At 69.2% G+C, this 110,443-nt stretch carries 122 protein-coding genes, 4 tRNA genes and 1 pseudogene (2 of these 127 only partly in view); 32 read left to right on the top strand and 95 right to left on the bottom strand.

All coding sequences use genetic code 11. The annotated features are described in order from the left end of the window. The 6 genes from ACQPXB_RS04225 to rplM all read right to left on the bottom strand — a co-directional run. Nucleotides 1-451: the beginning of a hypothetical protein gene (locus tag ACQPXB_RS04225; protein WP_432849571.1), read on the bottom strand. Its footprint begins 1,946 nt before the window's first position; only the first 451 of its 2,397 coding nucleotides appear in the window; it begins with the start codon at nt 449-451; the stop codon falls past the left edge of the window. Between the two features lie 2 nt (nt 452-453). Next, nucleotides 454-771, bottom strand: coding sequence for a hypothetical protein (locus ACQPXB_RS04220; protein WP_366575752.1), 318 nt, complete (start codon nt 769-771; stop codon nt 454-456). A 27-nt stretch (nt 772-798) separates the two neighbouring features. Continuing rightward, nucleotides 799-1,236: a hypothetical protein gene (locus tag ACQPXB_RS04215; protein WP_366575754.1), complete on the bottom strand. Its 438-nt coding sequence runs from the start codon at nt 1,234-1,236 to the stop codon at nt 799-801. Between the two features lie 85 nt (nt 1,237-1,321). After that, nucleotides 1,322-2,659, bottom strand: coding sequence for a phosphoglucosamine mutase (gene glmM, locus ACQPXB_RS04210; RefSeq protein ID WP_432849568.1), 1,338 nt, complete (start codon nt 2,657-2,659; stop codon nt 1,322-1,324). Between the two features lie 258 nt (nt 2,660-2,917). Next, nucleotides 2,918-3,409 (bottom strand): 30S ribosomal protein S9, encoded by a 492-nt coding sequence (gene rpsI / locus ACQPXB_RS04205; RefSeq protein WP_360597513.1) that lies wholly within the window; start codon nt 3,407-3,409, stop codon nt 2,918-2,920. A 14-nt stretch (nt 3,410-3,423) separates the two neighbouring features. Further along, the gene (gene rplM / locus ACQPXB_RS04200) at nt 3,424-3,876 is read right to left on the bottom strand and encodes a 50S ribosomal protein L13 (protein ID WP_220246114.1); all 453 of its coding nucleotides are present in this window, start codon (nt 3,874-3,876) and stop codon (nt 3,424-3,426) included. 267 nt (nt 3,877-4,143) lie between these two features. Between rplM and ACQPXB_RS04195 the strand changes: the two genes are divergently transcribed. Then, nucleotides 4,144-5,034, top strand: coding sequence for a hypothetical protein (locus ACQPXB_RS04195; protein WP_432849565.1), 891 nt, complete (start codon nt 4,144-4,146; stop codon nt 5,032-5,034). A gap of 22 nt (nt 5,035-5,056) precedes the next feature. Continuing rightward, nucleotides 5,057-5,848: a DUF4333 domain-containing protein gene (locus ACQPXB_RS04190; protein WP_432849563.1), complete on the top strand. Its 792-nt coding sequence runs from the start codon at nt 5,057-5,059 to the stop codon at nt 5,846-5,848. A gap of 147 nt (nt 5,849-5,995) precedes the next feature. Here ACQPXB_RS04190 and ACQPXB_RS04185 read toward each other — a convergent pair whose 3' ends face one another. The 5 genes from ACQPXB_RS04185 to eccCa form a co-directional block, all read right to left on the bottom strand. After that, nucleotides 5,996-6,280, bottom strand: a complete 285-nt coding sequence (locus ACQPXB_RS04185; protein ID WP_364045256.1) for a WXG100 family type VII secretion target — start codon at nt 6,278-6,280, stop codon at nt 5,996-5,998. Nucleotides 6,281-6,338: 58 nt separating this feature from the next. Beyond that, nucleotides 6,339-6,662: a WXG100 family type VII secretion target gene (locus ACQPXB_RS04180; protein ID WP_366575761.1), complete on the bottom strand. Its 324-nt coding sequence runs from the start codon at nt 6,660-6,662 to the stop codon at nt 6,339-6,341. Between the two features lie 244 nt (nt 6,663-6,906). Further along, nucleotides 6,907-7,272 (bottom strand): hypothetical protein, encoded by a 366-nt coding sequence (locus tag ACQPXB_RS04175; RefSeq protein ID WP_366575762.1) that lies wholly within the window; start codon nt 7,270-7,272, stop codon nt 6,907-6,909. A 10-nt stretch (nt 7,273-7,282) separates the two neighbouring features. Next, on the bottom strand, nt 7,283-9,346 hold the full coding sequence (locus ACQPXB_RS04170; protein ID WP_432849559.1) for a type VII secretion-associated protein: 2,064 nt from the start codon (nt 9,344-9,346) through the stop codon (nt 7,283-7,285). 58 nt (nt 9,347-9,404) lie between these two features. Continuing rightward, entirely contained in the window at nt 9,405-13,415 is a 4,011-nt protein-coding gene (eccCa, locus tag ACQPXB_RS04165) for a type VII secretion protein EccCa (RefSeq protein WP_366575766.1), read from the bottom strand. A 404-nt stretch (nt 13,416-13,819) separates the two neighbouring features. Here eccCa and eccD point away from each other — a divergent pair, with 404 nt between their 5' ends. Both eccD and ACQPXB_RS04155 read left to right on the top strand, forming a co-directional pair. Further along, entirely contained in the window at nt 13,820-15,187 is a 1,368-nt protein-coding gene (eccD, locus tag ACQPXB_RS04160) for a type VII secretion integral membrane protein EccD (protein WP_366575768.1), read from the top strand. Nucleotides 15,188-15,195: 8 nt separating this feature from the next. Then, entirely contained in the window at nt 15,196-16,857 is a 1,662-nt protein-coding gene (locus ACQPXB_RS04155) for a S8 family serine peptidase (RefSeq protein ID WP_432849556.1), read from the top strand. 65 nt (nt 16,858-16,922) lie between these two features. On the opposite strand, the gene ACQPXB_RS04150 is transcribed toward ACQPXB_RS04155, so the two are convergent. From ACQPXB_RS04150 to eccB, 3 genes are read right to left on the bottom strand one after another with little or no spacing between them, the layout of a single operon-like run. Beyond that, on the bottom strand, nt 16,923-18,038 hold the full coding sequence (locus ACQPXB_RS04150) for a WXG100 family type VII secretion target (protein WP_432849554.1): 1,116 nt from the start codon (nt 18,036-18,038) through the stop codon (nt 16,923-16,925). Continuing rightward, nucleotides 18,035-18,364 carry a hypothetical protein gene (locus ACQPXB_RS04145; RefSeq protein WP_432849552.1) on the bottom strand — a complete coding sequence of 110 codons (330 nt, stop codon included), beginning with the start codon at nt 18,362-18,364 and terminating at the stop codon, nt 18,035-18,037. Before ACQPXB_RS04145 ends, ACQPXB_RS04150 begins: the two co-directional genes overlap by 4 nt. A gap of 53 nt (nt 18,365-18,417) precedes the next feature. Further along, on the bottom strand, nt 18,418-20,061 hold the full coding sequence (gene eccB / locus ACQPXB_RS04140) for a type VII secretion protein EccB (RefSeq protein WP_432849550.1): 1,644 nt from the start codon (nt 20,059-20,061) through the stop codon (nt 18,418-18,420). Between the two features lie 600 nt (nt 20,062-20,661). On the opposite strand from eccB, the gene eccE reads away from it, so the two are divergent. Both eccE and ACQPXB_RS04130 read left to right on the top strand, forming a co-directional pair. Then, the gene (gene eccE, locus ACQPXB_RS04135; protein WP_366575778.1) at nt 20,662-21,846 is read left to right on the top strand and encodes a type VII secretion protein EccE; all 1,185 of its coding nucleotides are present in this window, start codon (nt 20,662-20,664) and stop codon (nt 21,844-21,846) included. Then, nucleotides 21,843-22,562: a hypothetical protein gene (locus ACQPXB_RS04130; RefSeq protein ID WP_326568117.1), complete on the top strand. Its 720-nt coding sequence runs from the start codon at nt 21,843-21,845 to the stop codon at nt 22,560-22,562. Before eccE ends, ACQPXB_RS04130 begins: the two co-directional genes overlap by 4 nt. A gap of 58 nt (nt 22,563-22,620) precedes the next feature. Here ACQPXB_RS04130 and ACQPXB_RS04125 read toward each other — a convergent pair whose 3' ends face one another. The 40 genes from ACQPXB_RS04125 to ACQPXB_RS03930 all read right to left on the bottom strand — a co-directional run bounded on the left by ACQPXB_RS04125 (nt 22,621) and on the right by ACQPXB_RS03930 (nt 47,431). Further along, a complete protein-coding gene (locus ACQPXB_RS04125) occupies nt 22,621-23,295 on the bottom strand; it encodes an alpha/beta fold hydrolase (RefSeq protein ID WP_432849547.1) in 675 nt (224 codons plus the stop codon). Nucleotides 23,296-23,434: 139 nt separating this feature from the next. Beyond that, nucleotides 23,435-24,064 (bottom strand): class I SAM-dependent methyltransferase, encoded by a 630-nt coding sequence (locus ACQPXB_RS04120; protein WP_432849545.1) that lies wholly within the window; start codon nt 24,062-24,064, stop codon nt 23,435-23,437. 11 nt (nt 24,065-24,075) lie between these two features. Beyond that, the gene (gene truA, locus ACQPXB_RS04115) at nt 24,076-24,912 is read right to left on the bottom strand and encodes a tRNA pseudouridine(38-40) synthase TruA (protein ID WP_432849543.1); all 837 of its coding nucleotides are present in this window, start codon (nt 24,910-24,912) and stop codon (nt 24,076-24,078) included. 73 nt (nt 24,913-24,985) lie between these two features. Beyond that, entirely contained in the window at nt 24,986-25,561 is a 576-nt protein-coding gene (gene rplQ / locus ACQPXB_RS04110) for a 50S ribosomal protein L17 (protein WP_366575784.1), read from the bottom strand. A 43-nt stretch (nt 25,562-25,604) separates the two neighbouring features. Continuing rightward, a complete protein-coding gene (locus tag ACQPXB_RS04105) occupies nt 25,605-26,678 on the bottom strand; it encodes a DNA-directed RNA polymerase subunit alpha (protein ID WP_285970652.1) in 1,074 nt (357 codons plus the stop codon). Nucleotides 26,679-26,785: 107 nt separating this feature from the next. Then, entirely contained in the window at nt 26,786-27,391 is a 606-nt protein-coding gene (rpsD, locus tag ACQPXB_RS04100; protein ID WP_326568113.1) for a 30S ribosomal protein S4, read from the bottom strand. A gap of 23 nt (nt 27,392-27,414) precedes the next feature. Continuing rightward, on the bottom strand, nt 27,415-27,822 hold the full coding sequence (rpsK, locus tag ACQPXB_RS04095) for a 30S ribosomal protein S11 (RefSeq protein WP_004558885.1): 408 nt from the start codon (nt 27,820-27,822) through the stop codon (nt 27,415-27,417). An 18-nt stretch (nt 27,823-27,840) separates the two neighbouring features. Next, a complete protein-coding gene (locus ACQPXB_RS04090; RefSeq protein ID WP_285970654.1) occupies nt 27,841-28,026 on the bottom strand; it encodes a hypothetical protein in 186 nt (61 codons plus the stop codon). Beyond that, nucleotides 28,023-28,403 (bottom strand): 30S ribosomal protein S13, encoded by a 381-nt coding sequence (rpsM, locus tag ACQPXB_RS04085; RefSeq protein ID WP_204091690.1) that lies wholly within the window; start codon nt 28,401-28,403, stop codon nt 28,023-28,025. Before rpsM ends, ACQPXB_RS04090 begins: the two co-directional genes overlap by 4 nt. Nucleotides 28,404-28,607: 204 nt before the next feature. Continuing rightward, nucleotides 28,608-28,721: a 50S ribosomal protein L36 gene (gene rpmJ / locus ACQPXB_RS04080; RefSeq protein WP_004558882.1), complete on the bottom strand. Its 114-nt coding sequence runs from the start codon at nt 28,719-28,721 to the stop codon at nt 28,608-28,610. 37 nt (nt 28,722-28,758) lie between these two features. Continuing rightward, nucleotides 28,759-28,980 (bottom strand): translation initiation factor IF-1, encoded by a 222-nt coding sequence (infA, locus tag ACQPXB_RS04075; protein ID WP_004558881.1) that lies wholly within the window; start codon nt 28,978-28,980, stop codon nt 28,759-28,761. A 318-nt stretch (nt 28,981-29,298) separates the two neighbouring features. Continuing rightward, nucleotides 29,299-30,075: a type I methionyl aminopeptidase gene (gene map, locus ACQPXB_RS04070; RefSeq protein WP_386946382.1), complete on the bottom strand. Its 777-nt coding sequence runs from the start codon at nt 30,073-30,075 to the stop codon at nt 29,299-29,301. Nucleotides 30,076-30,119: 44 nt separating this feature from the next. Further along, on the bottom strand, nt 30,120-30,674 hold the full coding sequence (locus ACQPXB_RS04065; RefSeq protein WP_220246093.1) for an adenylate kinase: 555 nt from the start codon (nt 30,672-30,674) through the stop codon (nt 30,120-30,122). Beyond that, complete coding sequence (gene secY, locus ACQPXB_RS04060; protein ID WP_360597836.1) at nt 30,671-31,978, bottom strand: preprotein translocase subunit SecY; 1,308 nt, start codon at nt 31,976-31,978, stop codon at nt 30,671-30,673. Before secY ends, ACQPXB_RS04065 begins: the two co-directional genes overlap by 4 nt. Before the next feature lie 527 nt (nt 31,979-32,505). Continuing rightward, a complete protein-coding gene (gene rplO, locus ACQPXB_RS04055) occupies nt 32,506-32,952 on the bottom strand; it encodes a 50S ribosomal protein L15 (RefSeq protein WP_360597541.1) in 447 nt (148 codons plus the stop codon). Next, complete coding sequence (gene rpmD, locus ACQPXB_RS04050; protein WP_020643215.1) at nt 32,949-33,134, bottom strand: 50S ribosomal protein L30; 186 nt, start codon at nt 33,132-33,134, stop codon at nt 32,949-32,951. Before rpmD ends, rplO begins: the two co-directional genes overlap by 4 nt. Nucleotide 33,135: 1 nt before the next feature. After that, complete coding sequence (rpsE, locus tag ACQPXB_RS04045; RefSeq protein WP_004558874.1) at nt 33,136-33,780, bottom strand: 30S ribosomal protein S5; 645 nt, start codon at nt 33,778-33,780, stop codon at nt 33,136-33,138. A gap of 31 nt (nt 33,781-33,811) precedes the next feature. After that, complete coding sequence (gene rplR / locus ACQPXB_RS04040; protein ID WP_364045225.1) at nt 33,812-34,219, bottom strand: 50S ribosomal protein L18; 408 nt, start codon at nt 34,217-34,219, stop codon at nt 33,812-33,814. Then, nucleotides 34,216-34,755: a 50S ribosomal protein L6 gene (gene rplF / locus ACQPXB_RS04035; RefSeq protein WP_432849536.1), complete on the bottom strand. Its 540-nt coding sequence runs from the start codon at nt 34,753-34,755 to the stop codon at nt 34,216-34,218. Before rplF ends, rplR begins: the two co-directional genes overlap by 4 nt. A gap of 16 nt (nt 34,756-34,771) precedes the next feature. Beyond that, on the bottom strand, nt 34,772-35,170 hold the full coding sequence (rpsH, locus tag ACQPXB_RS04030; RefSeq protein WP_220246088.1) for a 30S ribosomal protein S8: 399 nt from the start codon (nt 35,168-35,170) through the stop codon (nt 34,772-34,774). A gap of 83 nt (nt 35,171-35,253) precedes the next feature. Next, the gene (locus ACQPXB_RS04025; protein ID WP_326568105.1) at nt 35,254-35,439 is read right to left on the bottom strand and encodes a type Z 30S ribosomal protein S14; all 186 of its coding nucleotides are present in this window, start codon (nt 35,437-35,439) and stop codon (nt 35,254-35,256) included. Nucleotides 35,440-35,443: 4 nt separating this feature from the next. Continuing rightward, the gene (gene rplE, locus ACQPXB_RS04020) at nt 35,444-36,007 is read right to left on the bottom strand and encodes a 50S ribosomal protein L5 (protein WP_360597545.1); all 564 of its coding nucleotides are present in this window, start codon (nt 36,005-36,007) and stop codon (nt 35,444-35,446) included. Between the two features lies 1 nt (nt 36,008). Further along, nucleotides 36,009-36,323, bottom strand: coding sequence for a 50S ribosomal protein L24 (gene rplX / locus ACQPXB_RS04015; RefSeq protein ID WP_204091700.1), 315 nt, complete (start codon nt 36,321-36,323; stop codon nt 36,009-36,011). Continuing rightward, nucleotides 36,323-36,691 carry a 50S ribosomal protein L14 gene (rplN, locus tag ACQPXB_RS04010; RefSeq protein ID WP_004558867.1) on the bottom strand — a complete coding sequence of 123 codons (369 nt, stop codon included), beginning with the start codon at nt 36,689-36,691 and terminating at the stop codon, nt 36,323-36,325. The genes rplX and rplN overlap by 1 nt, the downstream gene beginning before the upstream one ends. A gap of 84 nt (nt 36,692-36,775) precedes the next feature. Further along, nucleotides 36,776-37,060 carry a 30S ribosomal protein S17 gene (gene rpsQ, locus ACQPXB_RS04005; RefSeq protein ID WP_360597546.1) on the bottom strand — a complete coding sequence of 95 codons (285 nt, stop codon included), beginning with the start codon at nt 37,058-37,060 and terminating at the stop codon, nt 36,776-36,778. Then, nucleotides 37,057-37,302, bottom strand: a complete 246-nt coding sequence (rpmC, locus tag ACQPXB_RS04000; protein WP_220246084.1) for a 50S ribosomal protein L29 — start codon at nt 37,300-37,302, stop codon at nt 37,057-37,059. Before rpmC ends, rpsQ begins: the two co-directional genes overlap by 4 nt. Continuing rightward, nucleotides 37,302-37,721 carry a 50S ribosomal protein L16 gene (rplP, locus tag ACQPXB_RS03995; RefSeq protein WP_091618501.1) on the bottom strand — a complete coding sequence of 140 codons (420 nt, stop codon included), beginning with the start codon at nt 37,719-37,721 and terminating at the stop codon, nt 37,302-37,304. The genes rpmC and rplP overlap by 1 nt, the downstream gene beginning before the upstream one ends. Before the next feature lie 3 nt (nt 37,722-37,724). Beyond that, nucleotides 37,725-38,579 (bottom strand): 30S ribosomal protein S3, encoded by an 855-nt coding sequence (gene rpsC / locus ACQPXB_RS03990; RefSeq protein WP_366575794.1) that lies wholly within the window; start codon nt 38,577-38,579, stop codon nt 37,725-37,727. Beyond that, a complete protein-coding gene (gene rplV, locus ACQPXB_RS03985; protein ID WP_220246082.1) occupies nt 38,579-38,998 on the bottom strand; it encodes a 50S ribosomal protein L22 in 420 nt (139 codons plus the stop codon). The genes rpsC and rplV overlap by 1 nt, the downstream gene beginning before the upstream one ends. Nucleotides 38,999-39,029: 31 nt before the next feature. Beyond that, nucleotides 39,030-39,311: a 30S ribosomal protein S19 gene (gene rpsS, locus ACQPXB_RS03980; RefSeq protein ID WP_153035997.1), complete on the bottom strand. Its 282-nt coding sequence runs from the start codon at nt 39,309-39,311 to the stop codon at nt 39,030-39,032. Nucleotides 39,312-39,329: 18 nt separating this feature from the next. Beyond that, a complete protein-coding gene (gene rplB / locus ACQPXB_RS03975) occupies nt 39,330-40,166 on the bottom strand; it encodes a 50S ribosomal protein L2 (protein ID WP_366575797.1) in 837 nt (278 codons plus the stop codon). Between the two features lie 15 nt (nt 40,167-40,181). Continuing rightward, the gene (gene rplW, locus ACQPXB_RS03970; RefSeq protein ID WP_220246080.1) at nt 40,182-40,493 is read right to left on the bottom strand and encodes a 50S ribosomal protein L23; all 312 of its coding nucleotides are present in this window, start codon (nt 40,491-40,493) and stop codon (nt 40,182-40,184) included. Next, nucleotides 40,490-41,179 carry a 50S ribosomal protein L4 gene (gene rplD / locus ACQPXB_RS03965; RefSeq protein WP_366575799.1) on the bottom strand — a complete coding sequence of 230 codons (690 nt, stop codon included), beginning with the start codon at nt 41,177-41,179 and terminating at the stop codon, nt 40,490-40,492. The genes rplW and rplD overlap by 4 nt, the downstream gene beginning before the upstream one ends. Next, nucleotides 41,176-41,832, bottom strand: coding sequence for a 50S ribosomal protein L3 (rplC, locus tag ACQPXB_RS03960; RefSeq protein ID WP_360597553.1), 657 nt, complete (start codon nt 41,830-41,832; stop codon nt 41,176-41,178). Before rplC ends, rplD begins: the two co-directional genes overlap by 4 nt. 31 nt (nt 41,833-41,863) lie before the next feature. Beyond that, on the bottom strand, nt 41,864-42,169 hold the full coding sequence (gene rpsJ / locus ACQPXB_RS03955; protein WP_003102098.1) for a 30S ribosomal protein S10: 306 nt from the start codon (nt 42,167-42,169) through the stop codon (nt 41,864-41,866). Between the two features lie 417 nt (nt 42,170-42,586). Then, nucleotides 42,587-43,780 carry an elongation factor Tu gene (gene tuf / locus ACQPXB_RS03950; protein WP_360597555.1) on the bottom strand — a complete coding sequence of 398 codons (1,194 nt, stop codon included), beginning with the start codon at nt 43,778-43,780 and terminating at the stop codon, nt 42,587-42,589. Nucleotides 43,781-43,909: 129 nt separating this feature from the next. Beyond that, nucleotides 43,910-46,009 (bottom strand): elongation factor G, encoded by a 2,100-nt coding sequence (gene fusA, locus ACQPXB_RS03945; protein ID WP_366575800.1) that lies wholly within the window; start codon nt 46,007-46,009, stop codon nt 43,910-43,912. 63 nt (nt 46,010-46,072) lie between these two features. Beyond that, nucleotides 46,073-46,543, bottom strand: coding sequence for a 30S ribosomal protein S7 (gene rpsG / locus ACQPXB_RS03940; protein ID WP_007031033.1), 471 nt, complete (start codon nt 46,541-46,543; stop codon nt 46,073-46,075). Next, nucleotides 46,543-46,917: a 30S ribosomal protein S12 gene (gene rpsL, locus ACQPXB_RS03935; RefSeq protein ID WP_003102113.1), complete on the bottom strand. Its 375-nt coding sequence runs from the start codon at nt 46,915-46,917 to the stop codon at nt 46,543-46,545. The genes rpsG and rpsL overlap by 1 nt, the downstream gene beginning before the upstream one ends. Nucleotides 46,918-47,272: 355 nt before the next feature. Next, a complete protein-coding gene (locus ACQPXB_RS03930) occupies nt 47,273-47,431 on the bottom strand; it encodes a hypothetical protein (protein ID WP_220246074.1) in 159 nt (52 codons plus the stop codon). 140 nt (nt 47,432-47,571) lie between these two features. Here ACQPXB_RS03930 and ACQPXB_RS03925 point away from each other — a divergent pair, with 140 nt between their 5' ends. The 5 genes from ACQPXB_RS03925 to ACQPXB_RS03905 all read left to right on the top strand — a co-directional run bounded on the left by ACQPXB_RS03925 (nt 47,572) and on the right by ACQPXB_RS03905 (nt 51,803). Then, nucleotides 47,572-48,060, top strand: a complete 489-nt coding sequence (locus tag ACQPXB_RS03925) for a GNAT family N-acetyltransferase (RefSeq protein ID WP_366575803.1) — start codon at nt 47,572-47,574, stop codon at nt 48,058-48,060. A 182-nt stretch (nt 48,061-48,242) separates the two neighbouring features. Then, nucleotides 48,243-48,806, top strand: a complete 564-nt coding sequence (locus ACQPXB_RS03920) for a YbaB/EbfC family nucleoid-associated protein (protein ID WP_432849524.1) — start codon at nt 48,243-48,245, stop codon at nt 48,804-48,806. Next, nucleotides 48,806-49,129 (top strand): hypothetical protein, encoded by a 324-nt coding sequence (locus tag ACQPXB_RS03915; RefSeq protein ID WP_366575807.1) that lies wholly within the window; start codon nt 48,806-48,808, stop codon nt 49,127-49,129. The genes ACQPXB_RS03920 and ACQPXB_RS03915 overlap by 1 nt, the downstream gene beginning before the upstream one ends. A gap of 16 nt (nt 49,130-49,145) precedes the next feature. Then, the gene (locus tag ACQPXB_RS03910) at nt 49,146-50,303 is read left to right on the top strand and encodes a hypothetical protein (protein WP_432849522.1); all 1,158 of its coding nucleotides are present in this window, start codon (nt 49,146-49,148) and stop codon (nt 50,301-50,303) included. Further along, nucleotides 50,304-51,803, top strand: coding sequence for a hypothetical protein (locus ACQPXB_RS03905; protein WP_432849520.1), 1,500 nt, complete (start codon nt 50,304-50,306; stop codon nt 51,801-51,803). Here ACQPXB_RS03905 and ACQPXB_RS03900 read toward each other — a convergent pair whose 3' ends face one another. From ACQPXB_RS03900 to ACQPXB_RS03890, 3 genes are all read right to left on the bottom strand, one after another. After that, nucleotides 51,804-52,442, bottom strand: a complete 639-nt coding sequence (locus tag ACQPXB_RS03900) for a zinc ribbon domain-containing protein (RefSeq protein WP_432849518.1) — start codon at nt 52,440-52,442, stop codon at nt 51,804-51,806. It abuts the gene before it with no gap. Between the two features lie 163 nt (nt 52,443-52,605). Further along, nucleotides 52,606-56,517, bottom strand: coding sequence for a DNA-directed RNA polymerase subunit beta' (locus tag ACQPXB_RS03895; RefSeq protein ID WP_432849516.1), 3,912 nt, complete (start codon nt 56,515-56,517; stop codon nt 52,606-52,608). A gap of 90 nt (nt 56,518-56,607) precedes the next feature. Next, nucleotides 56,608-60,111 (bottom strand): DNA-directed RNA polymerase subunit beta, encoded by a 3,504-nt coding sequence (locus ACQPXB_RS03890; protein ID WP_366575817.1) that lies wholly within the window; start codon nt 60,109-60,111, stop codon nt 56,608-56,610. 726 nt (nt 60,112-60,837) lie between these two features. Between ACQPXB_RS03890 and aroQ the strand changes: the two genes are divergently transcribed. Next, the gene (aroQ, locus tag ACQPXB_RS03885) at nt 60,838-61,455 is read left to right on the top strand and encodes a gamma subclass chorismate mutase AroQ (RefSeq protein WP_432849513.1); all 618 of its coding nucleotides are present in this window, start codon (nt 60,838-60,840) and stop codon (nt 61,453-61,455) included. A 73-nt stretch (nt 61,456-61,528) separates the two neighbouring features. On the opposite strand, the gene ACQPXB_RS03880 is transcribed toward aroQ, so the two are convergent. From ACQPXB_RS03880 to rplJ, 15 genes are all read right to left on the bottom strand, one after another. Beyond that, a complete protein-coding gene (locus tag ACQPXB_RS03880; protein ID WP_432849511.1) occupies nt 61,529-62,620 on the bottom strand; it encodes a hypothetical protein in 1,092 nt (363 codons plus the stop codon). A 26-nt stretch (nt 62,621-62,646) separates the two neighbouring features. Further along, entirely contained in the window at nt 62,647-63,279 is a 633-nt protein-coding gene (locus ACQPXB_RS03875; RefSeq protein WP_366575823.1) for a hypothetical protein, read from the bottom strand. Nucleotides 63,280-63,324: 45 nt separating this feature from the next. Next, nucleotides 63,325-64,590 (bottom strand): MlaD family protein, encoded by a 1,266-nt coding sequence (locus ACQPXB_RS03870; protein WP_366575825.1) that lies wholly within the window; start codon nt 64,588-64,590, stop codon nt 63,325-63,327. Further along, complete coding sequence (locus tag ACQPXB_RS03865) at nt 64,590-65,822, bottom strand: MCE family protein (protein WP_366575827.1); 1,233 nt, start codon at nt 65,820-65,822, stop codon at nt 64,590-64,592. Before ACQPXB_RS03865 ends, ACQPXB_RS03870 begins: the two co-directional genes overlap by 1 nt. Nucleotides 65,823-65,824: 2 nt before the next feature. Then, entirely contained in the window at nt 65,825-67,003 is a 1,179-nt protein-coding gene (locus ACQPXB_RS03860) for an MCE family protein (RefSeq protein ID WP_366575829.1), read from the bottom strand. Further along, the gene (locus tag ACQPXB_RS03855) at nt 67,000-67,986 is read right to left on the bottom strand and encodes an MCE family protein (RefSeq protein ID WP_432849508.1); all 987 of its coding nucleotides are present in this window, start codon (nt 67,984-67,986) and stop codon (nt 67,000-67,002) included. Before ACQPXB_RS03855 ends, ACQPXB_RS03860 begins: the two co-directional genes overlap by 4 nt. Then, on the bottom strand, nt 67,983-69,014 hold the full coding sequence (locus tag ACQPXB_RS03850) for an MCE family protein (protein WP_432849506.1): 1,032 nt from the start codon (nt 69,012-69,014) through the stop codon (nt 67,983-67,985). Before ACQPXB_RS03850 ends, ACQPXB_RS03855 begins: the two co-directional genes overlap by 4 nt. Then, nucleotides 69,011-70,342 carry an MCE family protein gene (locus ACQPXB_RS03845; RefSeq protein ID WP_432849504.1) on the bottom strand — a complete coding sequence of 444 codons (1,332 nt, stop codon included), beginning with the start codon at nt 70,340-70,342 and terminating at the stop codon, nt 69,011-69,013. Before ACQPXB_RS03845 ends, ACQPXB_RS03850 begins: the two co-directional genes overlap by 4 nt. Then, the gene (locus ACQPXB_RS03840; RefSeq protein WP_360597583.1) at nt 70,339-71,175 is read right to left on the bottom strand and encodes an MlaE family ABC transporter permease; all 837 of its coding nucleotides are present in this window, start codon (nt 71,173-71,175) and stop codon (nt 70,339-70,341) included. The genes ACQPXB_RS03845 and ACQPXB_RS03840 overlap by 4 nt, the downstream gene beginning before the upstream one ends. A 1-nt stretch (nt 71,176) precedes the next feature. Beyond that, nucleotides 71,177-71,929, bottom strand: a complete 753-nt coding sequence (locus ACQPXB_RS03835) for an MlaE family ABC transporter permease (RefSeq protein ID WP_432857279.1) — start codon at nt 71,927-71,929, stop codon at nt 71,177-71,179. A gap of 41 nt (nt 71,930-71,970) precedes the next feature. Further along, nucleotides 71,971-73,203, bottom strand: coding sequence for an ABC transporter ATP-binding protein (locus tag ACQPXB_RS03830; RefSeq protein ID WP_432849501.1), 1,233 nt, complete (start codon nt 73,201-73,203; stop codon nt 71,971-71,973). Further along, a complete protein-coding gene (locus ACQPXB_RS03825; RefSeq protein ID WP_366575837.1) occupies nt 73,203-73,337 on the bottom strand; it encodes a hypothetical protein in 135 nt (44 codons plus the stop codon). The genes ACQPXB_RS03830 and ACQPXB_RS03825 overlap by 1 nt, the downstream gene beginning before the upstream one ends. A 196-nt stretch (nt 73,338-73,533) precedes the next feature. Continuing rightward, nucleotides 73,534-73,779, bottom strand: a complete 246-nt coding sequence (locus ACQPXB_RS03820; protein ID WP_366575839.1) for a hypothetical protein — start codon at nt 73,777-73,779, stop codon at nt 73,534-73,536. Nucleotides 73,780-73,932: 153 nt separating this feature from the next. Beyond that, nucleotides 73,933-74,319: a 50S ribosomal protein L7/L12 gene (rplL, locus tag ACQPXB_RS03815; RefSeq protein ID WP_364045171.1), complete on the bottom strand. Its 387-nt coding sequence runs from the start codon at nt 74,317-74,319 to the stop codon at nt 73,933-73,935. Nucleotides 74,320-74,367: 48 nt separating this feature from the next. Continuing rightward, complete coding sequence (gene rplJ / locus ACQPXB_RS03810) at nt 74,368-74,922, bottom strand: 50S ribosomal protein L10 (RefSeq protein ID WP_386946357.1); 555 nt, start codon at nt 74,920-74,922, stop codon at nt 74,368-74,370. Between the two features lie 326 nt (nt 74,923-75,248). Here rplJ and ACQPXB_RS03805 point away from each other — a divergent pair, with 326 nt between their 5' ends. Next, entirely contained in the window at nt 75,249-76,304 is a 1,056-nt protein-coding gene (locus ACQPXB_RS03805; RefSeq protein WP_432849498.1) for a hypothetical protein, read from the top strand. Here the strand turns inward: ACQPXB_RS03805 and ACQPXB_RS03800 are convergent. Beyond that, a complete protein-coding gene (locus ACQPXB_RS03800; RefSeq protein ID WP_432849496.1) occupies nt 76,237-76,980 on the bottom strand; it encodes an IclR family transcriptional regulator in 744 nt (247 codons plus the stop codon). The genes ACQPXB_RS03805 and ACQPXB_RS03800 overlap by 68 nt on opposite strands. 81 nt (nt 76,981-77,061) lie before the next feature. Here ACQPXB_RS03800 and ACQPXB_RS03795 point away from each other — a divergent pair, with 81 nt between their 5' ends. Next, complete coding sequence (locus ACQPXB_RS03795) at nt 77,062-78,249, top strand: CaiB/BaiF CoA transferase family protein (protein WP_432849494.1); 1,188 nt, start codon at nt 77,062-77,064, stop codon at nt 78,247-78,249. Here ACQPXB_RS03795 and ACQPXB_RS03790 read toward each other — a convergent pair. From ACQPXB_RS03790 to ACQPXB_RS03765, 6 genes are all read right to left on the bottom strand, one after another. Further along, a complete protein-coding gene (locus tag ACQPXB_RS03790; protein WP_366575850.1) occupies nt 78,201-79,013 on the bottom strand; it encodes an alpha/beta fold hydrolase in 813 nt (270 codons plus the stop codon). The genes ACQPXB_RS03795 and ACQPXB_RS03790 overlap by 49 nt on opposite strands. A 70-nt stretch (nt 79,014-79,083) precedes the next feature. Continuing rightward, nucleotides 79,084-79,803: a 50S ribosomal protein L1 gene (gene rplA / locus ACQPXB_RS03785; RefSeq protein WP_220246051.1), complete on the bottom strand. Its 720-nt coding sequence runs from the start codon at nt 79,801-79,803 to the stop codon at nt 79,084-79,086. Between the two features lie 207 nt (nt 79,804-80,010). Beyond that, complete coding sequence (gene rplK, locus ACQPXB_RS03780) at nt 80,011-80,445, bottom strand: 50S ribosomal protein L11 (protein ID WP_204091731.1); 435 nt, start codon at nt 80,443-80,445, stop codon at nt 80,011-80,013. An 80-nt stretch (nt 80,446-80,525) separates the two neighbouring features. Beyond that, entirely contained in the window at nt 80,526-81,407 is an 882-nt protein-coding gene (gene nusG, locus ACQPXB_RS03775) for a transcription termination/antitermination protein NusG (RefSeq protein ID WP_432849491.1), read from the bottom strand. A gap of 79 nt (nt 81,408-81,486) precedes the next feature. Further along, nucleotides 81,487-81,921 (bottom strand): preprotein translocase subunit SecE, encoded by a 435-nt coding sequence (gene secE, locus ACQPXB_RS03770; RefSeq protein WP_360597598.1) that lies wholly within the window; start codon nt 81,919-81,921, stop codon nt 81,487-81,489. A gap of 32 nt (nt 81,922-81,953) precedes the next feature. Beyond that, a tRNA-Trp gene (locus ACQPXB_RS03765) sits at nt 81,954-82,026 on the bottom strand. A gap of 458 nt (nt 82,027-82,484) precedes the next feature. On the opposite strand from ACQPXB_RS03765, the gene ACQPXB_RS03760 reads away from it, so the two are divergent. Both ACQPXB_RS03760 and ACQPXB_RS03755 read left to right on the top strand, forming a co-directional pair. Further along, nucleotides 82,485-83,390 (top strand): TIGR03619 family F420-dependent LLM class oxidoreductase, encoded by a 906-nt coding sequence (locus ACQPXB_RS03760; RefSeq protein WP_432849489.1) that lies wholly within the window; start codon nt 82,485-82,487, stop codon nt 83,388-83,390. Between the two features lie 58 nt (nt 83,391-83,448). Further along, on the top strand, nt 83,449-84,351 hold the full coding sequence (locus ACQPXB_RS03755) for an SGNH/GDSL hydrolase family protein (RefSeq protein WP_432849487.1): 903 nt from the start codon (nt 83,449-83,451) through the stop codon (nt 84,349-84,351). 5 nt (nt 84,352-84,356) lie between these two features. Here the strand turns inward: ACQPXB_RS03755 and ACQPXB_RS03750 are convergent, their stop codons facing one another. From ACQPXB_RS03750 to ACQPXB_RS03725, 6 genes are all read right to left on the bottom strand, one after another. Beyond that, a complete protein-coding gene (locus ACQPXB_RS03750) occupies nt 84,357-84,755 on the bottom strand; it encodes a MaoC family dehydratase (protein WP_432849485.1) in 399 nt (132 codons plus the stop codon). Continuing rightward, a complete protein-coding gene (locus ACQPXB_RS03745; RefSeq protein WP_285970696.1) occupies nt 84,752-85,201 on the bottom strand; it encodes a MaoC family dehydratase N-terminal domain-containing protein in 450 nt (149 codons plus the stop codon). The genes ACQPXB_RS03750 and ACQPXB_RS03745 overlap by 4 nt, the downstream gene beginning before the upstream one ends. A 145-nt stretch (nt 85,202-85,346) precedes the next feature. Beyond that, nucleotides 85,347-85,511, bottom strand: coding sequence for a 50S ribosomal protein L33 (gene rpmG / locus ACQPXB_RS03740; RefSeq protein ID WP_020668467.1), 165 nt, complete (start codon nt 85,509-85,511; stop codon nt 85,347-85,349). A gap of 49 nt (nt 85,512-85,560) precedes the next feature. After that, nucleotides 85,561-85,633: transfer RNA gene (locus ACQPXB_RS03735), tRNA-Met, on the bottom strand. Nucleotides 85,634-85,765: 132 nt separating this feature from the next. Further along, nucleotides 85,766-85,838: transfer RNA gene (locus tag ACQPXB_RS03730), tRNA-Thr, on the bottom strand. A 78-nt stretch (nt 85,839-85,916) separates the two neighbouring features. Continuing rightward, on the bottom strand, nt 85,917-88,550 hold the full coding sequence (locus ACQPXB_RS03725) for a putative bifunctional diguanylate cyclase/phosphodiesterase (RefSeq protein WP_285970697.1): 2,634 nt from the start codon (nt 88,548-88,550) through the stop codon (nt 85,917-85,919). A gap of 252 nt (nt 88,551-88,802) precedes the next feature. Between ACQPXB_RS03725 and ACQPXB_RS03720 the strand changes: the two genes are divergently transcribed. The 4 genes and pseudogenes from ACQPXB_RS03720 (at nt 88,803) to lon (ending at nt 94,070) form a co-directional block, all read left to right on the top strand. Continuing rightward, on the top strand, nt 88,803-89,741 hold the full coding sequence (locus tag ACQPXB_RS03720) for a GNAT family N-acetyltransferase (protein ID WP_432849482.1): 939 nt from the start codon (nt 88,803-88,805) through the stop codon (nt 89,739-89,741). 124 nt (nt 89,742-89,865) lie between these two features. Next, the gene (locus tag ACQPXB_RS03715; protein ID WP_432849480.1) at nt 89,866-90,714 is read left to right on the top strand and encodes an SAM-dependent methyltransferase; all 849 of its coding nucleotides are present in this window, start codon (nt 89,866-89,868) and stop codon (nt 90,712-90,714) included. Next, nucleotides 90,690-91,543: pseudogene (locus ACQPXB_RS03710) on the top strand (SAM-dependent methyltransferase); the annotation flags it as partial. The gene ACQPXB_RS03715 and the pseudogene ACQPXB_RS03710, both read left to right, overlap by 25 nt. Nucleotides 91,544-91,667: 124 nt before the next feature. Next, complete coding sequence (gene lon / locus ACQPXB_RS03705; RefSeq protein ID WP_432849478.1) at nt 91,668-94,070, top strand: endopeptidase La; 2,403 nt, start codon at nt 91,668-91,670, stop codon at nt 94,068-94,070. 45 nt (nt 94,071-94,115) lie between these two features. Here lon and ACQPXB_RS03700 read toward each other — a convergent pair whose 3' ends face one another. The 4 genes from ACQPXB_RS03700 to ACQPXB_RS03685 are packed head-to-tail and all read right to left on the bottom strand — an operon-like array spanning nt 94,116 to nt 95,881. Beyond that, nucleotides 94,116-94,400, bottom strand: a complete 285-nt coding sequence (locus ACQPXB_RS03700) for an MSMEG_0570 family nitrogen starvation response protein (RefSeq protein ID WP_432849476.1) — start codon at nt 94,398-94,400, stop codon at nt 94,116-94,118. A gap of 43 nt (nt 94,401-94,443) precedes the next feature. Continuing rightward, complete coding sequence (locus ACQPXB_RS03695) at nt 94,444-94,818, bottom strand: hypothetical protein (RefSeq protein WP_432849474.1); 375 nt, start codon at nt 94,816-94,818, stop codon at nt 94,444-94,446. Further along, entirely contained in the window at nt 94,818-95,471 is a 654-nt protein-coding gene (locus ACQPXB_RS03690; protein WP_432849472.1) for a hypothetical protein, read from the bottom strand. The genes ACQPXB_RS03695 and ACQPXB_RS03690 overlap by 1 nt, the downstream gene beginning before the upstream one ends. 29 nt (nt 95,472-95,500) lie before the next feature. Continuing rightward, a complete protein-coding gene (locus ACQPXB_RS03685; RefSeq protein ID WP_366575872.1) occupies nt 95,501-95,881 on the bottom strand; it encodes a hypothetical protein in 381 nt (126 codons plus the stop codon). A 115-nt stretch (nt 95,882-95,996) separates the two neighbouring features. On the opposite strand from ACQPXB_RS03685, the gene ACQPXB_RS03680 reads away from it, so the two are divergent. After that, nucleotides 95,997-96,422 (top strand): TIGR03667 family PPOX class F420-dependent oxidoreductase, encoded by a 426-nt coding sequence (locus tag ACQPXB_RS03680; RefSeq protein WP_432849469.1) that lies wholly within the window; start codon nt 95,997-95,999, stop codon nt 96,420-96,422. Nucleotides 96,423-96,459: 37 nt separating this feature from the next. On the opposite strand, the gene ACQPXB_RS03675 is transcribed toward ACQPXB_RS03680, so the two are convergent. Then, nucleotides 96,460-96,541: transfer RNA gene (locus ACQPXB_RS03675), tRNA-Tyr, on the bottom strand. Between the two features lie 128 nt (nt 96,542-96,669). Between ACQPXB_RS03675 and ACQPXB_RS03670 the strand changes: the two genes are divergently transcribed. After that, nucleotides 96,670-97,161, top strand: coding sequence for a YajQ family cyclic di-GMP-binding protein (locus ACQPXB_RS03670; RefSeq protein WP_364045133.1), 492 nt, complete (start codon nt 96,670-96,672; stop codon nt 97,159-97,161). Here ACQPXB_RS03670 and ACQPXB_RS03665 read toward each other — a convergent pair. Beyond that, entirely contained in the window at nt 97,152-97,649 is a 498-nt protein-coding gene (locus ACQPXB_RS03665; protein WP_432849467.1) for a helix-turn-helix transcriptional regulator, read from the bottom strand. The genes ACQPXB_RS03670 and ACQPXB_RS03665 overlap by 10 nt on opposite strands. A gap of 162 nt (nt 97,650-97,811) precedes the next feature. Further along, nucleotides 97,812-98,078: a hypothetical protein gene (locus tag ACQPXB_RS03660; RefSeq protein ID WP_432849465.1), complete on the bottom strand. Its 267-nt coding sequence runs from the start codon at nt 98,076-98,078 to the stop codon at nt 97,812-97,814. Nucleotides 98,079-98,213: 135 nt separating this feature from the next. Between ACQPXB_RS03660 and ACQPXB_RS03655 the strand changes: the two genes are divergently transcribed. Continuing rightward, entirely contained in the window at nt 98,214-99,221 is a 1,008-nt protein-coding gene (locus ACQPXB_RS03655; RefSeq protein WP_432849463.1) for a methyltransferase, read from the top strand. Here the strand turns inward: ACQPXB_RS03655 and ACQPXB_RS03650 are convergent, their stop codons facing one another. Then, complete coding sequence (locus tag ACQPXB_RS03650) at nt 99,222-99,989, bottom strand: hypothetical protein (RefSeq protein ID WP_432849461.1); 768 nt, start codon at nt 99,987-99,989, stop codon at nt 99,222-99,224. It lies immediately after the preceding gene. Beyond that, nucleotides 99,986-100,672 carry a hypothetical protein gene (locus ACQPXB_RS03645; RefSeq protein ID WP_432849459.1) on the bottom strand — a complete coding sequence of 229 codons (687 nt, stop codon included), beginning with the start codon at nt 100,670-100,672 and terminating at the stop codon, nt 99,986-99,988. The genes ACQPXB_RS03650 and ACQPXB_RS03645 overlap by 4 nt, the downstream gene beginning before the upstream one ends. A 216-nt stretch (nt 100,673-100,888) precedes the next feature. On the opposite strand from ACQPXB_RS03645, the gene ACQPXB_RS03640 reads away from it, so the two are divergent. Further along, entirely contained in the window at nt 100,889-102,037 is a 1,149-nt protein-coding gene (locus ACQPXB_RS03640; RefSeq protein WP_366575883.1) for a sialidase family protein, read from the top strand. Between the two features lie 42 nt (nt 102,038-102,079). Further along, nucleotides 102,080-102,964, top strand: coding sequence for a glucose-1-phosphate thymidylyltransferase RfbA (gene rfbA / locus ACQPXB_RS03635; protein WP_366575885.1), 885 nt, complete (start codon nt 102,080-102,082; stop codon nt 102,962-102,964). A gap of 1 nt (nt 102,965) precedes the next feature. On the opposite strand, the gene htpX is transcribed toward rfbA, so the two are convergent. Beyond that, nucleotides 102,966-103,814 (bottom strand): zinc metalloprotease HtpX, encoded by an 849-nt coding sequence (htpX, locus tag ACQPXB_RS03630; RefSeq protein WP_432849456.1) that lies wholly within the window; start codon nt 103,812-103,814, stop codon nt 102,966-102,968. A gap of 144 nt (nt 103,815-103,958) precedes the next feature. Here htpX and ACQPXB_RS03625 point away from each other — a divergent pair, with 144 nt between their 5' ends. The 7 genes from ACQPXB_RS03625 to ACQPXB_RS03595 all read left to right on the top strand — a co-directional run. Beyond that, entirely contained in the window at nt 103,959-104,927 is a 969-nt protein-coding gene (locus ACQPXB_RS03625; RefSeq protein WP_432849454.1) for a YncE family protein, read from the top strand. A 39-nt stretch (nt 104,928-104,966) separates the two neighbouring features. Then, nucleotides 104,967-105,842 carry an LLM class F420-dependent oxidoreductase gene (locus tag ACQPXB_RS03620; protein WP_366575891.1) on the top strand — a complete coding sequence of 292 codons (876 nt, stop codon included), beginning with the start codon at nt 104,967-104,969 and terminating at the stop codon, nt 105,840-105,842. After that, nucleotides 105,839-106,711, top strand: a complete 873-nt coding sequence (locus tag ACQPXB_RS03615; RefSeq protein WP_366575893.1) for an LLM class F420-dependent oxidoreductase — start codon at nt 105,839-105,841, stop codon at nt 106,709-106,711. Before ACQPXB_RS03620 ends, ACQPXB_RS03615 begins: the two co-directional genes overlap by 4 nt. A 276-nt stretch (nt 106,712-106,987) precedes the next feature. Next, nucleotides 106,988-108,223, top strand: coding sequence for a methyltransferase domain-containing protein (locus tag ACQPXB_RS03610; RefSeq protein WP_432849451.1), 1,236 nt, complete (start codon nt 106,988-106,990; stop codon nt 108,221-108,223). Further along, nucleotides 108,220-109,008 carry a glucose-1-phosphate cytidylyltransferase gene (locus ACQPXB_RS03605; protein WP_432849449.1) on the top strand — a complete coding sequence of 263 codons (789 nt, stop codon included), beginning with the start codon at nt 108,220-108,222 and terminating at the stop codon, nt 109,006-109,008. The genes ACQPXB_RS03610 and ACQPXB_RS03605 overlap by 4 nt, the downstream gene beginning before the upstream one ends. Then, nucleotides 109,005-109,652 (top strand): PIG-L deacetylase family protein, encoded by a 648-nt coding sequence (locus ACQPXB_RS03600; RefSeq protein WP_366575897.1) that lies wholly within the window; start codon nt 109,005-109,007, stop codon nt 109,650-109,652. The genes ACQPXB_RS03605 and ACQPXB_RS03600 overlap by 4 nt, the downstream gene beginning before the upstream one ends. 5 nt (nt 109,653-109,657) lie before the next feature. Further along, nucleotides 109,658-110,443: the 5' portion of an NAD-dependent epimerase/dehydratase family protein gene (locus tag ACQPXB_RS03595; RefSeq protein WP_432849446.1), read on the top strand. It continues 237 nt past the right edge of the window; 786 of the gene's 1,023 nt are visible here — the first part of the coding sequence; its start codon is at nt 109,658-109,660; the stop codon falls past the right edge of the window.

The following is a 110,443-nucleotide window of genomic DNA, read 5'->3' as shown; positions in this document are numbered from 1 at the left end:
TGACCGTGCCGCTGTAGTCGCCGAGAACCTTGTTCAGGTCGTCCATCTTCTCGCCGGCGGAGTCCGCGGCCTTGCCTTGCCAAGCCGCGGACAGATCCTGCTTGACCTGGCCGCCCGCGTCCTGCGCCGCCTTCGCCGCCTTGCCGAGGTTGGCCGCTCGGCCCTGCGCGCCCCAGAAATAGCCGAAGCCGAAACCGCCCAGCTCGCCGAGCAGCCGGTTCTCCTCGTCGCCCTGCCCGTACGGAGCCGCGAACTGCAACGCGAGGTTCCGCGACGGGTGCCCGATCCACCGCGCGTAGAGGCCGCCGAGCTTGCCGGTCATCTTGTCGTGGAAGCCGGTGAGTGACTTCAGCATGTTGTCGGACGTGTCGTCCAGGTGGACGTCGGCCGGGGGCTGCAGCGGGGCGATGATGGTGTCGCCGAGGCGGCCGGAGGCGGGAGGCGGAGTCACGGTCAGGCCTCCCTGCCCGCGTCGGTGATGCCCCAGGTGCTCTCCTGCTCGTTCTCCGAGTGCAGGGTCGCCGATTGGTTGAGCCGCGTGGCGTAGTCCTTGAGAAACGCGCCACCCTTGGTGGCGGAATCACCGAGCGCCTGGGCTTTCGCGACGTACGCGCCGGCCGCTTCGGAGAGGCCGGGGATCTTGCCGAAGTGCGCGGGCGTCAGCTGCGACTGCGCGGTGTAGGTCTTCATCTCGTCGAACGACGTCGCCATCGAGGACACCTCGTTCGCGACGTTCTTCACCTGATCCGGTTCGATGTTGAATCCGGCCAACGCACTTCTCCCCTCGTGCGGAACAGCTCAGTGGTCGTCGACCCAGTTCGTGGCCGAGAAGTCGTCGTCGACCTCCGCCGCGCGGTGCCGGGCGGCCGGGCGGGCCGGCGCCTCCGGCGGTGGCGGCCGGAACGCCGGCACCACCGGCTGCGGCGGCGCTTCCACCCCCGTCTCGTCCTCGAACCGGAAGATCGCGCCGTCTTCGGCGTTCTCCGCCGCCCGTTTGGCGGCCAGTTCCGCTTCCTTCGACGCGGCGGGATCGCTCTCGGTTCCGGCGGCCTCACGCTCCGCGCGCAGCTGCTCGCTTCGGGCGCGATTCTCCTCGACGAGCTTGGCGAACTCCGCCTGACGCTTCTCGTCGTCGGCCAGCGCGCGCTCGTGATCGGCCCGGTACTGGGCCCTGACCTCCTCCATCGCCACCAGGCTCCTGGTGAACTGAGGACTCAGCCCCTCCTGCCCGTCCATCCCACTCCCCCGTCGGTCCGCACTGCATGCGGAATGTACCTCCGGGGTCACCGAGGGCGCAGGGCGTTCATCAAATCCGGGACGATCAGGAGACCGCGGACACCACGCCGGCCAGTCGGTCGGCCGCCGCTTGGGCCGTGGAGTGGGCCGGGGCCTCGACCATGACGCGGACGAGCTGTTCGGTGCCCGAGGGGCGCAGGAGGACGCGGCCCTCTTCGCCGAGTTCGGCTTCGACCTCGCCGACGGCGTCGCGGACTTCGGAGGAGCCCGCGACGGCCGCCTTGTCCGCGACTGGGACGTTGACGAGGACCTGGGGCAGGCGGTTCATCACGGACGCCAGCTCGGCGAGCTTCTTGCCGGTGGCGGCCATGCGGGACATGAGGCGCAGGGCGGTCAGCAGGCCGTCGCCGGTGGTGGCGTGGGCGGGGAGGACCACGTGGCCCGACTGTTCGCCGCCGAGGGCGAGGCCGGAGGCGCGCAGCTCTTCGAGGACGTAGCGGTCGCCGACGGACGTGGTGACGACCGTGATGCCGTGGGCCTTCATCGCGAGGTGGAGGCCCAGGTTGCTCATCACGGTGGCGACGAGCGTGTCCTTCACCAGCTCGCCGTCCTCGGCGAGCGCGAGGGCCAGCACGGCCATGATCTGGTCGCCGTCGATGAGCTCACCCGAGGCGTCCACGGCGACGCAGCGGTCGGCGTCGCCGTCGTGGGCGATGCCCAGGTCGGCGCCGTGCTCGACGACGGCGGCGCGGAGCAGGTCGGGGTGGTTCGAACCGCAGTGCTCGTTGATGTTGATGCCGTCGGGCTCCGCGTGGAGGGCGACGACCTCGGCGCCGGCGCGGCGGTAGGCCTCGGGGGCGGCGACGGCGGACGCGCCGTTGGCGCAGTCCACCACGACCTTCAGGCCCTCGAGCTGGTGCGGCGTCGCGGAGAGCAGGTGGTCGACGTACAAGTCCAGCGCGTCGGAGACGTCGGACACGCGACCGACGCCCGAGCCCGTCGGGCGGACGACGTCGGCACCGCCGAGGCCGGCCTCGATCTCGTCCTCGATGCTGTCGGGGAGCTTGTGCCCGCCCGCGGCGAAGAGCTTGATGCCGTTGTCCGGCATCGGGTTGTGCGAGGCCGATATCATCACGCCCAGATCGGCCTCCAGCGCACCCACGAGGTACGCGACGGCGGGCGTCGGCAGCACGCCGAGGCGCAGCACGTCGGCGCCGGCGGACGCGAGGCCCGCCACCACGGCGGCCTCCAGCATCTCGCCGCTGGCACGCGGGTCGCGGCCGACGACGGCCACCGGGCGGTGCGAACGGTCGTGCGCGGCGAGCACACGCGCGGCGCTGGCCGCGAGCGAAAGCGCCAGCTCGGGGGTCAGCTCGGCGTTGGCCAGGCCTCGTACCCCGTCGGTACCGAACAGTCGGGCCATCTCCACGACCTCCTAGGTCCAAATCGACCACGACAACCTAGCGGCGGCTGCGACCCGGCCGGGCCCTGCCCCCACCCCTGGAATGTCGCGGACCGCGCGCGAAATGCATCACTGTGGGGCGGATGAGACACATGAGGTCCCAGAGAACACGTTCAGTACAGCACTCGGAAAGCACGAGAGCGCCCATCCGATGGACGGATGGGCGCTCCCGAGGTTGCCCCTGTGCAGGGACACGGGGGTACGAAACCCCCACACGAATCAGCGCTTGCTGTACTGCGGAGCCTTACGGGCCTTCTTGAGGCCGTACTTCTTCCGCTCCGTGGCGCGCGCGTCACGGGTCAGGAAGCCGGCCTTCTTCAGGGCCGGGCGGTCGTCGGCGTCGACCTCGACGAGGGCGCGGGCGATGGCGAGGCGCAGAGCGCCGGCCTGGCCCGAGATGCCGCCACCGTGGAGGTTGGCGAAGATGTCGAACGAGTCGGGCTTGTCGACCGTGACGAGCGGCTCACGGATGAGCTGCTGGTGCACCTTGTTCGGGAAGTACTCCGCGAGGCTGCGGCCGTTGAGCTTGAACTCACCGGTGCCGGGAACGACGCGGACGCGGACCACGGCCTCCTTGCGACGGCCGACGGTCTGGGCGTTGCCACCCGCGGCGCGCGACGGACGCGGGGCGGCGGGCGTCTCGCTGGTGGCGACGGCCTCGCCCTCAGGGGTCTCGGTCGAGGCGACGACCTCGGTCTCGGTGCTGGTCACAGACTGTTCCTCACTCACTGCGCGACCTGCGCGATCTTGGTGATCTCGCGCGCCTGCGGCTGCTGCGCGGCGTGCGGGTGCTGCGGGCCGGCGTACACCTTCAGCTTCTTGGCCATGGCGCGGCCGAGCTTGTTCTTCGGCAGCATGCCCTTCACGACCTTTTCGACAAGGTGCTCGGGCTTGGTGTCGAGCAGCTCACCGAAGGAACGCTTGCGCAGACCACCGGGGTAGCCACTGTGGCGGTACGCGAACTTCTGGTCGCGCTTGTTACCGGTGAGCGCGACCTTCTCGGCGTTGACGATGACGACGAAGTCGCCGGTGTCCACGTGCGGGGCATAAGTCGGCTTGTGCTTGCCGCGCAGCAGCGTGGCGACCTCGGTCGCGAGCCGGCCGAGCACGACATCCTCGGCGTCGATCACGTGCCAGGCACGAGTGACGTCGCCGGGCTTGGGGCTGTACGTGGGCAAGGGTCTACCTCGTCGTCAACATTGCGTGTGGGTTCTGTGCGGGCCTAGCGCTGACGCGCCGCAACGCACAACGACATATGAAGATACGCCCCTGTTCACGTGACCCGTACAGCGGGGGGTGCCCGGCAGCCGGAAGTCCCGGCGACCGCGCTCCTCGGACCGCGCCCACAGCATACCGGGCGACCTCGCCGAACCACCCACGCGGGCACGCGCGACAAGCCAAGATGAGACGATCCGCGCGGACAGCCGAACACCCGGGGGAAAGCGATGACGAAACGGGCCAGCCGAGCGGCGCTCGCCCTGGGCGCCGTGCTGGTGCTCGCGACCGCGTGCGGGCAGGCCCGCGCCGGCACCGCGCTGCCCAACGGCGACCAGGCCTCGGCCTACGTCGGCGCCAAGTTCGAGAAGGCGATGTCGAAGCTCGAGAACTCCATCCTCGACGCGCGCGACGTCACCAACTCCGCCGACGCGTACTTCAAGTTCGACGACAAGTGGATCCACAGCGTGATCACCTCGGCCCGCACCGGCCGCCCCGAGAGCCGCGTGGTCCACAACCGGTCGCAGAAGAACCCCGACGAGATCATCGACACGTTCACCCCCGCCGACGGGCCACTCGAGTACGTCTACCTCGGCCCCACGTACAAGTCGCTCGAGCCGACAGCGTGGGTGTCGATGCCGAAGCCGGAAGCCGGGCTGATCCAGCCGTGCGCATGGGGCGGGGTGCTCACGGCCTGCAAGATGGCCAACGCCGTGGACGACTCGTACAACGCCGACAAGAAGGCCGTGCGCGGCGCGAAGAGTTCGGCCGACGGCTCGGCGGAACTGACGGTGAACGTCCCCTTCTCGCAGTTCCTCGACAAGCGCGTGGAACTGCTGCCCGACTCGCTGCTCAAAGAGGTCGGGCCGCAGCTGAACAAGTCCGTGATCCCCACCACGATCAAGCTCAAGCCGGACGGTTCGCTCGCCGAGTTCGTGATGGCCGCCAAGTTCTCCGGGGACGGGCACAATATCGAGCTCAACTACGACTTCCGCTTCACCGGCAAGGCGACCGTGCAGGACCTGCCGAAGCTGCCGGACGCGAGCCAGATCACCGCACTGCCGGACGACGCCGCGAAGCAGGACTTCTACAACCGGCTCGCCCAGCTGCAGGGCAACTGATGAGCACCCGAGGTGACCTCCGATGACCCAGCCTGAGCCGCCCCAGCAGCCGCAGCAGCCGCAGCAGTGGTGGCAGCCACCCGCGGCCCCCGCGTCCGGCGGTCCCGGCGGGCCGGAAGCCCAGTACCCGAGCCAGTGGCCGGGCGGGGCGCAGCAGGGTGCGTGGCAGCAACCGCAAAACCCGCAGCCGCAGCAAAATCCGTGGTCGCAGGGCACGCCGGCGCAGTACCCGAACACCGGCGGGCAGCAGTACGCCAACCCGCAGCAGTACGCGAACCCCGCAACCGCAGCGCAGCCCTACCCCGGCCTCGCCCCGCAGCAGTATCCGTACGCGAACCCGGCGAGCGGACCGCAGCAGCAGCCCTACGCCACCGGCCCGCAGACCCAGCAGGTGCCGGGAGTGCCGCCGCAGCAGCAGGGCGCGGCGTTCGGCGGCGGGTTCCAGCCGACGACGTACGGCGGGCTCGGCGCGTTCTCCGCCGAAGCCGTGAAGAAGGCCCCGCGCTCGAAGCGGCCGTGGGTGATCGCCGGCGCCGCCGTGGCCGTGGTGGTCATCGGTGGCGGCGCCGCGTGGCTGCTCGGCGCGTTCCAAGGGGACACGCTCGACCAGAAGTCGTTGCAGGACGGCGTTTCCCGCGTGCTCGCGGAGAACTACGGCGAGCCCGACGTGAAGAACGTGGCCTGTCCCTCGGGTGAGTCCACTCAGAACGGCACCACCTTCGACTGCACGCTGCAGCTCGGCGGGCAGCCGCGCAAGGTCACGGTGCGGGTGCTCAACGACAAGCCCGAGTACGAGGTCGGCGCGCCGCACTGAGCGCCGGGGCGCGCCGCGCCAGTCCACAACGGACGCGGCGAATCCCCTCGCCCCGGGCACGACTGCGCCACAACGACCGCACCACAACAAAACGGCGGGCCCGCACCGAAGTGCGGAACCCGCCGTGGTTTCGTCAGAACCCGAGAATCAGAAGAGGTTCTCGACGTCCTTGTCGGTCTTGGTGTAACCGTCGGCGATCTCCGGCAGCGCGATGGCGATCTGCGCCAGCAGCTGGGTCAGGTCGTTGAAGCTGTTGTCCCAGTCGGCCTGGGCCTTCATGTAGTTGTCCTTGGCCGCACCGGTCCAGGTGTTCGTGAGCTTGCTCAGGTCTTCCTTGAGCCGGTCGAACGAGGACTTCAGGTCCTTGGTGGTCGCGTTGCAGTCGTCAGCCGCCCGGTGGATCGTGGCCGGGTCAACGAGGATGCGTGCCATGTCTTACTCCTGTCAAAGTCGGGGTGTGGAATGGATGAACTGAACGTTGCCGCTCGGCTCAGCCGAGGACGCCGAAGCCCTTGTTGAAGCTGCTCACGATTTCGTTCTGCTCGGCTTCAGTGCGCTGGTACTTGGAGCCGGCTTCCTGCAGCAGGTCCGCAATGCGCTGGAGCGCCTGGTTCAGCTTCTTGCCCGACTCGTCGAAGCGCTGCATGACGTTGTTGAACGCCTGAGCCGCCTCGCCGTCCCAGCCCGCGCGGGTCGCTTCGATCTCACCCTGCAGGGTGGAAAGCCGCTGGTCCATCGAGACGCGAACGTCGGTGACCTGGTTCTCAGCAGCGGTGAACTCTTCCGGAGTTCCTTCAAAGCCGCCAGCCGCCATGGGAACTACCCCCTTCGTTTCATTGGTCGTGCGTATCGGCGTCCTGTTTCCGCCGTACACCCCTACGACGAAGACAGTGCCAGGTTCGGTTCACCCTTGGTGCGAGATTTCCCAAGTAGTTGCTTGCGTGAACGCCACCCGAGGGAACCGACGCCGCCGAGCCGAGCGCGACGCCGCCGGGAGAAGTCGCAAAACCCTTGGCCTACTGGGCAATTAGCACACGCACAGCCGGAATGAACGAGATTCACGGTTCCCTGCTCATGATTCGCAACTGCGAAAAGTCCTCTTCCTCATCACTCGTTCGTGCGGCCGGCGACGGAACTTCGGGCGCGGACCGGACCAATTCGGCCTCCGTCGGCAGGTGCGGCATCGGCAGTCCGCACGCCGCCCGGAACCGGGCGGCGGCACCGCGCAGCACCCGCGGCGTGGGTTCGACGGCGCCGCCGCCCGCGAGGCGGTGCCGGGCGTAGGCCTTCATCAGTTCCCGGTTGTCCTCGCGGTGGCGGACGTTGCGGGCGAGCGCGGTGCCGGCGACGCGGCGCGCGTGCGTGACCGCGTCCTGCCCCGCTCGGGTGAAAGCCGCCGCGGCGGACTCGGGTTCCGACGGCACGGGCACTCCTTCAGCTGGTGATCTTCAGCGTCCGCACGATCTGCTCGCAGGCCGTGTCGACGCGTTGCCGCAACGCGGGCGTTTCGTACTGACACCCCACGTGTACCCGGATCTTCCCCTGCACCACCACGTACCAGTTCACGGTGAGCTGGTCGCTCTTGCGCTGGTGGTACCCGATCACGGTGCGGCCACCGTACGTCAGGTTCGGATCGAAGGCGCTGTAGTTCGGGTCCCTGGCCGCCTGCGCTTGCAAAGAGTTCACGAGCTGTGCGCGGTCGGCGGTCGCGTCGTAGTCCATCACGAACTCCTGCGCGACCACGAGGTCGTTGCCGGCGGAGGCGTCCTGCGGGTGCAGGATCACCTGGCGCTCGGCCACCTGGTCGGAGGTCTGGACCCAGTCCTGAGGCGCGCTGACGCTGAAGTCGTACTGGACGAACGTCTTGCCCGGCAGCCCCGCCGGGTCGTCGCCGCCCCGGTTGACCACGAACAGCACGCCCGCGGCGGCGACCACGACCACCGCCACGACCGCGACGATCCCCCACAGCCGCTTCCGGCTCTTGCCGCGCGCAGGGGTCTCCGGCGGCCACGGCGGGCGGCCTGGACCACCTGGCTGAGCGGGACGTGGCCCGCCGGCAGGGGGTCCCGCGAAACCTCGGCCCGGCGTCGGCCGCACTGCCGGGATCGGCCCGGACGGCGGCTGGGGCCCCGGCTGCGGCATTGACTGGGGCACTGGCTGAGGCCCTGACTGCGGTCTCGGCTGAACCCGCGGCGCGGCGGGCCGCGACAACAGCTCGGTGCGGCCGTCACCGTCGACCTGCGCGTCGCCCGGCCTCGGCAGCTCGCCGGGCCGCACGACGTCGGTGCGCCGCTCGGCCGTCGGAACGCCACCGGGAGCGCCGGCCAGGCGCGGCGCCGAGGAGCCGGGCAGCGCGCCCGTGCGGTCCGGGTCCACGAGCACCGCCCGCAGCGCGCCGCGCGCCACCACCGTCTCCGGCTGGTCGAGGCTCGTGGGCACCACACCCGTGCGCTCGTGGACCAGGCGGGAGATCATCGGGATCCGGCTCGAGCCGCCGACGAGGAAGATCGCGGTGAGCTGTTTCGGCCGCAGCCCGGCGTCGGCGATCGCCGCGCTGGTCAGCTCCACCGTGCGCCCGAGCGGCGCCGCGATGAGCTTCTCGAGGTCCTCACGCGTCACGTGCGCGTCGGCGAACGGTGGCGGCATCGGCACGTCGGTGTAGGCGTGGCGCGACAACGTCTCCTTCGCGCCCCGCACGTCCTGGCGCAGCACGCGGCGCCGGCGCCGGTCAGCGAGTTCGCGGCCCGTGACCAGCTGCCGCCACGCGTCGGGATCGGCGCCCGACACGAGTGAGCCGATGTGCTCCAGCAGGGCCTGGTCGATGTCGGCGCCGCCGAAGCTCGGGTCGCCGCGGGTGGCGAGCACCTGGAACCCGCCACGAGCACTCGGCCCGCGTCCGGCCTCGGGCAGCCGCCGCACGACGCTGACGTCGACCGTGCCGCCGCCGAGGTCGAGCACCGCGAGCGCGTCGCCGGGCCGGCCGCTGAACTCCACGGTGCGCCCGTCCGGCTGCGCGACGGGCGCGAACGTGGCCGCGTGGTACACGGCCGCGGCCACGGGTTCCGGCACCAGCGCGACCTCGCGCGCCAGCCGGCCCGCGGCCTGCCGCAGCAGCCGGGTGCGGATCGCACCCCAGTCGGCGGGGTGCGTGAGCACGAGGAGGTCGACCTCGGCGTCGCCTGCGATACGGCGCGCCTCGGCCACGGCCCGGCCCAGCACGGCGTGGACGACATCGGTGACCCGCAGCACCGAGTCGCCCAGCAGCAGGTCGCCCTCGTCGATGCGCCGCTTCGGGTTCGGCTCGTAGCGCGACGGGTCGACGGCCGCCTGCCGTTCGGCCTCCTGGCCGACGAACAGCGTGCCGTCGGCGGCCGCGAAGACCGCCGACGACATCAACGGCTGGCCGTCGATCACCACGACCTGCGGCTCGCGGCCGTTGACGGAGGCGACGACGCAGGTGCTGGTGGTCCCGAAGTCCACCGCGACCCGCACTGTCACCCGTCACCCCCGCCGTCGCCCGGGCACCGGCCGCGCACGCCGCGGCCGGCCGCCGAAATCAGTCGGGCTGGATCCACGACACCTGCACGAGCTGCCTGCCGTTCTTGCGGCTGAGCATCACGCCTCGGCCCGGGGGCATCGCGGAGGGCCGGATGTTGCCGATCAGCACGCCTTCGTCCTTCGAGCCGTTCATGACCATGCCCGGCGCCGCGATTTCCTTGAGCTTGCCGATGACCGGGTCGTAGGAGGCCCTCGACGCACCACCGGTGCGGCGCACGATGATCAGGTGCAGGCCGACGTCCTTCGCTTGGGCGAGGAAGTCCGCCAGCGGCTTGAGCGGGTTGGACGTCTGCGTGGCCACCAGGTCGTAGTCGTCGACCAGGATGAACAGCTCCGGCCCGGTCCACCACGACCGGTTCCGCAGCTGGTCCTGCGTGACGTCCGGACCCGGCAGGCGCCGGGTCATCGAGCCGTGCACGTCCTTGACCATGCTGTCGAGCTGGTTGGACGACACGGCGTAGCCGAGCAGCGAGTCGCCCTCGAGGAAGCCGAGCATCGTGCGCCGGTAGTCGACCAGGAGGATCACGCCCTCCTGCGGTGAGTAGCGCTCGGCGATCCCGCGGCCGATCTGGCGCAGCAGGTTCGTCTTGCCCGACTCGCCGTCGGCGAAGGCGAAGAAGTGCGGCTCGGCGTCGAAGTCGAGGTAGACCGGCGAGAGGTCGTCCTCGTTGACGCCGAAGGGCACCAGCTTCGTGTTGCGCTTGGAGTCGATCTTGAGGACTTCCTCGTAGGTGATCATCTCCGGCAGCAGGCGGACCTGCGGCGCCGACCGGCCGCGCCAGGCGCCGCGGATCTTCGCGACGGCGTCGGCCACACCGGCGGCCACCGACTCGGCGTCGCTGGAACCGTCGACGCGCGGCAGGCCCGTGAGCATGTGCAGCTTGTCGCGGGTCAGGCCACGCCCGGGCCGCCCGGCCGGCACGTTGACCGCCACGCGGCGGTCGATGTCGGACTCGGTCGGGTCACCGAGGCGCAGCTCGAACCGCGTACCCAGCATGTCCTTGATCGCCGGGCGCAGGTCGGCCCACCGGTTGGCGGAGATGATCACGTGGACGCCGTAGGACAGACCCTGCTGGGCCAGCCGCGTGATCGACGCCTCGAGCTCGTCGAAGTCGTCGCGGATGGCACGCCAGTTGTCCACGATCAGGAACGCGTCGCCGAACGGGTCCTGGTCGGCGGAGATCTCGCCGCGGCGCTTGCGGTTGCGGAACTCGGTCATCGAGTCGATGCCCAGCGCGCCGAACCGGCCTTCGCGCTCGGTCATGAGCGTGGTGAGCTCGGCGACGATCCGGCGGGCCTTGTCCGGCTCGCGCCGGGCGACGGCCACCCCGCCGACGTGCGGCAGGTCGGCGAGCCCGGCGAGCGTGCCACCACCGAGGTCGAGGCAGTAGAACTGCACTTCCTCGGGGGTGTGCGTGAGCGACATCGACATGATCAGCGTGCGGAGCATGGTCGACTTGCCGGCCTGCGGGCCACCGGCGATCACCGCGTGGCCGGCGGCACCGGAGAAGTCGGCCCACAGCAGGTCGCGGCGCTGCTCGAACGGCCGGTCGACGATGCCCAGCGGCACCTGCAGCCGGCCGTTGCCGAAGAACCCGACCGGGGACAGGCCGCGGTCGTCGGTGGGGTTGAGGTTCGGCAGCATCGTGTCGAGCGAGTTGGACTCGTCCAACGGCGGCAGCCACACCTCGTGCGCGGGCGGGCCCTGGCCGATGAACCGGTCGACCATCACCTCGAGCTCGCTCGGTTCGGTGGCCTCCTCCGACTCCTTCGGCTTCGCCACCTCTTCGACCGGCTCGAACTGCGGCTCCGGCTCGGGCGGCAGCTCGACGAAGTCGGGCACGAACAGCTGCGGGCGCTTGTCCGCGCGCACGACCGTGGCCACCGGCCCGGCCGCCTTGATGCCGGCCGGGCGGTACGGGCCCGAGACGTAGGACGCCTTGAACCGCACCATCGTGGAGGTGTCGTACTTGAGATAGCCCGAACCCGGGATCGACGGCAGCTCGAACGCGTCCGGCACACCGATCGCGGCCCGCGACTCCGCGGCCGAGAACGTCTTCAGACCGATCCGGTAGGACAGGTACGTGTCCAGACCACGCAGCTTACCCTCCTCCAGCCGCTGCGACGCGAGCAGCATGTGCATCTGCAGCGACCGGCCGACACGGCCGATCTGGAGGAAGATGTCGATGAAGTCCGGCTTCGCCGTCAGCATCTCGGAGAACTCGTCGATGCAGATGAACAGCGCGGGCAGCGGGTCGAGGTCGGCGCCGTTCTCACGCGCCTTCTCGTAGTCCCACACGTTCTTGTAGTTGCCCTTCGCCAGCACTTCCTGGCGCCGGGACACCTCACCCGCGATGGCGTCCTTCATGCGGTCGACCAGCGTGAGGTCACCCGCGAGGTTGGTGATCGTCGCGGCGACGTGCGGGGCCTTGTCCAGACCGAGGAACGTCGCACCACCCTTGAAGTCGACGAGGATCATGTTGAGCGACGTGCTCGAGTGCGTGGCCAGCAGGCCCAGCACCAGCGTGCGGAGGAACTCCGACTTACCGGAACCCGTCGCCCCGATGCACAGGCCGTGCGGGCCCATGCCCTCCATCGCCGCTTCCTTGATGTCCAGCTCGACGGCCTGGCCGTACTCACCGACACCGAACGGCACGCGGTAGCGGTCGCGCACCGGCCGCGGGCGCCAGGCGCCCTGCACGTCGAACGTCATCGGGTCGCCCGGAATGCCGAGCAGCTCCAGCAACGTGGGGTTGGACAGCAACGGCTCGTCGTCCGACGCCTCCGCGCCGCCACCGCCCCCGACGCGGTACGGCGCGATCAGCCGGGCCAGCGCCTCGGCCTCGACCACCGACAAGGTGTCCGGCCGGCCGAACCACTCGACACCGCCGGCACTGCGCGCGCCGAGGCGGTCGGGCTCGGCCACCAGCCGCAGGCCGCGGCGGGCCGACAGGTTCCCGAGGGTGTCGGACAAATCGACCAGCGTGACACCGACCAGACCCTCCTCGAGGATGATCTGCTCCTCGCGCGTGACCTCGGCGTCGTCGATCACGATCACGACGTGCGGCTGGTCGGGCGCGGGCGTGGCGTTGCGGGAGAACCGCTGCCGGTCACGCAGCTCCTCGTCCAGCCACTGCTCGATCTGGGCCAGCGAACCGGCCATCATGCGCAGCTGGCCGATGCCGTCGGACATCGTCGGGTGCTGCACGTGCGGGAGCCACTTCGCCCACTCCCACTCCTCCTTCGCCCGGCCCGCGGTGGCGATCGCGATCATCACGTCGTCCGGGCTGTGGAAGGTGATCAGCTGCGCGAGCATCGCACGGGTGAGACCACGGGTGAGCGAGCGCTCGCCCTGCATGCTCACCGCGGCGAACCCCCGCAGGGTGATCTGCGTCGGCAGGTCCGGCACGATCGAATGCGCGCGCACGAACCGGCGCAGCGCGAGGGTGGCGATCGGCTCCAGCTCATCAACCGGACCGGTCTGCGGCGGCACAAGCCGCGTCGCGAGACGATGCGAACTGCGGCCGACCCGCAGGTGCAGGAAGTCCTGGTCGTTCTGCCGGCGCTCCCACATCCGGCGACTGGCCGCGAGCGACCACAGCGACTGCGGATCCGGGTGCACCCACTCCAGCGCGGCACGCTGATCGACCATCGCCTCACGGGCCCGGTCGCGCATCTGGCCCAGGTACCGCAGGTAGTCCTTGCGGTCCTCGTCCATCTCGGCCTTCTTCTGGCCACCACCCCGGCCACCACCGCCGGCGAGCATGCCGACGGTGCCCATCAGCATCATGCCGCTCATCATGATCGTGGTCGGGTTCTTCCCACCCGCCGTGAACATGAAGACCATCATCCCGAGCGAAGCGAAGATCATGACGCCCGGAATCGCCTTCGCGACGATGTTGCCCGGGATCGTGCGGGGTACTTCGGGTGGGGGCTCGAGGTGCACCTCGCCGCCCGGCGGGCGCGGCGCCGCCAGCCGCGGCGACTTCTTGAACTGAAGCGTGCTCATCGAAGGACCCCTCTATTCCAACTCGACGATTGCCGGCCGGCTCCTGCGCTCGGGCGCGCGTGACAACCTATCGAACGTCGCCGGGGAATTCCGGCCAACGCCCGCAAGTGCACCGCGCTTGCCCCCTCATCGGACACCGACGGATACCGGCACGTCCGGCACCTCGCCCGCGAACCCGTTTCCTCTGATCATCGGAGTGTACGACCCACCACCGACAGCGAGGGCCCGAATCGACCGATCCCACCTGGTCGCGCCGCCCGTCCGTCGTCCGGCCGGTGTACTTTCGCCAGGGATTTTCGGACAGTCGATGATCCCGGCGCCAGGGTTCGGTATAAGTTCCCCCGGGAGCTGACTCTTCAGAGCGGGGGCATCTAGTGGCAACGGGCACGACGGTATTCAGCAGGGTGACGGTGGTCGCACCGAACACCCGGATCGACGTCGCGCTACCGGCCGACGTCGCGGTGGCCGACCTGCTGCCGATGCTGCTGGAGATGGCCAAGGAGACCTCACCCGACGGCGGCGCGCGCCACGGCGGCTGGGCACTGGCCAAGCTGGGCGACGCCCCGCTCGACCCGAGCCGCACGCTGGCGTCGCTCGGCGTCGTGGACGGCGAGCTGCTGCAGCTGCGCAAGCGCAACGAGAACCCGCCGCCGCCGCTGTACGACGACGTCGTCGACGCCATCGCCGAGTCGACGCCCGACAGCTTCCGCCCGTGGACCAAGGAGACGGCGCGCCGTTTCGGCCACGTCGCCGGCGGCCTCGCACTGTTCATCTCCGCGCTGGCGCTGTTCATGAGCGGCTCGCTCTACGGCGGCAGCTCGCTCGGCGCGGCCATCGCCGGCGGCCTCGGCGCGATCGCCTGCGTGGCGATCGGCGCGACGCTCGCGAAGGCCTACCAGGCCGAGGCCACGGGCGTGCTGATCGCGGCCGCGGGCGGCCTGCCGCTGGCGTTCGTGAGCGGCTTCTACATCGTGCCCGGCCTTTCGGTGCGCGCGAACCTGTTGCTGGGCGCGGTGCTCGTGCTGATCGTCTCGGCGGTCTGCATCCTCATCATCGGCGCCGGCATCCGCGTTTTCATCGCTGCGGCCACGGCCGGCGCGTTCGGCGCGATCGCGTTCCTCGTCGCCACGCTCGTGCCCGGCGCCACCACGGCCGGTGTGGGCGCCGGCGCGGTCGCCGTGTCGCTCGCCTGCATCTCGATCCTGCCGCGCGCCACGATCTGGCTCGCGAAGCTCCCGCTGCCGCACGTGCCCAGCACCGCGGAGGAGCTGAAGGAAGACTCCGGTTTCCCGGACTACCAGGCCATCGAGCAGCGCACCGCGATCGCCCACGACTACATGACCGGCCTGATGATCGGCTGCGGCGCCACCACGGCGGTCTCCGCCGTGATCGCCGCGACCGCGCCGGGCTACTTCGGGGTCATCCTCGGCGTGATCGCCACGCTCGTGCTGCTGCTGCGCGCCCGCGCGTACGCCAACGGCGCGCAGGCCATCGCGCTGCTCACCACCGGCATGGTGTCCGCGGCCGGCATCCTCGTCGGCTGGCTCTTCGCCACGACGGCGGAGTTCCGGCTGCTGTACGTGTTCGGCGCCCTGATCGTGGTCGCCGCGGGCTCGCTCGTGGTCGGCGTGATCTTCCCGAACCAGCGCTTCTCGCCGCCGCTGCGGCGCACCGTGGAGATCCTCGAGGCGATCTGCATCGCGGTCGTGCTGCCGCTCGCGCTCGGCGTGATGGACCTCTACACGACGCTGCGCCACCTGAACCTCAAGTGAGGCAGCAGATGCGCGCGCGACGTCCGCTCGTCCGGCGGCTCGGGATCGGTGGCCGCACGGGTGTCGTCCTGCTCGCGGCCGGGCTCGGGGTGCTGTCGCCGTTCGCGGTCGTCTCGCCCGCGTCGGCACAGCAGGACACCGGTGCCGCGGGCACCTGGGCCACACCGCCGCAGGTGGACGAGACCGTCCTGCCCCCGGACACGCACCAGCCGGACAAGACCTACACGAAGAAAACCCAGTGCGTGCAGCGCAGCCTCGGGCAGAACGTCGAGATCAAGACGATCCCATGGGGCCAGAGCTACCTGCAGCTGGACAAAGCGCAACAGATCGTGCGCGCGGCGACCAACAGCGTCGGCGGCGGCATCAAAGTCGCGGTGATCGACACCGGCGTCACGCCGCACCCGTGGTTCCAGAGCCGGGTCGAAAGCGGCGGTGACTACGTCGCCAAGCCGGACAACGGCCAGCCGGACGGCTTGCAGGACTGCGACGGCCACGGCACCGAGGTCGCCGGCATCATCGCGGGCAATCCGCAGGACCCGAAGGTCGGTTTCATCGGCGTCGCGCCCGACGCCACGATCGTCTCCTACCGACAGCTGAGCTCCAACTACGCCGCGGACCAGAACAGCTCCGGCAACAGCGGTGGCGATGCGGGCAGCCCGCCCGGCAGCAACACCGGACAGCCGCCCGGCAACAGCGGCAGTCCGCCCAGCGGCCAGAACGGCGGCCAGCTCCCGGGCAACAGTGGCGGGGGCGGCCAAGTCGGCGGCGGTACCGCTCCCGAGCAGGACGACAAGGGCGACACCCGGCAGCTGCAGAAGGAAGGCACTGCCGGCACGCTGCAGACGCTCGCGGAGATCATCCGCGGCGTCGCCGACAGGGGCGACATCAAGGTCATCAACATGTCCGTGGACCACTGCCGCGCCGCCGACGGCACCGGCAGCATCCAGACGGGCGAGCAACAGGTTCAAGCCGCGGTGAGGTACGCGGCCGACAAGGACGTGGTGGTCGTCGCCGCCGCGGGCAACGTCTCCGACGACTGCCCGCAGAACGACCAGCCCGACCCGAACAAGCCGCGCTCGATCGTCACGCCGCCGTGGTTCGCCGACGACGTGCTGTCGGTCGGCGCGATCGACGAGACCGGCGGCGTCGCGTCGTTCAGCGTGCACGGGCCGTGGGTCGGCGTCGCCGCGCCGGGCACCGACATCGTGTCGCTCGACCCGGCCGAGGGCTCCACAGGCCTGGCGAACCTCACGATCGACGGCACCACGCAGTCGCCGATCCAGGGCACGAGCTTCGCGGCGCCGTACGTGGCCGGGGTGGCCGCGCTCGTGCGCTCGATGTACCCGCAGCTCAAGGCGCGCCAGGTGATCCAGCGCATCGAGGCCACCGCGCAGCACCCGGCCGCGCCGGGCGGGCGCGACGACTTCGTGGGCTACGGCGTGATCGACCCCGTGGCCGCGCTCACCGCGAACCTGCCCAACGACGTGGGCGAGCTCGCGAAGCCGAAACCCGTGGTGCAGACCGCGGTGCTGCCGCCCGCCGACTCGATGAGCTCCACGCCGATGATCGTGGCGCTGGCCGGCACCGGCGGTGGCATCGTGGCGCTGCTGATCACGCTGTTCGTGATGCACACCATCCGGCGCAACCGCCCGACCGGCCCACCGAGCTGAGCCGCACCCGTCCGAAGACGCTGAAGGGGCCGTACATCGCGGAAAAGCGGTGGGGGCCCCTTCGGTCAGTTCTGGGGTTTCTTGGCCTTGGCGGGCTTCTGAGGGTCCTCCCCGATCACGGGCGGCGTGACCGGCGCGGGATCGCCCAGGAGCTCGGAAGGCTTGGCGGGCGTGCGGTTCTTGGCCTGGCGCGAGCCGCCACCGCCGCCGCCCATCCCGCCGCCGCCCATGCCCATGCCGCCCATCGGCATCATGGGCATCATCGACATGCCGCCGGACTCGTTCGCGGCGGCCAGCGCGGGCGCCGGGGCGAGGCCTTCGGGTCCGATCGGCGGCACGCCCGCCTGGCCCGGGGTGAGCCGAGGGTCGGCGCCGGTTTCCTTGCCCTGGTGGGGTTCCTCGGCCGCGGACGCCGAAACGGAGTCGTCGGCCGACGGTGTCGTGGCGTCGGTGTGGGTCGCTGCGGCTTCGGTGTGCGCCACACCGGTGTGAGCCACGGCCTGCTGAGCCGCGCCGTCCTGCGTCGGCTGCTCCGATGTGGACGGCCCCGCGGTGCCCGTCGACGGCTGCTGCGCCGGCGCGGAATCGCTTTCGTGCAGCCGGAACTGCTCCTGCGGGTAGTGCTGGCGCACGGCGATGCTCGACTGCTCCCCCGCCGGTGCGTCCACGCCGTTGCACAGCTGCGCGAAGTGCTGCAGCACGTCCTCCGCCGCGTCGTACAACGACTTCACCGACTGCTCGGTCTCGCGCAACTGCGCGCGCGAGCGGCTGACGCCACCGACGGGCAGCATCGCCGACTCCGACAGCAGGTCGGCCGAGTCCACGAGCACGTCGGTGGCGTCGCCGACGATCTTGCGCAGCGATCCGGCCAGCTCCTCGAGCGCGCCCGCCAGCTCGTCGAGCGCGTCCTCGACGCCTTCGCTCGCGGACCGGATTTCACCCAGGTAGGTGACGAACGCATCGGCGTCGTCACCAGACCACGACGCGTCGAGCCGGCCGAGCTCGTCGGCCAGGTCGGCGGACACGCCGCCGGCCGTCTTCGCCGCGGTGCGCAGGCGTTGGGCTTCCTCGTCGAGCTCGGTCCAGCGGCCGACGAGCGGCCGGTAGTACGTCTCGACGGGGTCGGTCACGCCGAGCTCACCCGCGAGCTCGGACACGAACGTCAGCGACGGCTCCGTCACGTCAGCCCCCCGGCCCGCTTGATCTGCTCCGCTGCATCGGCGTCGCGCTGCGCGTGGCCGGCGGTGAGCTGGTCCAGCGCCTCCGCGGCCGAACGCAGCGCGGCCGCACCTGCCTGCAGCTGCTGCCGCAGCGCCCTGGCCGCCCGCGCGTACGACTGGTCCAGGCCGAGGCGGCCACCGAGCTCGCCGTACGCCTCGGCCGTGGTCGCTCCCGCGCCGACACCGCCCGCGGCTGTGTCCAGTTCGTTGGCGGCCAGCGCGACCTTGGCCGCGTAGCCGCCGACGACTTCGCCGTCGATGTTCAGCGCGTTGTTCCCCGCTGCCACGACATCCCTCCGCTCACCCGACTGTCTTCGAGTGTGACGGACGCGAACCCGCTTCAGTTCCCCGCCGGCTGCCCGGCCTGCTGGTTGGTCGGCGAGGAGAACGAACCGGCGTTCGGGTCGATCGGCACGGAGTCGAACTGCTTCATCACGTTCTGCGTGTTCAGCGACGAACCCGTGGGCAGCAGGCCGATGATCGACTCCGGCGCGGGCAGCGCCTCGGTCAGGCCGAGCGCGCCGGCCGTCGCCTGGTCCGGCACGCCGTAGCGGAGGCCGCGGTCGCTGATCAGCTGGATCGGGCCCTTGAAGAACGTCGCGCTCGACTCGGTGGCCGACTGCACCACGGCGCCGAAGCCCGGCGGCATGTAGAACCCGGTGATCGGCAGGCCGTTCGGACCGGTGTTGCTGATGCTCTGGACCTTGCTCGAGCCGTCGGCGTTCGTCGTCTCGGCCGGCAGGCCCTTGCTCACGTACACCGAGGTGTGGGCCGCCTTCCGGTTGCTGTCGAGCGACCAGCCGAGGCACGCCACCGGCGAGCCCTGCGTGGCGTCGAGCACGACCGGGGTCTGTTCGGGGTAGTTCTCGACCTTCACGAACCCGGGGTCGGTGGGCTGCAGCCGGCGGACGTTGTTGATCTTCTCCAGGCCGAGGTCGGTGATCTTGCTCCCGCCGCCGTTCTTCGCCACGCGCACGATGTCGGCGACCGCGGACGAGACCTTCTGGATGCCGTCCTGGGTGATCAGCCAGAACTCCGTCGGCGCACCGGACGGGCTCGTGGAGAACACGTCGCCGACGGTGAGGCCGTCGAAGTCCTGCGGCGGCGTCTCACCGGCACCCGGGACGACCGGCGGCACCAGCTTGCCGACGTCGGGGATCGCGTTGAGGAACGCCTGGGAAGCCTTGCGCGCCTTGGCCGGCAGCTGCAGCGCCGCCCGCACCGGGTCGTTGTCGCCGAGGTCGACTTCCGCGCGCACGGTGTTGGCGTCGGGCCGCGCCTGCGTGGCCTGCAGGCGGTAGATCAGGTAGGTCTTGCCGTCGTCCGCGCGACCGAGCAGCGCCTGGCCCCGGGCGAGTTCCGTGCCGACGTTCGCGACGCCACCGATCACGGTCGTGTCGGTGCGATTCACGCTGTCGGGTTGCGGCAGCCGCGTGTCGAGCGCCACCTGATCGCAGACCGCCCAGTTGGGGGAAATGCGCTGGGTGATATCGGGCAGAAGTTGTGGCCCATCGGGAATGCCGGTCAGCTTCTCGCGCGGAATATTCTTGAGCTGTTCATCGGAGACGACGGTCGGATTGACGGCCGCGGCCGGCGCGGTATTCGCCGGAGGCTGCGCTCCGCCTTGTGCGCCTTGTCCTTGCTGCTGCGTCTGCGCAAGAAGGATCAGGCGCGCGGAAGCGAGGTTGAACGTAGGAATCAGTTTCTGCGGATTGCCCGTGACCACGTAAACGGTGCCGGACTGCTCACCGATCACGATGCCGCCCGACGCGGGTACCGACGGAGCGGGGCTGAGCAGGGCGATCAACACGAAAACGACCGCACCGAGCACACCGAGGATCACCCCGACGACGGTCGCCCGCGAGTGCGTGCGCATCGGGTCGTGGAGCATCACCGCGTCGCGGCGGACGAGCGCCGACTGCATCCGGCGCATGACGAACTTGTAGGCCTGAACCTGTGACTTAGTCGTGGGTGTTGATGGCATTCTCGACCTACAGTCCTCCCCGTCGCGGTACGGTTCCGCAGGATAGCCGTACGGGGACCGTCTGGTGTGGGGTTTCTACCAACTCAAGCTAGGGTCGGATACCTCGGGACCGGCTTTCCGGGAACGTAGCACTCACGAGGGGAAGAGAACGCGCGGATGTCCGTCACCACGCCTCCACGTCCGCCAGGGCCCCCCGGGCCACCGCCGCCCGGAGGACGTCCTCCGGGCCCGCCGCAGCGGCCGGGCAGAGCAGGCGGACCGGGTGGACCTGGTGGCGTGCCGGGCGGTCCTGGCGGCCCCGGCGGAGTCCCGCGTGGCCCCGGAGGCCCGGGCGGTCTCGGTGGACCCAGCGGACCCGGCGCTCCCGGCCCCCGTGGCGGCGGTCCGGGTGGTCCCGGAGGACCCGGCGGTCCGGGTGGACCCGGTGGCCCTGGAGGTCCGGGGGGACCTGGCGGGCCCGGTGGACCTGGCGGCGGTTCCGGCGGTCCCGGTCCTGACGGTCCCGGTGGCTCGCCGCAGGGCGGTGGCACCGCGACCGCGACGCGTCTGGCCCCGCCTTCGCGTCAGCGTTCCGGCGGCATCAACCTCGGCCCCCTTCCCGTGTCGAACCTCGTGCTCCTCGAGGTGGGTGTCGCGATCGGACTCGTGCTGCTCGCCATCAACACCGACCAGCTGAAGTACATCGCCATCGGCGTCGCGGCCGTGTTCCTCATCTTCGCGTTCCTGCGCTGGGGCGGACGCTGGTTCACCCAGTGGCTCGGCCTCACGTTGCGCTACCGCTTCCGTTCGCACGACCGCATCGCGACCCCGCCGCCGCCCAGCAGCCTCGAAGAGCTGGCCGCCGAGAACACCACCGTGACGGGCCCGGACGACGCGCGCGTGAACCTGCTGCGCCTGGCCGTGCCGGACCTCGTGGTGGCGCACGGCGTCGACCACGAGCGCCAGCAGGTCGGCCTCGCCTGGAACGACGGCACGTGGACGGCGGTGCTCCTCGTGGAGCCGACGCCCGCGCTGATCACCCAGGCCGGCGGTGCGCCCAGCCTGCCGCTGTCGGCGCTCGCGCCGTGCCTCGAGGACCGCGGTGTGGTGCTCGACTCGATCCAGATGATCTGGCACAGCTACCCGGGTTCCGCGGCGCTGCCGTCGGACTCGCCGGCGCTCAGCTCGTACATGGAGGTGCTCGGCCCGCTGCCCGCGGCGGCCCGGCGCACCACGTGGATCGCGATCCGCCTCGACCCGCGCCGCTGCCCGGAAGCGATCCGGGAACGCGGTGGCGGCGTCGTCGGCGCGCACCGCGCGCTGATCGGTGCGCTGTCGCGCGTGCGCAACGCACTGGAGTCGCAGGGCGTGCCGACGCGGCCGCTGGACCCGGACGAGCTGCTGCGCGCCAGCATCTCCGCCGCGGAGCTCACGGCCGTGGCGGGCTCGTCGACGAAGGTGACGCTGCAGGAGAGCTGGACGGGCGTCACGGCGGCCGGCATCGGGCACTCCAGCTACGCGATCACGAGCTGGCCCAAGGGAAAGATCACCGGCAGCCTCGACGCGCTCACGAGTGTGCGCGCGCTGTCGGCCACGGTCGCCATGTCGATTTCCCCCGCCGCGGACGAGGGCCGCATCGGCCTGCGCGGCGTGGTGCGCGTGAGCGCGCGCAACCCGCGTGAACTCGAAGCCGCCGACCAGCGGCTCAAGTCCGTTTCGGAGCGGCTCGACGTCGACCTGACGCCGTTGCGGGGTCTGCAGATCTCCGCGTTCGCCGCCACCCTGCCGATCGGAGGTACGGCATGAGCACCCGCCTTCGCGACGCCGGGCAGAACCCCGGCGTGGCCCCGGAGTTCACCGTCGACCCCGCGATGCTCGACGCCATCAGCCCCTCGGGCGACCGCGGCGGCATCGTCCTCGGCTCGGGCCTGAAGGGCGAACCGCTCACCATCTCCGCCCTGCGCTCCGCGCCGACGCGCATCGTCCTCGTGGGCGGGCTGTACCTGGCCCGTCAGGTGGCGCTGCGCGCGATGGCGGTGGGTGCGTGGGTGGTTGTGGCCACCGGGCGCCCCGCGGCCTGGCAGGTGCTCTCCCAGGCCGCCGGCAACCGCGACGGCCGGCCCTCGCCGCTGGTGCAGATCCGGCGCCTGTCGCCGGTCGAGCTGCCCCGCCCGTCCGAGGACGCGCCCCTGCTCGTGGTCACCGACGGCGGCCCGACCCCGCAGGACCTCTTCCCGCCGCGCTCCCCGTGGCAGACCACGGTCTACGTCCTGCCGTACCTGCACCCGCAGGCCGGCGCGACGGCCAACGCCGCGGATCTCGTGCTGATGCAGCGCCTGCCCGCCGGCCAGGCCGAGCTGGCGGCCCGTATCTGGCGCCTGCCGCCCCAGATGATGCGCCAGCTGACCACGCTGAAGGACGACCAGGTCGTGGCGCTGGGCCGCAACCTGTGGCGTCCGCTGCGCCTGGTGACGACGCAGAAGGAGCAGCAGCTGCTCGGCCCGGTGCGCCGGGGCGACTGAGCCGGTTTTCGCTTGGGTGAAGGCCTCCTCGACGGGTTCGAGGAGGCCTTCGCTGTGTTCAGATCAGGAGCTCGGCGACGGCACCCGGGGCTTCCCGCATCGCGTTGTGGGCGATGGGGAGGTCGTGGACGTGCCAGCCCGGATCGGCTTCGAGCCGGGCGCGGAGTCCGGCGAAGGGGGTGCGGTCTTCCCAGCCGGAGCAGTACACGAAATCGCGCCGGGGCACCCGATCGACGGCGCCGGTGAGCCGGATCGCCTGCACGAGGGAGGCGAGGGGGTGGGGACGGCGACGGGGATCGCCGCCGTGCGGGGCGCGGAACGGTGGACGGACGGCGTGGCCCGTGTCAGCCGCACCGGCCACGAACGCCTGCCGATAGCCCTCGGTGGTCAACGACCAGCACGACTCGCCGTCGCGCGGAACGTAGGCGTCGAGATGAACCAGCCGGGAGACACGCCCGCCCGCGCGGTCGGCAGCGGCGGAGATCACCATCCCGCCGTAGCTGTGGCCGACCAGCGTCGCGTCGGTGATCCGGGCGCGGTCCAGGAGGCTCACGACGTCCTCGGCGTGAGTGTCGAGGTTGGCGCTCGCAACCGTCGCGGCGTCATCGTCGGGCCGCAATCCCGTCAGGGTCAGGGCGTGGACGGTGTGCCCGGCCCGTTCCAGCAGCGGGACGACCGACTCGAACGTCCAGGAACCGTGCCACGCACCGGGCACGAGGACGAACGTCGCCATGGCAGATCTCCTTCTGGGCTCGCGATGGGGAACCACACCAGGTCATCACCCCCATGGCGTGGCTCACCACCGATAAGCCGCCTCTTGATGCCCGTTCGCCGCCAAGCTCGGTATCCGGCTCCGGCAGGCCGCGAGTGCGCTAGCGGTGCGCCAGCAGGTGCGCGTCGAGGAAGCCGCGCTCGGATCGCGGGTCGTGGACGAGGCGGGCGGACTCGGTGAGGCCGGCGCTGGTGAGCAGCTCGGCGAAGTGGTCCACCGGCCAGCTGTAGGCGGGCGCCACTTTGTGGTCGAAGCGGACCGGCTCCGGGGCGTCGGTCGCGAAGAACGAGACGAGCGCCAGACCGCCGGGCGCCAGGACGCGGGTGAGCTCGGCCAGGAGCGCGGGCACTTCGGCCGGCGGGGTGTGGATCAGGGAGTAGTGGGCGACCACGCCGCCGAGGGAGCCGTCGTCGAGCGGCAGGGCTTCCGTGCGGGCCTCGTCGAAACGCAGCGCCGGGAAGGACGTGCGGGCGTGTTCGACCATGCCCGGCGAAAGGTCGAGGCCGCGGGCGGCCAGCCCCTGGTCGGCGAGAAGCGCGGTGATGTGTCCGGGGCCGCAGCCGATGTCGGCCACCTGCGAATTCTCCGTCGCGGCAACCAGTTCGGCGAAGGTGCGGACCATGGTCCGCGTGAACGGCATCGTCTCCAGCGTCCGATCGGCGAAGAGCGACGCGTACAGCTCGACGACGCCGTCGTAGGCCGCCCCGGTCTGATCCTGGTGCTCCCCCATGGGGAGAGAAGCTACAGGTCCTCGGCGGAGCGGACGTTGCGCGTCTGCTCGGCACGCGCGGCGAGTTCCGCGTCCGGCGGGTAGTCCACGGCGGTGAGCGTGAGGCCGTGGGCCGGGGCGACGGCGCTGTCCCGCGTGCCGCTGGAGAGCACCTCGGCGGGCCAGGAGCGGGGGCGGCGGCCGTCGCCGACCATCAGCAGCACGCCGACGAGGCTGCGGACCATGGAGTGGCAGAAGGCGTCGGCGGAGACGCGGACTTCCAGCAGGTGCTCGTCGAGCCGGGTCCACTCCAGCTGCTGCAGCTCGCGGATCGTGGTCCCGCCCTCACGCTGCTTACAGTACGCGGCGAAGTCCTGCAGGCCCAGCAGGTCCGCGGCGGCCTCGTTCATGGCGTCCGTCGACAGTGGACGGCCCCAGGCGAGGGTGTCGTTGCGGCGCAACGGGTCAACGCCCCACGGCGCATCCGAGACGCGGTAGCGGTAGTGGCGGCGGATGGCCGAGAAGCGGGCGTCGAAGCCCGCCGGGGCGACGCGGGCGCCGAGCACCCGCACGTCGGCGGGCATCAGCTTGTTCCAGCGGCCCGTCATGCGCGTCAGGTCCGGGATGCCGTGCGCGTCAACCGGCACGCGGCCGGGAGCATTCGGCTCCAGCGGGACGACGTCGACGTGCACGACCTGACCCGTCGCGTGCACGCCGGCGTCCGTGCGGCCCGCCACGACCACCGACTTGGGCACGGACGCGCCCGGAGGCTGGCGCTGCAGGGCCGCCTCCAGCTCGGCCTGCACGGTGCGCCGGCCGGGCTGGCGGGCCCAGCCCGAGAAGTCCGTGCCGTCGTAGGAAACGTCCAAGCGCAGACGAACGAGCCCGCCCTCCCCGGAGGGAGTGGCGGGCTCGTCCGGTGTCGACTGTGCCGTCAGGACTTCAGTCCTTCTTGGCGTCCGCGTCGTCAGCGGCAGCCTCGTCGGCGGCGGCCTCCTCCGAAGCAGCCTCCTCCGAAGCCGCGGCCTCGGTGGTCTCCTCGGCCGGAGCCTCGGCGACGGCCTCGTCAGCAGTGGTCTCCTCGACCACGGCGGTCTCGGCCGGCTTCTCGTCCTTCGCGAACTTCGTCTTGCGAGCCCGCTCGGCTTCCGACGTCACGGTCTTCTCCGCGACCAGTTCGATGACGGCCATGGCGGCGTTGTCGCCCTTGCGCGGCATCGTCTTGGTGATGCGGGTGTAACCGCCGGCGCGCTCCGCGAAGTGCGGACCGATCTCGGCGAAGAGCTTGTGCACGACGTCCTTGTCACGCACGACCTTCTGCACCTGGCGACGGTTGTGCAGGTCGCCCCGCTTCGCCTTGGTGATCAGCTTCTCGGCCAGCGGGCGCACCCGGCGGGCCTTCGCCTCGGTCGTGGTGATCTTGCCGTGCTCGAACAGCTGCGTGGCCAAGTTGGCCAGGATCAGCCGCTCGTGCGCGGACGACCCGCCGAGCCGGGCTCCCTTGGTAGGGGTGGGCATTGGTTCTCCTAGTTCAGCTGCACAGCTCCAGGCCTACGCGGCCTTACAGCTGCTCCGTCTCTGCGTAGTCCTGGCCATCGTCGTGGCCCTCGTCCGAAATCCCGCCGCCGATGCCGGCCACGCTGCCCGACCAGCCCTCACCGTCGTAGCTCGAGGCAGCCGCGGTCGGGTCGAACCCGGGCGGGCTGTCCTTGAGCGCCAGGCCGAGACCGACCAGCTTCAGCTTGACCTCGTCGATCGACTTCGCACCGAAGTTGCGGATGTCGAGCAGGTCCGCCTCGCTGCGCGAGACGAGCTCGCCCACCGTGTGGATGCCTTCGCGCTTGAGGCAGTTGTACGACCGGACGGTGAGGTCCAGGTCCTCGATCGGCATCGCGTAGGCAGCGATGGTGTCCGCTTCCTGCGGCGACGGGCCGATCTCGATGCCCTCGGCGTCGACGTTCAGCTCGCGAGCGAGACCGAACAGCTCCACCAGCGTCTTGCCCGCCGACGCGACCGCGTCGCGCGGCGTGATCGACGGCTTGGTCTCGACGTCCAGGATCAGCTTGTCGAAGTCGGTGCGCTGCTCGACACGAGTGGCCTCGACCTTGTACGTCACCTTCAGCACCGGCGAGTAGATCGAGTCGACCGGGATACGGCCGATCTCGGCGCCGGCCTGCTTGTTCTGCAGAGCCGGAACGTAACCGCGGCCACGCTCGACGACGAGCTCGATCTCGAGCTTGCCCTTGCCGTTCAGGGCCGCGATGTGGAGGTCCGGGTTGTGCACGGTGACGCCGGCCGGGGGCACGATGTCGGCTGCCGTGACCTCACCGGGGCCCTGCTTGCGCAGGTACATGGTGACCGGCTCGTCCTCTTCCGAGGACACCACGAGCTCCTTGAGGTTCAGGATGATGTCGGTGACGTCTTCCTTCACCCCGGGAACGGTGGTGAACTCGTGCAGCACGCCGTCGATGCGGATGCTCGTCACGGCCGCGCCCGGAATGGACGACAGCAGCGTGCGCCGCAGCGAGTTGCCGAGCGTGTAGCCGAAGCCGGGCTCCAGCGGTTCGATGGTGAACCGGGAGCGGGTCTCGTTGACCGTCTCTTCGCCGAGAGCCGGCCGCTGGGAAATCAGCATTTCTTCTGGTTCCTTTCCAGACGACGCCCGCCATATGACGTCGAAGGGATGGCGCGGCGGCGGCGCACCTGTTGCGCCGCCGCCCGTAACTCAGCCCGGAAGCTGGGTTACTTCGAGTAGAGCTCGACGATCAGCTGTTCCTGAACCGGAACGTCGATCTGCGCACGCTCCGGCAGCTGGTGGACCAGCACGCGGAGGTTGGACTGGACGACCTGCAGCCACGCCGGGATGGGGCGCTCGCCGAAGGACTCCTTCGCCACCACGAAGGGCAGCATCGAGAACGACTTCGGCCGCACGTCGATGATGTCCCACTTGGAGACCTGGAAGGACGGGACGTTGACCTTGACGCCGTTGACCAGGAAGTGGCCGTGGCTCACCAGCTGGCGCGCCTGGCGGCGCGTGCGGGCGATGCCGGCGCGGTAGATCACGTTGTCCAGCCGGGACTCGAGGATCTGCAGCAGGTTCTCACCGGTCTTGCCCGGACGCCGAACGGCTTCCTTGTAGTACCGGACGAATTGGCGCTCGAGAACGCCGTAGGTGTAGCGAGCCTTCTGCTTCTCCTGCGACTGCAGGAGGTACTCGGACTCCTTGATGCGCCCGCGGCCGTGCTGGCCCGGCGGGTAGGGGCGACGCTCGAAAGCCTGGTCGCCGCCGATGAGGTCAACCTTGAGGCGACGCGAAATACGCGTCGCGGGGCCGGTGTAACGAGCCATTTCTTCTTACTCCTCCCCGTTCCTCAGACCCGGCGCCGCTTGGGCGGGCGGCAGCCGTTGTGGGGCTGCGGGGTCACGTCCTGGATGGTGCCGACCTCGAGACCGGCGGCCTGCAGCGAGCGGATCGCCGTCTCGCGGCCCGAACCCGGGCCCTTCACGAAGACGTCGACCTTCTTCATGCCGTGCTCGGCAGCCTTGCGGGCCGCGTTCTCGGCGGCCATCTGCGCGGCGAACGGGGTGGACTTGCGCGAGCCCTTGAAGCCCACGTGACCACTCGACGCCCACGCGATCACGGCGCCCGTGGGGTCCGTGATCGAGACGATGGTGTTGTTGAACGTGCTCTTGATGTGCGCGTGACCGTGCGCGACGTTCTTCTTTTCCTTGCGGCGGACCTTCTTGGCCCCCGCCGCAGTACGAGACTTCGGTGGCATGTTCTGAGGGTTCTCCTGTTAGCGCGCGTTCTCTTGGTGAGCGGCAACCGCTTCGGCCTGACCGCGTCGGATGATCGATCCGGCGTCGGTGTACAGGTTCCGCAGCGCCATCGGGCGGGCGTAGAGCGCCTTGGGCGAGACACAAGCCGTGCCGCGACGGTTCCCGCCGCCCATCTGCACGACCTTCTTGCCCTTGACGCTCACTTCTTGCCAGCCTTCTTCTTGCCGGCGACCGTCTTCTTCGGACCCTTGCGGGTGCGGGCGTTGGTCTTGGTCCGCTGACCGCGGACGGGCAGACCACGACGCCAGCGCAGGCCCTGGTAGGTGCCGATCTCGATCTTGCGACGGATGTCGGCGTTCACCTCGCGACGCAGGTCACCCTCGACCTTGAAGTTCTCGTCGATGTAGTCACGAAGCTTGATGAGGTCCTCATCGCTGAGGTCCTTCACGCGGGTGTCCGCGTTGAGCTCGGCAGCAGCGATCATCTGCTTCGAGCGGGTACGGCCGATGCCGTAGATGTAGGTCAGCGCGATCTCCAACCGCTTTTCGCGGGGGAGGTCTACGCCAGCGAGTCGTGCCATGGGCGCTGTAGCTCCTTCTTCGATTTCATCTTCAGGTCTTCTCCCCGTCCGGTTCCGGAACCGACTCGCCTGTCGTGCCCGCGGCTTGCGCTGCGGGTGTCCCGGCCCCGGCCTGAAGTCCGGGGGTGAACCGGACCGCTCACGCGGCCCGGCAGGTGCGGGGAGGGTGTGTAGCCGTCAATCCGCTCTGCTGGAGTGCGGTGCTCAGCCCTGACGCTGCTTGTGACGCAGGTTCTCGCAGATCACCATGATCCGGCCGTGGCGGCGGATCACCTTGCACTTGTCGCAGATCTTCTTGACGCTCGGCTGGACCTTCACGTCTCCGACTCTCCTGCTTCTTCTCAGCTCTTCGTGATCACTTGTAGCGGTAGACGATGCGACCACGAGACAAGTCGTAGGGCGAAAGCTCCACGACGACCCTGTCCTCGGGCAGGATGCGGATGTAGTGCTGCCGCATCTTGCCGCTGATGTGGGCAAGAACTTTGTGGCCGTTCTCCAACTCGACGCGGAACATCGCGTTGGGGAGCGGCTCGACCACGCGGCCTTCGACCTCGATGGCCCCGTCTTTCTTAGCCATGTCCTCCGCAATCCCTGAATGCACGCTTGATGCACACAGCGTGATCGGTTTGAGCTCGAGTCCCTTGCTTACTGGGGTGCTGCTCCGGCACACTCCACCCCGACTCCGAGTGTTCGCGAGAGTTCACGAGCGCGCAGGAACCGGCGCGATGAGTACGCCGACTTGACAGTGTACGCAACTCGTGTCGCGACCCCCAAACGGGGGGTAACTGTGCTACAAGCCGGCGGTGGGGCGCCAGGGTTCCAGTATGCCTGAAAACGAGCCGACCTGCGAGAATCGCCTGGTCAGGTGAACTTTGCCGGCTGGGTGAACGCCGTATCAGTCCTCTTCGGGCGCGGTGAGCACCCAGGGACCGTCCTCGGTGATGGCGACGGTGTGCTCCCAGTGCGAGGCGCGGGAGCCGTCGGCCGTGACCACGGTCCAGCCGTCCTCGAGCTCCACGGTCTCGCCGCCGCCCCCGGTGAGCATGGGCTCGATCGCGAGCGCCATGCCGACCTTGAGCCGCGGGCCCTTGCCGGGCTTGCCGACGTTCGGCAGGAACGGGTCCATGTGCATCTGGCGGCCGATGCCGTGGCCGCCGTACTCGAGGATCATCCCGTACTCGACGCCGTTGTCGCGGCCCGCCTTCTCGGCCGCGGTCTGCACGGCGAACGAGATGTCGGTGAGCCGGCCGCCCGCGTGCACGGCCTCGATGCCGGCCCACATGGACTTCTCCGTGGCGGCGGACAGCGCGAGGTCCTTCTCGCTGACAGCGCCGATCGCGAGCGTCACGGCGGAGTCGCCGTGCCAGCCGTCGAGGATGGCGCCGCAGTCGACCGAGATCAGGTCACCGTCGGCCAGCACCTGCCGGCTCGACGGGATGCCATGGACGATCTGCTCGTTCACCGACGCGCAGATCGACGCGGGGAAACCGTGGTAGCCCTTGAAGGACGGCACGGCCCCCGCGTCGCGGATCGTCTGCTCGGCCAGCTCGTCGAGCTCGGCGGTGCTGACCCCCACCTGCGCACGCTCGCGCACGGCGGCCAGCGTCTTCGCGACGACCAGCCCTGCCGCCCGCATCGCCTGCAGCTCGCCCGGCGTCTTGACCTCGATCATGCGCCCACGGCGGAGCACTTGCAGAACACGCAACCCTCCGAGATTCACGTGCGGTCGCGCAGCGCTTTCAGCACGCGGTCCGAGATCTCCTGCACGTCGCCCACGCCGTCGACAGCCACCAGGATGTCGGCGTAGTACTCCAGCAGCGGGGCCGTCTCGGACCAGTAGATCTGCTGGCGGCGGCGGATGACCTCTTCGGTGTCGTCGGCGCGGCCACGGGCCATCAGCCTGGACACGACCACGTCCTCGGGCACCTGCAGCTGGATCACCGACTCGAGCGCGCAGTCGGATTCCTTCAGCATCTCGCCGAGGACCTCGGCCTGCTTCGTGTTGCGGGGGAAACCGTCGAGCAGGAAGCCGGCCTTCGCGTCGGGCTCGGCGAGCCGTTCGCGGACCATCTCGTTGGTCACCGAGTCGGGGACGAGCTCACCCGAGTCGAGGTAGCGCTTGGCCTCCTGGCCGAGCGGCGTCTCCTGGCCGACGTGGGCGCGGAACAGGTCACCGGTCGAGATGTGCGGAACCCGCAGCTGCTCGGACAGGGCCACCGCCTGCGTACCTTTACCCGCGCCGGGCGGGCCGACGAGAACCACTCGCGTCACTTCAAGAACCCTTCGTAGTTGCGCTGCATCAGCTGGCTTTCGATCTGCTTCACGGTGTCGAGGCCGACACCCACCATGATCAGCACAGCCGTGCCACCGAACGGGAAGTTCTGGTTGTTCCCGCTGCCGGTGAGGGACAGGAAGAAGTTCGGGAGGATCGCGATGATGCCCAGGTACAGCGAGCCCGGCAGGGTGATCCGGCCGAGGACGTAGCTCAGGTATTCGGCGGTGGGACGGCCCGGGCGGATACCCGGGATGAAGCCACCGAACTTCTTCATCTCGTCCGCACGCTCGTCGACGTTGAACGTGATCGTGATGTAGAAGTACGTGAAGAAGATGATCAACGCGAAGTACAGCAGGATGTGCACCCAGCTGCTCTGGTTGACCAGGTAGTTCTGGATGAAGGCCTGCCAGCCGGAGTTGCTGTTCGGGTCGCCGATGAGCTGGCTGAGCAGCTGCGGCAGGTACAGCAGCGACGACGCGAAGATGACCGGGATGACGCCGGCCTGGTTCACCTTGATGGGCAGGTACGTCGACGTGCCGCCGTACATCCGGCGGCCGATCATGCGCTTGGCGTACTGCACCGGGATCCGGCGCTGCCCCTGCTCCACGAAGATGACGCTCGCGATGATCACCAAGCCGAACACGCAGATCATGACCAGGGCGACCGCGCCGCCGTTGCTCATGATGTTGGCGCCCTCGGTGGGGATGCGGGCCGCGATGTTGAGGAAGATCAGGACCGACATGCCGTTGCCGACGCCGCGCTCGGTGATGAGCTCGCCCAGCCACATCATGACGGCGGTGCCCGCGGTCATGGTGCAGACGATCAGCGCCAGCGAGTAGACGCTGTTGTCCGGGATGATCTGCTGCTGGCAGCCCTGGAACAGGGTGCCGCGGTCGGCCAGCGCGACAACGCCGGTGGCCTGCAGGATCGCCAGGGCGATCGTGAGGTACCGGGTGTACTGCGTGAGCTTGTTCTGGCCGGCCTGGCCTTCCTTCTTCAGCTCCTCGAACCGCGGGATCACCACGGTCAGCAGCTGGATGATGATGCTCGCCGTGATGTACGGCATGATGCCGGTCGAGAACAGCGACAGCTGGAGCAGCGCACCACCGCTGAACAGGTTCAGCAGCTGGTAGACGCCCTGCTGGTCAGCCTGAGAGCTACAGGCCTGCACGGCGGAGAACGAGATCCCCGGGGCCGGGATGGCGGCACCGATCCGGTAGACCGCGACGATGGCTAGCGTGAACAGGATCTTCTTGCGTAGATCCGGCGTCGCGAGAGCCGAGCGGAAGGCGCTGAGCACGCGGGGGACCTCCTCGGCGTCGTCGGCTGTCCTACCGACGATCGGCTTGGCCGGCACGAGACCGGCGGGAACACAGCTCACTGGCAGGCAAGCCAGGAACGCCTCAGGGCACACTGGTCCCGAAGCGTGTGGCCGACTCTAACAGCTTCACAGGGCGTGTCCGCAGCGCGTGTGCGTTTTCCGTCTCAGCCGGCTTCGAGACGCCTGGGGCGATGCCGCAGGTTGGACCGTTCGCAGGCGAAATGATCACCTGTTCGGCCCCGGTCTTCGGTCGTGTGCCGGTGGCCGCTACACGGTGGACGCGCGGGGCCGGGCCGGGTTGCTTCGTTGGCGCACAACGGATCGGGCCGCGGGCACCGACTGCCGCACGGCCGGCCGCGAACGTCCTCAGTGGCCCTGAGCGGACCCGCCGGGCCCGCTCCCCGCGACGGCCGCGAACGCGCCTGTGGAAGAGCCCACACAACGACTCGGGCCCACCCAGCGGTGCGCTGGATGGGCCCGAGTCGGGTATCAGTGCTTCAGGTGCCTCAGTTGGCGGTGGCGGAACCACCGGCAGCTTCGAGCTTCTCCTTGGCAGAGCCGGAGAAACCGTCCGCGGTGACGTCCAGCTTCACGCCGTTGACGTCTCCGTTGCCGAGGACCTTCACGAGGCTGCCCTTGCGGACGAGACCGCCCGCGACGAGCTCCTCGACGCCGATCTTGCCGCCGTCCGGGAACACGCGGGCGATGTCGCCCACGTTCACGGGCTGGTACTCGGTGCGGAAGCGGTTCTTGAAGCCACGCAGCTTCGGCAGCCGCATGTGGATGGGCATCTGCCCACCCTCGAAGCCGGCGGGCACGTTCTTGCGGGCCTTGGTGCCCTTCGTACCGCGGCCGGCCGTCTTGCCCTTGGAACCTTCACCACGGCCCACGCGGATCTTGTCGCGCTTGGCGCCCGGAGCCGGACGCAGGTGGTGGATCTTGATGGCCGTCATGCCTGGACCTCCTCGACCTCCACCAGGTGGCGGACGGTGTGGATCAGGCCGCGCACCTGGGGGGTGTCTTCACGCACGACGCTCTGGCGGATCTTGCGCAGCCCGAGGGTGCGCAGCGACTCGCGGTGAGCGTGCTTCGTGCCGATCTTGCTCTTGACCTGGGTGACCTTGAGCTGAGTCATGTCAGACCCCCTGGCCCGCGCGCTGGCGCAGCATCCGGGCCGGAGCGACGTCCTCGAGCGGGAGACCGCGGCGGGCCGCGACCTCTTCGGGACGCTGCAGACCCTTCAGGGCCGCGACGGTCGCGTGCACGATGTTGATCGCGTTGTCGGAGCCGAGCGACTTCGACAGCACGTCGTGGACACCCGCGCACTCCAGCACCGCGCGCACCGGGCCACCGGCGATGACACCGGTACCGGCCGAAGCCGGACGCAGCAGCACGACACCGGCGGCTTCCTCACCCTGGATCGGGTGGGGAATGGTGCCACCGACGCGAGGCACGCGGAAGAAGTTCTTCTTCGCTTCCTCGACGCCCTTGGCGATGGCCGCGGGAACTTCCTTGGCCTTGCCGTAGCCGACGCCGACCTGGCCGTCACCGTCGCCGACGACGACGAGGGCGGTGAAGCTGAAGCGACGACCACCCTTGACGACCTTCGCGACGCGGTTGATCGTCACGACCTTCTCGAGGTGCGGGGTCTTGTCCTGGGCCGCCCCGCCACGGCCGCTGTCGCGCCGGTCCCGGCGGTCGCGACGGTCACCGCGGTCGTTGCCGCCCTGACCGCCCGGTCCGCCCTGGCCGCCGCCGAATTGCCGCGTACGTCCCGGCATCAGGCTTTCCTTCCATTGACGAGCATCTGCATCAGAATTCCAACCCCGCCTCACGGGCGGCGTCGGCCAGCGCGGCGATGCGGCCGTGGTAGGCGTTGCCGCCACGGTCGAACACCACAGCCGAGATCCCGGCCGCCTTGGCGCGCGAGGCGACGAGTTCGCCGACCTTCGCGGCCTTGGCCTTCTTGTCGCCGTCGGCCGCGCGGACGTCCGCCTCGAGGGTGGACGCCGACGCCAGGGTGTGGCCGGCGAGGTCGTCGATCACCTGCACGGCGATGTGCCGCGAGGAACGCTTGACGACCAGCCGCGGACGAACCGGCGTGCCGCTGACCTTCTTGCGCAGGCGGAAGTGCCGACGGGCCTTCGCGACGCGGCGGCGGGTCGAGATGTCCTTGCCGACCGGCTTGCGCTTCGTCGTAGTCGTGTCGCTCATGATCACTTACCCGTCTTTCCGACCTTGCGGCGGATCTTCTCACCCTCGTAGCGCAGGCCCTTGCCCTTGTACGGGTCGGGACGGCGCAGCTTGCGGATGACCGCGGCGATCTGGCCGACCTTCTGCTTGTCGATGCCGGACACCGAGAACCGGGTGGGGGTCTCCACCTTGAAGGTGATGCCCTCCGGCGCCTCGATCTTCACCGGGTGGCTGTAGCCGAGGGCGAACTCGAGGTCCGAGCCCTTGGCCTGCACGCGGTAACCGACGCCGTGGATTTCCATCTTCTTCTCGTAGCCGGTGGTGACACCGACGACGAGGTTGTTCACCAGCGTGCGGGTGAGACCGTGCAGCGCCTTGGAGGTGCGCTCGTCGTCCGAGCGCTTCACCTGCAGCGCGCCGTCTTCACCGCGCTCGACGGTGATGGGCTCGGCGACGGTGTGCTCGAGGGTGCCCTTGGGACCCTTGACCTGAATGTGCTGACCGTTGATGGTCACCTCGACCCCGGAGGGGACGGCGACCGGCAGCTTTCCGATGCGTGACATGTCTGTGCCCCCTTCCTTACCAGACGTAGGCGAGGACTTCGCCGCCCACGTTGTTGCGCTTGGCCTGACGGTCGGTCTGCAGGCCGCCGGACGTCGAGATGATCGCGACGCCGAGGCCACCCAGCACGGACGGCAGTTCGGTCGATTTTGCGTACACCCGCAGACCCGGCTTCGACACGCGCCGGAGGCCGGCGATGCTGCGCTCACGGTTGGGGCCGTACTTCAGCTCCACGATCAGGTTCTTGTGCTTCTCGCCCGGCTCGTCGCGGTAGCCCGCGATGTAGCCCTCGCGCTTGAGGATCTCGGCGATGTTCGCCTTGATCTTCGAGTGGGGAAGCACGACCTCGTCGTGGTACGCCGAGTTCGCGTTACGCAGACGCGTCAAGAAGTCTGCGATGGGGTCGGTCATCGTCATGGTGACCTGTCAACCTTTCTCGCCTGGTTCCCCGCCGTGTGAGGGCGGGGCCTGTGGCGAACTGGGAAATAGTTTCGAGCCTCTTACCAGCTGGACTTGTGGACGCCGGGCAGCTCGCCCGCGTGCGCCATCTCCCGGAGGCAGATCCGGCAGAGCCCGAACTTGCGGTACACCGAGTGCGGCCGACCACAACGGTTGCAGCGGGTGTAACCCCGCACGGCGAACTTCGGCTTCTTGGCGGCCTTGTGGACCAGCGCTTTCTTGGCCATCGGCTCAGTTCTCCTTGAACGGGAAACCGAGCTTGCGCAGCAGCGCCCGGCCCTCGTCGTCGGTGGTGGCGGTCGTGACGACGGTGACGTCCATACCGCGCGGACGGTCGATGTCGTCGGGGTTGATCTCGTGGAACATCGACTGCTCGTTGAGACCGAACGTGTAGTTGCCGTTGCCGTCGAACTGCTTGCCGGACAAGCCGCGGAAGTCGCGGATACGGGGCAGCGCGATGGTGAGCAGCCGGTCCAGGAACTCCCACATCCGGTCGCCGCGCAGCGTCACGCGCGCGCCGATCGGCTGGCCCTCGCGCAGCTTGAACTGCGCGATGGACTTGCGGGCCTTCCGGACTTCCGGCTTCTGGCCGGTGATCAGCGACAGGTCGCGGACAGCACCCTCGATGAGCTTGCTGTCGCGGGCCGCGTCACCCACACCCATGTTCACGACGACCTTCACGACGCCGGGAATCTGGTGCACGTTGGGGATGGAGAACTCCTTCTGGAGCTCGCCCTTGATCTCGTCGCGGTACCGGGTCTTCAGACGCGGCACGATCTTCTCTGCGGTGGTCATGTCAGATGTCCTTGCCGTTCCGGCGCGAGACCCGGACCTTCTTGCCGTCCTCGCCGATGCGGTAGCCCACGCGGGTCGGCTTGCCGTCCGAGTCCACGACCATCACGTTCGACACGTGGATGGGCGCTTCCTGGGTCACGATGCCACCGGACTGCGCACCACGCTGGGTCTGGGTGATCCGGGTGTGCTTCTTGATCCGGTTCACGCCTTCGACCAGCACGCGGTCCCGCTCCGGGTAGGCCTGGATGACCTTGCCCTTGGCGCCCTTGTCCTTGCCGGCGATGACGACGACCGTGTCGCCCTTCTTCACCTTCATCACAGCACCTCCGGCGCGAGCGAAATGATCTTCATGAACTTTCGGTCGCGCAGCTCGCGGCCCACCGGGCCGAAGATGCGGGTGCCACGGGGCTCGTTGTCGTTCTTGATGAGCACAGCGGCGTTCTCGTCGAAGCGGATGTAGGAACCGTCCGGACGACGGCGTTCCTTCACCGTGCGGACGATGACGGCCTTGACGACGTCGCCCTTCTTCACCCCGGCAGCCGGGATGGCGTCCTTCACGGTGGCGACGATGATGTCGCCGATACCCGCGTAGCGCCGCCCCGAACCACCGAGCACCCGGATGCAAAGGATCTCCTTCGCACCGGTGTTGTCGGCAACCCGTAGCCGCGACTCCTGCTGGATCACGTCAACTCCTGTATGTCGCGCCGGTTCTCGCGTGTTGTCTCACAACGCGAGCCTTGCGGAACCAAGGACTCCGAAGAGCCCTGCTTACTTGGCCTTCTCCACGACCTGCACGAGGCGCCAGCGCTTCGTCGCCGACAGCGGCCGGGTCTCCATCAGGGTGACCCGGTCGCCCACGCCCGCCTCGTTGTTCTCGTCGTGCACCTTGACCTTGGTGGTGCTGCGCAGAACCTTCGAGTAGCGCGGGTGCTTCTTGCGGTCTTCGAGCTCGACCACGATCGTCTTGTCCATCTTGTCCGAGACGACGTAGCCCTCGCGCACCTTGCGGTAGTTGCGCACGACCTTCTCGGTCTCGGTGGTGGGCTCGCTCATGCGGCACCTTCACTCTCGCTGTCGGGGGCCACGGAAAGCCCGAGCTCCCGCTCGCGCATGACCGTGTAGATCCGCGCGATGTCCGTGCGGACGGTGCGCAGCCGACGGTTGTTGTCCAGCTGCCCGGTCGCCATCTGGAAGCGGAGGTTGAAGAGCTCCTCCTTGTATTCCTTCAGACGCAGCACGAGCTCTTCCGCGGTGAGCTCACGAAGCTCCGATGCCTGGGCGGCGCCGTTGGCCATCAGAACTCACCACCTTCACGGGTCACGATGCGGCACTTCATGGGCAGCTTGTGGATCGCGCGACGGAGGGCCTCACGGGCCGTCTCCTCGTTCGGGAAGCTGATCTCGAACATCACGCGACCCGGCTTCACGTTGGCGATCCACCACTCGGGCGAACCCTTACCGGAACCCATGCGGGTTTCGGCCGGCTTCTTGGTCAGCGGGCGGTCCGGGTAGATCGTCGTCCACACCTTGCCGCCACGCTTGATGTGACGGGTCATGGCGATACGAGCGGACTCGATCTGCCGGTTCGTCACGTAGCTGTGCTCAAGCGCCTGGATGCCGAACTCGCCGAAGCTGACCTTCGTACCGCCCTTGGCGGCGCCGTGGCGCTTCGGGGAGTGCTGCTTCCGGTGCTTGACCCTGCGCGGGATGAGCACGTCTCAGCCCTCCGTCTTTTCTGCGGTCTCGGCAGCCGGGGCCGCTTCGGTCGCCACGGGTGCCGTGTCTTCGGTCTTCGCGGCGGCTGCGGCGCGGCCGGCTTCGGTCGAGGTGGCCGTCGTGCCCGAAGCGCCGGAGCGGCGCGGACGGGAGGGACGGTCGCCACGGTCGCGGCGCGGGGCCCGCTCGGCGGCCGCGGCGGCGTCGCGCGCCTCGCGGGCCTTGAGGCCACCGACCAGCTCACCCTTGTAGATCCACACCTTCACGCCGATGCGACCGAACGTCGTCTTGGCCTCGAAGAAGCCGTAGTCGATGTCGGCGCGCAGCGTGTGCAGCGGGACCCGGCCGTCGCGGTAGTGCTCGGAGCGGGACATCTCGGCACCGCCGAGACGACCGCCGCACTGCACGCGAATGCCCTTGACCTGCGGCGAGCGCATGGAGGTCTGGATCGCCTTGCGCATCGCGCGGCGGAACGCCACGCGGTTGCTCAGCTGCTCAGCGACACCCTGCGCGACGAGCTGCGCGTCGGCCTCGGGGTTCTTGACCTCGAGGATGTTCAGCTGGACCTGCTTGGCGGTCAGCTTCTCCAGCGCGCCACGGATCCGGTCGGCCTCCGCGCCGCGACGGCCGATGACGATGCCCGGCCGGGCGGTGTGGATGTCGACGCGGACGCGGTCACGGGTGCGCTCGATCTCGACCTTGGAGATGCCGGCGCGCTCCATGCCCGTGGACAGCAGCTTGCGGATCTTCACGTCCTCGGCCACGTACTCCGAGTACTGCTTGTCGGCGTACCAGCGCGACTTCCAGTCCGTGGTGATACCCAGGCGGAAGCCGTGCGGGTTGATCTTCTGGCCCACTACCGGCCACCTGCCTTCTTCTTGCTCTGAGCCTTCTTCACGTCGGCCTTCGGACGCGACTCCACCTCGACGGTGATGTGGCTCGTCCGCTTGCGGATCCGGTACGCGCGGCCCTGGGCCCGCGGGCGGATGCGCTTGAGGGTCGGGCCCTCGTCGGCGTACGCGTTCTTGACCCAGAGCGTCTCCGGGTCCAGCTGAAGGTTGTTCTCGGCGTTGGCCACGGCGCTGGCGAGCACCTTCGCGACCGGCTCGCTGGCCGCCTGCGGGGCGAACCGGAGCACGGCCAAGGCGTCGGCGGCGCTACGTCCCTTGATGAGCTCGATCACCCGGCGCACCTTGGTCGGCGAGTCCCGGACGAAGCGAGCCCGCGCGTAAGCCGTAGGCAGAGCCTCGACCGTCGCGTCGTTCTGGGCGTTCATCGCTACTTCCCTTGTCTTGTTTCGTGCCCGCTCAGCGGCGGCGCGACTTGCGGTCGTCCTTGATGTGGCCCTTGAAGGTCCGAGTCGGGGCGAACTCGCCCAGCTTGTGACCCACCATGGCCTCGGTGACGAACACCGGGACGTGCTTGCGGCCGTCGTGCACGGCGATCGTGTGGCCCAGGAAATCCGGGATGATCGTCGAGCGACGCGACCAGGTCTTGATCACGGTCTTCTTGTTGGCCTCGTTCAGCGCGTCCACCTTCTTGAGCAGGTGGTCGTCCACGAACGGGCCCTTCTTGAGGCTACGTGGCATGTTGTTCTACCTCCCTGCTCAGCGCTTGTTCTTGCCGGTGCGACGGCGGCGGACGATGAGAGCGTCGCTCGCCTTGCGGCGGCGCGTACGACCCTCGGGCTTACCGTTCGGGTTGACCGGGTGGCGACCACCGGAGGTCTTGCCCTCACCACCACCGTGCGGGTGGTCGACCGGGTTCATGACGACACCACGGACGGTGGGGCGCTTGCCGCGCCAGCGGTTACGACCCGCCTTGCCCCAGTTGATGTTGGCGTGCTCGGAGTTGCCCACCTCGCCGACGGTCGCGCGGTTGCGCACGTCGACGTTGCGGATCTCGCCCGAGGGAAGCCGCAGCTGGGCGTACGGCCCGTCCTTGGCGACCAGCTGCACGCGGGCGCCGGCGGAACGCGCCATCTTCGCGCCGCCACCGGGGCGGAGCTCGATCGCGTGGACCACGGTGCCGACCGGGATGTTGCGCAGCGGCAGGTTGTTGCCCGGCTTGATGTCGGCGCGAGGGCCGTTCTCGACGGTGTCGCCCTGCTTCAGCTTGTCCGGCGCGATGATGTAGCGCTTCTCGCCGTCGGCGTAGTGCAGGAGCGCGATGCGCGCGGTGCGGTTGGGGTCGTACTCGATGTGCGCGACCTTGGCCGGCACGCCGTCCTTGTCATTGCGACGGAAGTCGATGACGCGGTAGGCGCGCTTGTGGCCGCCACCCTTGTGCCGGGTGGTGATCTTGCCCGACGAGTTGCGACCGCCCGAACCGCTCAGCGGACGCAGCAGCGACTTCTCCGGCGTGGAGCGGGTGATCTCGGCGAAGTCCGAGACGCTCGAACCGCGACGACCCGGGGTCGTCGGCTTGTACTTGCGGATGCCCATTGTCAGCTCAGTCCTTTACGCGGTGGGTCCGCCGAAGATCTCGATCGCCTTGCTCTCGGGCGAAAGAGTCACGATGGCGCGCTTGGTGTCCTTGCGCTTGCCGAAGCCCGCGCGAGTCCGCTTCCGCTTGCCCTGACGGTTGGCCGTGTTGACGCTGACCACCTTGACACCGAACACCTTCTCGACCGCGATCTTGATCTGGGTCTTGTTGGCGTCCGGGCGGACGATGAACGTGTACTTGTGGTCCTCGAGCAGCCCGTAGGACTTCTCGGAGATGACCGGCGCGAGCAGGATGTCGCGGTGGTCCGGAATGGCGACCGAGCTCACTTCTCGTCACTCCCTTCCGTAACCTCGCCCGACCGCGCGGAGGCCTTGACGGCCTTGCCACGGACGGGGCCTGCGACGAACGCGTCGTACGCGGCCTTGGTGAACACGACGTCGTCGTTGACCAGCACGTCGTAGGTGTTGAGCTGGTCCGCCCAGAGGATGTGCACCTCGGGCAGGTTCCGCAGAGAAACCCAGGACAGCTCGTCGTCCCGGTGCAGCACCACGAGAACGCGCTTCGCCTGCGTCACGGCGGCGATCGCGGTCTTGGCGGCCTTGGTCGACGGCTTCTCACCGGCGACCAGCTCGGTCACGACGTGCAGCTGCCCGGCGCGGGCCCGGTCCGAGAGGGCGCCACGCAGAGCGGCGGCCTTCATCTTCTTGGGGGTGCGCTGGGTGTAGTCACGCGGCGTGGGGCCGTGGACGACGCCACCGCCGGCGAACTGCGGCGCGCGGGTCGAACCCTGGCGGGCACGACCGGTGCCCTTCTGCCGGTACGGCTTCTTGCCGCCACCGGAGACCTCACCACGGGTCTTCGTGTCGTGCGTGCCCTGGCGCGCGGCGGCCAGCTGGGCCACCACCACCTGGTGCATCAGCGCGACATTGGCCTGCACGTCGAAGATCTCCTCGGGGAGGTCCACGGTGCCGTCGGCTTTACCGGCCGGGGTCTTCAGCTCGACGCTTGTCATTCGGAGTTACCACCCTTCGCGGCGCTGCGCACGAACAGCAGGCCGCCCTTGGGACCGGGCACGGCGCCCTTGATCAGCAGCAGGCCGTCCTCGGCGCGCACGGCGTGCACGGTGAGGCCCTGCGTGGTGACCCGGTCCGAGCCCATACGACCCGCCATGCGCAGGCCCTTGAAGACGCGGCCGGGGGTGGCGCAGCCACCGATGGAACCCGGCTTGCGGTGCACGGCCTGAGCACCGTGGCTCGCGCCCTGGCCCTTGAAGCCGTGGCGCTTCATGACACCGGCGTAGCCCTTGCCCTTGCTGGTACCGGTCACGTCGACCTCGACGCCGGCGGCGAACACCTCAGCGGTGATCTCCTGACCGACCTCGTACGTCTCGGCGTCCGTGGTACGCAGCTCCGCGAGGAAGCGCCGCGGGGTCACGCCCGCCTTGTCGAAGTGGCCGGTGCGCGGCTTGTTCACCTTGCGCGGGTCGACCGCGCCGAACGCCAGCTGCACGGCCGCGTAGCCGTCCTTGTCCTGGGTCCGAACCTGGGTGACCACGTTCGGACCGGCCTTCACGACGGTGACCGGGACAACCCGGTTCTGCTCGTCGAAGACCTGGGTCATGCCGAGCTTGGTGCCCAGGATGCCCTTCATCTGCCTGTCAGACATGAGTCTCTTACTCTCCGCCGCTCGCCAGCCGCTACTGGATGTTGACGTCGACGCTCGCCGGCAGGTCGATGCGCATGAGCGCGTCGACCGTCTTCGGCGTCGGGTCGAGGATGTCGATCAGACGCTTGTGCGTGCGCATCTCGAAGTGCTCGCGCGAGTCCTTGTACTTGTGCGGCGAGCGGATGACGCAGTAAACGTTCTTCTCGGTGGGCAGCGGCACCGGCCCGACAACACGGGCGCCGGTGCGCGTGACCGTCTCCACGATCTTGCGCGCCGAGGTGTCGATCGCCTCGTGGTCGTAGGCCTTGAGCCGGATGCGGATCTTCTGTCCCGCCATGGTGGCTGCTCGTTCCTTCGTCGTCTCGTGCCGCTTGTCTCGTCAACCCGGGCGCCAGCCCCGGTTTCAGCAGTTCAACGGCCCTGTCCCCGGTCCACGCGGTCGGGCGTGTCGCGCCCGACGCACAGACGGATCCCGTGGGATCGTCCTGCCTGGTCTTCCTCAACGTGAGGAGGCCGCGAGCCCGCGGTGCCGCAAAACAGCACCGCCGGCTGGTTGGCCTTTGCCCGCTAGCCTCACCCCGAAGGAAGAGCTGGACGGACCGTGGCCGCTCGTACAGGGGCGGCCGGAACCCCGTGAGTCATTCGCACAACTCTGGGATTCGGCCGCCCCGGGACGAGCAACCTGAATAGTGTCGCACACGTGAGTTGACGCCCTTGACTGGGGGGTGTATTGCCCCAGCCAAGGGCGTCGAAATCACTTGATGATCTTGGTGACCTGACCCGCACCCACGGTGCGGCCGCCCTCGCGAATCGCGAAGCGCAGGTTCTCGTCCATCGCGACCGGCTGGATCAGCTGGACCGAGATGTCCGTGTTGTCGCCCGGCATGACCATCTCGGTGCCCTCGGGGAGGGTCACGACGCCGGTCACGTCGGTCGTACGGAAGTAGAACTGCGGGCGGTAGTTGTTGAAGAACGGGGTGTGACGGCCACCCTCGTCCTTCGACAGGATGTAGACCCGGCCCTCGAAGTCGGTGTGCGGGGTGGTGGTACCCGGCTTCACGACGACCTGGCCGCGCTCGACGTCCTCGCGCTTGATGCCGCGGAGCAGGAGGCCGACGTTGTCGCCCGCCTGGCCCGAGTCGAGCAGCTTGCGGAACATCTCGACACCGGTGACAGTCGTCTTCTGCGACTTCTCCTTGATGCCGACGATCTCGACCTCTTCGTTGACGTTGACCACGCCACGCTCCACACGACCGGTCACCACGGTGCCGCGGCCGGTGATGGTGAAGACGTCCTCGATCGGCATGAGGAACGGCTTGTCGAGCTCACGCACCGGGTCCGGCACGTTGTCGTCGACGGCGGTCATGAGCTCGAGGACAGCCTCGGCCCACTTGGCGTCGCCCTCGAGAGCCTTCAGGCCCGACACGCGCACGACCGGCGCGTCGTCGCCCGGGAACTCCTGCGAGGACAGCAGCTCGCGAACCTCGAGCTCGACGAGCTCCAGGATCTCCTCGTCGTCGACCATGTCGGCCTTGTTCAGCGCGACCACGATGTAGGGCACGCCGACCTGGCGGGCGAGCAGCACGTGCTCGCGGGTCTGCGGCATGGGGCCGTCGGTGGCGGCCACGACCAGGATCGCACCGTCCATCTGGGCGGCACCGGTGATCATGTTCTTGATGTAGTCCGCGTGACCGGGGGCGTCGACGTGCGCGTAGTGACGCTTCTCGGTCTGGTACTCGACGTGCGAGATGTTGATCGTGATACCGCGCTGGCGCTCTTCGGGCGCGTTGTCGATCTGGTCGAACGCACGCGACTCGTTGAGCTCCGGGTACTTGTCGTGCAGAACCTTGGTGATCGCCGCGGTCAGCGTGGTCTTGCCGTGGTCGACGTGACCGATGGTCCCGATGTTGACGTGCGGCTTGCTCCGCTCGAACTTCGCCTTCGCCACTGGAATGTCCTCCTGGACTGATTTCGCTTTGTGCTCCCCGGCCGACGTGGCTGCCGGCCGGGGATTGTTACTCGTCGTCTTTGCTGCGGACGTTCAGGAGTGTTCCTTATGCCCGCGAGCGAGGGGGAACTACTCCCCCGTCGCCTTCGCGATGATTTCCTTCGCGACGTTCGCGGGAACCTCGGCGTAGGAGTCGAACACCATGGAGTAGTTCGCGCGACCCTGGGTGCGAGACCGCAGGTCGCCCACGTAACCGAACATCTCCGACAGCGGCACCAGTGCCTTCACGACACGGGTACCGGCGCGCTCCTCCATGGCCTGGATCTGGCCACGGCGGGAGTTGAGGTCACCGATCACGTCACCCATGTAGTCCTCGGGAGTCGTGACCTCGACGGCCATCATCGGCTCGAGGATGACCGGGCCGGCCTTCTTCGCGGCTTCCTTCATCGCCATGGAACCGGCGATCTTGAACGCCATCTCCGAAGAGTCGACCTCGTGGTACGCACCATCCAACAAGGTGAACTTCAACCCGACGAGCGGGTAGCCGGCCAGCACGCCGTACTGCATGGCGTCCTGCGCGCCCGCGTCGACCGACGGGATGTACTCCCGCGGCACGCGACCACCGGTGACCTTGTTGTCGAACTCGTAGAGTGCACCGTCCGTCGTCTGCAGCGGCTCCAGCTTCACGATGACCTTCGCGAACTGGCCGGAACCACCGGTCTGCTTCTTGTGCACGTAGTCGAGCTTGTCGACCGTCTTCTTGATCGTCTCGCGGTAGGCGACCTGCGGCTTACCGATGTTCGCCTCGACCTTGTAGTCGGACTTCATGCGGTTCACCAGCACCTCGAGGTGCAGCTCGCCCATGCCCGCGATGATCGTCTGGCCCGTGTCCTCGTCGAGCTGGACCTGGAAGGTGGGGTCCTCCTCGGCCAGCTTCTGGATCGCGAGCGACAGCTTCTCCTGGTCGGCCTTCGTCTTCGGCTCGATGGCCACGCGGATAACGGGATCCGGGAAGGTCATCGACTCGAGGACGACCGGGTTCTGCGGGTCGGCCAGCGTGTCACCGGTCGTGGTGTCCTTCAGGCCGATGACCGCGTAGATGTGGCCGGCCTGGGCCTCCTCGACCGGGTTCTCCTTGTTGGAGTGCATCTGGAAGAGCTTGCCGATGCGCTCCTTGCGCTCCTTGGTCGCGTTGACGACCTGGGCGCCCGCGGAGACCTTGCCCGAGTAGACCCGGATGTAGGTCAGCTTGCCGAAGAACGGGTGCGCGGCGATCTTGAACGCGAGCGCGGAGAACGGCTCGTCGACCGACGGCTTGCGCAAGACCGGGGTCTCGCCGTCGGGCAGCGTGCCCTCGACGGCCGGCACGTCCAGCGGGGACGGCAGGTAGTCGATGACCGCGTCCAGCATCGGCTGCACGCCCTTGTTCTTGAACGCGGAGCCGGTGAGCACCGGGTACGCCTCGCGCGCGACCGTGAGCTTGCGGATGCCGGCCTTGATCTCGGCCTCCGTGAGCTCCTCGCCCTCGAGGAACTTCTCCATCAGGGAGTCGTCGGCCTCGGCGACCGTCTCGACCAGCTTCTCGCGGTACTCGGCGGCGCGGTCGGCGAGCTCGGCGGGGATGTCCTCGATCTCGTAGTCCTCGCCCTTGCTCACCTCGCCCCGCCAGGTCAGCGCCTTCATGCGGACGAGGTCGATGACACCCTCGAAGTCGTTCTCGGCGCCGATCGGCAGCTGGATGACCAGCGGCCGGGCACCGAGACGCTCCTCGATGGTGCGCACGGTGAAGTAGAAGTCGGCGCCCAGCTTGTCCATCTTGTTGACGAAGCAGATGCGCGGGACTTCGTACTTGTCCGCCTGCCGCCAGACCTGCTCGGACTGCGGCTCGACGCCTTCCTTGCCGTCGAAGACGGCCACGGCGCCGTCGAGCACGCGGAGCGAGCGCTCCACCTCGACGGTGAAGTCGACGTGCCCGGGGGTGTCGATGATGTTGATCTGGTGATCGGCCCAGAACGTGGTGGTGGCAGCCGAGGTGATGGTGATACCCCGCTTCTGCTCCTCCTCCATCCAGTCCATGGTGGCGGCGCCGTCGTGGACTTCGCCGATCTTGTAGTTGATCCCGGTGTAGAACAGGATCCGCTCGGTGGTGGTGGTCTTACCGGCGTCGATGTGCGCCATGATCCCGATGTTGCGGACCTTGTTCAGGTCGGTCAGCACTTCACGTGCCACGAGAGTGTTCCCCTGTCTCGAGCGTGGGGCCCGGCATGGCTTGGATCGGCAGCCGGGCGGTCATCACCAGCGGTAGTGCGCGAAGGCCTTGTTGGACTCGGCCATCTTGTGCGTGTCTTCACGGCGCTTGACGCTGGCGCCAAGACCGTTGCTCGCGTCGAGCAGCTCGTTCTGCAGCCGCTCGATCATGGTCTTCTCGCGGCGAGCCTGCGAGAAGGAGACCAGCCAGCGCAGGGCCAGCGTGGTGGAGCGGCCGGGCTTGACCTCGATCGGCACCTGGTAGGTGGCGCCACCGACGCGGCGGCTCTTCACCTCGATGGTGGGCTTCACGTTGTCGAGCGCGCGCTTCAGCGTGACGACCGGGTCGGTGCCGGTCTTCTCGCGAGCGCCTTCCAGTGCGCCGTACACGATGCGCTCGGCCAGCGACCGCTTCCCGTCCTTCAGCACCTTGTTCACCAGCTGGGTGACCAGCGGGGAGGCGTAGACCGGGTCGGAGATCAGAGGCCGCTTCGGGGCCGGACCCTTGCGGGGCATTAGCTCTTCTCCTTCTTCGCGCCGTAGCGGCTGCGCGCCTGCTTGCGGTTCTTCACACCCTGGGTGTCGAGCGAACCGCGGATGATCTTGTAGCGAACACCAGGCAGGTCCTTCACCCGGCCGCCGCGCACGAGCACCATCGAGTGCTCCTGCAGGTTGTGGCCTTCACCGGGGATGTACGCCGTGACCTCGATGCCGCTCGTCAGCTTCACACGCGCAACCTTGCGCAGCGCCGAGTTCGGCTTCTTCGGGGTCGTGGTGTACACGCGGGTGCACACGCCACGACGCTGCGGGCTCCCCTTGAGGGCCGCGGTCTTCTGCTTGGCAGCCTTGTCCTGGCGGCCCTTGCGGACCAGCTGCTGGATCGTGGGCAATGGACCAGCTTCCTGTCGTGATCTTGCTTCTTCGTGTCTTCACCGGCCCCCGCGGTCGGGCGTGTCGGCCCGCGTCACGGTCTCTCGACCGGTAACTTCCCGGAGGGATTTTCCGTCGCAACCCCACGTGGAGAGGCCGGTGAACCGGGTGCGCGAGCACCCCGCTCATGCCGTACGGCACGCGGAGCGGCCCGACGCCTGCCGGGCACGGTCTCCAAAGATACCCGGCCACCTGACGGGAGGTCCGGGCGGGGGGTCCGAAGTGACGGTGACCGCCCATCGTAACCCCAGATGAGGGCTCTGCGGCCAGAGCGACGCGGAGGTCCCGTTATTCGGAACGTGACGGACGTCGCCGCTATTCCTCGTCCGGCTTCGCGTGGTCGGGCCGCCCCGGGTGGGGGTCGCGCGACAGGTCGATCAGCGGGTGGACGCCGGCCCCCTCAGGCGCGGCGTGGCTCCCCTTGGTGTCCTTCTGCCCCTCTTCAGGCCGGTCGGCGGTGCCGTTGCCGTCCATGACGCACTCCTCAAGTCGGTTTCCCTGCGGCTCGCACGCTACCCATTTCCACGAACGGTGACACATGGGGATCGAACGTCGCTTTCCTCAGGTGATCGACTTGGCCGTTAACCAGTGGACGGACCGGTCACGATGATTTCGTGACGACGAACTGGGCCATCACGCCAATCCCCGTCGACCATCTCGACGCGCGCGCGATCCTGCGCGAGTACCTCACCGACGTCGCGAGCCGCTACTGGGGCCGCCCGGCCACCGACGCCGAGGTCGACCAGGCTCTGGCCGAGGCACCGAGCGACGACCTGGCGCCCCCGACCGGCGCGTTCCTCGTCGCCCGCCTGCCGGACGGCACCGTGGCCGGCTGCGCCGGCACGCGGGTGGTGCGGCCCGGGCTGAACGAGCTCACCAAGGTGTACGTGCGCCCGGCCCACCGCGGCCAGGGCGGCGGCGCGCGCCTCGTCGCGGCGGCCGAGGAGGCGGCGCGGGCGCTGGGCGCCGAGACGCTGCGGCTCGACACCCGCCACGACCTCGTCGAGGCCCGGGCCCTGTACGCACGGACCGGATACGCGGAAGTCGAGCCGTTCAACGACGACAAGTACGCGGAGCACTGGTTCGCTAAAACGCTCAGGTGAAACGGTTTCCCACTGTCCACACCGGATTTACCTGCTCCACAAAGGACTTCGAGCAGCGTTCGTGTACTGCGGCGGCGCCGTCGCCTCTTCTGGGAAAAGATTCACGACTTCGCAGCGCGAACGCGACAGAAGCGGCATAATCCGCACGTCCGCACACCCGTCGTGCACGTGAGGGGGCCGCCGTGTCGGCTGAGATGGATCGTCTCGTCGCCGAGTTCGAGAAGTTCCAGAGCAGGATCAAACAGGCCGAGGCGAACTTCGCCAAGGTCGGCGACATGCAGGACGAGGTGACGGCACTCGAGGCCACCGCGATGTCGCCCGACCGCGCCATCACGGTCGTCGCGGGCGCCGGCGGCTCGGTGAAGGACATCCGCCTGACCGCCGACGCCCTTCGCCAGCAGCCGCAGCAACTGGCCTCGGCCATCCTGTCGACGCTGCACCGCGCCGTCGCCGACGCCGCGCTGAAGCAGGCCGGCATCGTCGACGCGCACGTGGGCGCCGCCTTCGGCGTCGACGTGTCCGACCAGGTCCTCGAGGCCCAGGCCGAAGCGATGGGAACCACAGCCGAAGAGCTGAAGTCCAAAGCCTCGGAGGCAGAGCGGGCCCCCCGCCGCCTCTCGGACGACGACCTCGAACACGGCGACATCCTGCGCCGCGACGAGCCCCCGGTCGCTCCCCCGCCACCGCCCCCGGCCAAACCGGCCGACGACGGCGTCCGCCGCCTGTGGGACCACGAGGAGGACTGATGGCACACGATGTGGATCCGCAGATCCTGAAGACCTACGCGTCGAGCACGCTGCCGCACTACAAGGACGAGACGACCAAGTTCGGCAACCTCGTCAACCAGGCCGACGTCACGGACAAGTCGTGGGGCCTGATCGGGCTGGCGGTGAAGCAGACGTACACGAGCAAGCTCGACGACCTGCGGCAGATGCTCGAACTCATGAAGACCGGCGTCGACACGCTGGGCGGGAAGATGAACCAGGCCGCGGAGATCTACGACGGCCACGAGAAGGACACCGTCATGACCTTCGGCAAGTTCAAGGCGAACATCGACGGACCGCTCTGAGCAGGGGGAGACCGAAATGGCCGACAGCATCGCCGACGGCGTCAAGCTCGAGCACGAGGGCGAGGGGTTCGTCCACGACGCCAACGAAGCCGCCAAGAAAGCGCCGATCATCGGCAAAGGGGTCGAGGGCGTCGAACGAGGCATCAAGGGCTTCAGCGAAGCCGACGACGCCGGCGAGTTCGCGGCGGCCACCGGGCAGATGCTCCAGGACGGCGCCGGCTTCGTCGCTGGAGCCGCGGTGGACGTGGCGAGCTTCGCGCTCGACCCCGTCGGCTGGCTGGTCAGCAACGGGCTGAACATGCTCCTGGAGCTGATCTCGCCGTTGCAGGACGCGCTGCACTTCGTGACGGGCGACGGCCCCGCGCTCAAGGAGGCGGCCGGCAACTTCAGCGAGATCGGCGTGGGCTTCGTCAAGCTCGGCGACGACTTCGCCAAGAAGGGCAAGGAGGAGCTCCGGACCTGGGTCGGTGACGGTGGCAACGCGGCCCGCAGTTCGCTGGACGAGTTCTCCGAGGGCATCAAGGGCATCGGCTCGACCACTGGCGGGGTCGGCGAGACGCTTCAGATGTGGTCGATGGTCATGACCGTCATCGAAGAGGTCGTGAAGGCGATCATCAGCGAGCTGGTCAGCTGGCTGATCTACATCTGGCTGCCCGCGCTCGCCGCCTCGATCGTGAGCTTCGGCTCGTCGGTCGCCGCCGCGATGACGGCGTCGATCGGCAAGGCCGCCGCCTTCTTCAGCCGGATCACCGCGAAGATGGGCAAGCTCGGCGAGCTGCTCGAGAAGTTCATGGCGTTCCTCGGGAAGTGGAGCGAGAACCTGCTCAAGCAGGGCAGCAAGCTCTCCCCGTCGGGCGCCGGCGGCATGACGCCGGGCATGGAGAAGGCCGCCACGGGCGCGCTCGCCTCGGCGACGAATTCCCGCGGCGCGGCGACGGTCGAGGCCCTCAAGGAGTCGGTCAAGGCCGGCGGCGAAGAGGCCCTCAAGGGGGTGACCGGCGTGAAGCTCGGCGACCTCGACAAGGGCTCGGCCTACAACGGCAAGGCCGGCTTCGACTTCGCCAACAAGGCGATCGACAACACTCGCGACATCCTGGAGTCCCGCGGCGGCAGCGACGCAGCCAGCTACCACTCCGAAGAGGACACCCGCGAGAACCTGGACATGGACCAGTAGATGGACCTGTTCGAACCGTGGTTCGTCGTCGGCGGTTTCGTACTGGGGTTCGCGCTGCTGTGGCTCGCCGGCCGGCTTGACGGGCGCAGCGGCTTGGCCGCGACCGCGTGCTACGCCCTGTGCGGTGTGACCTTCTCTGCAACGGCGCTGTACTGGCTTTCCGCAGGCACCGGCAGCTTCGTCCCCCAGCTGATCTGGATCGCGTTCCCGGTGGCGTTCGCCGCGCTGGTGGCGTGGCGGGGCTGGCGGCAGCGCACGTGGATCGCGCGGATCGCGGGCGCGACCAGGCAGCAGACTTTCGGCGTGCTCCCCCACCTCGGCCGCGGGGTCGCGCTCGACCACCCGGACCCCGGTTCCGTGCGTACGGCGGTCGAGTTCGACCAGCAGGGCCACCGCGTGCTGGGTACCGAGTACTCGACCGCGCCGCCCCACCCGAACGAGCCGGGCGCCGCGACCGCCAAGGTCGCGGAGCAGATCGACTCGATCAACTCTTCCGTTCAGCTGCGGATCCCGGTCGTGCCGGCGTTGGTGATCTCACCGCGGACCGGAGCGTTCGAGCCGGAGTACCCCACGCCGCTGGAAGACGCCCGGATCACCCGGAACTACGTCGGCTGGCTGAAGCCCGACCTCACGCTGGACACCTACGAGGTCGACGCCGAGTTCGACCGGCGGTTCACGGTGACCACCTCGGACCCCGAGTTCGCCGCGGCGGTGCTGACCGACGACGTGCGCGCCTTCATCATGAACGACCTGTGGTTCCGAGTGCGCTCGGTCGCCCTCCACGGCGACGCGATGTGGACCACCGAATCGGGCGCGCTGACCGAGGACCGCATGTTCGGCAACTCCCGTCGGCTCGCCATGCTGGCCGCGGTCGTGCCCGCGCCGGTATGGGAGGTGTGGGGCGGGGACAAGGCGTTCGCCGCGGTGGCCGCCGAGTCCGACACGAGCTACATCTCCTGGAACGGCGGTCGCGGCGGGTTCCTGCGGACACCGGTCAACCGCTTCCGCGAGGCGGCGGACCGGCAGCCGGTCACGTCGGTGTCACTGACCACGCGCACGGTCATCGCGCTGGCCCTGGTGTTGCTCGGGCTGCTGCCGGTCCTGAACTCCCTGGCCGCGCTGGTCAACGTGTCGCCCCAGACCCAGCTGACCGTCCTCGAAGCGCACGAAGGCTTCGCCGGCGACTGCTCCCGCGGCCGCGGCGGCTGCACCGGCAGCAGCGACTGGGTCCGCGGCAGGTACGTGCTCGACGGCACGACCCACGACGTGTCGTCCCAATGGATCGACACGTTGCCCGCCAAGGGCGAGGTCCTCGACGTGGAGATCGGCCCGATCTGGTGGCACCCGGTCCTGGAGAGCAGCCTCGCGGCGATCTACGTGCTGCTCGTCGCTCTCCTGCCGCTTCTCGCGGGCGCGCTGCTCGCGAAGGCCACTTACCGGCCTAGGCCGCCCCGGCGCGTCAGGAAGCAACGCAAGGCCCAGGAAACGACGAGCGCCTAGCTACAAGCGGGTGCCGCAGTCACCGCAGAAGACGGCGCCGGCGGTGGCGGGCTTGCCGCACTCGGTGCAGTGGACGGTGGGGGCCAGGGACGAGCCGCAGGCGGCGCAGAACTTGCCGCCCTCGGCTTTGACGCCGCAGCTGGGGCAGGTCAGGTGGGCGCGGGTGTCCAGGTCGAGGTCGCGGGTCCAGTCTCGGTCGCGGGCGCGGTCCCAGATCTGGTCGCGCTGCGCGGAAGCCTGGGCGCGTGAGATCTCCTCCGCGACGCTCGGCGAGCACCGCAGGCACTGCCCGATCTCGGTGTTCCAGCACTGGTCCGCGCACATCCAGTCGCTGCAGCCACGACACTGGCGGAAGCTCGGCGAGATCTCCTTCACCGCGGCCGCGAGCGCGCGGTCCTTCGCGGCGGAGTTCGTGGCGCGGTCGTAGCGCCACTGGTCGGCCGAGTAGCTCAGGTCCTGCAGCTTGCCGCCGAAGAACGAGCCGACCGCGCGCAGCACGCCGCGGCCCGTCTCGACCGCGTCGCGCTGGAAGGCCGACCGGTAGCCGTTTCCGCAGCGTTCACAGCGGAACTCGAACTGGTAGCCCTGGGTGTTGGAGATGTCCGAGAAGTTGTCCGTGAACGGCACGACGTCAGCCACGGCTGCCAAGGTAGGCGCGCTCCCGCGGCGCGGGGACCGTAGAAGTGCCGACAACAACGCGACTACCGAACGCATTCATCTCAGCTAACGCCGCCGCATGAAGAAGGCCCCCGCCCCGGAAACCCGGGAACGGGGGCCTTCTCGGCTACAGGCTACGAACCGATCAGCGGAAGTCGCGACCGAAGTCGTAGTCGTCCAGCGGAACAGCGGCACCGGTGCCCGAACCGAACACGTCCGGGGTGTAGTAACCGTCGTCGTAGGACGGGATCGCGTAAGCCGCGACCCGGGCCTCCTCGGTCGGCTGGACCTGGATGTTCCGGTACTTGTTGATTCCGGTACCGGCCGGGATCAGCTTACCGATGATCACGTTCTCCTTGAGGCCCACGAGCTTGTCCGAACGGCCGTTGATGGCCGCGTCGGTCAGGACTCGCGTGGTCTCCTGGAACGAGGCCGCCGACAGCCACGAGTCCGTGGTCAGCGACGCCTTCGTGATGCCCATCAGCACCGGGCGACCCGAAGCCGGCTCGCCACCCTCGGCGACCGCGGCGCGGTTCGTCGCCTCGAACTTCGTCCGCTCGGGCAGCTCGCCCGGCAGGAAGTCCGTGGCACCGGAGTCGATGATCGTCACGCGGCGCAGCATCTGCCGCACGATGACCTCGATGTGCTTGTCGTGGATCGACACACCCTGCGCGCGGTACACCTTCTGGACCTCGTCCGTGAGGTGCATCTGCGCCTCACGCGGGCCCATCACGCGGAGCACCTCGTGCGGGTCGGGCGTGCCCTCGAGCAGCTGCTGCCCGACGTTGACGTGGTCACCGTCGCCCAGCGGGCCGTTCGGGGTGTTGGCGAGCCGCTGCCGCTTGGACAGCTTGTCGAAGACGATCTCCTCCGACCCGTCGTCCGGGATCAGGGTGATCTTCCAGAACCGCTCGCTCTCCTCGATCCGCACGCGGCCGTCGACGTCCGCGATCGGCGCCTTGCCCTTCGGCACGCGAGCCTCGAAGAGCTCCGTGACACGGGGCAGACCGGTCGTGATGTCGTCACCGGCGACACCACCCTGGTGGAACGTACGCATCGTCAGCTGCGTACCCGGCTCACCAATCGACTGGGCGGCGACGATGCCGACGGCCTCGCCGACGTCGACGAGCTGGCCCGTCGCCATCGAGCGGCCGTAGCAGGTCGCGCACACACCGACCGCCGACTCACACGTCAGGACCGAGCGGACCTTGACCTTCGAGATGCCGCTGGAGAGCAGCTTCTCGATGGCCGGGTCGCCCACATCGTCGCCCGCGTTGAGCACGACGTTGCCCTTGGCGTCCACCGCGTCCGTCGCGAGGTTCCGCGCGTACACGCTGGTCTCCACGTGCTGGTCGCGAATCACCTTGCCGTCGCCGACGTCCTCGCCGACGACCATGGAGATACCGCGCGTGGTGCCGCAGTCGATCTCGCGGACGATGACGTCCTGCGAGACGTCCACCAGACGACGGGTCAGGTAACCCGAGTCGGCGGTACGGAGAGCCGTGTCCGCCAGACCCTTCCGGGCACCGTGCGTCGCGATGAAGTACTCCGCCACCGACAGGCCTTCACGGAAGTTGGCCTTGATCGGACGCGGGATGTACTCACCCTTCGGGTTCGACACCAGGCCACGCATACCGGCCAGCGACCGGACCTGCGTCATGTTGCCCGCCGCACCCGACTTCACGATCATGGCGATCGGGTTGTCGTCCGGCAGCGCCGTCTCCATGATCTTGTGGACCTCTTCGGTGGCCTGCGTCCACACCTTGACGAGCTCGTTGTTGCGCTCGGTGTGGGACAGCTGACCACGCTGGTACCGCTTCTCGACCTGGTCGGCCTTGCCCTCGTACTCGTCGAGAATGGCCTTCTTGCCGACCGGGGTCAGCACGTCCGAGATCGCGACGGTGACACCGGAGCGAGTCGCCCAGTAGAAGCCGGCGTCCTTGAGCTTGTCCAGCGTCTGCGCCACCTGCGTCATCGAGTAGCGCTCGGCGAGGTCGTTCACGATCGCGGCCTGACGCTTCTTCGGCATCGGCTCGTTCACGAACGGGTAGTCCGCCGGGAGCAGGTCGTTGAACAGCACGCGGCCCAGGGTCGTCTCGGCCAGCCACATCTTGCCCGCCTCCCAGCCGTTCTCCGCGAGCCGCGCTTCGTCGGCCTTGGCCGGCTGGCGGTCCGTGACGCGGATCTTGATGGGAGCGTGCAGGCTCAGCGCCTTGCGGTCGAACGCCATGATCGCCTCGGCCGGCGAGGAGTAGGCGTTGCCCGCACCCTCGGCCTTCTCGTTGAGGCGGGTCAGGTGGAACAGGCCCGTGACCATGTCCAGACGCGGCATGGCGAGCGGACGGCCCGACGCCGGCGACAGGATGTTGTTCGCCGACAGCATCAGGATCCGGGCCTCGGCCTGCGCCTCGGCCGACAGCGGCAGGTGCACCGCCATCTGGTCACCGTCGAAGTCCGCGTTGAACGCCTCGCAGACCAGCGGGTGCAGCTGGATGGCCTTGCCTTCCACCAGCTGCGGCTCGAAGGCCTGGATGCCGAGGCGGTGCAGGGTCGGCGCGCGGTTCAGCATCACCGGGTGGCCGGTGATGACCTCTTCGAGCACGTCCCACACCTGCGGGCGCGAACGCTCCACCATCCGCTTGGCGGACTTGATGTTCTGAGCGTGGTTCAGGTCGACCAGTCGCTTCATGACGAACGGCTTGAACAGCTCGAGCGCCATGTCCTTCGGCAGACCGCACTGGTGCAGCTTCAGCTGCGGACCGACGATGATGACCGAACGGCCCGAGTAGTCCACGCGCTTGCCGAGCAGGTTCTGGCGGAACCGGCCCTGCTTGCCCTTGAGCAGGTCGGACAGCGACTTCAGCGGCCGGTTGCCCGGGCCGGTGACGGGACGACCGCGGCGGCCGTTGTCGAACAGCGCGTCGACGGCCTCCTGCAGCATCCGCTTCTCGTTGTTGACGATGATCTCGGGCGCGCCGAGGTCGATCAGCCGCTTGAGGCGGTTGTTGCGGTTGATCACGCGGCGGTACAGGTCGTTCAGGTCCGACGTGGCGAAGCGGCCACCGTCGAGCTGCACCATCGGGCGCAGGTCCGGCGGGATGACCGGCACGGCGTCGAGCACCATGCCACGCGGGTCGTTGCCGGTCGCCTGGAAGGCGGCCACGACCTTGAGGCGCTTGAGCGCGCGCAGCTTCTTCTGGCCCTTGCCGTTGCGGATGGTGTCGCGCAGGCTGTCGGCCTCCGCGGCGACGTCGAACTCGGTGGCCAGCTTCTGGATGGCCTCCGCGCCCATGCCGCCGGTGAAGTACTCGCCGTAGCGGTCGACCAGCTCGCGGTAGAGCAGCTCGTCGGCGATCAGCTGGCGGGTGTCGAGCTTCGTGAAGGTCGTCCAGACCTCCTCGAGGCGGTCGAGCTCGCGGCCGGCGCGGTCGCGCAGCTGACGCATCTCGCGCTCGCCGCCCTCCTTGACCTTGCGGCGCACGTCGGACTTGGCGCCCTCCGCCTCCAGCTCGGCCAGGTCGGCTTCCAGCTTCTGCGCGCGAGCCTCGATGTCCGCGTCACGCTTGGTCTCGAGGTTCTTGCGCTCGACGCCGATCTCGTTCTCGAGGGTCGGCAGGTCGTTGTGGCGCAGCTCCGTGTTCACGCCCGTGATGACGTAAGCAGCGAAGTAGATGATCTTCTCGAGGTCCTTCGGCGCCAGGTCCAGCAGGTAGCCCAGGCGGGAAGGAACACCCTTGAAGTACCAGATGTGGGTGACCGGCGCGGCCAGCTCGATGTGGCCCATCCGCTCACGACGCACCTTGGCGCGAGTCACCTCGACGCCGCAGCGCTCACAGATGATGCCCTTGAAGCGAACGCGCTTGTACTTGCCGCAGTAGCACTCCCAGTCCCGGGTCGGGCCGAAGATCTTCTCGCAGAAGAGGCCGTCCTTCTCGGGCTTGAGCGTCCGGTAGTTGATGGTCTCCGGCTTCTTGACCTCGCCGTAGGACCACTGACGGATGTCGTCAGCAGTGGCGAGACCAATGCGGAGCTCATCGAAGAAATTGACGTCCAGCACGTCTAAGTCCCCTTGGGGTTGTATCGGCTAGAGGAGTCTTGGTGGCGAGCCGGGGGCCTGCGGGAGGCCGGCCCCCGGCTCAGCACACGATCAGTGAACGACGTCGTCGACGCTGGGCGACTCGTTGCGGGACAGGTTGATGCCGAGGTTGGCCGCGGCGCGCTCGAGGTCCTCGTCGTCGGAGTCGCGCATCTCGATGGCCGCACCGTCGCTGGAGAGCACCTCGACGTTGAGGCACAGCGACTGGAGCTCCTTCAGGAGCACCTTGAACGACTCCGGGATGCCCGGCTCGGGGATGTTCTCCCCCTTGACGATGGCCTCGTACACCTTCACGCGGCCGACCACGTCGTCCGACTTGATCGTGAGCAGCTCCTGCAGCGTGTAGGCAGCGCCGTACGCCTGCATCGCCCAGCACTCCATCTCACCGAAGCGCTGGCCACCGAACTGCGCCTTACCACCCAGCGGCTGCTGCGTGATCATCGAGTACGGGCCGGTGGAGCGGGCGTGGATCTTGTCGTCGACCAGGTGGTGCAGCTTCAGGATGTACATGTAGCCGACCGACACCGGGTACGGGTACGGCTCGCCGGAGCGACCGTCGAACAGCGTGGCCTTGCCGTTCTCCTTGACCATGCGCTCGCCGTCGCGGTTCGGCTTGGTCGAGCCCAGCAGCCCGGTGAGCTCCTCCTCCTTGGCGCCGTCGAACACCGGGGTGGCGGTGTTCGTGTTCGGCGCGACGTCGTAGAGCTCCTCGGACAGGTTCTTCGCCCAGTCCGGGTTGCCTTCGATCGTCCAGCCCTGCGACGCCAGCCAGCCCAGGTGCAGCTCGAGGATCTGGCCGATGTTCATCCGTCGCGGCACACCGTGCGTGTTCAGGATGATGTCGACCGGGGTGCCGTCCTCCATGAACGGCATGTCCTCGGCCGGCAGGATCTTGCCGATGACGCCCTTGTTGCCGTGGCGGCCGGCGAGCTTGTCGCCCGGCTGGATCTTGCGCTTCTGGGCCACGTAGACGCGGACCAGCTCGTTGACGCCCGGGGGCAGCTCGTCGTCGTCCTCGCGCGAGAACACGCGGATGCCGATGACCTTGCCGGTCTCGCCGTGCGGCACCTTCAGCGAGGTGTCGCGGACTTCGCGGGCCTTCTCACCGAAGATCGCGCGGAGCAGGCGCTCTTCCGGCGTCAGCTCGGTCTCGCCCTTCGGCGTGACCTTGCCGACCAGGATGTCGCCGTCGCGGACCTCGGCACCGATGCGGATGATGCCGCGCTCGTCGAGGTCGGCGAGCACCTCCTCGGAGACGTTCGGGATGTCCCGGGTGATCTCCTCGGCGCCCAGCTTGGTGTCGCGGGCGTCGATCTCGTGCTCCTCGATGTGGATCGACGTGAGCACGTCGTCCTGCACCAGGCGCTCGGAGAGGATGATCGCGTCCTCGTAGTTGTGGCCCTCCCACGGCATGACCGCCACGAGCAGGTTCTTGCCCAGCGCCATCTCACCGTTCTCGGTGGACGGGCCGTCAGCGATGACCTGGCCCTTCTCGACGCGGTCACCCTCGTCGACGATCGGGCGGTGGTTGAAGCACGTGCCGTGGTTGGAGCGGCGGAACTTGTACAGTCCGTAGCTCTTCCGCGTGCCGTCGTCGTGCATGATCGTGATGATGTCCGCGGACAGCTCCTCGACCACGCCGGCCTGCTCGGCCACGAGGACGTCACCGGCGTCGACCGCGGCGCGCAGCTCCACACCCGTGCCCACGTACGGGGCCTGGTTGCGCAGCAGCGGCACGGCCTGGCGCTGCATGTTCGCGCCCATCAGCGCGCGGTTCGCGTCGTCGTGCTCCAGGAACGGGATCATCGCGGTGGCGACGGAGACCATCTGCCGCGGCGACACGTCCATGTAGTCGATCTCGAGCGGGTCGATCAGCTCGACCTCGCCACCCTTGCGGCGACCCAGGACCTTGTTCTCGACGAAGTGGCCGTCGTCGGTGATCGGCGCGTTGGCCTGCGCCTTGACGAAGCGGTCTTCCTCGTCGGCCGTGAGGTAGTCGACCTGGTCGGTGACCTGGCCCTCGACGACCTTGCGGTACGGGGTCTCGATGAAGCCGAACGGGTTGACCCGCGCGTAGGAGCAGAGCGAACCGATCAGGCCGATGTTCGGGCCTTCCGGCGTCTCGATCGGGCACATGCGGCCGTAGTGCGACGGGTGGACGTCGCGGACCTCCATGCCGGCGCGCTCACGGGACAGACCACCGGGGCCCAGCGCCGAGAGGCGGCGCTTGTGGGTCAGGCCCGACAGCGGGTTGTTCTGGTCCATGAACTGCGACAGCTGCGAGGTGCCGAAGAACTCCTTGATCGCCGCGCCGATCGGGCGGATGTTGATCAGGGTCTGCGGCGTGATCGCCTCGACGTCCTGCGTGGTCATGCGCTCGCGCACGACGCGCTCGGTGCGGGAGAGACCGACCCGGATCTGGTTCTGGATCAGCTCACCCACCGTGCGCAGGCGGCGGTTGCCGAAGTGGTCGATGTCGTCGGTCTCGACCGGCACCTCGACGTTCGACACGCTCGTCATCTTGTCCTCGCCGGCGTGGAGCCGGACCAGGTACTCGATGGCCGAGACGATGTCCTCTTCGGTCAGCGTGCCGGTGTCGTACGGGGTGTCGAGACCGAGCTTCTTGTTGACCTTGTAGCGGCCGACCTTGGCCAGGTCGTAGCGCTTCGGCTTGAAGAACAGGTTCTCCAGCAGCGTCTGCGCGCTCTCCTTCGTGGGCGGCTCGCCCGGACGGAGCTTGCGGTAGATGTCGAGCAGCGCCTCGTCGGTGCCGGCGGTGTGGTCCTTCTCGAGGGTCGCCAGCAGCGTCTCCGAGAAGGAGAAGCGCTCGCGGATCGCCTCGGTGGTCCAGCCCAGCGCCTTCAGCAGCACGGTGACCGGCTGGCGGCGCTTGCGGTCGATGCGCACGCCGACGGTGTCGCGCTTGTCGACGTCGAACTCGAGCCACGCACCGCGGCTCGGGATGACGCGCACGCTGAAGACGTCCTTGTCGGTCGTCTTGTCGACACTGCTGTCGAAGTACACGCCCGGAGAACGCACGAGCTGGGACACGACGACCCGCTCCGTGCCGTTGATGATGAAGGTGCCCTTGTCCGTCATCACCGGGAAGTCGCCGAGGAAGACCGTCTGGCTCTTGATCTCACCGGTGTTGTTGTTGACGAACTCCGCCGTGACGAACAGCGGGGCCGCGTAGGTCATGTCCTTGTCCTTGCACTCCTCGATCGAGGCCTTGACCTCGTCGAAGCGCGGGGCGGAGAAGGACAGCGACATGGAACCGGAGAAGTCCTCGATCGGGGAGATCTCGTTGAGGACCTCCTCCAGGCCGCCGACCGGGTTCTCGTCACCTTCGTTGACGCGGCGCTCGAACCACGCCTCGTCGCCGGTGAACCACTGGAACGACTGGAGCTGCACGTCCAGCAGGTTGGGGGTGTTAAGGGGCTCGCGAATCTTTGCGAAGGAGACCCGCTTGGGCGCGCCGGGGATACCCGTGGACTCCGAGCGGGATACAGCCGAGGTGGTCGCAGCAGTGGCCTGGTTCGCGGGAGAGACTGCCAAGATGCGTCCTTCCGGGGACAATGAGCGGTGAGCAGCCGTTATGGCAACAGGTGCCGTCGCGACTGTCAGGGGTGCCGTGTGCCCACTACTCTAACTACCGGCTCCGGGCAGCCTGAAAGAGGGCAGCGCAAAGAGGCAGTCTAGCTTGAACGACGCGGTCTGTCCAGGGGGCGCTCCCGATGGGGCCCAGCCTGCCTCGCGGCGTTGTAGCAATGCCTCCGACCCGCCCGGGTTCTGCGTCCCTCCCGCAAGGTTCGCGCTCCCGGCCGTGACCGTTGGCAGTAAGCCTGAACCCACGACGCCTTCGAGTCAAGATGCCACTCGGGGGTCCGACCGGTTGGCGCAGCGTCGACCGGGGCATGCGGAGGGTGACAACCGGGATGATCATCCCGGTTACCCGCCGGTACCTGCGGAATCGCGGTCGCGGGGTCGGTCGGGGCGGGATTCAAACGGTGTTCTGCGTCACGAACAGGGGTCGCGGGGTGAGTGGTCCAGTCGGCCCACGGGCGTGGTGTGGCGGGCGGCTGAGGGTTTGTCGGCGCGCTGCTCGCGGCGGATCGAGGGGCTGGTTCGTGACCCGGGAGCCGGGTGCGGCGGTACGTCCGGGCAGACAAATCCGGCATCGGCACGATTGCGCGTCCACCCGGCGAGATTGTCCGGGTTTCGTGAATTCCCCACCGCTAAAATCGGATCCGATCCTGGTCGCCGGCCCACGACGGAGTGCTCATGCTCGGGAACGAGACCGCTCGCCGCTCCACCGTGATTCTCGCCGTCACCCTGGCCGCACTCACCGTCGGAGGCACTCAGGCCATGGCCGCATCCGAAAACACCGCCACAGACACCAAGGACAGCACGGGCCACGCGTTCGGCCGGCTCGGGCCGCTCACGGACCTCGTGGTCGAGCGCCTGCGGGTGAGCGATCGTGTGGCGGCGTCGAAGTTCGGCACCGGCAAGCCCATCGACGACCCGGCGCGCGAGGAGCAGGAGCTCGCCGCGGTGCGCACCCGGGCGTTCGCGCTGGGGCTGGACCCCGAGCGCACGGCCGCGTTCTTCTCCGACCAGATCACCGCCAGCAAGGTCGTGCAGCGCGGGCTGTTCGACCGCTGGACCGCGCACCCCGAGCAGGCACCCACCACGCGCCCGGACCTCACGGAGATCCGCGCCGAGCTGGACGAGCTGACGACGTCGCTGCTGACCGAGCTGGTGGCCACGAACGACGTCCGCGAGCCCGGCTCCCCGCGCCGCGTGGACGTGCTCGAGGCGCAGATCTCGGCCGATGTCGTCGACCACCTCGACGCGCTGCACCGCACGGCACTGCGCACGGCCCTGCAGTCGCTCTGCTGAGGCTCTCCGGACACCGGCGGAAAGCAAGAAGGCCCGGCACCCGCTCAAGCGGGCACCGGGCCTTCTGCGGTCCTTACTTCGACGGCGGCGGCGAGGCCGGCGCCGAGGAAGCGGGCGCCTTGGCCGCGGGCGGCGCCGGGGCCTTGTACGTGTCGAGGTCGGTGATCTTCCACGTGTCGCCCTGCAGCTGGGCGTCGACGTGCAGCTGGGCCGAGCCGGCGGTGGTCTGCTTGGTGTCGGTGCGCGTGGAGGTCTGGTCGACGAACACCATCACGCGGGCGAGGTCCCCGTTGAGCATGATCACCGCGCTGCGCGTGACCTTGCAGGTCACCACCATCTTCTGCTGCGGTGCGAGGCGCTTCACCTCGCCCATGAGCGAGTTGTACTTGGCCTTGACGTCGTCGTTGGCCAGCAGGCTGTTGGCCGCGTCCTCGGTCTTCTTGATGTTGTTGAAGTCGTAGGAGAACAGGGTCTCGGTCGCCTTCGAGACCTGGTCCTTGACCTGCGCGGTCTTCGCGACGTCGAGCAGGGCGGCGTTGCTCGTGGAGTCGGAGACGTCGTCGAACTTCAGCTTGAAGAACACCGCGCCCCCGGCGAACACCAGGCCCACCACGAGCAGCACCACGACCAAAGCGACCGAGCGGTCCTCGCGCGGCTGCAGCTTCGCCCACGGCGGCGGCGTGGCCGGAGCGCCGGCGGCCTCCTGCTCGGCCTCGTCACGGTCCACGGGCTTCGCGCGGCCCGCGTCGCGGCGCTTCCGGCGGGGAGCGGCGTGGGCCGGCCCTTCTGGCTTCCCGGGAGCTTCCGTCTTCTCGGGAGCTTCGGTTTCCACGGCCTCGCCGGTGAGGGCGTCGACCTCCGCCTCGTCCTCGACCGGGGCCGAGGTGTCCTCGGTCGCCGGCCCGCGGGACCGCGAGATCCCCGCGCTCTTCGGGAACCGGATCTCCTGCGTGACCTCGGACGGGTCCGCGCTGGTCAGCGGGCCGGGCCGCGGCACCGGACGCGGGCGCGGCTTGGCCGGGGCCGGGGTCGCGGGGGGAGTCGGCCGCTCGTCGGTGGACGCGGGTGCGCCGTCCGCGCTCGACGGCTTGCGCAGCCCGGCGACCCTCGGCCGGCGGGCCGGCGGGGTGCTGCTGCGGGGCGGCTGGCGGCGGGAGGGGGGCACTGGGAGAACTCCGTTCTGCGGTGAAACTACTGTCCGGAGGCGACGAGGGGGACGCTGTCGATGCCGGACAGCTTCCACTCGCTCCCGACGCGGGTCATCGAGGCCTCCAAGCGCAGCGCCTTCGAACTGGTCTGGCCGCCCGCGCTGTTCGTCGTGGTGATCGCGGCCAGGAAGCTCGCCTTGCCCTCGTGGTCGTCGAGCTCCTCGACGGCGATGTCCTGCACCGTCGCGGTGACTTTCACCTTCGAGTCGGTCAGCGCCTTCGAGTACGTCGCCCGGCCCGCGTCGATCTGCTGGGCCATGTTGGTGTCCGACACGGCCTTCTGGTGGTCGAAGTACTCGTTGAGGTTGGTGTAGTCCACGGTGGTGTAGGCCTCTACCGCCGCGGCGCCCGCCTTCACGACGTCGTCGCGGGACTTCGCGAGGTCGGCGTTCTCGCCCGTGCCCGCGACCCACCACATGATCCCGAAGACCACGGCGACCACGAAGGCGGCGAGCGCGAAGGCCCCGGCGCCGAAGAGCCACACGCGCGGCGAGCCCGGCAGGGACCGCTTGGCCGGCGAGGCGGCCGCGTGCGACGTGGTCTCCGAAGCGGAAGCCGAGGCTTCCGGCGGCGACGAGGTCACCCCTTCCTCGGCGGCGGCCTGTTCGGAACTCATATCACTCCAGGGTAGGTAACGGTCGTCAAATACCGGTCAGGACGCTCAGCCGGCGAGGCCGAGCAGCGCTCCCAGGCTGTTCAACGAGACACCCGGGCTTCCGGCTACGCCCGGCACGGCGGCGTCGCGCATGTCCTGCAGCTCCTGGGCCGGACGGCCCGCGTTGGCGTCCACGTCCGCCTGCGACGGCGCGACCGGGGCCCCGCCGTACGGCGCGTTCTGCGAGCCGCGGACGTTGATCGGGCTGCCCTTGGGCTCGGCACAGTACACGTTGTCGTCGGCCGGCCGCGGTGACGTGTCGGCGCCCGTGCGGTACTGGCTGTAGGGCAGGTAGCCCTTCGTGCAGGCCGGCGGGTTGAACAGGTTGAGGACGAGCCCGAGGTGGGCGGTGCCGTCGCCCGGCGCCACGCTGGACGCCGCGCCGGCCAGCGCCGGGTAGGTCACCAGCCCCTGTTCGATGCCGTCCAGCCGCGTCACGGTGACGTTGGCCGTGGTCAGCAGGTTCGCCGTCAGCGCGCCCAGGCCCGGCCCGGTCTCGTTGACGACCTGGTTGATCTGGGCCGCGACCTGCGGTGTGACGCCGATGAGCTTGCGCAGGTCACCGTCGGAGTTCTTCAGCGTGCCCGTGAGCTCGTTGAGGTTCTTGGAGAAGTCCGCGAAGTTCGACGCTTCGTGGTTCTGCGTGTCCAGCGCCTGGCCGCCGGCGTCGAGCAGCTGCACCGTCTGCGGCAGGTACTGCTGGGCCGTGGCCGTGAAGCTCTGCGCGGTGTCGAGCAATTGCTGCAGGTCGCCGCCAGTGCCGCGGAACGCGTCGTAGGACTCGTCCACGACGGTGCGCAGCGAGTCGGTGGGCACGGAGGCCGCCAGCGAGTCGAGGTCCGACAGCAGCCGGTCGGTGCTGACCGGCACCGTCGTCTTCGACGCCGGGATCACCGAGCCCCCCGCGAGGTATGGGCCCTTGTCGTTCTTCGGCCGCAGGTCCACGTACTGCTCACCCACGGCCGAGCGGTTGGCGACCACGGCGTCGAGGTCCGCGGGCACCTGCGGCGCCGACGGGTCGATGTTGAGGTCGGCCTCCAGGCCGGTCTGCGTGAGCCGCAGCTGGCCGACGCGCCCGATGTTGAAGCCGCGGTAGGTCACCTCGGCGTTGGTGAAGATGCCGCCCGACTCGTTGAGCTGCAGCTTCACCGTGTAACCGCTGTCGCCGAACACCGAGCCGAGGCCGGCGAAGCGGACCAGGGCGTAGACGAGCGCCACGATCGAGATGATCGCGAAGGCCACGAGCTGGATCTTCGTCTTGCGCAGCAACATCAGCCCGCACCTCCCGAGAGGATCCCGAAGAGCCCGGACAGCCCGCCCTGCGACGGCTGCCCGCCACCCTGGCCGCCGGTCGAGTTCGGCTGCTTCGAACCGGAGCCCGAACCGGACTGGTCGGGGAACGACAGCGGCGGCGGCTGGTCGGCGGGCGTGCCGCTCACCCCGCCGGTCAGGCCCGGCACCGGCAGCAGGTTCGACAGCGGGTTGTCCCGGCTGCGGCCCAGGTTGTCGATGATGTCCTTGAGGTTCAGGTCGACCTTCGCGAAGAGGTTGAAGTAGTCGCCCTTCACGTCGTCGTAGGCCTGGTCGGTGAACGGGAAGGTCAGCAGGATCTGCAGCGCCTGCGGCAGGTCGTTGCCGGCCTCGCCGAGCTTCTGCAGCGTCGGCGTGAGGGCCTTGAGGTCGGCCACGAGGTCCGCCTTGCTCTTGTTCACGGTGTCGGTCGCGACGCCGGAGAGGTTGTTCAGCGCGTTGAGCATGGTCACGAGCTGGCCGCGCTGCTGCTCCAGCACGCCGATGCCAGGCCCGAGGTTGTCGACGGCGCCCACCAGCTTGTCCTTCTGGTCCTTGAGCGTCATCGACAGCCGGTCGAGCCCGTCGAGCGCGCGGGTGATGTTGCGCGACTGCTCGTCGAGGTTCGTCACGAGCTCGTTGGCGTTGTCCAGCAGCGCCTTGATGTCGGGCTCCTTGCCCGCCGTCGCGTTGTTGAGCTCCTTGGTGATGGTGTTGAGCTGGTCGACCCCGCCACCGTTGAGCAGCAGCGACAGCGCGCCGAGGACCTCTTCGACCTCGACGTCGCGGCCGGTGCGCGCGAGCGGGATCGTGGCGTTGTTCGCGAGCGTGCCCTGCGCCTGGCCGTCGCCGGGTGAGGAGAGCTCCACGTACTTCTCGCCGAGCAGGCTCGACTGCTTCACGTTGGCCAGCGCGTTGGCCGGCAGCTTCACGTCGCCGTTGATCTCCACGGTGACCTCGGCGTGCCAGCCGTCGGGGGTGAGGCCGACGGACTCGACCTGGCCGACCGGCACCTCGTTGACCTTCACGCCGGCCTGCGGCACGAGGTCGAGCACGTCCTGGAACTGCACTTTCACCTTGTACGGGTGGCTGCCGAGGTCGGCACCGCCGGGCAGCGGCACGTCGTAGATGCCGGTGAACCCGCAGCCCGACAGCACCAGCGCGGACACCGTGGTGACCACGCCGGCGGCGGCGAACCTCTGGAGGCGCTTCATGCTCAGCTCCCTGTCCCGTAGACCTGGCCCGCGAGCGGGAGCGGCAGTGGCGGAAGCTTGCCGTTCTGCAGTGACTGCACCACCTGCGCGGTGGACGGCAGCGGCACGAGGCCGTCGACCACGCCGGCGATCGAGCTGCACGTGTTGCCGAGCAGCTTGAGCGCGTCGGGCGTCTGCTTGAGCAGGTTGCACACCATCACCAGTGGCGGCTGCGTGAGCTCGTTGAGGTTCGGCCGCGCGTCGAGCGTGCCGGAGGAGCCGTTGTAGACGTTGACGAGGTTCGACAGCGCCACCGGCGCCACGTCGAGGATCTCCGACAGCGCGCTGCGCTGGTCCACGAGCACCTTGGTGACACTGGCCAGCTTGTCCACATTGGACTTGAGCCGGCCGCGGTTCTGCTCGATGAAGCCCTGCACCGACTGCAGCGTGGTGCTCAGCTGCTGCACGGTGGCGGCGAGGTCGTCCTTCTCCCCCGCCAGGTACCCGCTCACGTCGGCGAGCTGGCTCTCGAACTGGCGCACCTGGCTGTCGCTGTTGACCAGCGTCTGCGAGAACTGGCCGAGGTTCTGCACGGTCTGGAACAGGTCGTCCTTGTTGCCGGCGAGCGTGCCGGACGCCTGGCCGAGCTTGGCGATCGTGTCGTGCAGGGCCTGGCCGTTGCCGTCCACGTTCTTCGCGACGGTGTTGAGCAGGTCCGAGAGCGAACCGTTCTTGTTGGCGCCGTTGGGGCCGAGGGTCTCGCTCACCTTCGCGAGGCTCGCGGCGAGCTGGTCGACCTCGAGCGGCACCTCGGTGCGGTTGAGCGGGATCACGGCGCCGTCGGAGATCTTCGGGCCGCCGGTGTACGCGGGCGCGAGCTGGATGTAGCGGTCGCTGACCAGCGACGGCGCGACGATCAGTGCCTTCGCGTCGGCGGGCACGGGCACCGAGCGGTCGTACTCGAAGTCCACGCGCACCTGGTTGCCCATCGGCTGGACCTTGGTGACCGTGCCGAGGTCGACGCCGAGCATCCGCACGCTGTTGCCCTCGTAGAGGCCGACGGCGCCGGAGAAGTACGCGGTGAGGTGGTTGCGCCCCGCGTCCTTGAGCGTCCACCAGATGCCGCCCGCGACCACGAGGGCCAGCACGACGGCGATGGACGCGCCGCGCAGGAGCGACTGGCCGAACCGGGTGTCACTCATTTCGTGTAGCACCCCTCTTGGTTGAGCGGGCCGACCGACGGCGCCACCAGGCCGCAGATGTAGTTGTCGAACCAGTGCCCGGTGCCGATGGTGTTCGTGAACACGCGCACGAACGGGGCGAACTTGGCGATGCCCTGCGCGAGCGAGTCCTGGTTGCGCTGCAGCATCGACGTGAGCTGATCCAGCTGCGTGAGCACGGGGTCGAGCTGCTTGTCGTTGTCGTCGACGAGGCCCTGCAGCTGCGTGGCGAGCTCCTGGGAGCCCTGGAGCAGCGCGGTGATGGCCTGCTCGCGCCTGGAGATCTCGTCGAGCAGCTGGTTGCCGTCGGTGATCAGCTTCTGCACCTCGGCGTCGCGGTCGACCAGCGTCTGCGACACCTCGCGGGTGTTGGCCAGCAGGTTCGACAGCTGCGCGTCGCGCGAGGCGATGGTGTCCGACAGTTTCGACAGGCCCGAGAGCGCGCCCTTCACGTCCTCGGGCGTGTTGGCGAACGTCTGCGTGATGGTGTCGAAGCTCTTCGCGAGCTGGTCGGTGTTGATGTCGTCAACGGTCTGGGACAGGCCGCGGAACGCGTCGAGCACGTCGTAGGGCGACATCGTGCGGTCGCGCGGGATCGGCTGGCCCGGGTTGAGCGTGCCGGTGCCCTGCGGGTCCAGCGAAAGGTACTTCTGACCCAGGAGCGTCTTGATCTTGATCGCGGCCGAGGTCTTGTCGCCGAGCCAGGCGTCCTTGACCTTGAACGACACCTTGACGCTGGCGCCGTCGAGCTTGATCTCGGAGACCTTGCCGACCTTCACACCGGCGATGCGCACGTCGTTGTCGGTCGTGAGCCCCGCGGCCTCGGAGAACTCGGCGCTGTAGGTCGTGCCGCCGCCGATCACCGGCAGGTCGTCGGAGTTGAGCGCGGCGATGAAGCCGAGCACGAGGACCGCGAGCCCGACCAGCGCGATCGGGACGGGGTTGCGCTTCTGGAAGGACTTCATCCGCTGCACCTCTCCCGGTTGGACGGCAGCAGCGGCACGTCGATCGGCTGGTTGACCAGCGGCGGCAGGGCGACGCTGCCCTTGACCTCGCAGGCGTAGAAGTTGAACCAGGAGCCGTAGTCGGCGGTGCGGGTCAGCGCGCTCACCTTCGTCGGCAGGAACTGGATGAAGTGCTCCAGCGTGGGCTCGTTCTTGTTGAGCTTGCCCGCGAGGTCGCCGAGCGCGCCGATGTCGTCCTTCAACGGCTGGCGCGCGTCGCCGAGCAGGCCGGCGGTGGTCTGGGCCAGGGTGCCGAGGCTGTCGATCGCGTCGCCGATGGGCTTGCGGTCGGCGGCCAGGCCGGACACCAGCTGCTGCAGCTTCACGATCAGGTTGCTCAGCTGCGGCGTGTGCGCGTTGACCGTGTCGAGCACCGAGTTCAGGTTGTCGATGACCTCGCCGATCACCTTGTCCTTGTCGGCGATCGTGGTGGCCAGCGACGCGGTGTGCGACAGCAGGCTTTCGACGGTGCCGCCCTCGCCCTGCAGGACCTGGATGACCTCGTAGGAGAGCTTGTTGACGTCGTCGGGGTTCAGCGCGGTGAACAGCGGCTTGAACCCGTTGAACAGCTCGGTGAGGTCCAGGGCGGGGGTGGTGCGTTCGAGCGGGATGGTGCCGCCCGGCGCCAGCGTCTTGCCGGAGGTGTCGCTGCCCTCGCCGAGCGAGAGGTATCGCTGGCCGACGAGGTTGCGGAACTTGATCTGCGCGGTGACACCGGCCGGCAGCTGCCGCCCTGCGTCGACGGTGAAGTCGACCTGCGCCTGGCGCTTGTCGACGATCTTCACGTCCTTCACCGTGCCCACGCGGACGCCGGCGATGCGGACGTCGTCGCCGTTGAGCAGCAGCGTCGCGTCGGTGAAGCGCGCCGAATAGTCCAAGGTGCTGGTGGTGTTGATGTTCGCGATGCTGATGCCGAGCACTGCGGTGAACAGCACGGTGATCACCACGAAGATCGACAGCTTGATCAGCGGTGCGGCCAGTCCCCTCACTTCACCGTCACCTCCGCACCCCGGTAGAGCGGGCCGACGAGCAGCGAGCCCCAGCCCGGGAAGTCACCTTGGGACATCCCGACTTCCGGCCCCACGAGCTGGCCGAGGAAGTCGTTCTCCGCGCCGGAGTACGCCGGGTCGCCACCACCCGTGCCGCCGCCGAGGCCCGCAGCGTCGGCGAGGAGGTTGCCCGGGTTGAGGCCGGTGCTGTGGGAGTTCGGCGCGTTCGTGTGGCTGGTGCCGTCCTTGAACGCGCCGTCCGGCGGCTCCTGCGGGAACGGGTTCGGCAGGTTCTTCAGGTCGTAGCAGCGCGGGCCGCGCTTGTCCTCGAACCGCGGCTCGTCCTGACCCGCCTTGTAGGGACCGCGGTTCACGACCACCTCGATCGTCGCGTGCAGGCCGGGCTGTTTGGTGCCCTTGCCGAGGGCCTTGTCGACGACCGGCACGAGCTTCGCCATCTGCCCGATCACGCACGGGTACTCCGGCGCGTACTTGGCCAGCAGCTCAGCTGTGGGCCGTGCGGTGTCGGCGAGGCTGATGATGTTCTGGGAGTTGGCTTCCAGGAACGACTGCAGGTTCTGCGAAGCCGTGGTCAGGTTGCCGTAGAGGCTGGCCAGGTTCTGCTGCTCGTCCACCACGGTGCGGGTGGTCGTGCTCAGGTTGTCGAGGCTCTGCACCAGATCCGGCGCCGACGCGCTCAGGTTGTCGGAGAAGTCCGCGAGGGCCTTGAGGTTGTGCTGCAGCTGCGGCTCGTGCGGGTTGAGCTTGCCGATGTAGTGGCCCAGCTGCGAGAGCGTCTCGCCGAGCGGCTTGCCGCGGCCCTGCAGCGCGGTGGAGATCGCGGTGAGCGTGCTGGAGAGCTTCTGCGGCTGCACCGCCTGCAGCACCGGGAGCAGGTGCTGCAGCGCCTGCTCCAGCTCGATCGCGCCCGACGTGCGGTCCTGCGGGATCACGTCGCCGTCGGTGAGCGTCTTGGCGGACGGGTTCTTCGGGATCTCGAGCGAGACGTAGCGCTCGCCGAAGAGCGTCTTGGGCAGAAAGCGCGCCGAGACGTTCTCCGGGATCAGCTTCACGTAGTCCGGCTGCAGGTCGAGCGTGAGCTCGGCCCCGTCGGTGGTGGCCGCGATGGTCTTGACCGACCCCACGATCAGGCCGCGCACCTTCACGTCCGACTGCTCCAGCAGCTGGTTGCCGATGCTGTCGGCCTCGAGCTTCACCGTCACGAACTTGGTGAACGCCTTGTTGTACAAGGCGATGCTCAGGGCCACACCTCCCACGAGCAGCGCCACGAGCAGCAGGCCCAGAAGCCTGCGCCGCAGTGTGATCATCCCGCAATCCTCACCGTGACGTCGGTCCCCCAGATGGCGAAACCGATGAAGAAGTTCACGATCGAAACCGTGACGATGGAAAGGCGCACCGCGCGGCCCACGGCCACGCCGACGCCGGCCGGCCCACCGGAGGCGCGGTAGCCGAAGTAGCAGTGCGAAAGAATGATCAAGACGCTGAAGATCAGCACCTTGATGAACGAGTACAGAACGTCTTGCGGTGGTAGGAAAAGGTCGAAGTAGTGGTCGTAGGTACCCGCTGACTGGCCGTAGATGTAGATGACCACCAGCCGCGACGCGAGGTAGGAGCTCAGCAGGCCGATGATGTAGAGCGGGATCACGGCCACGAACCCGGCGATGATCCGCGTGGTCACCAGGTACGGCAGGCTCGGCACGCCCATGACTTCCAGCGCGTCGATCTCCTCGGAGATCCGCATGGCACCCAGCTGCGCGGTGAAGCCGGCGCCGACCGTGGCCGACAGGGCCAGGCCCGCGACGAGCGGCGCGATCTCGCGGGTGTTGAAGAATGCGGTGAGGAAGCCGGTGAACGCCGAGGTGCCGATGGAGTTCAGGGCCGAGTAGCCCTGCAGGCCCACGAGGACACCGGTGAAGAGCGTGAGGCCGACCATCACGCCGACCGTGCCGCCGATGACCGCGAGCGAGCCGGAGCCGAAGCTCACCTCGGCGAGCAGCCGCAGGACTTCCTTCATGTAGCGGCGCAGCGTGCGTGGCGTCCACAGCAGCGCGCGGCCGTAGAAGGACATCTGGTCGCCCAGGGTGTCCAGGGTCTCCAGCGGACGGTGGGCGACGCGCTTCGCACCCGAGATGAACGTCATGTCAGTCCAGCTTTCCGGGCACGATCTGCAGGTAGATCAGCGTGATCACGAAGTTCACGACGAAGAGCAGCAGGAACGTGATGACCACCGACTGGTTCACCGCGTCGCCCACGCCCTTCGGGCCACCGCTGGGGTGCAGGCCCCGGTAGGCCGCCACGACCGCGGCGATGAAGCCGAAGATCAGGGCCTTGAGCTCACCGACCCAGAGGTCGGATTCCTGGGCCAGCGCGGAGAAGCTCGCCAGGTAGGCGCCCGGCGTACCGCCCTGGAGCACGACGTTGAAGAAGTAGCCGCCGAGCACGCCGATGACGCTGACCATGCCGTTGAGCAAGAGGGCGACGAGCATCATCGCGAGCGTGCGCGGCACGATCAGGCGCTGGACCGCCGAGACGCCCAGCACCTCCATCGCGTCGATCTCCTCGCGGATGGTGCGGGCGCCGATGTCCGCGCAGACCGCGCTGCCGCCGGCGCCCGCCACCAGCAGCGCGGTGACGAGCGGGCTGGCCTGCTGCACCGTGGCGAGCACCGAACCGGCGCCGGTGTAGGACTGCGCGCCGAGCTGGCGGGCGAGCGCGCCGAACTGCAGCGAGATGACCGCGCCGAACGGGATCGCGACGAGCGCCGTCGGCAGGATCGTGACGCTGGCGACGAACCAGGCCTGCTGGAGGAACTCCCGCAGCTGGAACGGGCGCTGGAAGATGCCGCGGATGATGTCGAGACCGAGGGCGAACAGGTTCCCGGTTTCGCGGAGCATGCCCGCTCCGGGGATCTTCTTCGCCGGCGCTGCGTTCGAGCTCACGCGCCACCCGGCCCGTTGCCGGTCCGGCCGAAGTAGCCGCCGCCCGGTCCTTGCGGGTTGGCGTCGCCTGGGATGCGGGCGACCTGGTCGGCGGGCAGCTGGCCCTGGTGCTGGTTCGGCACCGGGCCGCGGTCGGTGATCCGCGGGATCTGCTGCGTGTCCTCGGGCCCCGGGCGGCGGGCCGGCGCGTGGACGTTCGCTTGGACGTTCGCTTGGACGTTCGCTTGGACGTTGTAGTGCCGCTGCTCCTCCGGCGTGAGGGACTCGATGATGCCCTCCTGCGCGTTGGCCGGGAGCGTGTGGAGGATCCGCATCACGCGGTCCATCCGGCGGCGGGCGCCCGCGCGCTCCGGCAGGCCGGGGCTGGGCTGCATCTGCGGGACGACCCCGCGGACGTCCTCGTCGGGCGAGCCGTCGGAGTGCCCCGCGGCGGCTTCGGCCTCCTCGCGCGCCATCGTGGCGGTGTCCTTCTCCTCGGACATGCCGATGGGGCCGCGCTTGCGGCCGTTGAGGAACTGCTCGACCACGGGCTCGTCGCTCGTGAGCAGCACCTCGCGGGGGCCGAACATCACGAGCTCCTTGCGGAACAGCATGCCCAGGTTGTCGGGCACGGTGCGCGCGAGGTTGATGTTGTGGGAAACGATGAGGATCGTCGCGTCGATCTGGGTGTTGAGGTCGATGAGCAGCTGCGAGATGTACGCGGTGCGCACGGGGTCCAGACCGGAGTCCGGCTCGTCGACCAGGATGATCTGCGGGTCGAGCACCAGCGCCCGCGCGAGGCCCGCGCGCTTGCGCATACCGCCGGAGATCTCGCCGGGCAGCTTCCGGTCGGCGCCGGCCAGGCCCGTCATCTCCAGCTTCTCCTGGACGATGCGGCGGATCTCGGACTCGGACTTCTTGGTGTGCTCCCGCAGCGGGAAGGCGACGTTGTCGTACAGGTTCATCGACCCGAACAGCGCGCCGTCCTGGAACAGGACGCCGAAGAGCTTGCGGATCTCGTAGAGCTTGTGCTCGGAACACGTGACGATGTCCACGCCGTTGATCACGCAGCGGCCCTTGTCGGGCTTCAGCAGGCCGATCATGGACTTGAGGAACACCGACTTGCCGGTTCCCGACGGGCCGAGCATCGCGGACACCTCACCCGGGGGCAGCGTCAGCGTCACGTCCCGCCAGATGGTCTGCCTGCCGAAGGACTTCGTCAGACCTTCGATGACCACCTCGGCGCCCATCACACCTCCAGGAGCTGTTCCGCGTCGTCGCGCACCGCCGCCCCGCGGCAACTGGCAGCGGAGCCCGCGCCGATGCGCGCCGCGATCTCCGCGTCAACCAGGTGCAACGAGCTGAGTGCGAACAGGTTACTCACCAGTTTTCCGCCCTGGCGAGGCCGGTGAGCACCTCACCCGTTCGTGGCCTTGTCCGGTGACTGCTGGCAGCACGGTAGTGCACGTCACTCAGTGACGCAGATCCAGATGGCCCAAACGGCCTCACTCCGTCGGGCTAACAGGAGCAAACGGAACAGATCGACGACGAACTCGACGTGATCGAGTGGTTCGCCTTGGTCACCCGGCAGCGATGGCGATGCCGCAGATCACGGACGCGACGAGGCCGAGCACGGCGATCGTGGTGAGCACGAGGAGGTAGCGGCGGATGGCGACCTGCTGGGCCACCAGCTCGACGAGCAGGCGCTGCACGTGGGCCTGGTTGTGGCCGGCTTCGGCAGATTCCTTGAGCCTCTTCTGCACTTCGTCGGGATGGAGGTCGCTGGTCGAGTAGTAGCGCGGCAAGGCGGCGGTGCCGTCGGTCATGGGCAGCCCTTCTGATCACGGTGGGTGGTGTTCGGGAAACCGCTTCGCCGGCCTTGGTTGTTACGCTCTTGATCAAAAGGAAAGGGGCGGGCATCCGAAGTGGATGCCCGCCCCTTCAACGAGGTGGTGCGGTAGGCGCTTGCGCGCCCGGGATCACTTGATGGTGATCTTGGCGCCGGCGGCCTCGAGCTTCTCCTTGGCGGCCTCGGCGGCCTCCTTGTCGACCTTCTCCAGGAGGGCCTTGGGAGCGGCCTCGACCAGCTCCTTGGCCTCCTTCAGGCCCAGGCCCGAGACGACCTCGCGGACGACCTTGATGACCTGGATCTTCTTGTCACCGGCGGACTCGAGGACGACGTCGAACTCGTCCTGCTCCTCGGCGGCGGCCGGGGCGGCACCCACGGGGCCGGCGGTGACGACGGCGGCCGGGGCGGCGGCGGTGACGTCGAAGGTGGTCTCGAACTCCTTCACGAAGTCCGACAGCTCAAGAAGGGTGAGCTCCTTGAAGGCGTCGATCAGCTCGGCGGTGCTCAGCTTCGCCATGATGGCTTCCTCTCAGAAAAACGAACTCGACGTTCGGGGTGGGGGTGATCAGCTCTCGGCGGGTGCTTCGGCTGCTTCGGTACCGGCGGCGCCGCCCTGCTTCTCCTGCAGCGCGGCAGCCAGGCGGGCGACCTGGGACGCCGGCGCCTGGAACAGCGCGGCGGCCTGGGACAGCTTCGCCTTGAACGCGCCCGCTGCCTTGGAGAGCAGGACCTCACGGCTGTCGAGATCGGCGATCTTGCTGATCTCGTCCACGGACAGCGCTTTGCCGTCCATGTAGCCGCCCTTGATGACAAGCGCGTTGTTGTCCTTCGCGAAGTCGCGAAGCGCCTTCGCGGCGTCGACCGGCTCACCTTCGACGAAGGCGATCGCGGTGGCACCGACGAACAGGTCGTCCAGACCCTGCACACCGGCGTCCTCGGCGGCACGCTTCACGAGGGTGTTCTTCGCGACCCGGTACTTGGCACTGGTGCCGAGAGCGCGGCGCAGCTGGGACAGCTGGGACACGGAGAGGCCGGTGTACTGGGTAACGACGGTGGCCGAGCTGCTGCGGAAGCTCTCCGCGATCTCGGCGACGGCCGCCACCTTGTCGGGCTTCGCCATGGTCGCCTCCTCTCTTGGCTAGTGGATTCCACTGGTCCTTCGAGAGCCCTCTGAGACGAAAAAACGCCCACGCGCAGTCAGCACGGGGCGTCACACGGCGTTTCCCCGAGGGGAAGCCGAACCTCGTTCCTCCTGCGCGGGCCGCCCGCTCATCTCGCGGGACCTTCGTTCCGAGCGCCGTGGAGCACCCGGAAAACCAGCGGTCTTCGGTAGAACCGTCGTCAACTATACGTGAGGGCTTTCCCGCCTTTCGCCCACCCCCTGCCTGACCAGCGACAAGCCGCCCGGACTCGGGGATTCACCGCCGAGCGGGCATCATTGGTGACGTGGCGGAGCAGCGTGATCACGGACAGCCGGACAACCCCACCGGCCCCGGCCCCCAACCTGCCGACGGCACGCAACCGGTTCCGGGCGGGTTGCCGCAGCCTTCGGGGCAGTCTGGCTCGGGTCAGTGGCCAGGTTCGCAGCAGCCTTCAGCGCCGGGGGTTCCGCAGAACGGCCTGCCGTCGGGCTCGCCGCCCCCAGCCGCGGAGCCGTCGCACCTGCCCGCGCTGCCGCAGCCGTCCCAGCCCGCCCAGGGCGAGCCGCAGCTGGACGCCGCGCAGCTGGAGCAGTTCCGCCAGTTCCAGCAGTTCCAGGACTACCTCCGCTTCACCCAAGCCCAGCAAGGCAACCAACCCGCCCCCACGCCCGACGCCGGCCTCGTCCCCGCGGGCTCCCGCCAGCCGCAGACCCAGCCGGGCTGGCAGCCGCCCGTCCCCCCGGGCCCGCCCGGCGCGTTGGCGCCCTACGAGGAACCCCGCCGTCACCGCCCGGTGCCCCGCTGGCTCAAGCGCCTCGGCGGCAAGATCCTGGGCTGGGTGATCGTGCTGGTGATCCTCGGTATCGCCGCCACGTGGGCCTACCGCCACTACTTCCCCAGCGACGAAGGCAAGTCCTCGGCTCAGATCGCGGCCGAAGGCGGCGGGACCTACCACACGAACCACATCTTCTCGACGAATCCGTACGAGGCCGTCCGCTTCGTCTACCACAACATCGCGCAGGGCCTGGTCCAAGACGCGTGCGGCCGGTTCGACGAGCCCATCCAGACCAAGTTCGCCCAGGACGTCGGCCAGCCCGACTGCAAGGTGGCCGTCGAGAAGCTGCACGCGCAGGTCACCAACGAGAACGACTACGCCGAATCACTGCCCTCGTACGTCTCCGGCCCCCCGCCGGCGGGCGTGGTGACCATCGACTCGTGCGACTTCACCATCTCCGGCGGCCCGGCACTGGGCGTCTTCACCGTGTCCCAAGTGGACAAAGGTCAGTGGCTGATCACGGGCCACTCGCCGGGTCCGGAGAAGTGCGGGCCCGCGTCGAGTTCCACTCCCCCAACGTCCTGACCAGATCCGGCAGCCGCGCCTCGACCACTTCGGACGGTGCCGCCAGCGCCACAGCCGCCACGACGCGCCCCGACTCAGTGACCGGCACAGCCACGGCGGCCATCGTCTCCATGGCGTGCCCGGAGTCGACCACGGCGTAACCCTGCTCGCGGATCTCCGCCGCCTCCGCGAGCAGATCGACGCCCGTGCTGGTGTCGGGCTCCTGCGCCACCACCGCACGGCGGTCGGCTTCGGGCAGCGAAGCGAGCAGCACGCGCCCCGCCGCCGTACGCGGGAGCGCGGAGCGAAGGGACCGGGAGAGCGCGTAGTCGAATGGCTCGTCCGTTCCGGCCCAGTCGACGTACACCGCGCTGTCACCCACCTGCACCGCGAGCAGCGCCGCGCACCCGGCCGCAGAGCTCAACGAAACCAGCGCGGAATGCGACACCGACCGCACCGGCACGCGGCCGGAGCGCACCGTGAGCACGTGCGGCGCGGGGCCGAGCACGAAGTGCCGCTCCTGCTCGTCGAGGTACCCGACGGCGGCGAGGCCGTTCACCAGCTTCTGCACCGACGACACGGGCGCGTCGAGCCGAGCCGCGAGCTGCGTGAGCGTCAGCCCCGGCGCGCTGTTCGCGACCGCCTCCAGGATCGCGGCGACGCGATCGACGGTGCGGTGGTGCTGACGATTACCCATATAGGTAACAGAGTATCACATTGCGTAAATTACTTAGCCTACCTAACTTAAGGGAGAGGTTATCGATCAAGGAGGCACGAAGTGACCGAAGGCGCCCTGCACGGCATTCGCGTGATCGACCTGTCGTCCGTGGTCATGGGCCCGTACGCGACCCAGATCATGGGCGACCTCGGGGCCGACGTGGTCAAGGTCGAGTCCCCCGCGGGCGACAGCACCCGCCGCACCCACCCTCAGCGCCACGACGGCATGGGTGCGCTCGCGCTCAACGTCAACCGCAACAAACGCAGCGTCGAGCTCGACCTGAAGTCGGCCGCGGGCCACGAGGCCTTCCTGCGCCTGGTGAAGACAGCCGACGTGCTGGTCACCAACATGCGCCCCGGCGCGCTGCAGCGCCTGGGCCTCGGCTACGAGCAGCTCGCGGAGCTCAACCCGCGGCTTGTCTACTGCAACGCCCAGGGCTTCCGCACCGACTCCGACCGCGCCGGCCTCGCCGCCTACGACGAGATCGTGCAGGCGTCCTCAGGCATGGCCGACCTGATGCGCCGCGCGACCGGCACGCCCATGTACGCGCCGACGATCCTCGCCGACAAGCTGTGCGCGCTCACCATCGTCTACTCCGTGCTCGCCGCCGTGGTGCACCAGCGCGCGACCGGCCGCGGCCAGCGCGTGGAGGTGCCGATGGCCGACACGATGCTGGCGTTCAACCTCGTCGAGCACCTCGCGGGCCACACGTTCGAGCCCGCGATCGGGCCGATGGGCTTCAACCGGTCGATGACCGAGGGCCATCAGGCCGTGCGGACGGCCGACGGCTGGGCCTGCGTCCTGCCCTACACCGAGAAGAACATCGCCGACTTCTTCCGCACTGCCGGCCGCGAAGACCTCGCCACCGACCCGCGGTTCGGCGACCCCGCCAGCCGCGCGAAGCACTACGGCGAGCTGTACGACGAGATCGGCAAGCTGTCGCTCGAGAAGACCACGGCGCAGTGGCAGGAGATCTGCGCCGAGCTGTCCATCCCGTTCGCGCCGGTGCTGGAGCTGGAAGACGTGGAGACCGACCCGTACTACACGGGCAGCGGCCTCGTCTCCCTCGCCGAGCACCCGACGGAAGGCACGTACCGCCAGGTCGGGCCACCGATGATCCTGTCCGACACGCCGGCGTCGGTCCGCCGCCACACGCCCGCGCGCGGTGAGCACACGAGCGAGCTGCTCGCCGAGCTCGGCTACGCCGGCGAGGAGATCGCGAACCTCGTCTCCCCCGTGTCCGAGTAGGCGAAGAAGTCGGCCAGCGCCAGGGCGAACGCGGGGTCCGCGACGGCCGTCATGTGGTCGCCCGGGACGCGGACGAGGCGGGCGCCCGCGATGCCGATGGCGAGGCGCTCGGGCTGGGCCGCGAGCTGGTCGCGTTCGCCGGCGAGGATCAGGGTGGGGACGGTGATCTCGGTCAGGGGGATGGACGTGCGGCGGGAGGCGCGCAGGACGGCGGCCAGGGCGTCGACGTCGCCGCCGGTGCGGCGGGCGAGGCGGCGGAAGGGGCGGACCTGGGCGGGCACATTGGCGTGGTCGTCGGCGAGGAGGCCGTCGGCGAGCTGCTCGGGCTCGACCACGCGCGTGTCGACGCCGCCGAAGTCGATGATGCCCGCGCCGATCCCGCCGGTGGCCAGGCAGCGCACGCGCTTGTCCGTGGTGGCCACGATGAGGGCGACGATCGCGCCCATGGAGTAGCCGGCGAGGGAGACCTCTTCGAGGCCCAGCTCGTCGAGCAGGGCGGACACGTCTCGGGCCATCACGTCCTGGCCGTAGCAGGCCGGGTCGTGGGGCTTGTCCGACGCGCCGTGGCCGCGGGCGTCGAGGCCGATCACGGTGAACCCGGCGTCGACCAGGGTACGGACGACGCCGGTGCCGACCCAGTTCACGTGGGCGTCCGCCGCGAAGCCGTGTTGCAGCACGACGGGGCGACGGTGCCGCCCGTCGCCCTCCCACACCGTGTAGCTCAGGCGGAGCCCGTCGGGAGCGGTGAATGTCGTCGTCGGCATAGTGTCCATGAGACACGAAAAAAGGGCGGCCACGCACATTGCGTGACCGCCCTTTCGCGTGATGTGCGACTCAGACGGCCGCGTCCTCGCTGAGGAGGTTGCGCGTCCGCAGCGGGTCGACCGGGATGCCCGGGCCCATCGTGGTGGTGAAGGTGATCTTCTTGACGTAGCGGCCCTTGGCCGACGACGGCTTGGCGCGCAGGATCTCGTCCAGCGCGGCCGCGTAGTTCTCCACCAGCTTCTCGGTGTCGAACGACGCCTTGCCGATCACCAGGTGCAGGTTGGCCTGCTTGTCGACGCGGAAGTTGATCTTGCCGCCCTTGATGTCCTGCACGGCCTTCGTGACCGCGGGGGTCACCGTGCCGGTCTTCGGGTTCGGCATCAGACCACGCGGGCCGAGGATGCGGGCGATGCGGCCCACCTTGGCCATCTGGTCCGGCGTCGCGATGGCGGCGTCGAAGTCGAGCCAGCCACCCTGGATGCGCTCGATCAGCTCGTCCGTGCCGACCGCGTCCGCGCCGGCGGCCTCGGCCTCGGCGGCCTTGTCGCCGACGGCGAACACGATGACGCGAGCGGTCTTACCGGTACCGTGCGGCAGGTTCACGGTGCCGCGGACCATCTGGTCGGCCTTGCGCGGGTCGACACCCAGACGCATCGCGACCTCGACGGTCGCGTCCATCTTGGTCTTGGAGGTCTCCTTCGCCAGCTTCGCGGCCTCGAGCGGGGCGTAGAGACGCTCCTTGTCGATGAGCTCCGCAGCCTGGCGGTAAGCCTTGCTGTGCTTGGTCATGCTTCTGTCCTTAACTTCGAAAACGGATCAGTGTGGTGTCAGAGCCAGCACTGGCTCTCCCACGGTGTCGATTGCCTCGACTCCGTCGAGGCGGCGAGATCGCCCTGAGCCGATTTCTTCCCTCCCGATTTCGCTCGGCCCTCGGGGCCGATCGAAATCGCTCAGTCCAGAAACCGGCGCGATCTCGCGGTAGTGCTCAGGGGAAAATCAGCCCTCGACCGTGATGCCCATGGAGCGGGCGGTGCCGGCGATGATCTTCGCCGCCTGGTCGATGTCGTGGGCGTTGAGGTCGGTCTCCTTGGTCTTGGCGATCTCGCGGACCTGGTCCCAGGTGACCTTGGCGACCTTGGTCTTGTGCGGCTCGCCGGAGCCCTTCTCCACGCCCGCGGCCTTGAGCAGCAGCTTGGCGGCCGGCGGCGTCTTCAGCTTGAAGTCGAACGACCGGTCTTCGTACACGGAGATCTCGACCGGGACGACGTCCCCGCGCTGCGACTCGGTCGCGGCGTTGTAGGCCTTGCAGAACTCCATGATGTTGACGCCGTGCTGGCCCAGCGCCGGGCCGACCGGCGGGGCCGGGTTGGCCTGGCCCGCCTTGATCTGCAGCTTGATGATCGCCGCAAGCTTCTTCTTCTTGGGTGGCATTACCTTGTGTCCTTCTTACTGACGTGAGTCCCCCGCACACCTGCCAGTACGCGGGGACTGCCGGTCGGTATTCCCGACCGTCAGATCTTGGAGACCTGGGTGAACGACAGCTCGACCGGGGTCTCCCGGCCGAAGATCGACACCAGGACCTTCAGCTTCTGTCCGTCGACGTTGACCTCGGAGATCGTCGCGGGCAGCGTGGCGAACGGGCCGTCCATGACGGTGACCGACTCGCCGACCTCGAAGTCGACCTCGACGGCGCCGCCACCGGACGGCGTGGACGCCGCGGCGGCCTCGCCCTTGCCGGCCTTCGCCGGGGCTTCCTTCTCGACCTGCGGCGCGAGGAACTTCAGCACCTCGTCCACGGTGAGCGGCGACGGGCGCGAGGTCGCGCCGACGAACCCGGTGACGCCCGGCGTGTTGCGCACCGCGCTCCACGAGGCGTCGTTCAGGTCCATCCGGACCAGGATGTAGCCGGGCAACACCTTGCGCTGCACCTGCTTGCGCTGGCCGTTCTTGATCTCGGTGACCTCTTCGGTCGGAACCTCGATCTGGAAGATGTAGTCCTCGACGTCCAGCGTCGTGGTCCGGGTCTCGAGGTTGGTCTTCACCTTGTTCTCGTACCCGGCGTAGCTGTGCACGACGTACCACTCGCCCGGCGCGGCCATCAGCTCGGCGCGCAGCGCGGCGACGGGGTCGTCGGACTCGGCGGCCGGCTCGGACTCGACGGCTTCGTCGGCCACGGCGTCGGCTTCGCTGTCGTCAGCCGCGTCGGCCTCGGTGTCTGAGGCCTCGGCGTCGTCAGCGCTGTCTTCGACGGCTGCGTCGACCTCTTCGCCGGCGTCGGGCACCTCGACGGGCTCGAGGTGAGCGGACTCCTCGTCGCCGAGTGCCGCGTGCACCTGCTCGTCGGAAAGCTCGGTCAGGTCGCGACCGGCTCCTGTGCCGTTGTCGGAGGTCACGTTCCGTCCTCTCAGTTGATCACTTGCCGGGCTCGGGCAGGCCGGCCCGCGCGGCGCACGGTGGCGCGCCCCTTCGGCGTCAGCCGAAGACCAGCCCGATGACCTGCTTGAAGGCCAGGTCAAGGCCGCTCACGAGGGCCACCATGAACACCACGAACACCAGCACGACTGCGGTGTAGGTGACCATCTGCTTGCGGTTGGGCCAGATGACCTTGCGCAGCTCCGCCCAGACCTCGCGGACGAACCGCATGATCCGCGCGAAGACCGACGCCTTCTTCGGCTTCTGGTCCCGCTTCGGGGTCGGCGCGCCCTTGGCGTCGGCGGGCTTCGCGACCTTGTCGCCCGCCTTGCCGGACGGCCTGGTGCCGCCCGAACGCGCCTCGGACTTGCCGGACGGGCGGGCGGAAGCGCGGCGCTCACGCCGAGCCGCGGCGGTCGCCGGGCGGGACTCGACCCCGGGCTTCTCGCCCGACGCGTCCTGCTCGTGCTCGCCGCTGGCGTCGCTGTCGCTCACGACCACTCCTCCGCTCCACCAGTACCCGTACGCAGGGGTGACAGGACTTGAACCTGCAACCTGCGGTTTTGGAGACCGCTGCTCTGCCAATTGAGCTACACCCCTGTGGAACCTGGTCACCCAGGCTCCGGAGGACGCATTCCATCGTCCCCACCATCCGGCGGGGATGACCGTAGTGCGTTCCGAGTTCCGAAGTCTACGGCAAGCCGGATCGAGGCCCGCAACCGCGCCCCCCTCGTTAGTCGGGCGCCCTCGCACCGACCCCCGATGCCCTGCTCCAGCGCGCCGGGAACGTGACCGGCGAGCGCCGCCGAGCCGTGCCAGGATGGCCGCATGCGCCCGTCCGCGATTAATCGGAAAACGACTCTCCGCACGGTGGTCAACGCGGATTCCGCGGTCGTTCATCCCGGACTCGCGCGGCACTTCGGAAGCCGCCGGAAAACCGTGCCGCAGCGGGGAAATTCCGGCATCGCGGCCGAGAACCCGGTGATCCCCAGCGAGGTCCCCGGTGCGGCGCGTGATCTTCGTTGTCCCGCAAGGAAAGTCGTCCCCGAGGAGGCCCGGTGACCGCGTTGCGACTCGGACTCGCCCTGCCGCAGTACGGCAAGCTCGCCGACCCCACTGCCATCGCCGGATTCGCCGCCGCGGCCGAGGATCTCGGCTACGCTTCGCTGTGGGTCGGTGACCGCGTGCTCACCCCGCTCGAACCCTCGGACCTGTACCCGGGAGGCGGGACACCGGAGCGGCCGTACCCGCCGGAGTTCATCCACTTCGTCGACCCGTTCGTCGCGCTGACGGCCGCCGCCGGCGCCACGAAGACCGTGCGGCTGGGCATGAGCACGCTCTCGGCGCCCGTCTACACGCCGGTGCTGCTCGCTCGGACGCTCACGTCGCTCGACCTGCTCTCCGGCGGCCGCCTCGACGCCGGATTCGGCCTCGGCTGGCTGCGCGACGAGTACACCGCCACCGGCGCGCCGTGGGCCGGGCGCGGCGGCCGCCTCGACGAGCTGATCCAGGTCCTGCGCACGCTCTGGACCGCCGACCCCGCGGGCCACGACGGCGCGCACTGGCAGATCCCCGATTCGCACGTCGGCCTGCGGCCAGTGCAGAACCCGCACCCGCCGATCCTGCTCGGCGGGATGTCCGAACGCGCCCTGCGCCGCGTCGGCACGAGCGCCGACGGCTGGCTCCCGACGCTGCTGCCCCCGCAGTACCTGCACCGGACGTGGGCGGTGATCGCCGACGCCGCCACCGAAGCCGGCCGCGACCCGGCGACGCTGCGGCGCCCGTTGCGCGTCAACCCGCGCGAGGGCACGCCCGTGGTGACCGTTGCCGACCTCGCGTCGGCGCTGAAGGGTGCCGCCGACGAGGGGTTCACCGAGGCGTTCGTGGACCTGCACTACATCGCCGACGGCGTCGAACACGCGCTGGACCTGGCCGAACAGCTGCGCGCCGCCGTCGACCGGTAGGGGGTCTCACCCGGATACCCGTCGTCACGCGGGGTCGCGGACCGGTAGAAACGATCAGGTGGCAGCGAAGAAGCGCGGCGGATGCGGGTTGCTGGTCCTGGTGGTCGTGGTCGCGCTGCTCGGGGTGGGGTACTACAAGTCGAAGCACGGGTCGTCGACCGAGCCGCCGGCCGGCGCCGGTACGGGAGGCGGTACGGGCCGCTACGTGGCGCTCGGCGACTCGTACACCTCCGCGCCGCGAACGGGGAAGGCGGCGGGCACGCCCGCGGGCTGCGACCGTTCGGACAACAACTACCCGCACCTGGTGGCCGCGAAGATCAAGCCCGCGCAGTTCGTGGACGTCAGCTGCAGCGGCGCCACCACGGCCGACCTCACGGGCTCCCAGTCGACCCACAACGGCACGAACCCGCCGCAGCTGGACTCTGTGACGTCGGCGACCACGCTCGTGACGCTGGGCATCGGCGGCAACGACGTCGGGTTCATCGCGCTCGCCCCCAGCTGCGCCACCTCGCACCGCGACGGCGCGCCCTGCCACGACCGGCTCACCGCGGGCGGGCACGACCAGCTGTCCGACCGCATTGACGCCGTCGCGGGCAAGCTCGGCGCGGTGCTCGACAAGATCCACGCCCAGGCCCCGCAGGCCCGGGTGGTCGTGGTCGGCTATCCCACCGTGCTGCCCGACGGCGACGGCTGCTGGCCCGCGATCCCCGTCGGGTCCGGCGATGTCGCGTACTTGCGCGACTCGCTGAAACACCTCGACGACGTGCTCGAAGAGCAGGCCAAGACCCACAACGCGGGCTACGCCGACACGGCCGGGCCGAGCAAGGGCCACGACGTGTGCACGGGCTCCGGCACGCGCTGGGTGGAGGGTCTGGTGCCGACGTCGGCCGCCGCCCCGCTGCACCCCAACGCGCGGGGTGAAGCGGGCATGGCGACGGCCGTCGAGTCGGTGGTGAGCTGAGCGCGTTACGCGCGGACGAGCGCCTGCGGCTTGCCGAGCACGGTCTTGCCGTCGAACTTCACGACCAGGTCCAGGCGGGCGACGCCGTCGTCGGAGATCGCGCCGACCTTGCCCGTCATCTCCACGAGGGCGCCCTCGGCGTCGTCGGGGACCGCGACGGGGCGGGTGAAGCGGGCGCTGAAGTCCAGCAGGCGCGAGGGGTCGCCGAGCCAGTCGGTGACGACACGGCCGGCCAGAGCCATGGTGAGCATGCCGTGGGCGATCACGTCGGGCAGGCCGACTTCCTTGGCGAAGCGCTCGTTCCAGTGGATCGGGTTGAAGTCCAGCGCGGCGCCCGCGTAGCGGACCAGCTGCTCGCGCGTGACGCGCACCTTCAGCGAGGGCAGTTCGTCGCCGACGTTCACGCGTCCTCCCCTCGCACCACGAGCTGCGCGCGGGTGGTGCAGACCAGCTTGCCGTCGGCGTCGGTGATGCGGGCGCTGACGTTGATGAAGTCGTTGCCGGCGCGGGCCATGATGTTCTCGATGGTCGCGCCGATCTCCAGCACGTCACCCGCGTGGACGGGGCGCTCGTAGGTGAAGCCTTGGTCGCCGTGGACCATGCGCGAGTAGTCGAGCCCGAGCTCCGGGTCGGCCACGATCCCGTTGACCTTGGGCAGGTTCAGGAGCGTGAGGAACGTCGGCGGCGCGACCACGTCCGGGAACCCGGCCGCGCGGGCCGCCTCCGGGTCGCGGTAGATCGGGTTGGGGTCCCCGATCGCCTCGGCGAACTCGAGGATCTTCTCGCGGCTCACCGCGTACTTTCCGGCCGGCGGATAGCTCCGCCCGGCGAACGACTGGTCCAAAGGCACCCGCTGAGGCTAGCCGACCCGGGACCGTTGTCCGAGAGGTCCCCGGACGTGCCCTCGGCCGGCCCAAAACTGGCCCTGAACAGCGAAAAGCCGCCCCGGCGTTGGGCCGAGGCGGCTGTTCGAAGCTGGACGAGAACCGCTAACGTCAGCGGGTCTCTTTGTGAGTCCGGTGCGTACCGCAGTTCGGGCAGAACTTCTTCATCTCCAAGCGGTCCGGGTCGTTGCGCCGGTTCTTCTTGGTGATGTAGTTGCGGTGCTTGCACTCCTCGCACGCCAGCGTGATCTTGGGTCGCACGTCGGTGGCAGCCACAGCGTTTCCTTCTCTCTCAGATCCGGGGGCCAGCCCCGTCGTTACCGCGTAGCGGTGGCCGGACTTGAACCGGCGACACAGCGATTATGAGCCGCTTGCTCTGCCAACTGAGCTACACCGCCCTAACCACGCCCAACCCCGGGGGGTCCAGGGGGCGAAGCCCTCTGGCGGGGGCCTGGGGGTTCGACCCCCAGATGGACGCCGCGAAGCGAGCTAGGCTTGCGTTTTCCGCAAGCATAGCTCGTTCACTCGCGAGCCCCTTTACGGAATCGAACCGTAGACCTTCTCCTTACCATGGAGACGCTCTGCCGACTGAGCTAAAGGGGCCTGCCTCTGTGAGGACTTGAAAAGATTAGCAAGGGGGTTCACCCGGCCGTGCACGAGGGGTCCCATTTGCACAAAACCTCAGGTCAGCAGGGTCAAGACCGTCTCCGAGTGCCGGCCCGGCGACCGCGCCGTACGGGCCTGCAGCCAGGCCTCCAGGCGGTCCTCGGGCAGCGGCCGCGAGATCAGGTAGCCCTGGGCGACGTCACACCCCATCGCCTCCAGCTGGTCGCGCGCGACGTCCTCTTCGACGCCCTCCGCGACCACCGTGAGGCCCAGCGAGTGGCCCAGCTCGACGATCGAGCGCACCACGGCGAGGTCGCCGAGGTCGGTGCCCATGCCGAGCACGAAGCTCTTGTCGATCTTCACCTGGTCCACCGGCAGCTGCCGCAGGTACGCGAGTGACGAGTAGCCCGTGCCGAAGTCGTCCACGGCCAGCACGATGCCCAGCGAGTGCAGCTCCCGCAGGATCGGCAGGGCCTTCTGCGGGTCGGACATCACGCCGGACTCGGTGAGCTCGAACGTGAGCAGCTCGGGCGGCACGTCGTAGCGCTCCAGCTCGCGCTGGACCTTCGCCGGGAAGTCCTCGTCCGCCAGGTTGCGCACGGACAGGTTCACGGCCGCGGAGATGCGCAGGCCCTCGTCGAGCCACTTGCGCACGCGCTTGAGCGAGGCCTCCAGCACGAACGACGTCAGCACGCCGATGAGGCCGGCCGCTTCGATGGCGGGCACGAACTCGTCGGGGCCGAGCCGGCCGAACTCCGGGTGCACCCAGCGCACGAGCGCCTCGACGCCCTGCACCTGACGGTTCGGCAGCGTGATCTTCGGCTGGTAGTGCACGGACACGTGCCCGTCCTCCAGCGACTGCCGGAACTGCGTCACCATCTGGAAGCGGCGCAGGAAGATCTGGCCCATGCTCGGCACGTAGCCGCGCACCTCTTCGCCGCCGCGGGTGGCGCGGACGGCGACGTCCGCGCGCTGCAGCAGGCCGTCGACGTCCACGGGCTCGCCGCCGTCCTCGGTGGAGGTGGTGGCGTAGCCGATCATCGCGTTGGCTTCGACCGAAAGCCGGTCGACGGGGTAGGGCGCCGAGAGCTGCACGCGCAGGCGTTCGGCCGCGGCGTGGGCGTTCTCCGGCGTGCAGCCCACGAGCAGGGCGGCGAACGACGCGCCCTCGAGACGGGCGAGCGGCACGTCCGGGCCCAGCGCGTCGCGGATCCGGCGGCCGGCGGCGATCACCATGCGGTCGGCCCACGAGTAGCCCAGCGCGTCGCTGACGGTCGAGAAGACGTCGAGGTCGATGCGCAGCACCACTGCGTTGGCGAAGTCGCGCAGCGGCTCCTTGGCGACCTGCTGGAAGCCCGGCCGGTTGAGGTGGCCGGTGAGCGGGTCGTGGTAGGCGTCGTGGCGCAGGGTCGCGAGCAGGCGCCGGTTGTCGAGCGACGTCGCGAGGTGGCTGGCCATCGTGCCGAGCAGCTGCACGTCGTACTTGCCGAAGCCGCGCCAGCGCGACAGCCGGTCGTGGGCCTCGACGACGCCGAGCAGCTGGTTGGCGCTGCGCAGCGGCACCACGAGCGCCTCCTGTGCGCCGCGGTTGAGCAGCGCCGCGCGGACGTCGGGGTTGGCCTCGGTGATGCGGAAGTGGCGCACGTGGGCGCCGGGCAGGCGCTGCAGCGGGTCGTCGGCGTTCGGGTCGACGGGCGGCAGCTCGTCGCCGGCCACGACCACGCGCATGGTGTCCTTGGCTTCCAGGCGCAGTCGCAGCACGACGCGGCCGGCGGCCAGCTGGTCCTTGATCCGTTCGGCGATCGTGGCCCACTCGCGCACGTCGACGCCGCCGACGAGCTCGTCGGCCCGCCCGGCCGGACGCGCGGCGGCCTGCTGGCCCGAGCGCGCGACCATGAGGCTCACGTCGGACAGCGCCTCCATGTCCCGCTGCTCGCGCAGCAGGTCGGAGTAGGCCCAGTACAGCGCGGTGAGCCCGAGGAACACGGCCAGCACCAACGGCCACGCCTGCGGGGTGTTCGCGATCACGAGGTAGCCGGACAGGCCCACCGACGCGTTCACGAAGCCCACCACGAGGATGCGGCCGGTCAGCCGGATCGCGGTGCTCACGCGCATGCGGCGGCGCAGCACGCGCACGGCGGCCAGCGCCAGCAGCGTGCTGACCAGCGGCGCGGTGAGCGTGCCCGCCAGCGCGGCGACCCACGGCATGGCCTCGCCGCCGCCCACGGCCTGCTTCACGAGCCCCGCGACGGCGAACGCGCCGGTGATCTCGAGCAGGAACGCGCCCGCGTTGTAGAGGACACGTCCGGCGACCTTGCGGGCCAGCAGCGTGCCGATGCCCGCGACCAGGTGCGCGGCCAGCACGACCTCGAACGGAGCAACGAAGAAACCGATTACCAGCGGAATTTCTGTGAACGAGATCGTCCACGAAATGCCGCTTCGGACGTCGACGTTGATGCCCAGCTGTTCGGCGAGCAGGAACGCCAGCGCCAGCACTGGTCCGATCCACCAGAGCTTGGCCGAGCCGTGAAAGGGCAACCAGGAACCGACCGCGAAGGCGGTGATCAGACCCAGGCCGAGAACGGCGAAGGTGTATATGCGGAACCGGCGTTCGTCCGTGCGGGCCTCGGTGAAGGTCCCGGAAACGGCGCCCCCCTTGGCCTGTTTCGCCGCTGGGGCGGCATCAGGCCTGCCGTTGCTGTCCGGCATCCGACCTTCCTTCCCGGCTGCCCACCGGTCGCGCTCGTCAGTGACGTCAGGTGTGGACAAGGGCCATACCGTACCCCGGAGGGCGTACCCGTGTCCCTTTCGAGACAGTAGGAGATCACCCCAGGGTTAACAATGGGCTTGTGGCGCTGACCTGCGTGGACCAAGGAGTGAAACTCCCCGTTCGTGCCTGATTCGGCGGCCCGGGGTGTGTTCAGGGGTTCTGCCGAGTCCAGCGGGGCGACAATGAAGTACATGCACAACGACGTGACAGCCACCGGGCACGCGGCGCGGATCGCCACGGTGGACGCCCTGCTCCCCGCACCCCTCCCCTTCGAAGTCCACGACGACGCCACCATCCTGTCGGCGCAGGTCGGAGACACGACGGCCGCCGGTCTGGCCACCAGCACCGAGCTCGGCCCCGACAGCTCCCAGTCCATCTGGCGGGCCCTGACCGAGCACCGGCTCGAGGTCCAGCTCGCCGGCCCCGACCCCGCCGCTGGCCTCGACGCGTTGCTCACTCGATGGGATGAACACCTGTCGACCATCGCCCGCCCGGGGGATCCCGAGTGCTCGGCCGTGGTCTCCCGGCCCAGCCGCGACACCGCCGGTGTGACCGAAATGCTGCGCCACGGCTTCGCTCCGGTGGGCGTGATCGCCGTCCGCCCGGCCCAGCGCATGGCCGCCGCGGGGCCGGCGACGACCCCCGGCGTCTGCATCCGCCACGCCACTCCGGACGACCTCGACACCGCCGTGCACCTCATGCTCGAACTCCAGCGCTACGACGCGCAGTTCGGCCGCGTGACCGTGCGGCCGGGCATCGACGAGCTGGTGGGCAAGGAGCTCCTGCGGCTGCTGGAGCGGCCGGAGCCGCAGGTGTGGATCGCCGAGCTGTACGGGCAGGCGCTCGGCCTGGCCGTGCTGCAGATGCCCGACGAGACGGCCTGGATCCAGCACCGGGTGGCCGCTTCGCGGATCGGCTACCTGTCTTCGCTCGCAGTCTCGGAGGCCGCGCGGTCGGCCGGTGTGGGTACGGCGCTGGCGGCCCACGCGCACCAGGTGTTCGACGAGGCCGGTGCGGATGTCGTGCTGCTGCACACAGCAGTGCTGAACCCGCGGTCGACGCCGTTCTGGTACGTGCAGGGGTACCGGCCGTTGTGGACGGGGTGGCAGCGCAGGCCCGCGGTCCGCTGATCCGTGGCGTGCGCGAGCTCGTCCAGCGGGTCGTCGGCGCCGGGGTGGTGATGCGGCTCGGTCGGCGGGAGATCATCACCGTTGCTCGCTAGGCTTGGCCTTCGGCGACGAGGGGAGATCCGACGTGAGCGAGCAGCCGGCGGCCGCGCCGAAGGCGCCCGAGGGCGTGGACACCGAGAAGCCCTCGGCGGCGCGGATCTACGACTGGTACCTCGGCGGCACGCAGAACTGGGCCGTCGACCGCGAGTTCGGCCGGCGCGTGGAGCAGCAGTGGCCGCTGGTGCGGCCAGGCGCGAAGCAGAACCGCGAGTTCATGAACCGCGCGGTGCGCGCCGCGCTCAAGGCCGGGATCCGGCAGTTCATCGACCTCGGCTCCGGGGTGCCGACGGCCGGCAACGTCCACGAGGTCATCGAGGCCGAGCTGGACGACGACGACCGCGCGACCGTGTTGTACGTGGACTACGAGCCCGTGGCCGTGGCCCACGCGACGTTGATCCTCGAGGAAGAGGCCGCCACCGACTGGGCGGGCATCCTGCAGGCCGACCTGCGCGACCCGAACGCCGTGCTGCGCTCGCCGATCACGCGGGAGTTCATCGACTTCTCCCGGCCGGTGTGCCTGCTGATGATGGCGGTGCTGCACTTCGTCGGCCCGGACGACGACCCCGAGGGCCTCGTCAAGGCCTACCGCGACGCGCTCGCGCCGGGCAGCTGGCTGTCGATCTCGCAGATGAGCGAGGGCGACGGCGACGGGCCTGCGCTCGAAGGCCTGCGCTGGTTCGTGGAGCAGTACCGCAAGACCAGCAACCCCGTCTGGATGCGTGACCGCGACGACATCGTGCCGTTCTTCGGCGGGTGGCCGTTGCTGGAGCCGGGCATCGTGCACCTGCCGGACTGGCGGCCGGAGCGTGAGCTGAACGCGGTGGAGGCCGAAGCCAGACCGTTCGCGTGGTGCGGGGTCGCGGAGAAGCCGTGACCGCGCCGGACGCGCCGGCCGGGGTGGACATCGAGAAGCCGTCGGCCGCGCGCGTCTACGACTGGTACCTCGGTGGTTCGCAGAACTGGGCCGTCGACCGCGAGTTCGGCCGGCGCGTGGAGAAGGTGTGGCCGCTGATCCGGCCCATCTCGCGGCAGAACCGGGCGTTCATGAACCGCGTGGTGCGCGCCGCGCTCGACGCCGGGATCCGGCAGTTCGTGGACCTCGGCTCGGGGGTGCCGACGGCGGGGAACGTCCACGAGATCGTGCGCGAGCGGCTGCCTGAGAACGAGCGCGCGTCCGTGGTGTACGTGGACTACGAGCCGGTGGCCGCCGCGCACTCACGCGTGATCCTCGAACGCGAGCACGCGGGCGACTGGGCCGGCCTCGTGCAGCGCGACATCCGCGACCCCGTGGCGCTGTTCGCCGACGAGACCACGCGGCGGCTCGTGGACTGGTCCGAGCCCGTGTGCCTGCTGATGATCACCGTGCTGCACTTCATCGGCCCGACGACGACCCCGACGGGCTCATGGCGACCTACCGCGCGAAGCTCGCCCCCGGCTCCTGGCTGGCCGTGACCCACGGCACCTGCCGCGACGACGCGCCACCCGAGCGCGCGGCCGAGGTGAAGGCCTTCATCGACGCCTACCGCGACACCTCCAACCCCGCCTACCTGCGCTCGGATGCCGAGATCCTGCCGTGGTTCGGCGGCTGGCCCCTGCTGGAGCCGGGCCTGTCCGCGCTGCCGGACTGGCGCCCCGACCAGCCGGTGTCAGCGCTGGAGGCGGAGACCCGGCCGTTCGCCTGGTGCGGGGTCGCGGAGAAGCCGCGACGGGGCCCACGTGCCTCTGACCTGCGAAAACAGCTGATCGCTGCCAGCGAACACTCCCCGGGAAACAAACCTGCCCCACGGATAGTTGAGCAAGGCAGACTCAACTAATCGAGGAGTGCACATGTCAGATCCCCGCCTCCTGCCCGTTCTCCCGCTCGATGACGACGTCGTGCTGCCGGGCATGGTGGTCCCGCTCGACCTCACCGACGCCGAGACCCGGGGCGCAGTGGAGTCCGCTCAGGCCAAGACGCCCGCGACGGCGTCGTTCCCCGGCATCCGCTCCGGCGCGGCCACCAAGGCCGAAGTGCTGATCGTCCCCCGCATCCACGGCGAGTACGCCGAGATCGGCACGGTCGCCACCGTCGAGCGCATCGGCCGGGTTCCCGGCGGCAAGGCCGCCGTTCTGCTGCGCGGCACCGGCCGCGCCGTGGTGGGCCGCATCGCGGACGGTCCCGGCGCCGCGCGCTGGGTCCACGCCGACGAGGCCACCGAGTTCACCGACGACCGTTCGGCGCAGCTCGCGTCCGAGTACAAGGCCGTGGTCATCTCGCTGCTCCAGCAGCGCGGTGGTTGGCAGATGATCGACGCCGTCCAGCAGGTCGAGGAGCCGTCCGCGGTGGCCGACCTGTCGGGCAACGCGCCGTACCTGGCCACGGAGCAGAAGATCGAGCTGCTCACCACGCTCGACGTGAGCAAGCGGCTCGAGAAGGCCATGGAGTGGAGCAAGGAGTACCTCGCCGAGCTCGAGGTGACCGACACCATCCGCAAGGACGTCCAGGAGGGCATGGACAAGCAGCAGAAGGAATTCCTGCTGCGCCGCCAGCTCGAGGCGATCCGCAAGGAGCTCGGTGAGCTCGACGGCAGTGACAAGGACGACGACTACCGCGCCCGCGTCGAGGCCTCCGACCTGCCCGACAACGTGAAGAAGGCCGCGCTGGCCGAGGTCGACAAGCTGGAGCGCACCTCCGAGCAGTCGCCCGAGGGCGGCTGGATCCGCACCTGGCTCGACACTGTCCTCGAACTGCCGTGGAACGAGCGCACCGAGGACGTGTACGACATCGCCGCCGCGCGCGCCGTGCTCGACGCGGACCACGCGGGCCTCGACGACGTCAAGGAACGCATCATCGAGTACTTGGCCGTGCGCAAGCGTCGCGCGGAGTCGGGGCTCGGCCCGGTCGGTGGACGCCGTTCGGGTGCCGTGCTCGCCCTCGCGGGCCCTCCCGGTGTCGGCAAGACGTCGCTGGGTGAGTCCGTGGCGAAGGCCATGGGACGCAAGTTCGTGCGCGTCGCCCTCGGTGGCATCCGGGACGAGGCGGAGATCCGCGGGCACCGTCGTACGTACGTCGGCGCGCTGCCGGGCCGCATCGTGCGGGCCATCAAGGAGGCCGGCTCGATGAACCCGGTCGTGCTGCTCGACGAGATCGACAAGGTCGGCGCCGACTACCGCGGCGACCCGACGGCCGCCCTGCTTGAGGTGCTGGACCCGGAGCAGAACCACACGTTCCGCGACCACTACCTCGAGGTGGAGCTCGACCTGTCCGACGTCGTGTTCCTCGCGACCGCCAACGCGCTGGAGACCATCCCCGGCCCGCTGCTCGACCGCATGGAGCTCGTCACCCTCGACGGCTACACCGAGCACGAGAAGGTGACGATCGCCCGTGACCACCTGCTCCCGCGCGAGCTGGAGCGCGCCGGCCTCGCGACCGGCGACGTGGTGATCACCGACGCGGCGTTCAGCCGGATCGCCGCCGAGTACACCCGCGAGGCGGGCGTGCGCGACGCGAACCGGACGATCGCCAAGCTGCTGCGCAAGATCGCGACGAAGGTGGCTCTCGACGAGACCGCGCTGCCGGTGTCGCTGGACGCCGCGGACTTGGAGACCTACCTGGGCCGCCCGCGCCACGTGCCGGAGTCGTCCCTGCCGACCTCGACCCAGCGCACGTCCATCCCGGGCGTCGCGACGGGCCTGGCCGTGACCGGCGCCGGTGGTGACGTCCTCTACATCGAGGCGTCGCTGGCCGACCCGGAAAGCGGCTCGACGGGCCTTCAGCTCACCGGTCAGCTCGGTGACGTGATGAAGGAGTCGGTGCAGATCGCGCTCTCGTACCTGCGCTCGCACGGCGCGGAGCTCGAACTGCCCGTCAGCGACCTGAAGGACCGCGGCATCCACGTCCACGTCCCCGCGGGCGCGGTGCCGAAGGACGGCCCCTCGGCCGGCGTCACCATGACGACGGCTCTGGCGTCGCTGCTGTCCGGCCGGGTCGTGCGCGCCGACGTGGCGATGACCGGCGAGGTCTCGCTGACCGGCCGCGTGCTGCCGATCGGCGGGGTGAAGCAGAAGCTGCTCGCCGCGCACCGCGCGGGGATGAAGACGGTGATCATCCCGCAGCGCAACGAGCCGGATCTCGACGATGTGCCTGCCGAGGTGCTGTCGCAGCTCGACGTGCACGCTGTGGCGAACGTCCGTGAGGTGCTGGAGCTGGCGTTGACGCCTGCTTCTTCGGAGGTTCCGCAGGCTGCGTGAGGCTTGCCGTGAACAGCCCCCGTTTCCCTTGGGAACGGGGGCTTTTCACTGTTCGAAGCCCTCCACGACGACCCTTTCCTGGTCGTCTCGGAAGTTCTCCGCGCGCCGCTCGATGTCGGCCAGCTGGGCGGCCGCCCGCGAACACGGGAACCCGAACCGCGCGAGCACCCGCTCCGACGCGAGCGTCAACGCCGCCCGCGACCGCTCGACGAACTCCGCGACCGGGTACGCCTCCCCCGCGGTGAAGTGCTCTTCGACCACAGTGGACGGTGAATAACACCGCTGCACCGAGGAATCCGGCCAGCGCACTCGGAACACGACCTCGGGCATGGGTCCCTCCTCGTTGTCGCGTCGAGTGGACACCACGCACGTTTCACCGGTGTTGCGCGAAGGCGGGTGTGTGATCAGGGCAACAACCATCGGGGAAGCCACTGCTCGGTGAACCGATGCCGACGGCTCCCGCTTCCCACACCTGGGCGGTGCTCGGGCCGTCGCCGCCGAAGAGTTCCACTTCGACGTAGGCGATGGGGCCGGCCAACGAGCAGCGGGCCAGGACCTCTTCGAAACCGCGCGGGAATTCGAGGAACGGCGCGAGCTCGGGGGCTTCGGGGTCCGCGACCGAGGCGGCGTAGTCCCTGGTGACCGGGACGAGCGAAAGGCCCTGTCCGAGCCGGACGATCACCGGGTCGCCCGGGAGCCCGCGGAGGACCTCGGCCGTGGCGATGACGGCCTCGAGGACGTAGGCCATCAGAAGTCGAGCTTGCGCCACTCGAAGTGGGTCCGCCAGGTGTCGTCGTGGGTGGCGAAGGCGAGGAAGGCCGTGGTGACGTCGTCGAGTGACGGGACGTCGGTGCGGTAGTGGCGGTCCGGGGAGCCGTCGCGGTGTTCGAGGGCGTAGTGGCCTTCGGGGGCGCCCGCGTTTCGGCCCTGCCCGACCTGGACGTAGGCGTCGCCGCGTTCGAGGACGGCGTGCCAGTTGGTGCGGGACAGGCGGTGCAGGGCGGTGCGGATGGTGGTTTCGTCGGGGTTTTCGGCGCGGAAACCGTTGGCCGACGTGAAGGTGAGCACGCCCGGGTTGTGCACTTCGCCGCTCTGCGGGTCGTACGCGACGAGGCCGTGGCGTTGCGCCAGGGCGAGGACGAAGCGGGCGACCTCGGCGTGCGGCGACGTGATCGGCATGACGACGGCGTCTTCGGTCACGTCCAAGCCGGCGGCCCACGGCGAGTTCTCAAAGTCGTCGACCAGCTCCGGGTAGCGCGCCGTGAGCTCACGGTAGAACGCGGCGACCTGCGGGTGCTTCACGTCGCCGGGTTCGGCGTCGGCGAGTTGGTGGTAACGCGCCTTCGCCTCGGCGGCGGTGACCTCCGCGGGCGCGAACCAGACGGCAAGGTCGAAACTCATCGGCAATCCTTCCCCAGTTTTTGTCGAGACTACGTCGCCTCGACGCGGCCGAGCATGGAGCCAAGTTTGGTGAGGGCGTAGTAGATGTCGATGTCGATCACGACCTGGCGGTGGCGCTCCAGGGTTTCCGGCAGGCGGGCGAGCAGGGTGGGCGCGGTGGCGGGGTCGAGGAGGAGCTCGTCGAGCCGCGCCTGGCCGCCGAGGGCGTCGATGAGGGCTTGGACGTCCCAGTCGTCCCAGGCCTCGTAGGTGGGGTCCTCGACGTCCACGTCGGACGGCACCGCCGCGCGGCACACGTAGATCATGAGGTGGTCGAACTCGTCGAGCGCGCCGGCGTGGGCGTCGTGCCAGCCCGGCGGCGGTGCGGGGAAGCTGCTGCGGAACGGGTGGAACCCGATGACCTCGCCCATGTCGGGAAGTCTGCCATCCCACCCGGGTGTGAATCCCCTGGTCGGGCCTTTGATCACCCGAAATTGTCGGACCTCGCCGTTAGCGTTGCGGAACACCGCTGGGGAGAGGACCACTGTGGAACTGACAACGCACCTGCCGCCTGCCGACCGCGAACGGGTCGAGGCGCGGCTGGCACGCAACCTGATGGCGTGGCTCACCACCGTGCGGCCGGACGGGCAGCCGGTCACCGTGCCCGTGTGGTTCCTCGCGCGCGACGACGGGACCTTCCTGCTCTACAGCCGCCCCGGCGTGGGGAAGCTGCGCAACATCGCCGCCAACCCGAAGGTCAGCCTGGTGCTGGACGTCACCGACATCGGCCGCAACGTCGTGCGGATCGAAGGCGCGGCCGCCGCCGCGGAGGCACCGCCGGCCGACCGGAACCCCGCGTACCTGGCCAAGTACACAGAACGCATCGCGGCACTGTTCGACACGCCTGAGCGGTTCGCCGAGCTGTTCTCCGTCGCGGTGGTGGTGACGCCGACGAAGCTGAGTACCTCGTGAAACAACAAACCCCCACGAGTCTTCGCGGGGGCTGGTGTGGCAGGTGAGGGATTCGAACCCCCGAAGGCTGAGCCGTCTGATTTACAGTCAGATCCCTTTGGCCGCTTGGGTAACCTGCCATGGCCGGGTGAACCGGCCGGAGAGAAGGATACCCAACGGCCCGACGCGCGGATCAACCGGGGACCCCACCGGGTGACAGGGGCTAGGCTGGTGGCCCCTGACGAGCGAGTACGAGGTGTGAGGACACGTGGCGGATCCCTCTTTCGACGTGGTGAGCAAGGTCGACCGCCAGGAGGTCGACAACGCGCTGAACCAGGCGAGCAAGGAGCTGGGCACCCGGTTCGACTTCCGGGGCACGGGCACGAGCATCAACTGGTCCGGCGAAGAAGCGCTCACCATCGAGTCGGAGACCGAGGAGCGGGCGCTCGCCGCCGTGGAGGTCTTCAAGGAGAAGCTGATCAAGCGCAACATCTCGCTGAAGGCGTTCGAAGCCGGCGAGCCCGCGCTGTCCGGCAAGATCTACAAGATCGGCGGCAAGATCCTGCAGGGCATCGCGTCGGACAAGGCGAAGCAGATCGCCAAGTTCATCCGCGACGAAGGCCCGAAGGGCGTCCAGGCCCAGATCCAGGGCGACCAGCTGCGGGTGTCGGGCAAGAAGAAGGACCAGCTGCAGGACGTGATCGCGTTGCTGAAGGGCAAGGACTTCGAGATCGCGTTGCAGTTCACGAACTACCGCTGAGCCGATCTCACGAACTCCGTCGGAGTCCGGCCGTAGCGGGACTTGAACGCGCGGATCAGGTGGCTGCTGTCCGAGAACTGCCAGCGGGCCGCGACTTCCGAGACGGTGGCGCGGCCCGTGGCCAGGTCCGCGCGGGCGTGGTCCAGGCGGCGGCGCCGGACGTAGGCCGTGACGGATTCGTCGCAGGTGGCGAAGGCGCGGTGGAGGGTGCGGACCGAGACGTTCAAGTGGCGGGCCGGCACGGCCGGCGAGAGGTCCGCGTCCGGGAGCAGGCGGTCGGCGAGGTCGCGGGCGGCCTGGGCCAAGGCGGGGGCCAGCAGAGGGTCCGCGCAGTCAGCGTGGCCGAGGAGTACGCCCTTCGCCAGTTCCACCAGGGACGCGCGGGCGGCGGTGAGGCCGGCCGGGGTCAGCGTGTCGACGGTGGCTTCGACGGCGCGGGTCTGGGCCAGGAGGAGGCGGACCTCGGCGGAGGTCGCCGCGCCGATCACGTGCCGGTCGGCCAGGTGGGGGCGCAGCTGGTCGACGGGCAGCCGCAGAACCAGCGCGGTGGTGCGCGGCTCGACCTCGAATGTCCACGAGGGATCGTTGAGGCGGACGATGAACTGTCCACCGAGAACGGTCGTGGTGGTGCGGCGCGGGCCGGTGAAGCGTCACTCGCCGTGGAGCACGACGCGGTTGTGGGGGTGGTTGAACTCGCCGCCGGCGACGGATTCGCTGTAGAGGCGCTCGACGACGGCGTCGTCCACTTTGGCGTGGCGGATGCGCACGCGGTAGTCGCCGGCGCCGACGGGTTGGGCGGGCGGCGGGGGAATCACGCGGCCGACCTGGAAGTCCCAGCCGCGGCGCAGCACCTCGGGCCAGTCGCGCGCGTGCGCGGGCACCGTCACGTCCACGGAGTACTTCCGCCGGGCTTGCACACCCACTCCACGAGCGACTTGGCACGCAGGTTCAACGAACGTGGCGGCGAAGTCCAATCAGGCGGACCCGCGCGATTTCTAGCGTGACCTCAGCACCGCCGGAAGCACCGGCGCTCGCCGAGGGAGGACCCCCCCATGCCCACCGACTCGCTCGTGACCACCGACTCGGCGGCCGACGCCGACGTGCTGCTGCACCTGCTCACCGGCGCCTGGGTCGCCCAGATCCGGCGCACCACGGCCACGCTGAACATCGCCGACCACCTCGCGCACGGTCCCGCCACCGCCGCCGAAGTCGCCGAGCGGGTGGGCAGCGACCCGCGCACGACGTACCGGCTGATGCGCGCCGTGGCGTCGCTCGGGGCTGACGCCGCTGGGCGCGCTGCTGCGCTCCGACGTGCGCGGTCGATGCGGTCGCTCGTGATGATCCAGAACGAGCACGCGCACTGGCAGGCATGGGAGCGGCTGCCCGACGCCGTGCGCACCGGACGCAACCAGATGCGCGAGACGCACGGCACGGACCTGTTCGGCTACTTCGGCCGTCCCGAGAACGCAGAAGAAGCGGCGCTGTTCGCGCGCGCCATGGGAGATCTGTCCGGTTTGGTCACCCAGGGCGCCGTCGCCGCGGTCGACACCACGGGCGTGACCACGGTCGTCGACGCCGGCGGCGCGGACGGTGACTTCGTGCTCGGGCTGATGGCCTCGAACCCCCAGCTGCGCGGTCAGGTCCTCGAACTGCCGCACGCCGTTCCGGGCGCCCGCGCGGAGGCTTCGCGGCGTGGCCTGGCCGACCGCTTCGAGGCCGTCGAGGGTGACTTCATCGTCGAGGTCCCGCCCGCGGACCTGTACCTGCTGAAGGTGATCCTCCACGACTGGTCCGACAAGAGCTGCCTCACGATCCTGCGCAACTGCCGAACCGCCGCGACCGACGGCGGTCGGCTGCTCGTCGTGGAAATGGTGATCGGCGAGCTCGGCAAACCCGACTTCGCCACGCGCGTCGACATGGACATGCTCACCGCCACCGAGGGGTTGGAACGCGACCTCGACGAGTACGACGCGTTGTTCGCGGCGTCGGGGTGGCGGCGGGTGAAGACGTATCCGGTGGGTGGTGGGTACTCGGTTCTGGAGCTGGTGGCGGCCGAGTGATCAGCCGGCGGTGGAGCCGGTCCAGCGCAGGGTTTCGAGGCCGGGATGGGCTTCGACGGCGGTGATGAGCTCGCGTGAGCCGCTGATCCGCGTCGCCATGAGGTCCCAGTTCGTGGAGACGAACCAGGAACGGTCGGCGGGCCAGACGTTGCTGGGGCTCGAGCCCGCCTCGGGCAGGCCGAGGAGCAGGGCTGCGAAATCGGGCCACGGACCAGCGCAGACAGTGAGCGTCGCGGCGTCATCGCCAGCGGGGATGACGCCGTAGGAGAGGTAGCCGTAGGAGGCCAGGCACTGGTCCGGCGCCGAGCCGCTGTGGTCGGTGAGCACCTCGGCCAGCGCGTGCACGTCGGATTCGGTCAGCGACCCCTCGGCGGGCGGCCGGATCGACGCCGGCCACCTGCGGAAGGGGAACCAGTCGAGGTCCGGCGGGTAAGTCATCCCCTCCCCCAGCCGGCGGCCGAGGCGCTCGGTCAGTGACCGCCACGTGAGCCGGGTCCAGCCCTCGCCCGGGGTTTCGGTGAAGCCGAACGGGATGCCGGTGCTGTACGCGGCGACGTCGAGACCGGGCAACACGGAGGGCTCGACGATCACCTCGCGCCGAAAGCCGTTGGCAGAGACGTCAGGTGCGGGCTGCTCGTACATCGCGTGCAGGATCCAGACGGAGTCCGGCCAGCCGTCGGGGTGGTAACCGAGGGCCGCCTCCCTGTCGCCGCGTGCGGAAAGCCACGCCATCGCCTCGGCGGCTTCCTCCTGCGGCACCTCCCTCACGACGCCGTGACCGTCCACGAGCCGTCATACGCCTCCACTTCCAGGAAGGTCGGGGCTTGGACCGGGAAGTCGACGGTTGCCGCGCCGATTTCGTTGACCGGGAGGTCCATGGTGCCGCCGCCCTGGACCCAGACGGCGGAGTGGCCCTTGGCGGACGTCTGGAAGGTCGCGTGGGTGACGCCGGCGGGGATGGCCAGCACGGCGTCGCCCTTGCCGGCGTGGGGCTTGCCCGCCGTGACGGTCGGGAGGGTGCGGTGGTCGGTGATGGTGGCGGTCCACGAGGAGTTCGCGGTGATCGTGAGGACGCGGGAGGGGTCGCGGCCTTCGATGGCGTTGAACCAGACCGTGCCGTGGTACGCGCCGATGGCGTTGATGAGTGAGAACTCGTCGCCGTCGGTGTGGACGAAGATGTTGGAGTCGCAGCGGGGGCAGTCGAAGGTGAGGTAGCCGGGGACGTCGGCGGGCCACGACAGCTGGACCGTGGCGTTGCCCTTGCCGGTGTGGGTTTCCGTCGGGGCTTCCAGGCGGCGCGGTGGCGGCGCGACCGAAGTCGACGGAGACGAAGGCACGTCGAGACCCGGCGACCCCAGGAGCACCCCGCGCCCCGACGGCTGGACGCTGCACGAGGCCGTGACCAGGCCCGCGAGCAGCAGCACCGCAACACGCCCGCGGACGCGCGTCATCAGACATTCCCCCTCGTGAGCCACCGCGTGGCTCTCACGTGATCTTTCGTCACCCTTTGACGATCCGTTACCTCCACCTGACACCCGATCGGGCGGGTCAAACCCCTCGACCGGGTGGAGTCCTAGCGCTGACCTGCGGAAGCGCCGGAACGAGCGTCTGAAGCCGGCCGGTTGCGTGGTGTAATCGCGCGGCCCGCCCGCGAGAGAGGTTCGTCGATGCGCCGTTGGACACCCGTGATCGCCTTCCTCACGTCACTGGTGGTGGTGGCCGCCGGGCTCACGCCCGCGTCGGCCGTAGTGGACAAGAAGCAACTGGTGGATGGGTACGGCTCGTACGCGCGGCTGATCCGGCTGCAGTACTCACCGTTCGGCAAGGGCCACATCCTCGCGTCGCTCACGAGCGAGGACGCCGGCGGCAAGTTCACGCCCATCATGGAGAGCACCGACGAGGGCGCGAGCTTCCACAAGATCGGCGAGATCCGCGACCCCGACGGCAAGCTCGGCGAATGCTGCGGCACCCTCTACGAGCTGCCCCAACGCGTCGGCCGGCTGCGCGCGGGCACCGTGCTGTGGGCCGCGAGCTACCGGCAGGACGCCGGAGCCCAGCGGCGCATCGGCATCAAGGTCTGGGCCAGCTCCGACGGCGGGAAGCGCTGGACGTACCTGTCCGAGGCCGCGATCTCGCACAACCACGACGGCATCTGGGAGCCCGAGTTCACCGTCGACGCCGGCGGCACGCTCTGGCTGCACTACGCCGACGAGACCCAGGCCCCGAAGTACGCGCAGGTGCTCAACCGCGTCGCGTCCACCGACGGGATCCACTGGGGCACCAAGCAGCTCACGCTGGCCATCCCGCCCGACCGCGTCCGCCCGGGCATGCCGATCATCCGGCGCCTGCCCGACGGCCGGTACTGGTTCAGCTACGAGATCTGCAACTACGGCGACCGCTACTGCGACCCGTACTACAAGATCTCCGCGGACGGCGCGAACTGGGGCGATCCGGCCGATCCGGGCACGCGCGTGAACACCGCCAGCGGCAACTACTTCCAGCACGCGCAGACCGTCACGCTGTTCCCCGGCGGCCCGAACGGCGTGCGGCTGGTCATGGTCGGGCAGATCTACACCAACGCCAAGGGCACGCCCGTCACCGGCAACGGCCAGACCCTGCTCGCCAACGACAACCTCGGCGCCGGCAACTGGTACCCGCTGCCCGCCCCCATCCTCATCACCGGCATCTACAACAACTTCTGCCCCAACTACTCGTCCACGCTGCTGCCGGTGGACGGCGGCAAGAACGTGCTGGAAATCGCCACCGAGTACAACCTCGGCTGCAAGGCCTACTTCGGCAAAGGTCCGATGGGCTGACACACTCACTCGGAACGGTGAACGCCACGAGTGAGGAGACGGATGAAGGGCATCGTGCTGGCGGGCGGCAGCGGGACGCGGCTGCACCCGATCACGCAGGCCGTGTCGAAGCAGCTGCTGCCGGTCTACGACAAGCCGATGATCTACTACCCGATCTCGGTGCTCATGCTGGCGGGGATCCGCGAGATCCTGGTGATCTCCACGCCCGCCGACCTGCCGAACTTCCGGCGCCTGCTGGGTGACGGCAGCCAGTTCGGGCTGTCGTTCAGCTTCGCCGAGCAGCCCAGCCCCAACGGTCTGGCCGAGGCCTTCGTCATCGGCGCCGACTTCGTGGGCGACGACTCCGTGGCGCTGGTCCTGGGCGACAACATCTTCTACGGCCAGGGTTTCTCGCGCACCCTGCAGGACGCGTCGACCGACCTCGACGGCTGCGTGCTGTTCGGGTACCGCGTCAAGGACCCCGAGCGCTACGGCGTCGGCGAGATCGACGGGTCCGGCAAGCTCGTGTCGATCGAAGAGAAGCCGGCCAAGGCGCGGTCCAACAACGCGATCACCGGGCTGTACTTCTACGACAACGGGGTCGTCGACATCTCGCGCGCGCTCCAGCCGTCGCACCGCGGCGAGCTGGAGATCACGGACGTCAACCTCACCTACCTGCGCGAAGGCCGCGCCACCCTCATCGAGCTCAGCCGCGGCTTCGCCTGGCTCGACACGGGCACCCACGACTCGCTGCTGGAGGCCGGCCAGTTCGTGCAGGTGCTCGAACACCGCACGGGCGTGCGCATCGCCTGCCTGGAGGAGATCGCGGCCCGGATGGGCTTCATCAGCCCGGACGAGTGTTATGCGCTGGGGACGAAGCTCGCGAAGTCGGGGTATGGGGACTACGTGATGAGTGTCGCTCAGTCGTTGGGTGCGACGGGGGCGTAACTCAGAAGCCCCGAGCCATCGCTTCCAGGCGGCGGATGCGGTCCTCGATCGGCGGGTGCGTCGAGAACAGCTTCGACAGGCCGGCGCCCGGGCGGAACGGGTTGGCGATCATCAGGTGCGACTGCGAGACGACCGCCGGTTCGGGGGCCAGGGGCGCCGCGCGCGTGCCGCTTTCGAGCTTGCGCAGGGCCGAGGCCAGGGCGAGCGGGTCGCCCGTGAGCTCGGCGCCCGAGGCGTCCGCCTGGTACTCGCGGGAGCGGCTGACGGCGAGCTTGATCACCGACGCCGCGATGGGGCCCAGGAGCACAAGCAGCAGGGACACGAACGGGTTGCCGTCGCGGTTGTTGCCGCCGAAGAAGAACGCCAGGTTGGCGAGCACGCTGATCACGCTCGCGAGCGCGCCGGCGACGCAGGAGATCAAGATGTCCCGGTTGTAGACGTGCGACAGCTCGTGGCCGAGGACGGCGCGCAGCTCTCGCTCGTTGAGCAGGTCGAGGATGCCCGTCGTGCAGCACACAGCGGCGTGCTGCGGGCTGCGGCCGGTGGCGAACGCGTTGGGCGCGACCGTGGGGCTGAGGTACAGCGCGGGCATCGGCTGGCGCGCGGTGGTGGCCAGCTCGCGCACGATGCGGTACATCGCGGGCTGCTCGACCTCCGACACCGGCCGCGCGCGCATGGCGCGCAGGGCGAGCTTCTCGGAGTTGAAGTAGGCGTACGCGTTGACCCCGAGGGCCAGCACCAGGCCGATGATCAGGGCGCCGCGGCCGAAGAGGCTGCTGATCGCGATGATGATCGCCGACAGCAGACCGAGGAGCAAAGCCGTCTTCAGCCCGTTCTGGTGCTTGTGCACGCGGCTCGCCTCCGTCCGCTCTCAAGGGTGATTACTCATCGGAAACAACGCGATCGGGGGACCCGAAGTTCCTTCGCATGATCCACCAGCGGGTTAGGGTCGGGAAAGTTTTCCCCAGGTGATCTTCCTCGGCGGAGGTGGGCGATGCACGGTCCCGAACTGAGCCGACGAGGGCTGTTCGCCCTGGCCACGGCGGGTGTGGCCACAGCCGTGCTCCCCGCGACCGCGTGGGCGGAGCAGGTGAGCGTGGTCGACGTCGGCGGGCGGCTCACGGCCGTCGCGGTGAATCCGGTCACCGGCTTGGTGTACGTGACCGACTCGAACTCCGGCTCCGTCGCCGTGATCGACCCGGCCGCGGGGCGCGTGACCACGATCATCACCGTCGGCGGCAAGCCCAGCGACGTCGCCGTGGACTCGGCCGCCAACCGCGTGTACGTGGCCAACCCGCCGGGCGGCACCGTGATCGCGCTCGACGCGCTGAGCCACCAGACGGTGAGCGTCATCGGCGCGGGCGCCGGCGCGTCGTCGCTCGCCGTGGACTCGGCGGCGAACAAGGTCTACGCCGTGAGCGGCACGAAGGGCACGCTCGCCGTCCTCGACACCCTCAGCCTCACCACGCTGCGGATGGTGGCGGCGCCGAAGCCGAGCCTCGCGGGCATCGCGCTCGACACCGGGCGGCGCGTCGCCTACTGCACGAGCCCCACCACCGACTCGGTCGAGGTGTACGACATCGACGCCGGCAAGTTCACCGGCAGCGCCGGGGTCGGCGCGTCACCCACGGGAGTGGTGGTGCACGAGGCGAGCGGCACCGTGTTCGTGGCCAACTCGGCGATCCACCACATGTCCATTGTGGACGCCGTGACGCGCAAGCAGAGCAAGACCGTGCTGCTGCGCAGCGAAGCTTCGGCGATCGCCGTGCACCAAGGCACTGACATGATCTACACCAACGGCGGCCAGAACGGACTGTCCCGCGTGGACGGCAAGGCCGGCGTGCTGACGGGCGAGCTGAGCCTCGGCGTGAATCCGGGCGACGTCGCGGTCGACCAGCGTTCGCGCGCTGTTTACGTGACGGATCCCTTGCACGGAACCGTTTCCGTCATCCACAATTTCTGACCGCGCAGCTGGTGTAACTCCAGGTATACGTTCGGTTTTATGAAACTCGGACTGCAGATCCCCAACTTCACCTGGCCGAACGGTCCGTCGAAGCTCGGCGCCGACCTGGCCTCCGTCGCGCGCTCGGCCGACCAGGCCGGCTTCGAGTACCTGGCCGTGATGGACCACTTCTTCCAGATCCGCGGCGTCGGGCCGAGCGAGAACGAGATGCTCGAGGCGTACACGGCGCTGGGCTTCCTCGCCGCGCACACCGAGCGCGCGAAGCTGCTCACGGTGATCACCGGCGTGATCTACCGCCACCCGGGCCTGCTCGCGAAGGCCATCACCACGCTGGACGTGCTCTCCGGCGGCCGCGCGGTGCTCGGCATCGGCGCCGGCTGGAACGAGGAGGAGTCGAAGGGCCTCGGCTTCCCGTTCCCGTCCACCGCCGAGCGCTTCGAGCTGCTCGAGGAGAACCTGCAGTACATCCTGCAGATGTGGGCCGACGGCGACGCCGCGTTCTCCAGCAAGCACTTCGAGGCCGAGCGCCTGCTGAACTCGCCCCAGCCGATCACGCGCCCCCACCCGCCGATCATGATCGGCGGCGGCGGGGAGAAGAAGACGCTGCGCTTCGTCGCCAAGTACGGCGACGCGTGCAACATCTTCAACGCCCCCGACGTGGAGCACAAGCTCGACGTGCTGAAGCAGCACTGCGAGAACGAGGGCCGCGACTACGACGAGATCACCAAGACCGTCTACCACACCCTCGACATCGGCCCGAACGGCGAGAAGACCGGCGAGCTCGTGGCGGAGCTGGAGCGCCTCCACGGCCTGGGCTTCCACGCGGCCATCGGCAGCATCCCGACGCTGCCGGACGTCTCGGCGATCGAGAAGTTCGCCACGGACGTCATCCCGGCGGTCGAGAAGCTGGGATGAAACTCGGACTGCACCTCCCCCAGCTGACCTGGCCGAACGGTCCGGCGGCACTCGGGCCCGACCTCGCCACGGTGGCTCGGGCCGTCGACGAGGCCGGGTTCGAGTACCTGTCGGTGATGGACCACTTCTTCCAGATCTCGCGCTACGGCCCGCCGGAGCGCGAGATGCTGGAGGCGTACACGACGCTGGGCTTCCTCGCCGCGCACACGTCGCGCGTCAAGCTGCTCACGCTCGTCAGTGGCGTGATCTACCGGCACCCGGGCCTGCTCGCGAAGGCCGTCACGACGCTCGACGTGCTGTCGGGCGGGCGCGCCATCCTCGGCATCGGCGCCGGCTGGAACGAAGAGGAATCCCGCGGCCTCGGCTTCCGCTTCCCGCCGCTCAAAGAGCGCTTCGAACAGCTGGAAGACGCCCTGCGCTACGTCCTGCAGATGTGGGCCGACGGCGACGACGCGTTCTCCGGCAAGCACTTCGAAGGCGAGCGCCTGCTCAACTCGCCGCAGTCCCTGCAACGCCCCCACCCGCCGATCCTGATCGGCGGCAGCGGCGAGAAGAAGACGCTGCGGTTCGTCGCGCAGTACGCCGACCTCTGCAACCTCTTCCCCGGTCCCGACCTGGCGCACAAGCTCGACGTGCTCAAGCAGCACTGCGACGCCGTCGGCCGCGACTACGACGAGATCACCAAAACCGTCGCGCTGTGGCTCGACATCGGCGAGAACGGCGAGAAGACCGGGCAGCTCCTCGACGAGCTGGGCCAGCTCGCCGAGCTCGGCATCCACGCCGCCACGGGGTGGATCCCGGGCGTGCCCGATCCGCGGGTGATCGAGAAGTTCGCGACGGATGTCATCCCGGCGGCTGAAAAGCTCTAGACCACCCTCGCGACGCAGCAACAGTCCCGCGCCGGGGTGCGGGAAAAACCCACGCACCCCGGCGCGGCGTTACTCTCCGCACACGGCTCCGGCAAGGTAAAGACCACGCCAATCCCCCGCTCCCACCAGGAGAACAGGCCGGGAAAAGCGTTGCGGGCCGGGCTGAGCACATCTCATTCAGAAAACGGTGCTCCACCCCTCACACGCTCGCTGTAACGAGCCCCCGCTGGTCATCGACGTGTCTAGCACGCAAGCCGCGAGCCGAGGAGCCCGTTGATGACCACATGCCGACTCTGCGGTTCGACAGCTCTGGTGAGTGTCGTCGATCTCGGAGCGACCCCGCCGTGTGAGCGGTTCCTGACCGCGGAACAGCTGGCCGAGCCCGAGAACACCTACCCGCTGCACCTGCAGGTCTGCACGGAGTGCTGGCTGGCGCAGATCCCGCCGCTGATCACTCCCGAGGACACGTTCACCGATTACGCGTACTTCTCGTCGTACTCGACGTCGTGGGTGGAGCACGCGCGCCAGTACGTCACCGAATCGGCCGAGCGGCTCGGGCTGGGGCCCGACTCGTTCGTGGTCGAGGTGGCGAGCAACGACGGTTACCTCCTGCAGCACGTCGTCGAGCGGGGCATCCGGTGCCTGGGTGTCGAGCCGTCGGTGAACGTCGGGCAGGCGGCGCGCGACAAGGGCGTGCCGACGAAGACGGCGTTCCTCAGTCCCGAGACGGGGCGCGACGTTCGCGAGGAACACGGGCCGGCGGACCTGGTCGCGGCGAACAACGTCTACGCGCACATCCCCGACATCATCGGCTTCACCCACGGCCTGCGCGCCCTGGTCGCCGACGACGGCTGGATCAGCATCGAGGTGCAGCACCTGCTCACGCTGATCAGCGAGAACCAGTACGACACGATCTACCACGAGCACTTCCAGTACTACACCGTGGAATCCGCGCGCCGGGCGCTCGCGGTCGGCGGACTGTCCGTTGTGGACGTCGAGCTGCTGCCCACGCACGGTGGCTCGATCCGCCTGTGGGCGCGGCCCATGGAGGTCGCCGGCGAGCCGAGCGCGCGGATGGTCGACGTGCTGGCGCGCGAGAAGGCCGCGGGCCTGCACGAGCTGTCGGGCTACACCGAGTTCGCCGAGCGCGTCACGCGCGTGCGCCTCGACCTGCTGGAGTTCCTGGTCAAGGCGGCCAAGGAGGGCAAGACCGTGGTGGGCTACGGCGCACCCGGCAAGGGCAACACGCTGCTGAACCACTGCGGCATCCGGCCCGACGTGCTGGCTTACACCGTCGACCGCAACCCGTACAAGCACGGCCGGTTCACCCCGGGCACGCGCGTGCCGATCCTCGAGCCCGAGCGCATCGCGGCCGACAAGCCCGACTACGTCCTCGTCCTTCCCTGGAACCTCAGGAAGGAACTCACCGAACAACTGTCCTATGTAGACGACTGGGGCGGGCGGCTCGTGTTCCCGATTCCCCGTCTCGAGATCGTCGAGGTGAACAATTGAAGGTAGTCCTGTTCTGCGGCGGCTACGGCATGCGGATGCGCAACGGAGACGCCTCCGACGTGCCCAAGCCGATGGCCATGGTCGGGCCGAGACCGCTGATCTGGCACGTGATGCGCTACTACGCGCACTTCGGCCACACCGAGTTCGTGCTGTGCCTGGGCTACGGCGCCCACCACATCAAGGAGTTCTTCCTCAACTACAAGGAGACGACGTCCAACGACTTCGTGCTCCGCGACGGAAAACCCGAACTCCTGAGCACCGACATCTCCGACTGGACCATCTCCTTCGTGCAGACCGGCATCGAGTCGCCGATCGGCGAGCGCCTGCGCCGCGTGCGCCAGTACCTCGACGGCGACGAGATGTTCCTCGCCAACTACGCCGACGTGCTGACCGACGCGCCGCTGGACAGGATGGTGGAGCGCTTCGAGCAGACCGACGCCGGCGCGTCGATGATGGTCGTGCCGCCGCAGTCGTCGTTCCACTGCGTGGAGATGGACGAGGGCGGGCTCATCGGCTCGATCACGCCGGTCAGCGACATGCCGCTGTGGGAGAACGGCGGGTACTTCGTGCTGCGCCAGGAGATCTTCGACCACATCCAGGAGAACGGCGACCTGGTCGCCGACGGCTGCGGCGAGCTCGCCAAGCGCGGCCGGCTGCTGGCCTACCCGTACCGCGGGTTCTGGAAGCCGACCGACACCGTGAAGGAACGCTTCGCGCTCGACGAGGGCTACACCCGCGGCGACCGGCCGTGGGCGCTGTGGGAACGGGACCGGGTGCACGCGTGATCAAGCTCGGCGCGGAAAAGCTCGACAGCGTCGTGGTGCTGGGTGCGCACTGCGACGACATCGCCATCGGCGCCGGCGGGACGCTGCTCACGATCTGCGAGCAGCGGCCCGGCCTCCGCGTCGACGCGCTGGTGCTGTCGGGCGGCGGCACCGAACGCGAGGCCGAGGAACGGGCGGCGCTCGCCGCGTTCTGCCCGGGCGCGGACCTCGACGTCACGGTGCTGAAGCTCCCCGACGGCCGCCTCCCGGCTCACTGGGACGAGGCCAAGAACGCGCTGGAAGAGCTCAAGCAGCGCACCGACCCGGACGTGGTCTTCGCACCGCGCACCGTCGACGCGCACCAGGACCACCGCGGCCTCGCGCAGCTGGTGCCCACGGTCTACCGCGGGTACCTGGCGCTGGGCTACGAGATCGTGAAGTGGGACGGCGACCTCGGCCGCCTCCCGGCCTACGTCCCGCTCGCGGACGAGCTGGCCGAGCAGAAGGTGCGGCTGTTGCAGGAGCACTACGCCTCCCAGCGCCACCGCCCCTGGTACGACCGCGAGGCCTTCCTGGGCCTCGCCCGCATCCGCGGCATCGAATGCCAGCAGCGGTACGCGGAAGCGTTCGAACTGAACAAACTCGTTCTCGACCTGAGGGGCTGACTGACATGCGGGTGTTGCTGACCGGGCACACGGGATACCTCGGCACGGTGATGGCGCCGGTGCTCACCGAAGCCGGACACGACGTCGTCGGCCTCGACTCCGGGCTCTTCGCGGGCTGCCTCCTGGGGCCGGCTCCGAAGGACCTGCCGTCGATCACCGTCGACCTGCGCGACGTGCGGCCCGAGCACATCGAGGGCTTCGACGCGGTGATCCACCTGGCCGCGCTGTCGAACGACCCGCTGGGCTCGCTCGCGCCGGAGCTCACCTACGACATCAACCACCACGCGTCGGTCCGGCTCGCCCGGCTGGCCAAGGACGCCGGCGTCGGCCGGTACCTGTACGCGTCCACCTGCTCGGTCTACGGCGCCTCGGGCGGCGGCGGCCTGGTCGACGAGGACGCGCCGCTGCGGCCGGTCACGCCGTACGCGGAGTCGAAGGTGCGCGTGGAGGACGAGGTCTCGAAGCTCGCGGATGACGGCTTCACCCCGGTGTACATGCGCAACGCCACCGCGTTCGGCTTCTCGCCGCGGCTGCGCGCCGACATCGTCCTCAACAACCTCGTGGGCCACGCCTACCTCTCCGGCGAGGTTCTCGTGCTGTCCGACGGCACGCCGTGGCGCCCGCTGGTTCACGCGCGCGACATCGCCCGCGCCTTCACCGCCGCGCTCGACGCGCCGCGCGAGGCCGTGCACAACAAGGCGTTCAACATCGGCACCGAGCGCAACAACGTCACAGTGGCGGAGATCGCTCAGGAGGTCGTGGAGGCCGTGCCCGGCTCCAAGCTGCGCATC

The organism is Amycolatopsis sp. CA-161197 (assembly GCF_050942255.1).
Taxonomy (GTDB): Bacteria; Actinomycetota; Actinomycetes; order Mycobacteriales; family Pseudonocardiaceae; genus Amycolatopsis.
The sequence above is the reverse complement of the archived record's forward strand: the minus strand, read 5'-3'. Positions and strand labels throughout refer to the sequence as shown.

Bases quoted from the DNA above. Each gene is read 5' to 3' on its own strand.
- ACQPXB_RS04215 (WP_366575754.1), bottom strand. From the start codon at position 1,236: ATGGACGGGCAGGAGGGGCTGAGTCCTCAGTTCACCAGGAGCCTGGTG.
- glmM (WP_432849568.1), bottom strand. From the start codon at position 2,659: ATGGCCCGACTGTTCGGTACCGACGGGGTACGAGGCCTGGCCAACGCC.
- ACQPXB_RS04195 (WP_432849565.1), top strand. From the start codon at position 4,144: ATGACGAAACGGGCCAGCCGAGCGGCGCTCGCCCTGGGCGCCGTGCTG.
- ACQPXB_RS04190 (WP_432849563.1), top strand. From the start codon at position 5,057: ATGACCCAGCCTGAGCCGCCCCAGCAGCCGCAGCAGCCGCAGCAGTGG.
- ACQPXB_RS04185 (WP_364045256.1), bottom strand. From the start codon at position 6,280: ATGGCACGCATCCTCGTTGACCCGGCCACGATCCACCGGGCGGCTGAC.
- ACQPXB_RS04180 (WP_366575761.1), bottom strand. From the start codon at position 6,662: ATGGCGGCTGGCGGCTTTGAAGGAACTCCGGAAGAGTTCACCGCTGCT.
- eccCa (WP_366575766.1), bottom strand. From the start codon at position 13,415: ATGAGCACGCTTCAGTTCAAGAAGTCGCCGCGGCTGGCGGCGCCGCGC.
- ACQPXB_RS04155 (WP_432849556.1), top strand. From the start codon at position 15,196: ATGCGCGCGCGACGTCCGCTCGTCCGGCGGCTCGGGATCGGTGGCCGC.
- eccB (WP_432849550.1), bottom strand. From the start codon at position 20,061: ATGCCATCAACACCCACGACTAAGTCACAGGTTCAGGCCTACAAGTTC.
- ACQPXB_RS04130 (WP_326568117.1), top strand. From the start codon at position 21,843: ATGAGCACCCGCCTTCGCGACGCCGGGCAGAACCCCGGCGTGGCCCCG.
- ACQPXB_RS04125 (WP_432849547.1), bottom strand. From the start codon at position 23,295: ATGGCGACGTTCGTCCTCGTGCCCGGTGCGTGGCACGGTTCCTGGACG.
- ACQPXB_RS04120 (WP_432849545.1), bottom strand. From the start codon at position 24,064: ATGGGGGAGCACCAGGATCAGACCGGGGCGGCCTACGACGGCGTCGTC.
- rplQ (WP_366575784.1), bottom strand. From the start codon at position 25,561: ATGCCCACCCCTACCAAGGGAGCCCGGCTCGGCGGGTCGTCCGCGCAC.
- ACQPXB_RS04105 (WP_285970652.1), bottom strand. From the start codon at position 26,678: ATGCTGATTTCCCAGCGGCCGGCTCTCGGCGAAGAGACGGTCAACGAG.
- rpsD (WP_326568113.1), bottom strand. From the start codon at position 27,391: ATGGCTCGTTACACCGGCCCCGCGACGCGTATTTCGCGTCGCCTCAAG.
- rpsK (WP_004558885.1), bottom strand. From the start codon at position 27,822: ATGCCACCGAAGTCTCGTACTGCGGCGGGGGCCAAGAAGGTCCGCCGC.
- rpsM (WP_204091690.1), bottom strand. From the start codon at position 28,403: ATGGCACGACTCGCTGGCGTAGACCTCCCCCGCGAAAAGCGGTTGGAG.
- infA (WP_004558881.1), bottom strand. From the start codon at position 28,980: ATGGCTAAGAAAGACGGGGCCATCGAGGTCGAAGGCCGCGTGGTCGAG.
- map (WP_386946382.1), bottom strand. From the start codon at position 30,075: ATGATCGAGGTCAAGACGCCGGGCGAGCTGCAGGCGATGCGGGCGGCA.
- rplO (WP_360597541.1), bottom strand. From the start codon at position 32,952: ATGACGGCCATCAAGATCCACCACCTGCGTCCGGCTCCGGGCGCCAAG.
- rpmD (WP_020643215.1), bottom strand. From the start codon at position 33,134: ATGACTCAGCTCAAGGTCACCCAGGTCAAGAGCAAGATCGGCACGAAG.
- rpsE (WP_004558874.1), bottom strand. From the start codon at position 33,780: ATGCCGGGACGTACGCGGCAATTCGGCGGCGGCCAGGGCGGACCGGGC.
- rplF (WP_432849536.1), bottom strand. From the start codon at position 34,755: ATGTCACGCATCGGAAAGCTGCCGGTCGCCGTCCCCTCCGGGGTCGAG.
- rpsH (WP_220246088.1), bottom strand. From the start codon at position 35,170: ATGACGATGACCGACCCCATCGCAGACTTCTTGACGCGTCTGCGTAAC.
- ACQPXB_RS04025 (WP_326568105.1), bottom strand. From the start codon at position 35,439: ATGGCCAAGAAAGCGCTGGTCCACAAGGCCGCCAAGAAGCCGAAGTTC.
- rplE (WP_360597545.1), bottom strand. From the start codon at position 36,007: ATGACCACCGCAGAGAAGATCGTGCCGCGTCTGAAGACCCGGTACCGC.
- rplX (WP_204091700.1), bottom strand. From the start codon at position 36,323: ATGAAGGTGAAGAAGGGCGACACGGTCGTCGTCATCGCCGGCAAGGAC.
- rpsQ (WP_360597546.1), bottom strand. From the start codon at position 37,060: ATGAGCGAGCCCACCACCGAGACCGAGAAGGTCGTGCGCAACTACCGC.
- rpmC (WP_220246084.1), bottom strand. From the start codon at position 37,302: ATGGCCAACGGCGCCGCCCAGGCATCGGAGCTTCGTGAGCTCACCGCG.
- rplV (WP_220246082.1), bottom strand. From the start codon at position 38,998: ATGAACGCCCAGAACGACGCGACGGTCGAGGCTCTGCCTACGGCTTAC.
- rpsS (WP_153035997.1), bottom strand. From the start codon at position 39,311: ATGCCACGTAGCCTCAAGAAGGGCCCGTTCGTGGACGACCACCTGCTC.
- rplB (WP_366575797.1), bottom strand. From the start codon at position 40,166: ATGGGCATCCGCAAGTACAAGCCGACGACCCCGGGTCGTCGCGGTTCG.
- rplD (WP_366575799.1), bottom strand. From the start codon at position 41,179: ATGACAAGCGTCGAGCTGAAGACCCCGGCCGGTAAAGCCGACGGCACC.
- rplC (WP_360597553.1), bottom strand. From the start codon at position 41,832: ATGTCTGACAGGCAGATGAAGGGCATCCTGGGCACCAAGCTCGGCATG.
- rpsJ (WP_003102098.1), bottom strand. From the start codon at position 42,169: ATGGCGGGACAGAAGATCCGCATCCGGCTCAAGGCCTACGACCACGAG.
- rpsG (WP_007031033.1), bottom strand. From the start codon at position 46,543: ATGCCCCGCAAGGGTCCGGCCCCGAAGCGGCCTCTGATCTCCGACCCG.
- ACQPXB_RS03930 (WP_220246074.1), bottom strand. From the start codon at position 47,431: ATGGACGGCAACGGCACCGCCGACCGGCCTGAAGAGGGGCAGAAGGAC.
- ACQPXB_RS03915 (WP_366575807.1), top strand. From the start codon at position 48,806: ATGGCACACGATGTGGATCCGCAGATCCTGAAGACCTACGCGTCGAGC.
- ACQPXB_RS03910 (WP_432849522.1), top strand. From the start codon at position 49,146: ATGGCCGACAGCATCGCCGACGGCGTCAAGCTCGAGCACGAGGGCGAG.
- ACQPXB_RS03905 (WP_432849520.1), top strand. From the start codon at position 50,304: ATGGACCTGTTCGAACCGTGGTTCGTCGTCGGCGGTTTCGTACTGGGG.
- aroQ (WP_432849513.1), top strand. From the start codon at position 60,838: ATGCTCGGGAACGAGACCGCTCGCCGCTCCACCGTGATTCTCGCCGTC.
- ACQPXB_RS03875 (WP_366575823.1), bottom strand. From the start codon at position 63,279: ATGAGTTCCGAACAGGCCGCCGCCGAGGAAGGGGTGACCTCGTCGCCG.
- ACQPXB_RS03870 (WP_366575825.1), bottom strand. From the start codon at position 64,590: ATGTTGCTGCGCAAGACGAAGATCCAGCTCGTGGCCTTCGCGATCATC.
- ACQPXB_RS03865 (WP_366575827.1), bottom strand. From the start codon at position 65,822: ATGAAGCGCCTCCAGAGGTTCGCCGCCGCCGGCGTGGTCACCACGGTG.
- ACQPXB_RS03860 (WP_366575829.1), bottom strand. From the start codon at position 67,003: ATGAGTGACACCCGGTTCGGCCAGTCGCTCCTGCGCGGCGCGTCCATC.
- ACQPXB_RS03855 (WP_432849508.1), bottom strand. From the start codon at position 67,986: ATGAAGTCCTTCCAGAAGCGCAACCCCGTCCCGATCGCGCTGGTCGGG.
- ACQPXB_RS03845 (WP_432849504.1), bottom strand. From the start codon at position 70,342: ATGATCACACTGCGGCGCAGGCTTCTGGGCCTGCTGCTCGTGGCGCTG.
- ACQPXB_RS03840 (WP_360597583.1), bottom strand. From the start codon at position 71,175: ATGACGTTCATCTCGGGTGCGAAGCGCGTCGCCCACCGTCCGCTGGAG.
- ACQPXB_RS03835 (WP_432857279.1), bottom strand. From the start codon at position 71,929: ATGCTCCGCGAAACCGGGAACCTGTTCGCCCTCGGTCTCGACATCATC.
- ACQPXB_RS03830 (WP_432849501.1), bottom strand. From the start codon at position 73,203: ATGGGCGCCGAGGTGGTCATCGAAGGTCTGACGAAGTCCTTCGGCAGG.
- ACQPXB_RS03820 (WP_366575839.1), bottom strand. From the start codon at position 73,779: ATGACCGACGGCACCGCCGCCTTGCCGCGCTACTACTCGACCAGCGAC.
- rplL (WP_364045171.1), bottom strand. From the start codon at position 74,319: ATGGCGAAGCTGAGCACCGCCGAGCTGATCGACGCCTTCAAGGAGCTC.
- rplJ (WP_386946357.1), bottom strand. From the start codon at position 74,922: ATGGCGAAGCCCGACAAGGTGGCGGCCGTCGCCGAGATCGCGGAGAGC.
- ACQPXB_RS03800 (WP_432849496.1), bottom strand. From the start codon at position 76,980: ATGGGTAATCGTCAGCACCACCGCACCGTCGATCGCGTCGCCGCGATC.
- ACQPXB_RS03790 (WP_366575850.1), bottom strand. From the start codon at position 79,013: ATGCCGACGACGACATTCACCGCTCCCGACGGGCTCCGCCTGAGCTAC.
- rplA (WP_220246051.1), bottom strand. From the start codon at position 79,803: ATGACCAAGCACAGCAAGGCTTACCGCCAGGCTGCGGAGCTCATCGAC.
- rplK (WP_204091731.1), bottom strand. From the start codon at position 80,445: ATGCCACCCAAGAAGAAGAAGCTTGCGGCGATCATCAAGCTGCAGATC.
- ACQPXB_RS03725 (WP_285970697.1), bottom strand. From the start codon at position 88,550: ATGCCGGACAGCAACGGCAGGCCTGATGCCGCCCCAGCGGCGAAACAG.
- ACQPXB_RS03720 (WP_432849482.1), top strand. From the start codon at position 88,803: ATGCACAACGACGTGACAGCCACCGGGCACGCGGCGCGGATCGCCACG.
- lon (WP_432849478.1), top strand. From the start codon at position 91,668: ATGTCAGATCCCCGCCTCCTGCCCGTTCTCCCGCTCGATGACGACGTC.
- ACQPXB_RS03700 (WP_432849476.1), bottom strand. From the start codon at position 94,400: ATGCCCGAGGTCGTGTTCCGAGTGCGCTGGCCGGATTCCTCGGTGCAG.
- ACQPXB_RS03695 (WP_432849474.1), bottom strand. From the start codon at position 94,818: ATGGCCTACGTCCTCGAGGCCGTCATCGCCACGGCCGAGGTCCTCCGC.
- ACQPXB_RS03690 (WP_432849472.1), bottom strand. From the start codon at position 95,471: ATGAGTTTCGACCTTGCCGTCTGGTTCGCGCCCGCGGAGGTCACCGCC.
- ACQPXB_RS03685 (WP_366575872.1), bottom strand. From the start codon at position 95,881: ATGGGCGAGGTCATCGGGTTCCACCCGTTCCGCAGCAGCTTCCCCGCA.
- ACQPXB_RS03655 (WP_432849463.1), top strand. From the start codon at position 98,214: ATGCCCACCGACTCGCTCGTGACCACCGACTCGGCGGCCGACGCCGAC.
- ACQPXB_RS03645 (WP_432849459.1), bottom strand. From the start codon at position 100,672: ATGACGCGCGTCCGCGGGCGTGTTGCGGTGCTGCTGCTCGCGGGCCTG.
- ACQPXB_RS03640 (WP_366575883.1), top strand. From the start codon at position 100,889: ATGCGCCGTTGGACACCCGTGATCGCCTTCCTCACGTCACTGGTGGTG.
- rfbA (WP_366575885.1), top strand. From the start codon at position 102,080: ATGAAGGGCATCGTGCTGGCGGGCGGCAGCGGGACGCGGCTGCACCCG.
- ACQPXB_RS03625 (WP_432849454.1), top strand. From the start codon at position 103,959: ATGCACGGTCCCGAACTGAGCCGACGAGGGCTGTTCGCCCTGGCCACG.
- ACQPXB_RS03620 (WP_366575891.1), top strand. From the start codon at position 104,967: ATGAAACTCGGACTGCAGATCCCCAACTTCACCTGGCCGAACGGTCCG.
- ACQPXB_RS03615 (WP_366575893.1), top strand. From the start codon at position 105,839: ATGAAACTCGGACTGCACCTCCCCCAGCTGACCTGGCCGAACGGTCCG.
- ACQPXB_RS03610 (WP_432849451.1), top strand. From the start codon at position 106,988: ATGACCACATGCCGACTCTGCGGTTCGACAGCTCTGGTGAGTGTCGTC.